Below are 115343 nucleotides of genomic sequence, written 5' to 3' on the forward strand. Positions count from 1 at the left end.
TCAGAAGCTACTTCCAATCCTCCTGAAACGGCTATACAGCCGGAAGCTTTTAGCAATAAGCACAAATCTTTTGAAAAGCTTTTTTCGAATCGAATATTTGTCCACCAGGTTACGGCTAATTTTCTTTTTAAGATTTCAAGAGCCAAAGCACGCATTAAGGCAGGCGGAGCGGCTTCGTCTACAAAATGAAAACCATTTTGTCCCGTTTTTTCAATTAATTCTTCTATTCGGTCACAAAGTAAATTTGCCGCAACAGGTTCGTAAACTTTTATATAATCCAATGAAATATCGCAAAAAGTACATTTTCCCCAATAACATCCGTGCGCCATGGTGAGTTTATTCCAACGTCCATCGCTCCACATTCGGTGCATGGGATTTACAATTTCGATAACCGAAATGTATTTATCCAGAGGCAGATCAGAATAATCCGGAGTTCCAACGAAAGCTTGTTTGTAATCGTGTTTTAAAGAATTGTTTTTATAAACAACTTCTCCATTTTCTAAAAGGAAAGTTCGTTTATAAGAATGGTAATCCGGGTTTTCTAAATTGAAAATTAATTCTTCAATCGGAACTTCGCCATCATCCAAAGTAATAAAATCGAAAAATTCAAAAACGCGCTTGTCTGAAATTGAACGTAATTCAGTATTCGGAAAACCGCCTCCCATCGAAATTTTAATTTCGGGATAGTTTTGTTTCACCCATTGCGCAGATCGAAAAGCGCTGTATAAATTACCCGGAAAGGGAACAGAAATTAAAAACAACGTTGGGTTTACAGCTTCTATTTTTTCTTTCAGAAGTGAAATTAAAATCGAATCAATATAAGTCGGTTCTTTTTGTAAAGCTTCGTACAATTCATCAAAAGAGTTGGCACTTCGGCCTAAACGTTCTGCATACCGGCTGAAACCAAAGTTTTCATCGACACATTCTACAATAAAATCTGAAATATCTTCCAGATATAAAGTCGCCAGATGTTTTGCTTTGTCTTGCGTCCCCATCGTTCCGAAAGCCCAGTCAAGTTCTTCCAGCTGAGCAAAACGGGAGGCTTCCGGCAAAAAATCTTCCTGACAAATCTGTAGTGCCAAAGTTGGATTTTTCCCCTGCAAAAACTGAATTACCGAATCAATCGTTTTAATATATTCATCCTGTAAAGCGAAGATTCTTTTGCAGTTATCGCTTATTGGTTGTTGGTTAATGGATGCAAACAAATCCTGCAGCCCTTTCTTTGAAAACAATTCCAAAATCACATCAATTCCCAAATCAGCCTGAACCGATTCGATGTTTTTGGTATTTAGAAAACCTTTTATATAGGCCGTTGCCGGATACGGTGTATTCAGTTGGGTAAATGGCGGGGTGATTACAAAAAGTTTTGTTTTCAAAAGGAGTTATTTTTCTGCAAAAATACGGGATATTTATTTTGTTTTCAGGAAAAGATTCAACAGCTTGTTTTGGTTTTATTTTGTAGATATTTAATTACATTTGCGGCGATTCAAATTATCGGGATGAAACATACGCTACTTTTATTTTTCTTTATAAGCACTTTTACATTATTTTCTCAAAACAAAAATCAGTCCATTGGATTTAAAGAAAATAAAGGTCAGATTATGGACCAAAAAGGAAAACCAAATACAGCTGTAAAATATTTATTGAACTCTAACGGATTAAATGTTCAGTTAAAGAAAAACGGATTTTCTTATGATATTTATGAAGTAAAAAAGATTCCTGTTTCTCCTTCAAAAACATCGAAAACATTTCCATATCAGATTCCGGAAAAAGATAAAGACAAAGAACCTGAATATAGTCTGGAATATAAATTTCACAGAGTTGACATTGACTTTGTTAATTCAAATTCTAAAGTTGCGTTAATTACAGATCAGGAATCAAAAGATTTTGACAACTACTATAATGTTCCAAACAAACCGGAGGGGATTGTTGGCGTTCATCAATACAAACAGATAACTTACAAAAATATTTATCCAAATATTGATATTGTTTTTACCGTTCCTGACGATCCTCAAAAAACGGTTGAATATAATTTTGTGATTCGTCCTAAAGGAAAAATCTCAGACATCCAATTAAAATTTAATGGTGCCGAAACGGCTTTGGTTGATAATAAAATCCAGATGAATGTTTGTTTTGGAAAAATGGAAGAAATACTTCCTGCAAGCTGGATTGAAGATGGGACTTGTAAAAAAGAAGTTACTGTTGAATATAGGAAGATTAAAAATAATGTTTATGGGTTTGATACATCAGATGCTGTAGATGGGAAAACTGTTATTATTGATCCTGTACCAACGAGACTTTGGGGAACCTTTTATGGAGATGAACGAAATATACATATCTCTCTTAACCCGTCAAATGTTAGTACTGATAGTTCTGGAAATGTATATGTATCAGGAAGCTCAACTGTTACAAATTCGTCCTACGCAACTACAGGTGCACACCAGACTTCAATTCCGCAGTCTGCATATTTGACCATGAATGGAATAATTGAAAAATTTGGTCAAAACGGAAATCGTTTGTGGGGAACCTATTATGGAGGACAGGATTTTAATGATATAACGGGTATAAAAATAGATCTTCAAAATAATGTTATCATAACTGGTGGTACTCAATCTCAAACTAATATAAGTACAACAGGATCATTAAAACCTAATTTAAGTGGGCCTACAGATGCTTTTTTAGTTAAATTTAGCAATTTGGGCGTTAGGATTTGGGGAACCTATTTTGGAGGAGAGTTTACTGATGTTTCTAATGCTTTAGCTATAGATAATGATAATAACATTTATATAACTGGTGGAACAACCAGTAAAACAGGTATCAGTTTCAATAGTAATTTTCAAACGCAATCAAATAATCCACAAACTTCAAGTACTGACGGTTTTTTAGCCAAATTTAATTCTGGAGGAAATTTAATTTGGAGTACCTATGTTGGAGGTGAAAACAGCGATGATATAAAAGCGATAGCAATAAGAAATAATCATATTGCGATTGCTGGTTCAACATATAGTTATAATAACATCACAACAAGCGGCGTATTTCAAGAAGCACATAATGAAAGTGGTCATCCAGATGGATTTGTTTATAAATTTTCTATTAATGGACAAAGATTATGGTCTACTTTTTATGGAGGAGAAAAAGTTGATGATATTTACTCGGTAGAAATTGATGACGAAGATAATGTTTATATTGGAGGTCAGACAGCAAGTGATGTCAATATGACAAGTCCACAAAGCTTCGAAAGCTCTAATCGTTTTATGTATAAAGGTTTTTTTGCTAAATTAAATACAAATGGCCAAAGAATTTGGGGGACATATTTAGGAGAAGTCTATCCTTATTCAATTATTTTTAAAAACAATTCGCTTTACATAGGAGGTACGAATTTTGGCTTATCTTACTCTAAATTAACAAATTCTTGTTCTTACAAGCCTAATGGTAATTTTCAAGGATATATTGGAAAATTTTCCAAAGAAGCGAATTTAATATGGGGAACATATGTAGGCGGAGATAGTACATTTAAAACTACAAGAATAGCGCTAGACAATACTAATATGATTTTTGTTAGCGGAATATCATCTGCAAATAATGGTATTGCAGATGCAAGTTCATACCAATCTGTTGTGCTTGGAGATTTTAGCAATTATTTTCTAATGAAATTTGAAGAATCGGCTATAAACAACTTTCCTGACGCAAAAAGCAATTCTCCTGTATGCATTGGGAAAACATTAGAGCTAAAAGCTTCTGGAGGAACAAATTATTTGTGGACAAGTCCAAATGGATTTACATCTACAGACCAAAATCCAACCATACCAAATGCAACAGCAAATAATAGCGGAGAATATAGCTGTTTAATTACTGGATCAGTAGGCTGTGACAACACAATAAAAATAAATGTTTTAATTGGCGATATCGAAAAACCAATTCCAGATTTAGCAGCACTGCCAACAATAACTGGCGATTGCCATACAAGCATAACCACAATCCCAACGGCCACAGACGCCTGCGCAGGGATAATTACAGGAGTAACTACAAATCCATTATCATACACACTTCCGGGAACCTATACTATTGTTTGGAATTACAATGACGGAAACGGAAATACTTCTTATCAAAATCAAACTGTTACTATAACAAGTCAACCGCTTCCTTTCGCTAATACTTCACAGGCGTTCTGTATAGAAGAAAATGCCACTTTAGATGATATCGCAATTACGGGACAAAATATAAAATGGTACAACCATCAAACAGCAGGATCACTTTTACCAGAGACAACTTTATTGCAAAATGGCTTGATATATTATGCTTCTCAAACTATTAATGGATGTGAAAGCGCAAGGATTCCGGTTACAATAAATATTCAAAATACTCTTCCTCCAACAGGAAATATAAATCAGCCGTTTTGTACAGGACAAAATCCAACCATTGCCAATATTCAAATTACAGGGACTCAAATAAAATGGTATGATGCCTTAAACAATGGTTCTTTATTAGCTGAAACAATAAATCTTCAAAATGGCAGAACTTATTATGCTTCACAAACTATAAACGGTTGTGAAGGACCGCGATTCGGAGTTACAATTTCAATTGTAAATACACCTTCAGCTCCAATAACGAATGGAGATACGGAATTCTGCAAAAGCGAAAACGCAACTCTTAATAACATTCAAATAGCTGGACAAAATATAAAATGGTACGATACAAATATTGCAGCAGCCACTTTACCAAATACGACTTTGCTGGAAAACAACAGAACGTATTACGCTTCTCAAACGGTAGGATGCGAAAGTGACAGAACAGCGATTTCGGTTAAAGTTTACGACACAGCATTACCAACCGGAAATCGTAATCAACAATTTTGTATAGATCAAAATGCAACCATTGCTAATTTGAACATAACCGGAACAGCTCTAAAATGGTACGATTCCGCAACAAATAGAAATATTTTAACGCAAACAACTTCACTTCAGAATAAGGCATATTACGTTACACAAACATTGAACAACTGCGAAAGTGAAAGATTGGCTGTGAATGTAAAAATACAGGATACTCAAATTCCAATTGCTGATTCGCCACAAACATTCTGCATCCAAAAAAATGCAAAAATTAGTAATATTGATATAGAGGGACAAAATATACAATGGTTTGAAAGTATTTCGTCTTCTGTTTCTTTATCTGAATCAACTTTACTCGAAAACGGAATTACCTATTATGCTTCCCAAACCGTAAATAATTGCGAAAGCGAAAGAATACCTGTTTTAATAAATATTCTTGGAGCTACAACAGCTGACTGTATCAATTTTATAGAGGAACTTCCCTACCCTAAATTCTTTACTCCAAATAATGATACCCATAATGATACCTGGACAATTGATTTTGCTTATTTAAAACCCAATACCGGAGTCCGGATTTTTGATCGATATGGCAAATTCCTTAAAGAATTAAGACCAAATAGCGAATGGGACGGAACTTATAATGGGCACGATATGACAGCTTCAGATTATTGGTTTACCGTAACCCGATTCAACGGAACAGAATACAGAGGGCATTTTAGCCTTAAACGATAAAATTAAAACCAATAAAGGATGTCAGTCGACATCCTTTATTATTTACTTATTCTTCTTTTTCTTCTTCGCCGACTTGTCTTTTTTTGAATCGCCATTCAGTTTTTTGTTCAGCCTTTTTTCAGATTCTTCAATCGCATAATCATAGCAAGTATTGATTGTTGTAAGTTTTACCTTTTTAATCACTTTCAATGCTTTTTTAAATTCTTGCTGACGTTCTAAAAGTATGATTCTCTTCAAAAGAATTTCTGTTTTATTGATTCCCTTGACAGTCAATGCAAAATCAATCAGTTTCATTGCTTCTTCGTAATCTTCATTTAAAATTAAAGTATGAATATAAAAAGGATACACCTCTAAAGCATGAATATTAATCGAAAGTGCTTTTTGAAAATATTCTTTTGCCTCTTCATATTTGGATAACTGATCTGAAAAAACCTGCCCGTATAAACATAACGCCATTGTATTTTTATCATCGTAAGATAAGGCGTAATCCAACGATTCGATGGTTCCTTCCAACCAATATGGATAATTGTCTAATGCCTGAAAAAGATATTTATCTACTGTTTTCATAATTTTTTCTATTTGGAAATGCAAATTCTATCATTAGTCCCGGTCGAAATAATCCTCCCGTTTTAATCGTTGCCGTTCCTGTTTGTAATTTTTAACTTGTTTTTGTTTCTTAAAATCTGAACCCTCAAAAATCCGAATCGGATTCCCACGCTGAATCTGTAATTGGTTCATCCACTGTGCCTGAAATTCGGCTTTGAATTGTTTTACGGTTTCGTCCTTAAACTTCTGAAGCAATCTTTCGGTTGCCAGTTTTTTATTCTGGTGCTGAGATCTTGAATCCATAGCCACTACACTAATTCCTGTAGGAACATGAGTCGCCCGTACTGCTGAACTTACTTTGTTTACATGTTGTCCTCCGGCACCGGAACTTCGCATCGCCTGATACTGAATATCTTTTTCTGCAATTTCGGTTGTTGTTGCTTTATCAACTTCAAAAATTCCGATAAACCAATTTTTACGTTTATGAAATTTTCTAAACTGACTCTTCCCAATCCACTGAACAGTGCCCAACCACGAACTCACAAAATCTTTTAAATTATTGCTCTCCAGCAAAATTGTGGCTGTTTCTACTGTTCCGTTTTCGATTCCTTTTTCCCTCTGAAGCAAAGTCGTTTTTATTTTATTGTCATTTGCTTCTTCAAGGAAAGTTTTCAGCACCTGAGCCACAACCCAGGTACATTCAGCCGGACCGCGCCCTGATGTTATTTGAATTATTTTTTCCATAATTATCGGTCCATTCTAACGATTTTTGGTGTAAATGTTCCTAACACATCCACCAATTCCGTTTGGTTAGCCACTACTTTATTAATGTCTTTATACGCCATTGGCGCTTCATCGATATTACCTCCAATTAAAGTCACATCATTTGCTTTCAGGACTTTTTTAATCTCGCTTTGGGTAAATGATTCCTTGCATTTTTTACGAGAAAACAATCGCCCTGCACCATGAGAAGCAGAGTTTAAACTTTCCGGATTTCCTTTTCCCTGAACAATAAACCCGGGAGCAGTCATCGAACCCGGAATAATACCTAGTTCACCTGTATTTGCAGGAGTTGCTCCTTTTCGATGTACAATAGCTTCTTTGCCGTTTACCATTTCTTTCCATGCAAAATTGTGATGGTTTTCAATGGTTACAACAACACGTTTTCCTATCGCTTTTGCAATTCGACGGTGAATATCATCATGACAGGCTTTGGCATAATCACCTGCTAAATTCATAGCCAGCCAGTATTCCTGACCGTCATGCGTATTCAGATCGAGCCACGCCAGATGCTGCACATTTTTAGGCAGCGGACATTGTTTGGTTGCCAGATAGGTATAATGCTTTGCGATATTAGCACCCAGTCCACGGGAACCGCTATGCGAAAGCACTGCAAAATATTCACCAACTCCAATCTTCCATTCATTAAGCGGATCGGTGATTTTTGCAATTCCGAATTCAACAAAGTGATTTCCTCCACCAGATGTCCCTAATTGTTTGTAAGCTTTACTCAAAAGGTTTTTCAAAAGCGGAATATCCTGAAATTCATTTCTGCTAAATACTTCGTGATCTGTGCGAATGGTGTGGGTTTCATACATTCCAAATTTGGTATTGTCTTTTAAAATAGCTTCCAGCTGATGCTCTTTTCCTTTAAAGAAAGAAGCTGGTATATCAAAAATTGACAAACTCATTCGGCAGCCAATATCTACTCCAACTCCGTACGGGATCACGGCATTATCTGTTGCCAGAACTCCGCCAATTGGTAATCCGTAACCGGAATGCGCATCCGGCATTAAAGCTCCTGCTACTGAAATTGGCAGTTTTAAGGAATCATACAATTGATATTTTGCCTGTTCATCAATTTCATTTTCTCCGAAAATTGAGAAAGGCGCTCTTGTATTGTTAAGCTGATGCATTCTCACTTGTACCGGATTTACCAATCCTTCGGCAACTTTTCCCCAGGTTCCGTGTCCGGTAAATTTTTCCGGAAACAGTAAAACTTCTTTGGCTTCGGTTAATATACTTTCTTTTTTTTCTCGTTTTCTGTATCGGTTGATTTGCCCCAAGGCAATATTGATACTATTATTTTTTGGAAAACCTATTTTAATCAGGTCTTTTCCGGATAATTTATTTCCCATTATCTTTATCTTTTGAGTTTAAATAACTCATTATTTGATTTTTCTTTCTCTTCATTAAATTCATACATCATCGCATGAATTTGTATATTAGTCAAAGGGTCTTGATATTTTGAGATTTCTTTTTCTTTCCATCTTTTGTGTTTTACACGGCCGTGTACAATTCGTACCATCGAATTCCGTAAAAAATTACTTGTAATGTAATTGTCCAACTGATCAATTTCACTTTCCAAATCAGCGTCAACCATTTTGGTATGCGTTATCATATTGGGTCTGACCCGAAAAACGAATCGCCATGGCTCATCAAACACATAATGAATTCTGTAGCATTTCCAATTTGGCCACCAGCGTTGAACTTTATGAAAATGTGCTTTTTCCTTTTCTGTCAAGTCTAACTTTGGACTCGCCCATTCATATTCAAAAAACTCTTTCAAAAATTGTGATCTATCATTACAGACGTACTTTCTGCTCTTTTTTTTCTTTTTCTTAAAAGATTTTTCAGAAGAGTATTGTACTGTATTTATTTTTTCGAGCAAATTGTTATAAAATAACGCATCGTTTGATCTAGCTACATCTTCTCTCAAAATAAAGTAACGCTGCCATCCTTTTTGATAAGGTGTTTCTAAAGGTATTAATGGTAAATTATTACGCTTTTTCCAAAGTTCTTTTTCCAGTTTCGACAACTGAATTAATTGCTTTTCAAAATCTTTTTTGACTAATTGTTTTTTCTTTCTTTTGGATTTTAAACGACTACCGTTTATGTAATCATCTAAAAAATAATTCTCCATTTAAAAAAAATTAAATTATTTTCTTTTGTACCAGATATTAAAAAATAAAGGCAACAGCATTTTTATCTGAAACAGATAAATTCAGTTCGGATATTCGGGAATTTCTGAAGTGTCTAGAATAAAAAAAGCCCGAAAGTTATTTTCCTTCGGGCTTGTTCATATCTCTAAATTGATTTGCTATGATTGAGAAAAGCCACGAAGACACATGCCAACAGAATCTGATCCTGATGCGATGTTTTGAGAGGTAAGGTTTAATACAAACATTGTCTTCGTTTATTAATAGTTAATTACTTATTTTCTGATGCAAATTTTGTGAATTATTTTTTTAATAAACAAATTAAATCATAAAATTTTCTTAAAAATATTTTTAAAGCACTAAAATACAAACACTTAACACGTAAATAAAATTTCATAAAACATAAATTAATCAACTATTTTAAGATTTTTACAAAAAAAAAGAGGTAACGAATGACTCGTTACCTCCCTATAAATTAGATTTTAGGAATATTAAAACTGGTGTACTTTTTTAGAAATTACTAAAAAGGAAACTAAAGAAATAATAGCTGCAATTGTCAGGTAAAAACCAACATAATTCAAACCATACGTACTTGCCAGCCAAATTGCAATCATGGGTGCAAATGCTGCTCCCAAAATTCCAGCCAGATTAAACGTTAACGAAGCTCCTGAATAACGAACAGTGGTAGGAAATAACTCCGATAAAAATGTTCCCAGAGGTCCGTAAGTAAATCCCATCAAAGACATTCCGATACAAACAAAAGCGGTTACCAAAAACGGGCTTCCGGAATTAAGAAATAATGAAAAGAAAAATCCAAAGGCAGCAATTGCAATTGTAGTGTAAATTAATATTTTTCGACGGCCAATTTTATCCGCAACCAAAGCTGAAATCGGGATAAAAAGAGCGAAAAACAATACCGAAAACAATTGAATCAACAAGGCATCTCTTTTTACATAACCTAAATCTGAGGTAACCCAGCTCAGGGTAAACACTGTCATTAAATAAAATACCAAGAAGGTTGTCACAGCTCCTAATGTTCCAAAAATCAATTGGTTTTTATACGATTTTACCAAAGTTAAAAACGGAACTTTTACTTCTTCATGTGCATTTTTAGAATTTTCAAAGGATGGCGTTTCAGAGATTTTAGTTCGGATATAAAAACCAACTATAACCAAAAGTGAACTGGCTATAAAAGGAATCCGCCAGCCATAATTCATAAAATCTTCATTGCTCATTGAATCCGTCAGTATTAAAAATGTTCCTCCTGAAAGCAGTAATCCAATTGGCGCTCCCAGTTGCGGAAACATTCCGTACCAGGCACGTTTATGCGGTGGTGCATTTTCAATGGCCAATAAAACGGCTCCTCCCCATTCTCCTCCTAAACCAACACCTTGCCCGAATCGGCAGAGCATCAATAATAACGGAGCGGCAACACCAATACTGGCATAACCAGGCAAAAATCCTATGGTAACTGTCGAGATTCCCATAGTCAATAAGGCAGCAACTAAGGTAAATTTTCGGCCGATTTTATCTCCATAATGTCCAAAAAAAGCAGAACCCAGCGGACGTGATAAAAAGGCAATTGAAAAAGTGGCTAATGATTCTAAAGTTGCCATGGTAGCATCTGAACCGGGAAAAAATAATTGAGGAAAAACCAATACGGCTGCATTGGCATAAATATAAAAATCAAAAAATTCAATTGTGGTGCCAATAAGGCTTCCAAACAGAACATGCTTTAAGGAGTTCTTTTGATTGGGATTACTTTTCATATTACTGTGATATAACTTTTTTACTTGCAAAAATAGAGTTTCATTGTAAATAATTCAGTTTTAGAAAAATTAGTTTCACAACACTCGCGTTTTTTAACAAATTTTATAAATTTTCAATGTTACACAACTTCTCAAAAACTAAAAGCTTGATTACAAAGTTTTTAAACCAAAAAACAAAAATCAAATCATAAGCAATCGTTAAAACCATTTTTAACTGCATATTTTCATTAAATTTACAGCTGTCAAAAATAAATTCAAAATTATGCCAACCGACTGTATCAGCTATCAAAACTCAGGGTATTTCTCTAAATTGATGCAAGACTATTTAGATCAGAAACCAGAATTAAAACCGCTGTACAATCACTTTCCAACACTAGAAAATTTCGAAAAACAAATCGTTGAAAAGCAATCAAATTTTGATAATGCAAACCGAATTCCGTTAGTAAATACGTTAAAAAAACAATATCAAAATATCGAAATCTCAGATTCGACTAAACAAAATATTGAGCTTTTAGCGCTCGAAAATACATTTACAATTACCACAGGACATCAGCTAAATTTATTCAGCGGTCCATTATATTTTCTTTATAAAATTATTTCAACTATTAATCTTACCAAAGAATTAAAGTCGAAATACCCATCGAATAATTTTATTCCGATTTACTGGATGGCAACTGAAGATCATGACTTTGAAGAGATCAATTATTTCAATTTCAAAGGAAAAAAATTTCGTTGGAACAAAGAAAGCACAGGGCCTGTTGGGAGACTTTCAACTGAAGGTTTAGCCGAATTTTTGGAAATTTATGCTTTGGAATTAGGATCAAGCACGAATGCCAATACTCTGAAAAAACTGTTTGAAGATGCTTATCTGAAACATGATAATCTTGCTGATGCAACACGTTTTTTAGCCAATAATTTATTTGCTAATTATGGCTTAATTATTTTAGACGCTGATGATGCAGATTTAAAACGTGCTTTTATCCCTTTTGTAAAAGAAGAATTAGAAAAGCAGACTTCTTTCAAAACGGTTCAAAAAACCATTGAACAGCTTCAGGATTACAGTGTTCAGGTAAATCCGCGCGAGATAAATTTGTTTTATATTGAAGATAATCTGCGCGAAAGAATCATTTTTGAAAAAGACAAATATTATGTTAACAATACTAGGATTTCATTTTTAAAAGAAGAAATACTAAAACTACTGGAAAGCAATCCTGAAAAATTCAGCCCAAACGTAATCATGCGCCCACTTTATCAGGAGATTATTTTACCAAATCTGTGTTATATTGGCGGAGGCGGAGAAATTGCTTACTGGCTTGAATTAAAGTCATTTTTTGATGCAGTAAATATTTCTTTCCCAATGCTTTTAGTTCGAAACTCAGTTCTTTTAGCAACTGAAAAACAAGCTAAAAAAGCCGATAATTTAAATTTAAGCTGGGCAGATCTGTTTACTAAACCTGCTGATTTAGTGAATACAATCACACATAAATTATCTGCTTTTCCAATTGATTTATCTGTTCAAAAAGAAACATTAGAACAACAATTTAAATATCTTTACGAGTTAGCGGATCAAACGGATAAATCATTTTCCGGTGCCGTAAAAGCACAGGAAGCCAAACAGAAAAAAGGGCTGGAAAATCTGGAAAAACGTTTACTGAAAGCTCAAAAAAGAAAATTAGATGATGAATTACAGCGCGTAACCGATTTACAATTTGAGTTATTCCCAAATAAGAGTTTACAAGAACGTCAGGCAAATTTTTCTGAATTTTATTTAGAGAAAGGAGAACAACTGATTCCGCTTTTGATTCAGAAATTAAAGCCATTAGAACACAATTTCGATATTATAACAATATAAACAGAGCATATATTACTGAATTACTCATCAAAAAAAAAGATTAATTTGGAGCAAAAATAATATTGTAATAATCTTGAGAAACAAATAACCACCTCTCTTCTCAAAATTATTATTCCCTAAACCAAATAGCGATTTTTAAAATAATTAATTAACCCATTTGCCCAAAACCAATGGTAAAAGAACGCTTAATTTCGCTAGATGTCTTTCGTGGACTAACTATTTTATTAATGACAATTGTCAACAATCCCGGAGACTGGGGCAATGTTTATCCTCCTCTGTTACATGCCGACTGGCACGGATGCACGCCAACCGATTTGGTATTCCCTTTTTTTGTTTTTATTATGGGAGTTGCTGTTCCACTTGCAATGCCTGACAAATTTTATGACAATACTACTTTCAGTAAAATCCTGATTCGTTCGTTGCGAATGTTGTGTCTGGGGATTTTCTTCAACTTTTTTGGTAAAATTCAATTATTTGGGCTTGATGGAATTCCACTTCTTATTGGTCGTTTAGCCATAACTATCGCTGTTGGTTATGCCTTAATGGGAAGTTTTAGTTCTAAAGTAAAAAACATTTTAGCTTTTTCAATTCTGCTTATTTATCTGGTTCTGGCTTACAGTGGTATTGAAGCATATCATGACGTAAGACTTCCGGGAGTTTTACAACGAATTGCCATTGTATATTTCGTAGTCTCCCTTTTATATCTAAAAACGACTTTAAAAACACAAATTATAACCGGAGCAGTTTTATTATTAGGATATTGGGGTATAATGACACTAATTCCTGTTCCCGGAATTGGAGAAGCAAATCTTGAAAAAGGAACCAATCTGGCATCATGGCTGGATCGTATTTTGCTAAAAGGTCATATGTACAGCGGTACTGTCACATGGGATCCGGAAGGAATTTTAAGCACAATTCCATCAATAGTAAATGGAATTATAGGATTATTCATTGGACAATTTTTACAAAGTGATAGTTTTAAAATTAAAAAAGCACTAAAAATGGGCAGGATCGGCGCCGGACTGATCATTTTAGGATTACTTTGGGATTTGATTTTTCCAATCAACAAATCGCTTTGGACAAGCAGTTATGTTTTATTTACAACAGGATTGGCAACCGTATTTTTTACCATATTATATTACCTGATTGATATTGCAGATTACAAAAAAGGATTTAAACCATTCTTAATCTGGGGAGTGAATCCAATGATTGTTTTCTTCTGTTCACAGATTATTCCTCAGGCTTTGGTCATGATTCAATTCCAAAATTCCAAAAAACCCGAAGAGCAGACCAACCTTTTAGATTTTTTATATCGCTTCTGGATTGCGCCGTTTTTCAGTAATCCAATGACAGCTTCATTAGCAGGAGCATTGGTTTATGTTGGAATCTGGACCTTTATTCTATGGATTTTCTACAGAAACAAATTGATTTTCAAAGTCTAATTTTTCAAAACGCAATATATAGGGACGCACAGCTGAGCGTCTTTTTTTGATTCGTAATTCACAATTCTCGATTTTCTTAATCAAAACCTCATTCTACTGTGCTTTAATTATGAATTTATTAAAATCAATTCGTAAAAAAGTTCTATTTTTGCACCAAATTTAAAAAACACAAAAAATGGCTACAAATAGAACTTTTACAATGATTAAGCCGGATGCTGTTGCAAACGGACACATCGGGAATATCCTTGCAATGATTACTAACGGAGGTTTCAAAATCGTTTCATTAAAATTAACGCAATTAACTGTAGCAGATGCAAAAGCATTTTACGCAGTTCACGCCGAAAGACCTTTCTATGGAGAATTGGTAGAATTCATGTCACGCGGACCAATCGTTGCTGCAATTTTAGAAAAAGACAACGCTGTAGAAGATTTCAGAACTTTAATCGGAGCTACAAACCCTGCCGAAGCTGCTGAGGGAACTATCCGTAAAGCATACGCAACTTCTATTGGAGAAAATGCAGTTCACGGATCGGACAGCGATGAAAATGCTGCTATCGAAGGCGCATTCCACTTTGCAGGAAGAGAACAATTTTAGTATTCAGTGTTCAGCTTTAAGTTGGCAGTACTTACTGATAAAAAAATCCCGATTCTAAAATGGAATCGGGATTTTTTTATGGATACTGAAACTCAACACTAAGATCTGACCACTGATTACTATCTCAAAACCACATCCTTCACAACCTCACGCCCTAATTCTTCATTAATCATTTTCACTATTTTAGATTTCCCATGACTTAATTCTTCACGCAAAACAGCTGATCCAAGTTCTACGTAAAGCGTACTTCCTTTCAAAACAACATTTTTTGTGTACGCTTTTACACCATTCCCCATCAAATTTACCCATGCCTCCTTTACATCAATCTGATCCATTCCAGGCTGCAATTTATTAACCTGGATAATCTGTTGCAAAACAGCTCCAATTGTACTTTCGTTATTTAGTCTTTTTGCCATCGTTTAATAAATTTACTGGTCCTGATTTTTTATAATGGTATTCTTTATTTTGGTCGTTTTTTACCACAAAAGCTTCATCCGAAATCGAAATCAATTCCTCACTCCATTTAGCATAATTCGTTTTATAGTCCAAAAACGTCCCTTTATCTGTAAACCGAACCGACACATTTTCAAAAGTATCTGTAGTCAAAAAAGTTCCGTCAAGCTGCGCCATTACTTTTGTCCGGGTACCTTTAGTACCTTTAATCTGAAAATAATCAAAATTCTCATTCATTCCGTAAACCTTCTCCTCTCCTTTATCAAAAACCACCTTTTCAATTTCCCAGTAGCCATTCAGTTTTGCAATATCTGCCGGTTTAATTTCCTGTTTGCAGCTTACAAACAAAAGCGATAAAACCAAAATCATAAAAGTGTTTTTCATATTGTATTATTTATAAGAAGCTATTTCCCGCTGTCCGCTCTATCTTTTATGGCAAACCCTGCCATAAAAGGATGCCGCTTCCATCAGGGCTAAACATTCCGTTTTCAAAAGATTTTTAGAGAACTACAAAGTTAAACTTTATAAAGTTGAAAAGAGATGAAAATTTGCTAAACACATTAAACTATTTTACATATTTTTGGTCATACCACAAACCAAAAAGATAAACCATGACTAAAACAATTTGTAAAATCCTGATTTTATTATTCTTCGTCAACTGTAGTAAAGAAGACAACACTACTGACACACCCACCACTCAAAGCATGTATTTTCCGCCTCTGTCCGGAAATGCTTGGGAAACCCAATCTATTTCTGACCTAAAATGGAATCAGAATGCTGTTCAGCCACTATTAGATTATTTAGAACTCAAAAACTCTAAATCATTTATCATATTGGTAAATGGCCGAATCGTTTTAGAAAACTACTTCAACGACCATTCAGCAACCAAAAACTGGTATTGGGCAAGTGCAGGAAAAACGTTAACCTCCACCGTTACAGGAATCGCTCAACAGGAAGGCATACTCAACATTAATAATAAAGTGTCTGAATATCTTGGTACGGGCTGGACAAGCGAAACACTTGCTAAAGAAAATCTAATTACGTGCAAACATCTGTTAACGATGACATCAGGCCTTGATGACAGCACAGATGATGTTGAACCTGCCGATTTAATCTACAAAGCCGATGCAGGAACACGCTGGGCATATCATAATGTTTACGTAAAGTTACAAGACGTTGCTGCTGCTGCAAGTAAACAGAACTGGTCAACCTATTTCAACGCTAAATTGAGAGACAAAATTGGTATGGATGGGACATGGGTCAAAATAGACGTAAATAGTGTTTACACAAGCACCACAAGAAGCATGGCACGTTTTGGTTTATTGATGCTGAACAAAGGAAAATGGGAGAACAACACTATTTTGAATGAAGCTTATTTCAATGAAGCTACTACTACATCTCAAAACATTAATTTAGCATATGGTTACCTATGGTGGCTAAACGGAAAAGCGAATTATCACCTTCCTCAATCGCCGCTTACTTTTCAGGGAAGTATAATTCCAACTGCACCAAGCGATATGTTTATGGCTCTGGGAAAAAATGATCAAAAAATCTATGTTATTCCAAGCAAAAAAATGGTAGTCATCAGAATGGGAGATGCTGCAGATGACGAAAATCTTGCTTTATCTGATTTTGATAAAGTTTTATGGGAGAAAATTAATGCTTTGTATCAGTAGAAATCAAAAAAACGATATAAAAATTCAACCAGATAAGAAATATAAGTACACGTAAGCAAAATATTAACACTACTTAAATGACCTTATATTTCTTACATGGTTTAAAATTGTTTTTTACACAACTATCGTTTTGTACGGATTCTTTTCAACATTCCTGCAAAAAAGAAAGCAAGCCCTAAAACCAATAAAACATAGTAGAAAGACAAACTTTTATCCTTTAATACATTCGCTAAAACAAAACTTAAAACGCTTGCAAAATAAAATGCAATAGGGGATATATTTTTAAAAGAAGAAAAACTCATTTTATTGTTTAATAAATTATTTAAAGAAACTGTCTACAAATTCATATTTATTAAAGACTTGCAAATCTTCAATTCCTTCGCCGACGCCAATGTATTTTACCGGAATTTGAAACTGATCTGATATTCCAATTACAACGCCGCCTTTTGCAGTTCCATCCAATTTTGTCACAGCCAGAGAAGTCACTTCAGTTGCAGCAGTAAATTGTTTCGCCTGTTCAAAAGCATTTTGACCTGTAGAACCATCCAAAACCAAAAGCACATCGTGAGGCGCATCAGCAACTACTTTCTGCATTACACGTTTTACTTTTGTCAATTCGTTCATTAAATTGATTTTATTATGCAAACGACCTGCTGTATCAATAATAACCACATCCGCATTTTGTGCTACGGCAGACTGCAAAGTATCAAAAGCAACAGAAGCAGGATCGCTACCCATATTTTGTCTCACAATTGGAACATCAACACGGTCTGCCCAAACCTGCAGCTGATCGATTGCGGCGGCACGAAACGTATCTGCTGCTCCTAAAACCACTTTATGCCCGGCTTTTTTAAACTGATAAGCCAGTTTACCAATAGTTGTTGTTTTACCGACACCGTTAACCCCAACAACCATTAAAACATAAGGCTTTTTGTCTTTCGGAATTTCAAACTCTGTTGCTTCACCTGTATTGGTTTCAGACAATAAAGCTCCTATTTCATCACGAAGAATCTGATTTAATTCGTCTGTACCAAGATATTTATCTTCAGCAACACGTTTCTCGATTCTTTCGATGATTTTCAAAGTAGTATTTACTCCAACATCAGATGCTACCAGAATTTCTTCCAGATTATCTAAAACATCATCATCGACTTTAGATTTTCCCGCTACGGCTTTACTTAACTTTGAAAAAAAAGTTGTTTTTGTTTTTTCAAGACCTTTGTCTAAAGTCTCTTTTTTATCAGTAGAGAATAATTTTTTTAAAAAACTCATTTGTTTTGTAGGTTTTTAGAATTGTTGGGACTTTTCGGCTTTAGATGACCTGAAATCCAAATCTTTAAAGAAAGCAAATTGATTTTATTTAGCCCCGACAGAAACAACATCATTTTCCAAACTTCTTCAGACAGGAAAAGACAGATTAATGGTAGGAAACCATAATTAAAACAAGGGCTAATGCCTGGCTTTCTCTAAATTTAAGACAAATATAAAAATAAAAAAGCTACTTTCGGAGTGAAAGTAGCTTTTCTATATACTGTAATTGTAATTATTTCTTTTTCAAGAAAGTATCAACTTCTTCAGGAGCCATAATAGATTCTACGAATGTATATGCACCAGTTTTTGGAGATTTCACCATTTTGATGGCTTTTGATAATCTCTTAGAAGCTGTTTGTAACGATGCTACGGTTTTCTTTGCCATGATTCAAATGTTATTGAAATTAATAAAAAAACAAATGACTGGATTTGAAATTTTATTAAACCTCTAATTATTACTTAATTTCTTTGTGAACTGTTACTCTTTTCAAGATTGGATTAAATTTTTTAATCTCTAATCTGTCCGGAGTATTTTTTTTGTTCTTTGTTGTAATGTATCTTGAAGTACCTGCAACACCAGAAGTCTTGTGTTCAGTACATTCTAAAATTACCTGGATTCTATTACCTTTCTTTGCCATCTTGCTATATATTTATTTAGGAAAAGATTATTTGATAAATCCTTCTGACTGTGCTTTTTTCAAAACAGCAGTGATTCCATTTTTATTAATTGTTTTTATCGTAGATGCTGCTACTCTAAGAGTAATCCATCTATCTTCTTCTGGAAGATAAAAACGCTTTTTAACTAAGTTTACAGAAAACTTTCTCTTAGTTTTGTTCATAGCGTGAGAAACGTTATTTCCTACCATCGCTCTTTTACCTGTAAGGTCACAAACTCTTGACATTATACTTATCTTTTATCGTTATTCAAAATCAGGGTGCAAAGAAAAGAAAAATAAACGATTGTAGCAAAAAAATATTACACAATTTTCAAAATTTCTTTTTGCAATATTTCCAAACTCTTAATCGTGGCTCTATCTATCACTTTTTCACGCGGTTGTCCGAAGTTAAATTCTTCTGTAATCACACCATTTGGGGTAGCTAAAGCAATGAAAACAGTCCCGATTTCAGCGTCCGAGTCACCTTTTGAAGGTCCCGCATTACCTGTTGTCGCGATTGCATAATCGGTCTTAAGCATCTCTTTCACTTTCAGGGCCATAGCCGATGCGACTTGCGTACTCACCACCGAATACTGATCAACTAAATCCTGTGAAAGACCGAGAACATTGACTTTCGTTTCACTTGCATAGGAAACAATACTGCCTTTAAAATAAGCTGACGAACCCGGCACAGCTGACAAAAGTGAAGCAATCCTTCCTCCGGTACAACTTTCAGCAGTTGAAATAGTTTTATTTTCTTTCGAAAGGAGCTTCCCTATTACCGTTTCGATTGTTTCGTTTTCTTCGTAACCTACTATTATATCATGAATTATCGCATCTAATGACTTAACGTTATCCTGTATTGCTTTTTCCAGCTCCTCTTTATCAGTTCCTCTTGCGGTTAAACGCAAACGTACACGGCCAGGATTCGGCAGGTAGGCTAGCTTGATAAAATCCGGCAAATTATTTTCCCAGTTTTCGATACGTTCTGCAACTAAACTCTCGCCTTGTCCATAAGTCAAAATAGTTTTATGAATTATATATGGACGCTTATATTCACGAACTATTTTCGGAATTATTTCTTCTTCGACCAAATATTTCATTTCGTAAGGAACTCCAGGAAGAGACACAAACACCGTATTCTCCTTTTTCATCCACATTCCTGGCGCAGTACCAACCTGATTATGCAGTATTGTACAAGTTGAAGGAACCAGCGCCTGATCTTTATTCATTTGAGTGATTGGCCTTTTAAAATAACCCTCTATTAACTGGGTTACATGCTCCAAAACTTCCGGATTCACAACAAGTTCATCATCAAAATATTCGCAAAAAGTCTTTTTAGTCACATCATCCTTTGTTGGACCTAATCCTCCCGTAACAATTACTATATCAACCTTATTTTGGAACTTTGCAAAAGCATCTAAAATATGTTTCTTATTATCACTGATCGAAATCATCTCAACAATTTCAACTCCAATTCTATCAAGTGATTTGGCAATAAAGCCTGAATTTGTATCTACAATCTGACCAATTAAAATTTCATCTCCAATTGTAATAATAGTTGCCTTCATATTTATAAGATATTTTACTTACAAAAAGTTATTTAAAAAAGAAGCTCTCTAGCTAGATTTGCATGAGATATAGAAACGACATCCTTAATTGTCAAAGAATAATACCCAATTAAATATTTTCTTTCAAAACAAAAGAAACAGTGAGTAACCCTACCTGATTTTTCAGTCTATGTAAAAGGCAAAATAGATAAGCCTTAATTAAGATCAAAGTCTTTCTTAATTTCTTTAATAGCATCATTGACCTGTTTTCTGATACTTTTAAAAGTTTCTACAATTTCTTTCTTTTTGCCTCCTGCCTTCGTCCATGCTTCAACTTGCAAAATTTCCTCAAAAGCTACATTTAACCCCATTAAATCAAGGGTAGGTTTGATCTTATGCGCATAAGAATAGGCATGTTTGTGATCTTTTTTCTTAATACCTTCTTTTATCTGTTTTAAATCTTCCGGCACTTCAGTAACAAACAACCTTAGAATCTCTTTTACAAATTCTGAATCATTGTCTGAAAGCGCATATACTTTTGATAAATTGTATTTTAATGCCATTATTTTACTTGTATTCTGAATAATTTTTTATCTTCTAAAAAGCCTTCTAAAACATCATTTGGCTTAACTGCCGCTACTCCAGCAGGAGTTCCCGTAAATATAATATCACCAATTTTTAGTGTAAAATACTGTGATACATACGAAATAAGCTCGTCTATTTTCCATAGCATGAGAGCTGTATTGCCTTTTTGAACTGTTTTAGCGTTATTTGTCAATTCAAAATTAATATTTTCAACGGAACTAAAAAGTGTCTTCGGTAAAAAATCCCCAATTACTGCCGATCCGTCAAAAGCTTTTGCTTTTTCCCATGGCAAACCTTTTTCTTTTAATTTCGTTTGTAAATCACGAGCCGTAAAATCAATACCTACACTTATTTCGTCGTAATATTTATGTGCAAATTTAGGCTCAATATACTTTCCTACTTTATTAATTTTTACAATAATCTCGATTTCATGATGAATATCTTCTGAAAATTCAGGAATAACAAACGGATGCTGTTTTAATAAAACCGCAGAGTCCGGTTTCATAAAAACAACAGGCTCTGAAGGTCTTTCATTTTTTAATTCTTCAATATGATTGGTGTAATTTCTACCGATGCAGATTATTTTCATTTTTTCTAAAGTTACCAAGAAACTAAAACACTAAGTCAATAAGAACTATTTAGTATTTAACTTTCTTAATTTAATTGCCGTCAAAACTTTTTTTGTATACAAAGGAAAATCAGCGTTTTGGATCCAGCTGAAATATCCCGGTTCGGTTTCTAATACCTTCTCAACTTTCGCTCCTTTGTGTTTTCCGAAAGTAAAGATTTCTTCGTTATCTTTATCAAAGGCAATCATTCCGGCAAAATCAGCAATTTTTTTACGTGTTGTAAACTCCGACAATACTTTTATATCATTTTCAAGTTCAGGATAGCGGTCTAACTGCGCTTTTAAAATCTCATAAGTTGCCATTGTATCTGCTTCTGCTGAATGTGCATTCTCTAAACTTTTACCGCAATAAAATTTTAAAGCAGCACTTAAGGTACGCTCTTCCATTTTATGAAAAATAGTCTGCACATCTACAGAAACTTTATTTTTCATATCAAAATCAACACCTGCCCTAAGCAATTCTTCTGCCAACAAAGGAATATCAAAACGATCTGAATTAAAACCTCCTAAATCGCTGTCCTTAATCATATTGTACACTTGCGGTGCTAATTCACGAAATGTTGGCTCATTAGCTACTTTTTCATCTGTGATTCCATGAACATCTGTCGTTTGCGGAGGAATTGGAATTGTTGGATTCACTAACCAGGTTTTACTTTCTTTATTACCGTTTGGAAAAACTTTAAATATTGAAATTTCCACGATCCTGTCTTTCCCGATATCTATTCCAGTGGTTTCTAAATCGAAAAAGCAGATTGGCCTGGTAAGTTTGAGTTCCATTTTTTTATTTTTTTTTGAATTTACAAATGTAATTTTTAAAGACGAATTATCACAAACTTATCTCTCAAAACAACTGTTAAAATTATTTTTTAGAAAGTTTACACTTATAAAACGAAAAAATCCGGCAAAATTCAAAACTCTGCCGGATTAAATATTATAAATGTATTATTTAGAAATCCCGATCCAAATCAAAAGCCTCTAAATATTCAGCTACACGCTTCACAAAGCTTCCACCTAAAGCACCATCAACCACTCTGTGATCATATGAATGCGATAAAAACATTTTTTGACGAATCCCTATAAAATCACCATCAGGCGTTTCAATAACCGCAGGTACTTTACGAATTGCTCCTAAAGCAAGGATTCCAACCTGTGGCTGATTGATTATTGGAGTGCCAAAAACACTTCCAAAAGTACCAACATTCGTCACTGTATATGTCCCTCCCTGGGTATCATCCGGTTTTAATTTTCCGGTTTTTGCACGATTTGCCAAATCATTTACAGCTTTTGCCATTCCGACGAGGTTCAATTGATCTGCATTTTTAATAACAGGAACAATTAGGTTTCCGTTTGGCAAAGCAGCAGCCATTCCTAAATTTATATTTTTCTTTTTAATGATATAATCACCTTCAACAGAAATATTGATTCCCGGAAAATCTTTTATCGCTTTTGCAACTGCCTCCATAAAAATAGGAGTATACGTAAGTTTTTCACCTTCTCTTTTTTCGAAAGCCGCTTTAACCTTATCTCTCCATTTTACAATATTGGTCACATCTACCTCTATAAAAGACTGAACATGAGCAGAAGTTTGAAGCGAAGCCACCATGTAACCTGAGATAAGCTTACGCATTCTATCCATTTCAATTACTTCATCCTCTCCGTTTACAGAAACCGGAACTACTTGTTGACTTTTTTGAACCGTCGGTTGTATTGATTTTGGAGCAAGAGCAACTTTTACCTCCTCAACATCTGGTTTACGGTTCTCAATATATTTTAAAATATCTTCTTTTGTAACTCGCCCCTCTTTTCCTGAACCCGGAATACTTTCCAATTCAGAAAGAGAAATACCTTCTTCTTTAGCAATGTTTTTTACTAACGGCGAAAAGAATTTATCCGAATTAGAGAAAACCTGAGGAGCTAAAACAGCTTCTTTTACTACATCGATTGTTTTTTCAATCTCAACTGCTTCAGCAGGAATGACAACTTCTTCTACAGACTCAACCTCTGATACACCATCACTTTCTGTTTCAATAATCGCTATAACTTGACCAACCTGAACCAGATCATCTTTATCAAATAATTGCTCGATCAAAACTCCTGACACTTCACTTGGCACTTCACTATCAACCTTATCTGTTGCAATCTCAAGCACCGCTTCATCAGCTTCAATTTTGTCTCCCACTTGCTTCAACCAATTTGTAATGGTTGCTTCAGCTACACTTTCTCCCATTTTTGGAAGCCTTAATTCAAATCTTGCCATATTATTAACCTAAAAGGTGATTTCGATTTTGATATTGCGAAATTACTGAATATTTTAAATATAAATTACATAAAATATAATTTTTAATCAATTTTCACCATTTTACCACGTTCATTTTTAGAATCACTTCCAATAATAAAGTTAGCATTTTTAGGTAAAATTTTAAAAGTAATACGCTTATCTCTAAGAGTTTCTAAGATTTCGATACATTTTTTAAAAGAAACATAATGATTATCCAAAATAATTTCAACTCTTTTACCCTTTGAAACGAGGCACGAATTTACCATTTTTTCCCTTTTGAAATCCAAAAAAGAAACTTTATTTTTTAAACTCAAAGACAATTGTTCGCTCAATATTTTATTTAAAGACAAGAAAATATAGCTTTCCGGTAATAGATTTGCTTTTGGTTTTCCCTGAAACATTTTTATAAACGAAAAAAAGAGAATTCCGATTTTAATAAAAACAGAGAAAAATATCGATTTTCTGAAATGCTTTTGATAAAAAAACTCCATTGCTTCCTGAAATCTTCTCATATATTTCTCATCTTTTATGGTACTTTCTCCTTTATAGTGTATGACTGATGTTTCATGAAAATAGTAATTGCTTTTTTGTTTTTGCAAAACGGAATAGGACAAATCAATATCATCAGCATACATAAAACAATCTTCATCAAATCCGCCTGTTTCCAGATACAATTCACGTTGCATTACCATAAAAGCACCTACCAAAATATCTACTTTTCCTGTTTGGTTATCCCTTAAATGCTGTGCATAATACTGATTGAAAAGTTTTAGATTAGGGAAAATTTTATACAATCCAAAAATTTTGGTAAAAGCTACCCAGGGGGTTGGAACTCCTCGTTTGCTTTCAGGTAAAAAATTACCTGTACCGTCAATAAGTTTACATCCAATAATTCCAGGATTTGTTTGCCTTTCAGCAAAAACCAAAATTTTAGAAAATGTATCTTCGGCTACTACCGTATCAGGATTAAGAATGCAAATATATTTCCCCTTTGCTTGTTGTACACCAATATTATTTCCTTTTGGAAACCCGTAATTTTCTTTATTTTGAATAAGCTTTACCTCTGGGAACCTATTTTTAATCATCTGACAACTGTCATCATCCGAGTTGTTATCTACTACAATAATTTCTCCATCAATTACCGAAAGAGCTTCCTGAACACTTAAAACACACTGTTCTAAAAAGTAGCGCACATTATAATTAAGAATAATAACAGATAATTGCATGAAATTAAAATATTTTGGGAAAGTTAAAAATTTTCACTTCAATAAAAACGTTGTTGACCAATCGTTTTTACAATATTTAGAAAATCTTCTATAAATTCATGTTCTCTTTTTATATCATTTAATACATAAAGTAATTCCAACGGGAAGATTGCAGTGATTTAATAATTTCAGTTAAGTCAGCATAAGGGTTTTAAAAACAAAATAAATCTTTATGCTCTTTACTCTTAATATTTCTACCAATTTTATTTATTTTTGCTACTATGCTATCATTCTTAAAACAAAAACCATACTTAAAAGATCTTTTATCGGATAATTTTATCGATATCCATTCCCATCTACTGCCCGGAATTGACGATGGTGCAAAAACGATCACTGACACTGTACGATTAATAAAGGCGCTTAAAAAGATCGGAATTTCACAATTTGTTACCACACCCCATATTAGCCATTACATATGGAATAATTCTCCTAAAGCAGTTTGTGATAATCATTACGAAACCACACTATTGTTATCTGAAAATAATATCAAAGACCCTTTTAAGGCAGCAGCAGAATACTTTATGGACGATTGGTTTGAAAAGCATTTTAAAACAGAAAAACTTCTTCCTCTAAAAGACAATTATGTATTAGTAGAAATGTCTTACATGAATGCTCCAATACAATTGTATAAAATACTGTTCGATTTGCAAGTTGCAGGATACATACCGGTTTTAGCGCATCCGGAACGATATTTATTTTATCACAAAAACTTTAATGAATACGAAAGGTTAAAAAAAGCAGGCTGCTTGTTTCAATTAAATCTACTAGCTGTTGTAGGCTATTATGGTGAAGAGATCGCTAAAATTTCTGAACAATTATTAAAAAAAGGCATGTATGATTTTGTAGGCACCGATGCACATCATGATAACCATATAGCAGCATTTGAACAAAGAATAAAAGTCAATTCACTTGATGCATTAAAAAAAATCATATCTAACAATCAGTTTTTTAAATTTTAACTCTCGTTAAAAAAAATAACTTTCATAAAAAAAGTCCAAATGCTGGACTTTTTTTATGAAAACTCATTAAGTTTAACTTGGATTTTTGATTTTTTTAAACCAGGATTTACTCTCTGATTTAACCCCGTATCCATAACCGTATCCGTACCCTTTCGTTGAATCAGTATCATTAAGTACCAAACACATATTTGGTAATTTCTTTTCCCTGTAAAAAGTGTTTGCGATAGACAACATGCGCTTCTCTAAAACATTCGCACGCATTACATATACAAAAGTATCGGCATTTTTTGCAACCAATAATGTATCAGCAACTAAACTTACAGGAGCAGTATCAACAATAATATAATCGTACTCTTTTTTTACCATTTCGAAAAGCTTATCAACATTTTTACTCATCAGCAATTCCGCCGGATTTGGAGGAATTACACCGGAAGGTAATATATAGAAATTTTCATAATCATTATGCTTAATAATGTATTTGTTGATATCAATATCATTTGAAGACAAATAATTAGTCAATCCCAAATTAGGCATTGCGAAATAATCCATAAATTTAGGATTTCTAATATCCATACCTATTAGCAAAACTTTTCTTCCTGAGAGCGCAAATGTAGCAGCAAGATTTACAGATACCAAGGTTTTTCCTTCTGCTGGAAAAGTAGAGGTTACAAAAATTGTTTTTGCTCTGCCCTCCGGTACATTTGTTAACATAAATTCAAGATTTGTCCTGACAATTCGTATCGCTTCAGCTGAACTTGTCCTGCTCTCTGTTTTGATCAATTCATTAGCATTTTCAGAGGTTGGAATATCCCCAATAAAAGGTATATGGGTTTTTCCTTCCAAATCCAATCTGCTTTTGATTTTGGTATCTAATAAATCATATCCATATATAATTCCAAAAGGAATTAAAAATCCAATTAACAATCCGGCAAGGTAAATCATTCTTTTCTTAGGACTTACCGGGACTTTATTCGCTTTAGCAGCATCTATTATGCGGGCATTAGGTTCCGTAGCCGCTAATGAAATAGCGGTTTCTTCCCGTTTTTGTAATAAATACAAATATAATTCTTCTTTTACTTTTTGCTGCCTGGCAATTACCCTGAACTGACGTTCCTGTACTGGAATTTTACCTATTTTACCATCAAGTATCCTTTCCTGACTCTTTAAATCACGATTTTGAATTTGCAAATTCGACTGCATTCTTTTTAAGCTAGTTGCAACATTTGCTTTCAAAGATGAAATTTGTTGATCTAATTTTATTACCGATGGATTTTCATTTGTAGCCGATTTCAAAATTCGATTACGATCCAGAACTAATTGATTGTAAGCCGTAATCAATCCTCCTGCATCTCCAGCTTCAGTTATGATATTAGTGGGAAGTAAATCAGCATTAGTACTTTTTTTAATAAAATCAAGCAAAGACGAAACCACATTCAATTGAATTTCAGTTTCAACTCCTTTTTTATCATATTCATTTGATCCTTCAATAAAAAGTTTGGCTTCTGATTCAATATCTGTTAATTGATTTGATTTTTTAAAACTTTCTACATCCTGTTCTACACCATCTAATTCCTGTGTAATTAATGCCAGACGCTCACCAATAAATTTAGACGTGTTTTCAGAAATAAAATTTTTATCCTGAGCTGCATCTTCATTATAAATCTGAATCATATTATTCAAAAAATCTTCTGCTTTTTTTTGGACAGGGTCCGTTATGGATACGTTAACTATACTACTCGTTTTACTTATTGGTTCTACTTTTAATCTATTTCTAAAACTTGCCGCGACATTTTCAATCGGATTAATTATAATTTGAATTGTTTTATGCTTTACAATATTATTTTTCTTATAAAATGCTGTTTTACCAATCATCAATGTTCCTAAGCGAGTAGGTATCCTTTCATTAAATCTAAACTCCTTTTTGGATGACAAAATAGTTTTATCTACTGCAATTCCATCTGTTATTGCATTCTCTAAAGAAAAATCACCATTAGGTAATAAATCCAATTTTAAAATTATGTTTGCTTCATCAAATAATTCTGTTTTATTGATAAAATAAACATTGATAGGTTCTCCTCCATAAATATCACGATCTACAACGTTACCTTCAACCAGAAGGCTGATATTCATATTGAGTTTCTTTACTGTGGACTCTACTAAAGTTCTTGATTTTAAAATTTCAATCTCATTGTCAACATTATTTACAGAACTACCCCCCAATCCTAAATCTGAAAAAACAGATAATTCAGAAAGCATACCTCCTTTTTTTTCATCTTTTACTAAGATAGAGGTACTCGCTTCATAAATTGGAGTAGTGTATCTTAAATATAAAAACGCAAAAACCAAACAAAGAAATCCACTTAAAACAAACCATTTCCAGTGAATTAAATACTTATCTAACTGTTCCCGAAGATTTATTTCATTAATTTCATCTTCTGTACCTTCATTATAAAAATCTTGCATTTGTCTTAATTTATCAGTTTTATTTAAAAAGTAGAACAGAAAGCGATATTAAGATAGAAATCGCCGATATAATGACAGATGTATTAGGACCTACAGCTGCAGCATTTATCTTAGTCTTATTAGGTTCTACATACACCACATCGTTTTGTGTCAGATAATAAAAAGGTGAATTTATAAAATCTGCTTTGGTAATATCTATTCTGTTATATGATTTTACACCGTTAGTTTCGCGAATAATCAAAATATTATCTCTTTTACCATATATAGTTAAATCTTTTGCCATACCTAAAGCTTCTACTACAGTGACTCTCTCAGAAGTGACAGAATATGTTCCTGGAAAATTAACTTCGCCTTGTAAGGAAACTTTAAAATTCATGATCCGCAAATTAATGATTGGATTTTTAATATAAACTCCTATTTTCTCTTTCAACAGCTGTAGAACTTCTGTTCTCGTTAAACCTCCTACCTTTAATTTCCCTAAAACAGGAAATTCTATGCCTCCATTTATATCAACTAAATAAGGCTGAATAGTCTGCTGGCCTGTAGATGCCATTAAATTTGCTGTATTAGGTGTTGTAACTGATACTAAATTAAAAGGCATAGCTATCTCAGGATCTTCAGCAGAAACTATAATCATCAATAAGTCATCTGGTTGAATTCTTACTTCATAGGAAGCAGTATTTGAAAGGTTGTTTATTGCATCAATATTTTGATAATATACAATATCTTTTTTGGAAGCACAGGAGAAAAACAAGAAAAAAACGAAAAGTGGAAATGTTTTTTTCATTAAATATATATATTTCATGCGGTTTGAGAGTTTAAAATTTGCAAAGATAGATAATAAGAAATAGGTTTAAAGATTTGTGAATACATTTTTATTCTTATCAAATTTCCTGCTTCTCTGTATTCATAATTAAATATTTTTTTTAGTTTTACTAAGGTAGTCCAATAAATTCTTTAAATTCTTATGCTTCAAAATAGTTATTTACAAAAAAAATATTAGATCAAAATATTATCGTCTTTAATGTTTTTGGACAAATGATAACAGACCTTTTAGTCTACATTTTAAATGAAGTAAACGTTTTCAGCAAACCATCTTTAGCACTTACAGGAAATGGCTTATTAATAGCCTGCTTAATTTTTAAGTTACATACTACAAAACTCTCTGTTAATTTATGTAGACGTTCCTGATTTAGTGGCAGATTGAGAAAATCACCTGTTCTTGCAATATTGATAATCATTTTTTTTGGAAGAGAAAGAATTCTAACTTTCTTATTTTGAGATTTAGAAATTAACGTTACTAATTCATTAGTTGAAATTGAATCATCATCTGCTACATTATAAACTCCGGAAGGAACTGCTTCCTGAATTAATAATTCTTTAATTACGAAACATAAATTTTCTATACTTAAAAAAGAACGCTGATTATCAAAAGCTCCTAAAGGCCAGGGAAAGCCTTTTTCAACCAAGCCAAATAACAAGTTTAAATTTCCTTTGTTTAACGGACCATGAATCATACAGGGACGTAAAATATACACTTTTTTAGTTTCAGGCAAATTGGCTAAAATGTAATCTTCAGCCATTCGTTTTGATTTTCCATAAACGCTTACCGGATTTGAAATGGCATCTTCTGTCAAAATTCCATCTATAGAATCTACAACCGCCTTTACAGAACTTATGTAAATAAATTGGTGAGCTTCTGACTGCAAAAACTGATCATATAATTTCTTTGTTAATTCAAAATTAACCTCATAATATTCGTTGTCATTGGATGTTTTTTTTAGATCGTGAGCTTTACCCGCAAGATGAATCATTACATCATATGCATTACTGCCTTCCAGAAAAGCTTCATAGGTTAATCCATTATATCCTTTTCTTGTAATGCCTTTCACATCAAAATCATTAGCTAAATATACACTGAGGTTCTGACCTACAAATCCGGTGATTCCTGTAATTAAAATTTGTTTGTCTATTTTCATTTCTTTAAAAATCCAATTGTTTTCCAAACAAATCGCATCCTGATTTTTAAACCTGAGAAATTGATAGCATTCATGTGAAGGGCCTTTTGGATTTCTTTGGTAATTAAATTATAGGAACTGCTGCCAGAACTACTTAAGCCACCAACTAACATAGCTGTAGTGGTTATTCCTGAATATTTCCAGCTAATTTTTCCTTTTAGAAAAAAACGAGTAATCAACTCATAATCCGCACCAATAGCAAATCCAAGTTCATAAAAACCTAACTGTGTAAACAAGGCTCTCTTAAAAAAAATGGAAGGATGCGGAGGCATATAACCAATTTTTAATTTCTCCGGATTCCAGTATTTCGAAGAATAAAGACGAACAACCTTTCCGTCTTCCTTATGCTGTATTATATTCCCTACTGATGCATCAATGCTATTATTAACATGAAAGGCTGCAATTTCTTTTAATACTGTTGTTGAGTAAAAAGTATCATCAGAATTTAAAATTCCAATAATATCTCCAGTTGCCAAAGCTATTCCTTTATTCATAGCATCATAAAGTCCTTTGTCGGGCTCAGAAATCCATTTAGTAATTTTATCTTCGTGATTTTGTATTATTTGAAGTGTAGTATCTTTTGAATTGCCATCCACTATTATATATTCGATATTTTTATAAGTTTGTTCTGCTACTGAAAGAATTGTTTTTTCAATCGTAGTAGCACTATTGTAACAAACTGTTATTATGGTAATTTTCATTTCTTTATTTATTAACCTATTTTTGTTACATCATAGCCATACTCTTTTTTGAAAAACAAAATAAGATTTTCTTTATTATAACCAGCTTTTTTATATGCCTCATAAATTTTTACATCCACTAAAAAGCGGTACCATCCACATTGAAGAATGTTCCAAATAAATCCTCTCTTCCCTTCAAAAAAACCTCCTTGCAAAACATATCTAATAAACCAAAAAAGAAGAGGTCTAACAAACAAGGGCAACATCAAATATTTTTGTTTGAACCACCTCCTGCGTTCTTCTCCATTACCAAATAAATTAGATGGTACTAATTCAGCATCTGTAAAATTATAAATCTTATCTAAAATGTCAATAGCTTCTCTGGTAGCATATCCATTATGTTTTTGAATCCACCATGTCAAATTATTTAAATTATGATCTACTAAGTCTCCTTCTAAAGATGCCGTTTCTCCCTGATTAAGCTTTATCCTTTCATCCATCCAGCGTTGTTCGCAAAAAGCAGAACCATTACGCCACAATTTTGTATGCCAAATAGGATACATTCCTCCTTTTTTTAAGGGTCTGTCAAAAAAGTACATCAACCGCTTTACTCTTATTCCATGAACATTAGCATTCATTGTTATTAGGTCTTTTTTAATATTCCTGCCTAATTCTTCAGATAAATATTCATCCGCATCTACACGTATCACCCAATCTGTTGTAATATGTCCAAACTCAATCCCCCAATTCAATTGATTGGCATGATTAGAAAATTTGTTTTGATAAAAACGTGCTCCGTTTTGAATAGCAATTTCTTTTGTTTTATCAGTTGAATAAGAGTCAATCACAACTATTTCACTACATACTCCTTTTAAAGAATCCAAACAACGTTGCAGGTGAATTTCTTCATTATAAGTTAATACAATTGCAGTAAGTGATGGGGGGTTATTCATTTTCAAATATTCTTTTTTTAATAAATTTTGCAGGATTACCACCTACAACTGTCCAAGACTCCACATCCTTATACACACAAGCCCTAGCCCCAACAACAGATCCTCGCTTAATAGTAATTCCCATACCTAAATAAGCATCAGCACCAATCCATACTTGGTCTTCGATAATTATTGGAGCATGAATTAAAGGATTCCGTGTTAAAGTAATGTCATGAGAAGCTCCACATAAATATGCTTTTTGAGAAACAGTACTATTGGCACCTATTTTTATTTTATCTACATTATAACAATCTACCTCAGGAGCCAAACAAGAATAGGCATCCATTTCTAAATTCCATGGCATATATATTCGAACAGTAGAATAAATCACTGCTTTTTTATGAATCTTAGCACCAAATAATCGTAATAAAAAGATTTTCCATGAATTACCAAAACTTCGAGGCAATGGTCTTGCAAAAATTGTCCAAATTATTGTCCATAATAATCTTGCTATTTTATTTTTTCTGCTAAAAGTATTCTTATATTGCGATAAATCTATTTTATTATTTTCCATAACTACAAATATACAAAATCAGGTTTTTCTCCTTTAAGAATAATCCACTTGTACAACTGTTTCATTTTTTTTGCAACAGCTTCAATAGAATACCTCTCTTCAATTAATTTTCTTCCATTTTTGCCCATTGTTTCTCTTTCCAAATCACTTTTCATCATTAACTCAGACAAGGCCTTTTTTAGAGGCTCTTCACCCATATCTATCCATCGGCCTGCGTTCATTTTTTCTAATTCTTCCCATGGTGTTCCTTTAGTGGTAATAACAGGAACTCCACAGCATAATGCTTCGGCAATTACTATTCCGAAGTTTTCACTATAGGTAGGCAGGACAAATATATCTGCATTTTGGTAACAGTTAACTTTTTCATTGCCAAATACTGGTCCAATGATAGTTATTTGGTCTTCCAGATTTTTTGCCTGTATTATACTATGCAAAGATTTTATGTAATTTTCTTCTCCGTTACCTACTATTTCTATAATCCAATTTTTGCGAATAACAGCATTTAAATCTCCCCAACTATTAATCAAATTCTCTATCCCTTTTTTTGGATGTATTCTGGATAGAAAAAGTATTTTTTTTAAATCTGATTTTTTAGCAAAATCTTTAATAGGATATTGATCTATTTTTATTCCGTTAGGTATATCGGCTATTGGATTCTTAAATCCTAATGCCCTTATACTTTCCAATTCCATTTTACCGGTAGCGTGCAAACAATTCGCTTTTTGTAAATCTTTATACTGAAATAACATTAAGGCAATTTTTTTCTTGAGCTTTCCCTGAGTTAAAGACCAAGGCTCAAGCATTCCTCTAACAGAAATAACATAAGGCAACTTTCTTTCTCTTGCAATTCTTGCCATTTGGTGTACTGGTTGTTGCCAAATACCATGACCATGAAACAAGTCTGTTTGAACAGAACGCAGTTTACTACACAGTCCTGATGAGTATTGTAACAATCCAGATGCATAAAATTCAATGTGCAATTTGGTATTCGAAAATTGTAAAATTAAAGGGTTTTCAGATTTAATAGTTAATAAATTAACTTCTGAAATTACTTTAATTTCTCCTAAAGCTTTAACTAAATGGGTTACACTTCTTGCAGGACCTCCTGTAGATTCGTCAATGGATGAAATACAATGTGTTATTTTCATTTAAAGTATTTAATTATTTTTTATTAACCAAGGTGCAATTGGTTTTTCAGAGATATAATATACATTTTCCACTATTTGTAAAAAATATTCTGCAGCAATTTTTCCAGATATTGATTTATCAGCCCAATTAATTATTGTGTTTCTTTTTGACTCTCCATATGGAAGCTTTTGTAAAAAACTTATCAAAATTTCTTCAAGATTATTTTTATCAATTGAAAATACTGTTCCCCTATAATCTCCGTCAATCAAAATTGATGAACCACAATTCTCACTAACTAAAACAGGTGTCCCCATTGTTAAGGCTTCATTTACTACAGCTCCCCAACCATCATATTTACTTGGTAATATTAATAAATCAGAATCTAGAATATGCTCTTTAACATTTTCATTAGAAATATTTCCTAAATAAGAAAAATTTGAATCTTTAATTAAAAATAACAATTCTTGCTTCAAAGGGCCTGAACCAATTATCAAAAAATTTTGGAAAATATCTCTGTTTTTTTTACACACAGAAACTAACTCTAATATATTTTTATTATTATCAATACTACCAACAAAAATAATATTGGGTTTTCTATCCAAAGAAATAGTTGTGCTTTCTTCTGAAATTAGCTTATTGCTTTCAGTAAAATATCCCCAATCATAAATTTTAGCTGAATGAAATCCTGTTTTTTCATAACACCATCTACCTCTATTCCCTATTACTAATAAAAAATCAATATTCTTTCCATACTTAAGTCTCAACAATAAATATTTTATGAAACGAAGTTTTCCTTTAATACCAATCCAATTAAATGGCTCTAAAATAACACCTACTTTAGCCTTTTGTTTTGTTGCTAATATAAAAACCTGTGAAGCAAGTTTGAAAGACTTAATGCCTGTAAATACGTGAATAATTTCTTTGTCACTTAACAGACTATTTATACTTTCAACCTCTGGAGATATAATTAGTAATGCTTTTCCAAAATCCGGTATCGTCCAGCCTTGCTTAATTCTTTCTGTGTTGAACTTTTTTTCTACTACTACTGTAACATGATTATTTTCTGCCAAGTTTCTTATAAAAGCAGACTGATGTATACTGAGTATATTTTGCCAAAAAACATATTTTTTAAACATCCATTAAACGATAAAATTGGTGATATTTTTCTGCTACATTTATAGGTGTGTATTTTCTAGAATTAATAAGCCCTTTTTCTACACACGTTTTGTAAAATCCTGAGTCTTCTATCAATTTATTAATTGCCTTTTTTATTTCTTTATGAGACAATGGATCAACTAATACTACTCCATCCCCACCTACTTCTATCATTGGAGATAAATAACTTGTAATCACTGGGCGCCCTATTGTTTGAGCTTCAATTATTGGCAATCCAAATCCTTCAGAAAAAGAAGCAAAATAAACAATATCACATTCTGAATATAAATCCATGACCTCGGCATTTGTAATATTTGAATAAATTTTAAAATCAATTGCATATTTTGTCATCTTTTCAATTAAATCTAAACCAGGATTTCCAATTATAGTCACTGTGCATTGTATGTCCTTTACAGATTCTACTAGTCCTAATAAATTTTTATGCCAACCAGATCCTATTTGCAAAATATTAGGTTTTCTATTTTCTATTTCCTTTTCTTTAAATTCTAAATCAAGAGATAAAGGATTTTCAATAACAAAAATTTTATCCGGATTTACTTTGAAATAATGAATTAAATCTTGTTTTACCAAGTCGCTTATAACTGTGATTTTTTTCACCCACCAAATAGGCAAAACAAACCAAATAAAGGCAAAAATATATCTTTTTAAATTTTTTTTATTGTTTTTATATGCTCCAATATCATGAATTGTGATAGTAGTTTTTTTTCTAGGCAAGAAAATCGCCAAATAATGAACGTCTCCTGTAATATGATAAAAATCTGCTTTAATTTTTTTTATCTCAAATAAACTTTTCCAAAAAGATTTATTTCTAAAGTATAATTCGGTTTCAACATTTAATTTCGACATATTTGAATTAACAGTAAGAAAAACATTTTCAATGCTATGTCCTTTCTTCTCTTTCTGCCTAAATATGTAACAAATTTTCATATCTTAAGATTTTGTAATTACTTCCTGAACAATTAATTTAATTCTACTTTTATTTGAATAACCTGAAGTGATACATCTTCTGTATCCTGATTCCACTAATTCTAATCTTTTATTTTCATTTTTTAAATAAAACAAACATTTTTCCAATAATTCTTTATCAGATGAAAAAAAATCTGCTTCTATTCCTTCGGTAAATAAGCGCGAATGTTCTGAAGTTCTCTCGGCCATTAAAAAACCCTTACATGCAGGAATTTCCATAGTTCTTGTAGTTTGTAAATCAAAATTCATTTTTCTTAAAAAACAAAGTGATATTTTAAAAGATGATAATGCTTTTGAGTAATCATCAGAAAACAAACCTTTATCCTCAATTTGAAGATTAGGAAATATATTTTTATATTGATTCCATTCGCCACCGCCCCAAACTCTAATATTAATACCATTTTTAGCAAGGAATAGGATGGTATTTGCTCTTTCTCCTTCCCAAGCTCCAATGAACCCCACATCTCCTCCTAATTTTTCTTTTTCAATATCATTTAGTTTTCGGGGAAAATGAAATTTATCTTCATAAGCATTATCAGTAAAAAGAACGTTTTTGACTCCCATTTTTTTTAGTTTCTCAACTATATAAGATTTAGTAGTTATGTAATGATCATAAGAAGGAAGACTCTCTATAAAATTGAAGCTTTGGTTGTGCCGTTGCGACATATCATCCGGAGAATATCCAACAATCTTTATTTTTGGATTTATAGCTTTAATTTTTTTTAAAGTTGAACTATTTATAAATATTCCTTTATCAATCCATATAATATCGTAATATTTTTGACTTGCAAGGGCTATGATTTTCTTATTAACTGACGAAAAATCGGGAAATCGCAAATTAAATCCTTTTTGAAACAAACTATTAATTATCCTTAAATAAATAGTATAATGTTTTGTTGTATCTATCCTATCTACTTCTCCCAATTCCTCTAATGCCCAGGTGCGATGCAAACAAGTATTGCTTTCTCCATACCCTGAAAAACCTCCTATAGATAAAATTCTCAACCTACTAACTTCCATATGAAAATAATCTAGTTTTATTTTTACTAATGAAATATATAAAAATAATTACAAAAAAGAATGCTTTTAAAAGACCATTTATTAATCCAATAAACTCTGTCTCAGCTTTAATCGCCCCAATAAAAACGACAATTATGCTAAAAAGATATAATATGTTTTTTTTAGACTTTGTGATACAAAAATTAAGTACACTATTAAGAGATAAACCATATATGCCCATAAAAATAAAACACCCAATTACACCAAATTCTGCATAGCCTATTCCAAGAGCATTAACTCCAACTGATGTTCCTTCGCCTAGATATCTCCCTGTATATAACATATAATTTTTACTATTATCAATATCCTTTTTATCGGCATATAGAATTCGAGGAATAATAGCATTTGCAAAATCTTCTAAAAGCACCTCCCCTTGAGTATGTTGTTTATATTTAGGCACATAACTAAAAATACTAGAATTCACTGACCCGGAACTAATTCTTTGAAGAAAAGAATTATCTGTGTCATTTTCAGATTTTTCAGAATTAAAAAGTATCGTAAAAAATAAACTTATATTGACCTCTCTCCCCCTGTCACTCCAAACTTTACTTCTGTACGCAGTTTTAGCCGTATTGATTACTGACAACATTAGTATACCAAGACCTAAAAGAATAATTATTTTTTTTTTGCTTAGAGAATAAATATTTGGTATGAAAATGATAAGCAAAAAACATTGCGAGATAAATTCAGCAAAAACTGATTGGTATATACATTTAAGAAAAAGTAGGGAATAAATAGCAATTACATATATTTTTTTATTAGGTATAGGGCTATACAATAACATAATAGCGGTAATAAAAGAAAAGCTATATATTATGGTAAAGATAAAATCTAAAGATGTTTTGAAAAAAAAAGAAACAACAAAAAAAACTAAACCAACCCAATAAATAGATTTAATAATTGAAATTGTCTTAGGCCTTGATATAATTTCTCTAATCTTCGTTTTATCAAGAATTGCTTTTTTGCTTCTTATAAATAAACATCCTGTAACAAAACTTAAATAAGCGCCTACAGTAATGGCCATATACTCATTTTCTGAGACCTGCATAAAATCTGGTTCTATTCTATACAATATAAACGGACCAATTATCCATTGAAATCCACTAACAAATAATATTAACTCTAAAATTGGAATTGTTTTTCCTAATTCATTTAAAAACTTATTTCCAATGTAAATAACGATCAATAATCCAATAGAAGACAAAATACTAACTCCATAAAAAGCTAATAACCAAATAATTAAAATTATTACTATAAAAAACTTAACATTTTGCTTTCTTTTCATTACTATCGGTAATCAGTTTTCTTAATCGCTTTTTTATTTGATTATATTGTTTAATATCTCTAAATATCTGACTCCATAATCGTTCCATGTAAAACCATTACTGACTTTTAGCTTTGCTTTTTGTCCCATTTCACGACAAACATCCGGATTTTGATACAAAAACAATAATTTTTCCTTTAATGCATTTACATCTCTAATATCTATAACAAAACCTTCTTCTCCATCTTTCGTAATTAAATCTTCACCACCTGTATTACTAGTACATATAAGTGGAAGTCCACATGCCATGGCTTGTGGCTGAACTAAAGCAAGCCCTTCCTCTAAAGACATTATAACAAACACAGAGGCTTGAGAATAATACCTATTCAATTCATTTTGGGGCTTATGTCCTAAGTATTTAATTTTATCACTTTGGAATCTTTCTACAATTGGTTTAATTTCTTCAGTCACTGTCCCTAAATGCCATAATTCACTATTAGGCAAATCTAATTCATTGAAAGCCTGTAATAAATAGTGTGCTCCTTTTCTAAAACTCAAACCACCTGCAAAAACAACCCTGAATAAATCATCCTCTTTTTCAATTTGTTTAAAAGAAGAAAGATCCACTCCATAAGGATTAAGCAATATTTTTTTTTCAGGAAATCCTTGTTCTATAAACGAACGTTTTACATAAGTTGAAGGGACCATAACATAATCTGTCAATTCATATTCTAACAATTCCCTCTGCCAAACTTTATAATTAGGTTTAAAAACTTTATTAAATTTTAAGAACTCTTCCTGAAGAATTCTCATTTGATAACTATAGTGGCTACTTCCTCTTTCAAGTATAGTTATTTTATTTAATTTTTTCGCTTCAATTATTGCTTCTAAACTGGCTCCACTCCAGGAAATTAAAACATCAGCATCTGATAAAAATTTCTTATTGCTATTTGCTTGTTTTTTATATAAAAAAATAGAAATAGAATTTTTCAAAAACGGGAACAATCTAATAAAATACCTATTTAAAAACTCTAATGATATATTGCTATGTATATTCTCGGTCCTAATTCCCCAACGCTTTGCAATTCTGTTAGGGTAAGTCGTGTTTAATTTAGACAATACCCCTGCTTTTTGCAATTGATTTGCCAAATCAAAAGCATGAAATCGCCCTACTACAGAAACAAGTACTTTCATTAATTTATTTTAATAAAATTTATAAAAAATATATTTAGTGTCTTTCTCTAATTAATTTTGCCGGATTACCTGCATAAATTCCACCAGATTTATAATGCCCTTTCACAATGCTTTGAGCTCCTATAATTGCATTATCTTCGATGATAGTACCAGGTAATATTGTTACATTATTTCCAATCCAAACGTTGTTACCAATAATTACTTCTTTCGTTATTATTCCACTGCCTTCATCAATTTCATGAAAATTAGAATCAATAATTGAGCAAAACCACGAAATAGAACAATTCTCACCTATAGAAATATTTTCTTTTGCATGAATAACTATTGGTCCTGAAAAATAAGTGCCATCGCCTATTGTCAACCTCGCATTTTTAAACAATTTTAATTGTAATCCACTAAAAAAATTTACACTCCCTTTAATATCCACAATCGTATTCTCTAAAAGTCTTACTGAGCTATAAAACCAAAATTGCCCATTATTTTTAGCATCAATATGTAGAGATCCTTTTATTTTTATTTGAGCACCTTTATCTAATAATATTAAAGTTCTTTTTCCTGTGTAGATATTTTTCTTAAAATCTCTAAATACAAAAACACGAATAAATATTGTTTTAAAAACAGAAAAGGTAGCACCGGAAATAAATATTTTTTTATAAATTCTTTTTATCATTATATCTTACTAAAATTTTATCTTCTTTTAAATTTATAAAACAAATCCAGAATCAGATTTCTATCAGCGATAAAAACTATAACCCCATAAACAATTGGAGATAAAATACTATTCAAGAAAAGATTGATATAGATGTTTTCAAAAAGTGTAGTTATTAAAAATATCCCTCCAAATATAATACTGCTAATGACAAAATATTTGATAAAAGGATATATCACCTCTCTAAAATTAATATCAAAATATTTATAAGAAAAATAAATAAGTATTGGACTGGAAGTAATATTAAAAAGTGATACTGCTATAGCTGTTCCTGTGGATTTATAGAAATAAGAGAATGGAATAATTAACATTAAAAAGTATATCGAAGACAAAACAGAATATAATGCCTGCTTTTTAAAATCCGCTTTTAAACGCAAAGCTACTGTCCATAAAGAACCAACCACCTGAAAACCAACCCCGATTGATAAAATTTGAACTAAATAAATGCAGTCATGCCATTTTTGTGGCAAAAACAGAAGAATTAATGGCTTCACTGAAACTGCCTGCCATAGAGCAAAAGGCATACCTAACAATGCTAAAACAGACGTTATTCTAAGTATTATTACTTTTAATTGTATTTTATCATCTTTTGGAACTTTACTTAAAGCCGGAAATAAAACCGGAGCAATACTTCCAACTAATAAACCTATTGCCTGAACACTTAAACTAAAAGCTAAATAATAAATTCCTACTTCAGACTGTAATGCAAATAAACCCAAAACTGCAAAATCAAATTGCTGAATAACCCTCTGGCAAATTGCGTAAATAAATCCCCATGCACTATTACTTACTAAATGATTCCATCGTTTGAAAGTTATTTTAAAAGCATATCCAATACCTGAATGAAAATTAAGATAAATATAATTTAGAAAAGCCACAATTACTGTTGGAATAACAAAACTATATACTCCAAAGGATAATAATGCCAGAATAATTGTAAACAGCTGTGTTAAAAAAACAGAATAAAACTGAGCTAAAGAAAGCTGCTTAAAACGCAGGGCAAGCCTTAATTTAGCATCCGGTATAACTGAAAAAGAATTAAACGGAATAGAAAGACTAAAAATTAAGACTAAATAAGTAATTTGAATATCGTTATAAATTATTCCTCCAATTACTCCTAAAATAAGAATAATAATCAAACAGGTTGCAGCTAAAACTAAAGTAATTGATTTTGCTAAAGGTATTAACACATTGAAAGATTTTCCCCGACTAATTAAAACGTCTGTTAATCCAAAATTTTGTAATACAATACCTAAACTTGTCAGCGTATAAACAAGGCTAATTTTACCAAAATCCTGAGGTAATAAAATCCAAGCTAAAATCAATTGCCCAAGCATTGAAAAAACCTTTGTCCCAATCATTTGGAAAGCACTCCAAATTGCGCCTGAAACTATGCTTTTTGATATATTATTTGTCACTATTTGATTATAATTTTAATCTTAATTTAAAATTATCGGTTTTTATATGTTCTTATATATGCTTTTAGGTCACCTCCTAATAAAGATTCAACAACAAGATTTTTATGCACTACTTTTCTTTGTCCTATTACAGTAGCAGGATTGCCCGAAACTACTGTCATTGATTCTACATCTTTCACTAATACACTTCCTCCACCGCAGACAGCACCATAACCAATATTTGTGCAAGATGGCATAACTAAAACATTAGTCGCAACCCAAACATAATCCTCAATTACAACTCCATAATTCTTTTGTTCCCATTCTTCTGAATGAATATTATGTGATGCTGTAATAATTTCTACATTCTGACCTAAAATCACGTTATTCCCAATAGTCACTTTAGATCTCAAATCAATATTATTTGTTTGAACAGAAGTATGGCTTCCAATTTTAAGATTTGAATTTGCTTTTTTCGCAAGTGACAATGGAATAACTGTACTTTCTCCTATTGTTGCTCCATTTTTCAGAGCAATATATCTTGAGTATTTTATTTCAAGATATTTTTTAAATCTTGGCAAAAGACCAATATAGAACTTCAACAAACTCCTACCTTGTATTCTGCTTTCATATATATCTTTTGTCATTTTGTAATTTTAAATAATTTAATAAACAAGACAACCAACAATAAATAAATATTTTCTTTAAAACATTCGTGACGAGATAAGTTAATTATAATGTATTATTTTGCATTATCACCGCTTAAAACAGGAGAATATTTTTTCTTTTTATTTATAAATTTCACTTCAAAAAAATAATATGAAATGGTTGCAAACACAATAGTAAAAAGAATAGTAACCGGATAAATGATATAATTACTGTAATTAAAATTCTTGCTTATCTTAATTGCAATAGTAATTGCTATTAAATGATACATATACAATCCATATGATATTCTTCCTAAAAAATTTGTCAAAGCATTTTCCATTGAAAAAATTCTATCCTTATTAGCTGCAAAATTTATAATTATAATTCCAAAAAATACAGAATAAAATTCTTTTTGAAAAAATGGCACAAACAAACCAATGGTTATAAAAAATAAAATACAAAACAAAGAAAAATACTGTATCGTTTTGGCAAACAACAATTCTCTTAAATAATAAGTAATCTTATTGTTTTCGAATAGAATTAAAGCAAAAACACCCCCTATCGCCATACAGTCAATCGAAATTGATTCCCAAAATTGATCAATTTCATTCATTAATGGATTAATTCGATTTAATTTTATAGCAAATTTTACAATCAAATAACCTACAATAATACCAAACATCAGCAACCATTTATTTTTTATATATTTATTTAATAATGGCCATATTAAATAAAATTGTTCTTCCGCTCCTACAGACCAAGCTTGGGTAGCATAGGGTATGCCACCTAAAAGTGTTAATGCTAAATTGGGCAAAAAGACAACATAGAGTACTATTTTAAATATAAAATTTTGAGAAACAATTTCTTTTCCAGCTACCGGAATTGTAAAAAAATCAATCTCAGGTAAGACAAAAGCAGAAATAATGATTAGAAAAAAATACAACGGCCATATTCTCAAAACTCTACGGATATAAAACTTTTTTACATCTATCGTATCAGTAATTTTTTTTTCTATAAAAAGAAGATAAGTAATGAGAAATCCGCTCAAAACAAAAAACAAAACTACTCCCAAACTACCTATTAACCTTATTGTATCACACCCAAACCACAAATTGGGCGTGATTTAAAAATAAATTTTTGGTTCTCAATATGATGTACTATAACAAGTAAAGCTGCTATAAATCTTATTGCGTTTAAATTTTCAAAATAAATTTTTGTGCTATCAAGCATTCATTAATAATTTTACTTTACTATATTTAATATTTTACAAATACAGTTTTTTTTAAAATAATTTCAAATCGCTTGCTACCATCTCTTTTACCAAAGCAGCTAAATCATATTGAGGTTTCCAGCCTAGTTTAGTTTTTGATTTAGTAGGATCACCAATTAAAAGATCTACTTCTGTAGGACGATAATATTCCGGATCAACACGTACTACAACTTTTCCTTTTTCTAATTGATATAATGGGTTGTTACAGGCTGCAATTTTAGCTACCTCACTTTCATTTTTTCCTTCAAAAGTCAGTTCTATTCCTACTTCTGCAAAAGACATCGTCACAAAGTCTCTGATATAGGTAGTTACACCTGTCGCTATAACATAATCTTCAGGTTTATCTTGTTGCAAAATTCTCCACATCGCTTCTACATAATCTTTGGCATGTCCCCAATCTCTTTGTGAGTTTAGATTGCCAAGATACAGACATTCTTGTTTTCCTTTTGCAATAGCGGCAGTAGCCATAGTAATCTTACGCGTTACGAAAGTTTCACCGCGTCTTGGAGACTCATGATTGAAAAGAATACCATTACATGCAAACATGTTATAAGCTTCACGATAATTTTTTGTTATCCAAAAACCATAGATTTTAGCGGCACCGTATGGAGAACGTGGATAAAATGGTGAGTTCTCATCATAAAATCCTTTTTCATTTTTATTTTCAGCCAGACCTCCATAAAGCTCTGAAGTAGAAGCCTGATATACTCTTGTCTTTTTCTCTAAACCTAATATTCTTACTGCTTCCAAAATTCGTAAAGTCCCTAATCCGTCAACATTAGCTACATATTCAGGAGAATCGAAAGACACTTTTACATGTGACATTGCTCCTAAATTATAAATTTCATCCGGTTGTACTTCCTGAATTATTCTGATAATATTTGTTGAATCTGTTAAATCTCCATAATGCAACTTAAAATCAACATTTGTTTCATGCTGATCCTGATAAATATGATCAATCCGTTGAGTATTAAAAGATGACGCTCGTCTTTTAACTCCGTGTACCTGATATCCCTTTTCTAATAATAGTTCAGCTAAATAAGATCCGTCCTGACCTGTTATTCCTGTTACTAATGCAACTTTTTTTGTACTCATATATTTTATGTTAACAACTCGTTAGTTATTTAGTTATCATTTGTTTAACAAACTAGATGCGTTCTAAATACTTAAAACATTTAAGTCATTCATTCCATTTTTACCTGCTTGAATGCTTCGCTATTTTTTAAAAACCAATCATAGGTTTTTTGAATTCCCTCCTGAAGTTCAATTTTATGTTTCCAGCCTAAATGATGCATTTTAGAAACATCCATCAATTTTCGTGGAGTTCCATCGGGCTTAGTAGCATCCCAGATAATTTCTCCTTTATGTCCGGTTATTTGCTGAATAGTTTCTGCTAAATGTTTAATAGTTAAATCTTCTCCTGTTCCTACGTTATATAAATAATCCGGTAATTTATTTTCTAATGCAAAAACTACAGCCTGCGCCATATCATCTACGAATAAAAATTCACGCATAGGAGTTCCGCTTCCCCAAAGAGTTACCGGGGCATTATTGTTTTCTTTAGCTTCATGGAATTTTCGAATCATAGCAGGCAAAACATGCGATGTATTTAAATCAAAATTATCATGCGTCCCATATAAATTTGTTGGCATTAAACTTACATAATCTTTGCCAAATTGATTTCTAATAGCCTGGCACGTTTTTACTCCGGTGATTTTGGCAATTGCATACCATTCATTGGTTGGCTCTAAAGTGTCTGTTAGCAGGTAATCTTCCTTTAAAGGTTGCGGTGCTAATTTTGGGTATATGCAAGAACTTCCTAAAAAAATAAATTTATCGACATTATTTTGTAAAGCTGAATCGATCAGATTATTTTGAATTTGCATGTTCTCCATAATAAACTGATACGGATAATCATTGTTGGCCAATATTCCCCCAACTCTTGCAGCCGCATCAATAATGACTTCTGGTTTTTCTTTGGTAATAAAATCACGAACAGCTTGTTGATTACGAAGATCAAGTTCTTTACTTGAAACACCTATCAAATTTGTAAATCCTTTATCAGTTAGTGTTCTCCAAATCGCACTTCCAACCATACCATTATGACCGGCGATATATATTTTAATATTCTTTTCCATTTTAACTTAAATTACTTTTAAAGCTTCTTTTTCAGCTACAACTTTTCTTAATCCGCTGCTTGAAAAACGATGATCCCTGGTATTAAAATACAACTCAATTCCTTTCGATTCGCAATATTCACGACCGGTAAAGTTTTTTTCGCGATACTCATCTCCTATAATACGAACATCTATTTTAAAAGAACGCAAAATATCTTCTAAATCCTGTTCAGTAGCATAAGGTACGATTTCATCTACGAACTTACATCCCTTCAGTTGTATATAACGTTCTACAACAGTTTGAGTAGGCCTGTTTTTTTCAGGTCTGTCCAATGTTGGATCCGTTTGTAATGCACAGATTAAATAATCACACTGACGCTTGGCCTCTTCTAACATAGTGATATGTCCGGCATGAAGCAAATCAAAGGCACTAAAAGTAATTCCTATTTTCATTATTTATTTTATATAAAAATGATTTTATAGTTTTTCTTAGATTAATAAGCTGAATCAGCATGGAAACGATTTTGTCCCAAAGCTACAATAAAACCAAAAGTAATACCCAACTGGCTTCCTGTACCTTGAGGAGATACATTTCCGTCAAAATACTTATTCTGCTCCACAGTAGCTTTGTATGTTAAATCTGTGAAAAAAGAAACTTTTTCATTTATTGCCACAAAGGGTTTTGCACCAAACATAAGAACTCCAACATAATCACTACCACTAAATTTACTTGACAGTTGACCAACACCTGCACCTGCATGAACCAGCAACCCAAATTGTCCTCCTGAATTTCTGGATATATCAATAACATTGCCTAAATTGTAGCAAAGTTCTAAACTGGCTATTCTCTGATCAGTCTTCTCTTTAACCTTGCTCTCAAACTGATCGAAACTTAAAGATCCTAATACCCCAACATTTTCAGAAAACATATAACGTAATGAACCCTGACCATGGGTTATTGATATTGTACCGCTCCCATCTTGTGCAGAAACATTTGATAAAGGAACAGCCAATCCAATTCCGGCTTCCATAAAGAGCTTATCGTATCTTAATCTGTATTGAGCTTGTGAAACTGTCGCAATTAATAATAAGGCAAAGAACATTTTTTTCATAAGTTGGTAATTTTGGGATTGTTATAATTTATAATAAATTTTTTAAAGATTATTTCCTAACATACAACATAATAAGCTGCTTTTTTATTCTCTTTTATCATCAATATTTTGTCAAATAATTAATAAATACATAATTTCTAAAAACAAAGTTAATACGAACGTTAAAAATAAATTATTTGAAAATATATAATAGTATTTTTCTTTATAAATTTGCAAAATTAATTGTATTTTAACACAGCTTCGCTCCTCAAAATCCCATTTTAAAGAAATTCAGAATAGATAAAATTTGTGCAAATGTATTGACATTTTTTAGATTATATACTTAAAAACATCAGGAGGCAATGAATAAAAGCTATACAAAAATACATTAATCTCATTATCAATCACATACAACTTAACACAAATTGTGGTCAATTTTTAAATTTTGATAAAAAAATAAGTTAAATTTAATTTAGTACCACTTAAAATAAAATAATACATTTTTTAATGTTAAATTTCTGACTTTTCAAAATTATTACTAAATCTATTTATACAATTAAATCATGTCTTTTTTATATATTGCAACTAATTTCAAATTATAATGCCTAAAACATAACTTTTAATATTTTAGTTTATTGCATTTTAATTATGAAAGAATATTTTATTTTTTGCTTTTTTTTTATCTCTACAGCTTACAGCCAAATTTCAGGATGTACAGATCCCTTTTCAAAAACATACAATTCGAATGCAACTCTAAATGATGGAAGCTGTCTGTACAAAACAATCAAAATAAAACCAGAATACTCAAAAACATTAAGCGATTCTATCAACGAGACTTCAGGAATTATTTCATTTGCAGATTTATTATGGACCCACAATGATGATCATGATAAAACTATCTACGGATTGGATTCTTTGGGGAAAATTAAAAAAAAAATAATTCTGGAACACACCATAAATAACGATTGGGAAGAAATCTCGCAAGACAGTTCGTATTTATATATTGGGGATTTTGGAAATAATTATGCAGGAAACAGAGTCAACTTGAAAATCTTAAAAATTGAGAAAAAATCATTTTTAAAAGAAGATCCAATAATTGAAACTATTTCATTTTCATATTCAGACCAAACTGATTTTTCTTCAAAGAAACCAAACACTACAAATCTGGATTGTGAAGCTTTTATTGTCACAAAGGATAGTATCTACTTGTTTACAAAACAATGGAAATCATCAAAAACAAGTATTTACACTTTACCAAACAAATCCGGAATTCATAAAGCAACACTAAAAGAAACACTTGATACAAAAGGGTTAGTAACAGGTGCCACTTATATAGAATCAAAAAAACTAATTGCTCTTTGTGGCTATTCAGCAAAAGGAAAATCGTTTATATATCTTCTGTACGATTTTAAAAATCATGATTTTTTATCCGGAAACAAACGAAGAATAAGTCTTAAACTTTCTTTTCATCAGATAGAGGGAATTACAACCCAAGATGGTTTGCATTATTATTTAACCAACGAAGCTTTAATTAAAAAACCTATTTTAAATGTTCGACAACAGATCCATTACTTCGATTTAAGTCCTATATTGAATTCCTATCTCCATAAATAATTCGCAAATCGTAATATAATAGTTTACTTTTGCAAAAAAGTTGTGTTTTGTAAATCATTCATAACTTATAATTTATAACTCATAATTTACAAAGTGAATTACCTATCTGTAGAAAATATATCGAAGTCTTTTGGCGAAAGAACGCTTTTTGACAACATTTCATTCGGAATCAATAAAGATCAAAAAATTGCTTTTATTGCTAAAAATGGTTCTGGAAAAACAACCATTATGAGCATTATTAATGGCTTAGATGAACCAGATACAGGTCAGGTTGTTTTAAGAAAAGGTATTAGAATGGCATTTCTTTCTCAGGATAATAATCTTCAGGACGAACTGACTATTGAAGAAAGTATTTTTGCTTCAGACAATGAAACTTTAAAAATTATTGAAGCTTACGAAAAAGCATTAGAGAACCCGAATGACGAAGAAGCATACCAAAAAGCTTTTGACGGAATGGATCAGCACAATGCGTGGGATTTTGAAACGCAATACAAGCAGATTTTATTCAAATTAAAACTGGAAGATTTTAAACTGAAAGTAAAAAATCTTTCCGGGGGACAAAAAAAGCGTCTTTCATTAGCTATAATTCTAATCAATCGACCTGATTTACTGATTTTGGATGAGCCAACCAACCATTTAGATCTTGAAATGATTGAATGGCTGGAAAGTTATTTTGCCAAAGAAAATATCACGCTGTTTATGGTAACACACGACCGTTTCTTTTTAGAACGTGTATGCAATGAAATTCTGGAGTTAGATAACGGAAAATTATATCAGTACAAAGGAAATTACTCCTATTATTTAGAGAAAAAAGAAGAGCGAATTACCTCTGAAAATGCGAGTGTTGATAAAGCCAAAAACTTATTTGTAAAAGAATTAGAATGGATGCGCCGCCAGCCTAAAGCAAGAACGACGAAATCAAAATCGCGTCAGGATGATTTTTACGTAATTAAAGAAAAAGCTCAAAGCCGTAGAAAAGAAAACAAAGTCGAACTTGAAATCAACATGGAAAGAATGGGGAGCAAAATTATTGAGCTTCACAAAATTTCTAAAAAGTTTAAAGATCACGTTATTCTGGATAATTTCAGTTTCGATTTCCAAAGAGGAGAACGTATCGGAATTATTGGTAAAAACGGAACTGGAAAATCAACTTTTTTAAACCTTTTAACCGGTACACTTCCTCTTGACAGCGGGCGTGTCGTAAAAGGCGATACAATAAAAATTGGATATTATACCCAAAGCGGAATTAATCCCAAACCGGGACAGCGTGTTATCGATATTATTAAGGAATATGGTGAATATATTCCGCTTGCAAAGGGAAAAATGATTTCAGCTTCACAGTTACTGGAGCGTTTTCTTTTTGATGCCAAAAAACAATATGATTTCGTTGAAAAATTAAGTGGTGGCGAATTAAAACGTTTATATTTATGCACGGTTTTGATTCAGAATCCAAACTTTTTGATTCTCGATGAGCCAACAAACGATTTAGATATTGTAACACTAAATGTTTTAGAGAGTTTCCTTTTAGACTACCCTGGTTGTTTATTAGTGGTTTCACACGACCGTTATTTCATGGATAAAATTGTCGATCATTTATTTGTTTTCAGAGGAAATGGTGAGATCGAAAATTTCCCGGGAAACTATTCTGATTTCAGAGCTTATGAAGACAGTGCGGATGTTGCCCAAAAAGAAGAAAACAAAGCCGAAAAGAAAGATTGGAAACAAAATAATCCAACTGGAAACCTGACTTTTAACGAGCAAAAAGAATATCAAAAACTAGAAAAAGAAATCAAAGATTTAGAAATTGATAAAACCAAAATCGAACAATTATTCTCTGACGGAAAGGTTGCCGATGCTGACATCGAGAAAAAAGCAAACGAATTACAAAATATCATCAGCAAAATAGATCACAAAGAAGAACGCTGGTTTGAGCTTTCTGCTAAAATTGAAGGCTAATTATTAATTGAGTTAAAAAAAGCCACAGCGATACGTTACATTTTATTATTATGATTTTTTGTATTTACTTTGACAATCTTTGTAAAACAAAAAATCAATATATCATACTAAATTTAAAACAGTTATGAAACAAATCCTATTTTCTCTAATCGCCTTAACACTTTTTATTTCGTGTAACCCGGACAATGCAGAACCACAAATAGCAAAAGATTACACTGCTGAAAATGAAAAAGAAATTACAGATTATATAGCTAAAAACAATTTAACCGCGCTAAGAAGTAATACGGGACTATATTATGTGATTAATGAACCCGGAGAAGGAACACAGCCAACAGCAACATCTAATGTCACAGTTGCTTATAAAGGCTATTATACTAACGGAACAATATTTAACTCCATTACTACCTCATCTTTTGGATTAAACCAAGTTATAAAAGGCTGGACTGAGGGCATTCCGTATTTTAAAACCGGCGGAAGCGGTGTTTTATTAATTCCGTCCCATTTAGCATATGGAAGTTTTGATTATAGAGGAATTCCAGGCGGCTCAGTACTTATTTTCGATGTTAAATTGATTTCGGTTAATTAAACATTACACGGAGATTCACAAAAGAATCACAGAATTACACTAACTTTTTTTTACGAATCTTTGTGTTTGTATTTTGTGAATCTTTGCGAAACAAAACATGCAGCATCAAATAAAATCATATCTAAAATTCCTTTGGAAATCCAAAAATGAACATGGAGTACATTCTCCATTTGTTTTTAGTTTATTAACGAAATGCTTTTACGATAAAAAATCAAAACCTGAATATTCAACTCTTAATAACTATCGAAAATCATTTTTAGAGAATAAAAACTTTATTAATGTAACTGATTTTGGAGCAGGTTCAAAAGTTTTCAAATCCAATAAAAGACAGATTTCAAAAATTGCAAAAACTGCAGGAATTTCTAAAAAACGTGCTGAATTATTATTTCGCGTAACTAATTATTTTGAGCCAAAAAATATTCTTGAAATCGGGACTTCATTAGGTTTAGCAACTTCTGCCCTTGCCTTAGGAAATCCAAAAGCAAAAATCATTACTTTAGAAGGCTGCCTGCAAACTGCAAACCAATGTCAATTGCAGCTGCAAAGATTCAATTTCAATAATGTTGAAAATGTAATTTCAGAATTTGAACTGTATCTGAATAACCTGAAACCAGAAACTTTAAACTTTGAACTAATTTACTTTGACGGTAATCATTCTAAAAAAGCAACTTTAGCTTATTTTGAACTTTTACTACCTACGATTGACAATGATTCCGTTTGGATTTTTGATGATATTCATTGGTCTTCAGAAATGGAGGAAGCTTGGGAAATTATAAAAAAACATCCAAAAGTAACCGTGACAATTGATACTTTTCAATGGGGGTTTGTATTTTTCAGACGTGAGCAGGAAAAAGAACACTTTATCATCAGGGCATAAAAAAATGACAACCATTTCTAATTGTCATATTCAAAACTAAATAAACCTAAATAACCTATTTCTTAGCTGCGGCAGTTTCTTCAGATTTAGCTCCCATTCTGTTTACAGTATACATAGGCGCAAATTTGATTTTTAAGCCTGCAATTTTTCTGTTATCTTCTGCTGAGAGACCTTCTTTTTCGACTGTATTTTTACGACTGTCAAGTGCTTCATACATCAATTTAATTTCATCCCAGTCTTCACGTGAATAACTGTCTTTATTATTTTCTACTGTATGTACAAATTGTTGATACACACTATGAATATTTTTAGCATTTACCCAGTCAAAACTCATGTCGTCACCAATTTTTCCTTCTCCAAATAAAGCATTACGCAATTGTTGTTTCGGACTTACAGGCGGCGCAAGTTTAGCTGCCATATCATTTTTAAATTCTTCATATTTAATTTTGCTCGTATTTATTCTTTCCGTTTCAGCTGTATTATCCTTAATATCCGCAAGCGCTAGTTGTGCATTTTCTGCTCTCTTGTCATATTCCGCTTCAACAGCTGCCCAATCTGCTTTCAAATCTTCTGCCGCAACATTTTTTACTGAATCCACATAAGCTACATATGAATCAATCGTCTTCTTAGCTTGTTCTTGTTTCTCGTCTTTACATGATGTAAAACCCAATGCAATCAATACAATTGCTGATAAAATTTGTATATTTTTCATAATTCTAATTTTTAAAAGTTACAAACAAATATAGTTAAAAAAACAACTAAAAGTAGATTATTATTAAAAATTAGGCTTTTTATTTAAAAATAACTTAATTAATTTTAATAAATATGATAATTATGTAAAATTTAATCGAAATCATATAACACCTTTTTTTGACGAACCATAATTTTCTACAGAATTCAAAGTATTGCAATGAATGACTATTTAGATTGTAAAGCCTGTAACAAAAATCAATTAAATACTACTTACCAATTATTGAAAAGGGTTTTGTACTTTTAAATCCAAAATTGTAAAACAAAATGGCAAATCCATTAATTAAAATAACTGACATAAGACGAAATTTTGTGCTGGGTAATGAAATCGTTTATGTTTTAAAAGGAATTAATTTAGAAATCAATAAAGGAGAATATGTGGCGTTAATGGGACCTTCAGGATCCGGAAAATCTACTTTAATGAATTTATTGGGATGTTTAGACACACCAACTTCCGGTCGTTATGTCTTGAACGGAAAAGATGTAAGTCAGATGAAAGATGATGAACTGGCGGGAATTCGTAATACAGAAATTGGTTTTGTTTTTCAAACTTTTAATCTTTTACCCAGAACGACCGCATTAGATAATGTTGCATTGCCCATGATTTATGCAGGATATTCTAAATCTGAAAGAAACGCAAGAGCGACAGAAGTATTAAAACAAGTAAATCTTGCAGACCGAATGGATCATCAGCCGAATCAGCTTTCGGGAGGACAGCGCCAGCGTGTGGCAATTGCCCGTGCTCTTGTTAACAAACCATCCATTATATTAGCCGATGAACCAACAGGAAACCTGGACAGTAAAACTTCTGTAGAAATCATGAAGCTTTTTGGAGATATTCATGCGCAGGGAAATACTGTGATTCTGGTAACACACGAAGAAGATATTGCCGCTTATGCGCATCGAGTTATTCGTTTACGAGATGGATTGATTGAAAGCGATACTACGAAATAATTTCAGATTTCAAATACTTTAAAAAGTTTATTTGGTTAATTGTTTAATCGGAAAAGAAAAAAATGACCAATTTTATTAAATCTATTTTATTAGCTTTTTTGTTTTTAACGTCTTGTAAAAATACCTCCGTAAAAAACAATGAAAATTCTAAACTATTACCTCCAAAAATTGAAAGTGTAAAAATACGTTGGGCAACTACAAACGAATTTGTAGTTAGTATTGATAGTCTTTTATCTTACGAGAAAAAATTTGAATGTGATTCGGTTATTGGAGTTAATTATATAGGTTTTGATGGAAATGGACATTCATTTTATCCCATAAATAAAAGAGGAAGATCTGTTAACACCATAAAAAGCAGAAAGAAACTCGATCGCAATCAAATTTTAAAATTAAATGCAATTATTGGAGACAAAAAAACATTTGAAAATCCAAATCTGACGGCTTGTTACAATCCAAGACTTGGATTTATTTATTTTAAGGATAATAAAATAATTTGTCAAACACAGATTTGTTTAGAATGCTCTCAACTTGAGTCGACCGCAAAAACTGCGGGAATAAAAAGCGATGCCTTTAATGACAAAGCCCATAAAAAATTAACAAAACTAAGTAATGAACTTGGCTTAAACAACTAATAAAAAAAGCTTAGTGCCTTAGCATCTGAGAACCTTAGCATCTTAAAAGAAAAAATGAAAGTATATACCAAAACAGGAGACAAAGGAACCACGGCTCTTTTTGGAGGCACACGTGTTCCTAAAGATCATATCAGGATTGACAGCTACGGAACTGTTGACGAATTGAACTCTTATATCGGACTAATCCGGGATCAGGAAATTGATTCGCATTATAAAACTATTTTAATCGAAATTCAGGATCGTCTTTTTACTGTTGGTGCCATTTTGGCAACTCCTCAGGAAAAAGAAGTTTTAAAAAACGGCAAACTACGATTAGAAAATCTTGGAATAATTGATTCTGATATTGAATTACTGGAAAATGAAATAGATAAAATGGAGGAAAGTCTACCGCCAATGACCCATTTTGTTTTACCGGGTGGCCATCCAACCGTGTCACATTGTCATATTGCGCGTTGTATTTGCCGTCGTGCAGAACGCTTAGCAGTTCATTTAAGCCATAACGAACACGTTCCTGAAATCGCAATTATGTATTTAAACCGACTTTCTGACTACCTTTTTGTCTTGGCACGGAAGTTGTCCTCTGACCTCAAAGCGGATGAAGTGAAATGGATCCCCAGAAAATAAATTTTCTGCAAGTTCCAATTTTTTAAGCCCCAAATTCCAATAAAAAATAAAATTATTTCGAATTTTTAAAACGAAATAAATCTTAAAAATTTGGAATTTAAATATTGAGATTTCAAGGGTCTTTTTTGGGATTTGGAATTTAAATATTGGAATTAACAAGCGACGTTCTTAAATTTTATTAAAATAAATCAAATTTTACTTGTCTTTTTCAGTAAAAAATTTATTTTTGCACAAACTAAATCGACAAAAGATGTATTGGACATTAGAATTAGCATCCTATTTAAGTGATGCACCGTGGCCTGCTAACAAAGACGAACTTATTGACTACGCTATTAGAGCAGGAGCTCCTTTGGAAGTAGTAGAAAACCTACAGTCGATTGAAGACGAAGGCGAGATATATGAATCAATGGAAGAAATTTGGCCTGATTATCCAACAGACGAAGATTATCTTTGGAATGAGGATGAATATTAAAAAATAAACCAAAGGAAAAAGTCTCATCACCGAGGCTTTTTTTTTGGTTCAAATACACATTTACACAAAATAGAAATACAATAAATCATGAGTTTCATAAACAGTATTATTAAAGTCTTTGTAGGTGATAAATCACAGAAAGATGTTAAAGCTCTACAGCCTTATTTAAACAAAATTAAAACATTCGAAACCAGCTTAATGAGTTTGTCTCACGACGAATTGAGAGCTAGGACTACATATTTTAAACAAAAAATAAAAGAAGCCAGAGCTGATAAAGATGCTAAAATTGCTTCGCTTAAAGCAGAAGTAGAAAACATCGAAGACATCGATAAAAGAGAAGATCTTTATGATGCTATTGACACTCTTGAAAAAGAAGCTTACGAAATCTCCGAAAAGACTTTATTAGAAATTCTTCCTGAAGCCTTTTCTGTTGTTAAAGAAACTGCACGTCGTTTTAAAGACAATTCTTTTATTGAGGTTACCGCAACTGCAAAAGACCGCGAATTTTCAGCAACAAAAACATATGTTACTATTGAAGGTGACAAAGCTACATGGGCAAACAAATGGAATGCTGCCGGTAAAGAAATTACCTGGGATATGATTCATTATGATGTTCAGTTAATTGGTGGTATGGTTTTGCACGAAGGTAAAGTTGCCGAAATGCAAACAGGTGAAGGTAAAACTTTGGTTGCTACACTTCCGTTATACTTAAATGCTTTAACCGGAAACGGAGTTCATTTAGTAACTGTGAATGATTACCTTGCAAAACGTGATAGCACATGGAAAGCACCTTTATTCGAATTTCACGGTTTAACTGTTGATTGTATCGATAATCACCAGCCAAGTACGGAACAAAGAAAAAAAGCATACGACGCTGATATCACTTACGGAACCAACAACGAATTTGGTTTTGATTATTTAAGAGATAATATGGCACACTCGCCAAGCGATCTTGTACAAAGAAAACACAACTATGCAATTGTCGATGAGGTCGATTCTGTATTAATTGATGATGCAAGAACGCCACTTATTATTTCAGGACCGGTTCCTCAAGGAGATCGCCATGAATTTAATGAGTTGAAACCAAAAATCGAAAACTTAGTTGCACAACAGCGTCAGTTAGCAAATGGTTTCTTAGCAGAAGCTAAAAAATTAATCAAAGACGGAAATACCAAAGAAGGTGGCTTCTTATTGTTGAGAGCTTACAGAAGTTTACCTAAAAATAAAGCATTAATTAAATTTTTGAGTGAAGAAGGAATCAAACAATTGCTTCAAAAAACCGAAAACCAATACATGCAGGATAACAATCGCGAAATGCACAAAGTGGATGAAGCTTTGTATTTTGTAATTGAAGAAAAAAACAATCAGGTTGAATTGACTGATAATGGTATCAAATACCTTTCAGGAGATACAGATGCAGACTTTTTCGTGCTTCCGGATATTGGAACTGAAATTGCTGCTATCGAAAAACAAAAATTAGATAAAGACGCTGAAGCGGAAGCAAAAGAAAGATTGTTTCAGGATTTTGGTGTAAAAAGCGAGCGTATTCATACTCTTACTCAGCTTTTAAAAGCTTACGCTCTTTTCGAAAAAGACGTAGAGTACGTTATCATGGACAACAAAATTATGATTGTCGATGAGCAAACAGGTCGTATAATGGATGGCCGTCGTTATTCTGACGGTTTACACCAGGCGATCGAGGCTAAAGAAAATGTAAAGATTGAAGCTGCTACACAAACTTTTGCAACAGTTACATTACAGAATTATTTCAGAATGTACAGCAAATTAGGAGGTATGACAGGTACAGCGGTTACAGAAGCTGGCGAGTTATGGCAGATTTATAAACTGGATGTTGTTGAAATTCCAACCAACCGCGCTATTTCAAGACAAGATAAAGAAGATTATATCTACAAAACTACCCGTGAGAAATTCAATGCTGTTATTGAAGATGTAACAGAATTATCAAAAGCAGGAAGACCGGTATTAATTGGAACAACGTCTGTAGAGATTTCAGAATTATTAAGCCGTATGTTAAAAATGAGAGGCGTTACACATAACGTTTTGAATGCTAAAATGCACAAACAAGAGGCTCAAATTGTAGAAGAAGCAGGTAAAGCCGGAGTTGTAACCATTGCAACAAACATGGCTGGTCGTGGTACCGATATTAAATTGTCTCCAGAAGTTAAAGCTGCCGGAGGTTTAGCAATCGTGGGTACAGAGCGTCATGATTCTCGTCGTGTTGACAGACAGTTGCGTGGTCGTGCAGGACGTCAGGGAGATCCGGGAAGTTCACAATTCTATGTTTCTCTTGAAGATAACCTAATGCGTTTATTTGGTTCTGAAAGAGTGGCAAAAGTGATGGACAGAATGGGACTTCAGGAAGGTGAAGTTATCCAGCATTCGATGATGACTAAATCTATCGAACGTGCTCAGAAAAAAGTAGAAGAAAATAACTTTGGTGTTCGTAAACGTTTATTAGAATATGATGATGTAATGAACTCTCAACGTGAAGTAGTTTACAAACGCCGTCGCCATGCATTGTTTGGTGAGCGTTTGAAACTGGATATTGCAAACATGCTTTATGATACCTGCGAATTAATCGTTAGTCAAACAAAACCTGTAAATGATTTCAAAAATTTCGAATTTGATTTGATTCGTTATTTCTCAATCACTTCTCCAATTTCTGAAGCAGATTTCTTAAAATTATCTGATATCGAAATTACAGGAAAAATCTACAAAGAAACTTTAGCGTTCTATACAGAGAAAACTGAAAGAAGCGCAAGAGAAGCTTTCCCAATCATTAAAGGAGTTTACGAAGAGCCAAACAATCATTTTGAGCGTATCGTAGTTCCGTTTACTGACGGAATCAAAACCTTGAATGTGGTTACAGATTTGAAAAAAGCATACGATAGCGAAGGGGCTCAGTTAATTGCTGATTTCGAGAAAAACATTACTCTTTCTATTGTTGATGAAGCCTGGAAAAAACACTTACGTAAAATGGACGAATTGAAACAATCTGTTCAATTGGCTGTTCACGAACAGAAAGATCCATTGCTTATTTACAAATTAGAAGCTTTTAATTTATTTAGAGGAATGTTGGACAACGTAAATAAAGAAGTAATTTCATTCTTATTCAAAGGTGATTTACCAGCTCAAAACGTTCCTGAAATTCACGAAGCAAGAGAAGTTCGTCAAAAAGAAAACTTCAAATTAAGCAAAGATGAAATTCCGAATAGTGAAGACATCAACCGTGAAGCCGGAGAAACGCAACAGCGTCAGGTTACAGAAACGATTGTTAGAGATATGCCAAAAATCAACCGTAATGATACTGTAACAGTTCAGGAAGTTGCTACAGGTAAAACAGAAACAATGAAATATAAAAAGGCTGAAACTTTAATTGCCAATGGCACATGGGTTCTTGTAAAATAAGTTACAATTTACAGTCGCAATCTCAGTTTACACTAAAAACTGAAAACTGAGACTGAAAACTAAAATACAAGTTAGCGTTACAATTTCAATACAAACTGGAAACTGTGATTGCGACTAAACACTGAAAAATATCTCCGGCTACGTTTGTAATTGGAGATATTTTTTTTTGCAAAATGACAAAAAATCATACTATTTAAAAATAATAAAAATGTATTTTTGCAATCGAAAACAAAGAAACAGCTCTTGAAAAAGTTACTCATCATATTTCTTTCCTGTATGCTTTTAGTGCCATCATTTGGCAGTTTCTTCGTTTATACTTCATTTAAATTAAATCAGGAAGAAATTTCAAAAACGATTTGTGTACAGCGAAAAATGATCTTTAATTCGTGCAACGGCCGATGTGAACTTCAAAAAAGTCTGAAGAAATATGCCGACAACGAAAAAAAGATGCAAAACAACCTGAAAGAAAAAGGAGATGTTGTTTATATTAAAAATACACCTACAGCTAATTTTAAATTAGTTATACCTATCGCATCAGCAGCACAACTTTTTGCTTCTTTTGATGCGAAACCTATTTCGGTTTCCAATAGTACTTTTCATCCTCCATCCTATTTTATATAAGTTTTAGTACACTTTTCAATTCAAAACTGAAAAGATTTTTCTTGTCTCGATGTCAGGAAAATAACATGCTACTTTTAAAATTTATATAATTTAAAATGAAAAAAATATACTTTACCCTACTCATCATAGGGCAATGTGTTCTTGCACAAAATGAAGTGAAACAGGACACAATAAAATCTCAGGAACTCGAAAATGTCTTTATAACTGCTAATCGTACGGCAACTTTACGAAAAGAAACTCCTGTTGCCATCAGCAAATTGACTGCTAAAACTATTAACGAAGCCAAAGCAACTGCAGTTTATGAAATCATAAATAAAACGCCAGGTGTTTTAATGGTGAATTTAGGAAACGAACAGCATATGATGTCTATTCGTCAGCCTATGACAACCAATGCTTATTATTTATATCTGGAAGACGGCTTGCCAATTCGCCCAATGGGAATTTTCAATCACAATGCTTTATTAGAGATCAACCAGTTTAATCTTCAAAGTATTGAAGTTGTAAAAGGTCCGGTTTCTTCTTTGTACGGCCCGGAAGCGGTTGGCGGAACTATCAATCTAATTTCAATAAAACCAACTGTAGATCCCGAATTTAAGTTTGGAGTTCAGGCAGACAATTACGGTTACAGAAGATTTCAGGCTGCCGGAGGAGCAACAATTGGAAAAGTTGGTTTTCATATTGCCGGAATATCCAGTTTACAGGAAAACGGCTGGATGACTTACTCTGATTATAACAAAGACAATCTGAATGCGAGAATCGATTATAACATCTCCCCTTCTACCCGATTGATCAGTAATACCATGTACGGAAAATATTATTCAGACATGAGCGGAAGTGTTAATGAAGAAGCCTTTAACAATAGAACCTATAAAAGCACAACTGATTTTACTTACAGAAAATCTGATGCTTTACGAACAAGATTAACTTTAGAACACGATTGGAACGGCAATTCAAGCAGTTATATCACAGGATATCTGCGTGACAACAAATTAGGTCAAAATCCTTCATACGGAATCAAATGGAGCCAGACTGTAAATCCTACAACTGCAAAAGGTGAAATCAATTCGAATAATTTTAAAAGTTACGGTGCTATCGGACAACATACTCAAAAATTTAATTTCTTAAATGCCAAACTGGTTGCCGGAGCATTATATGATTATTCTCCCGTAACGTATTGGTCTTATGTAATTGATCTAAAAGCCAATCTAAATCCAGGAGAAGCCGGAAAACAAACCGTAAATTCTTATGAAATTATCGCAGAACATCCGGACTCAAAATTAGCAGATTATTCAGCAGATATTTTTAACACAGCTGGTTATGCACAATTGAGTTTTAATCTATTTGAAAAATTAGTTATCACGGTTGGTAGCCGTTACGACAACATGAAAGTGGATTACGAAAATGCTTTAGACAATTCTACCGGAAGCAAAGTTTATGATAAAATGACTTTTAAAGCCGGAGCCAATTACAATCCGTTTGAATTTGCAGGTCTTTATGGCAATTATTCACAAGGATTTGCACCTCCGGGAATCACTTCTATCTTCAGAACAAAACCTGGCACTGGAGGAACAACAGGCGTACCAGCTGACTTTTATTATAATCTCGAACCTGCAACTTTCAATAACTACGAAGTGGGCGGATGGCTTTCTTTCCTTCAGAATAAATTAAATTTTGATTATGCTTTCTATTATATGGAAGGAAAAAATGAGTTATTAAACATCAAACTTCCGGATAATTCTACTGATTATCGCTCGGCAGGAGAAACCCGTCATAAAGGAATTGAATTTGGAGTATCCTACCGCCCTTCAAAAGAATTTAATTTACGTCTTGGCGGAACTTATGCACAACATAACTATATTGACTTTAAACTTTCAGACAAACCATCTGATCCGATTCAGAATTTAAACGGAAAAGAAATGCCTGCAGCGCCAAGATGGTCCGGAAATTCAGAAATAAGTTATTACCCAGACTGGCTTCCCAACTTCAGAACTTCTATCGAATGGCAACATGTAGGCAGTTACTATCAGGATCAGATTAATACCGTAAAATATGATGGTTACAATTTATTCAATGCCAGAATTGGGTACCAATGGAAAAAAATTGAAATCTACGGAAATGTCATGAACCTAACCGATAAATTATACGCTTATAACGTTTCGAGAGCAAACACAACAGGGGCGCAGCCAACTTATACAGCAGCAGCACCAAGAACATTTGTATTCGGAATACAATATCATTTTTCACTAAAAAAATAAGTATTAGAAGCTAATCCCGCTCTACGCTATATCTTTTGTGGCGAACCCCGCCACAAAAGGATATCGCTTCGATCGGGGCTAAAAAACGGAACAATGAACAAAGAAATAACAGCCAAAAAATCTAAAAAGAAAGATTCGAAATTCATAAAAAAAATCAAACAGCACATGTACCAATGGCATCGTGTAATTGGTTTAATCACCATTATCCCTGTTATCTTCTGGACATTATCCGGTTTGATGCATCCGTTTATGGCGCATTTTTTCAAACCCGAAATCGCACATGATAAAATCGAACAGCAAATCATTCCTAAAAATCAACTGAAATTTTCTATTCAGGAAGTACTGAAGCAAAATTTTATCAAGGATTTCAAAAATTTCCGGATCGTTCAATTCAACAACAGCACTTATTATCAGGTAAAAATGATTGCCGGTGATTTACTGTATTTTGATACTTCAAATGCAAAAAAAATCGAAAATGGAGATCAAAAATATGCCGAATGGCTTTCAAGATATTTTTTGGATGATCAAAAAAGCGCTCTAAAAAACAGTGAAATTGTAACCGAATTTACTTCACAATACAAATATGTAAATCGCTATTTACCGGTTTACAAATTTACTTTTGATCGTGAAGATGAAATGCAGGTTTACGTTGAAACCTCATCTGGCAAACTCGCTACTTTCAATCCGGCTTCCAGACAATGGTTCATTTGGTTTTTTGATGTATTTCATAACTGGTCATTTATAGATGCTATTTCCAACAACAGCATCCGTATTATTACCATGATCTTACTCCTGTCCATAATTGGATTTTCTGCCCTGAGCGGTCTTCTGATTTATGGTTTACTTTGGAAACAATTCAAAAAAACGGATAGTTTAACTCCTAAAAAAGGGCTTAGAAAATACCATCGCCAAATTGGGATCTGGGTTTCACTTTTCACTTTGACTTTTGCTTTTAGCGGTGCGTATCATGCCACTACAAAATGGTCACCCTATACCTTATCCCAAATGGTTTACGAACCGACATTTTCAACCAAGGAAATTCCCAGAGCAAATAACAAGCTTGATTTAGACTGGAGCCGTTTTCAAAACATGAGTATTATTACACTAAACGACACTACTTATTATCGTTGTCAATTGGCTGAAAAAGAAACAAAAAGACACAAAAAACCAAAATTAGATTCTAAATGGAACAAAAAAGATGATAAAAAATCTGAAGTCGTTTACATCAACGCAACTACAAATAAAATTGCGCCAAACCTGGATTTAGAATATGCAGAATTTTTAGCTTATTATTTTACCGATGGGGCACCAAAAGCTTCGTGTTGCGAAATGATTGACACGTCAGAAGATGATTCTGAGCCTTCATTTGAAAATATAAAACTATTAGAATCAAAAGTTTTAACTGATTTTGAAAGCAGGGAATATGGTTTTGTAAACAAAAGACTGCCGGTAATAAAACTGGCTTATGATACACCTGAAAAAACAACTTATTTCATCGAAACTTCAACTTCACGATTGGCAGCTGTTGTTAAAAATGCTGATAAAGTGGAAGGATATTCGTTTGCAATTTTACATAAATTTTTATTCATGGACTGGGCAGGAAAAAACATTCGGGATCTGACCATGGTTTTGGCGGCATTAACCATACTAATTGTTAGTATACTTGGGTTTATTTTGTTTTTAAAGAAGTAGTACACAAATCGAGCGATGAAAAGGATGATTTAATTTATGCCAAACCAAGTTGAAAAAATTTAAGACAACACAAACAAACACCTGCAATTTTAAAAAAGTTGTAGGTGTTTTTATTTTACAAAAATTTATAAAATTCAAATTATTTGTTTAATTCAGATACTAACATTAAAAAAACATCAATAATTTCAAAATTGATAGAAAAATAACTCATTTTAGTTATCTTTATTAAAATAATTCATATGAAAAAATTATTACTTCTATTGTTAATTGCCTTTGTCTTTACTTCCTGTTTACGCCTTGAAAACAATTCCTGGGAAGAAAATCAATATAAACCAGTAGTCCTTCAAAGAAGTGTTTTTGAAAAATCTATTGTATTAGAGAATGCCCAAACTATTACAAAGTCTGGTAAAATTTATATAAAAGGTGATTTAATGTTTATTAATGATGTAAATAAAGGATTTCATGTTTACGATTATTCAGATCCTAAAAATCCTGTCCGTTTACAATTTATAAAAGCACCGGGAGCAACAGATCTTGCTATAATTGATGATGTTATTTACATTAATCAGGCTGTAGATTTGGTAACGATAAAGTACAATTCTGCCACAAAAAAAATTGACATTACGAATAGGAACAAAAATGTCTTTCCGCAAAAAAAATCACCAAATGGTTTTTCTGGAAATCCCCGTGAAAATGAAATCATAATTGACTGGAAAACTAACTAATCGATTTTATTATCAGTCCGCTATTCTAAAATTCAAATATCGAATTTTTAAACTACCACTTAAAATGAAAAAAATTATATCTTCATTAATTGTTTTATTTTTAATTAGCTGCTCCGATTCGGATTCATCAGGAAGTGGCGAAATTGGTCAGGGAGGTTCTCTTGCCGTTTTTGCTATAAAAGGAAATTATCTTTATAGTGTGGATGAAATGAAACTAAATGTTTTTTCTTTAATCGACAAAGAGAAACCGGTAAAAGTCAACGAAATTCCAATTGGTTTTAATATTGAAACCTTATTTTCTTATGGTGAAAATCTATATGTTGGATCCAGAAATGGAATGTTTATTTATTCTATCAAAAATCCTGAGAACCCTACTAAATTATCAGATGTCCAGCATTTTACTGCCTGCGACCCGGTAATAGCCAACAACACTCATTCTTTTGTAACTCTAAATTCAAATACTTTTTGTGGAAACAATATTAATGTCTTACAGGTCTATGACACAAAAGACCTTAAAAATCCAAAATTAATACATAGCAGAACATTAGCTCACCCTAAAGGAATTGGCTTTTTTAATACCGATTATTTATTGGTTTGCGACGACGTCATAAAAATATTTAATATTCAAAATCCTGCTGAACCCGTATTGGTTCATTCGATAGACAAAGAATGTTTTGATGTAATAATTAGAAATAATACTCTATTTGCAATTGGCAATAACGGAATTTATCATTACGAATTAAACTCCAACAACATAAAAGATGTAAAATTACTAAGCGAAATACATTTCTAATGCTCCTCGTAATAGCGAGCTTCAATCCGTTTAATATCTTTAATCGAATTTCTTGCCCAGGACAAACGTTTTTCTAAAATTTCTTGTTCTGATAATTGCCAATTGATATCTGAATTTCGTAATCTGTTGGTTAAATTCTGAATGATGATCGCTGCCGAAACCGAAATATTCAAACTCTCTGTAAAACCAACCATCGGAATCTTTAGAAAACCATCTGCTTTGTCTAATATTTCCTGAGAAAGTCCGTCGCGTTCTGTACCAAAAAACAATGCGCTAGGCTTTGTAATATCAAAATCTTCCAGCAGACAGTCATTTTCATGAGGTGTTGTTGCTATAATTTGATAACCCTGATTTTTTAAAGTTGAAATGCAAGTAGCAACCGAATCAAATTGATTGATATCAACCCATTTTTGAGCGCCCATAGCAATTTCTTTATCGATCTTTTTTCCGTAACGTTGCTCAATAACATTTAATTCCTGAATTCCGAAAACCTCACAACTGCGCATTACCGCACTCGTATTATGCATCTGAAAAACATCTTCAACAGCAATCGTGAAATGTTTGGTACGATTCGCCAAAACATTCAAAAATCTCTCTTTGCGGTTATCTGTTAATATATTTTCAAGAAATACGAGGTAATCTAAATCAATCATTTTGGTTTTGTTTGGCGCAAAAATAATAAAAAAATCAGGTAAGAAGATTATGCTTTTTGAGGTTTAAGAAATCAACTTAAAACCATAAATCAGTGAAAGTTTTCATCAAATAAAGGCAAAAAACCTTTTATCGATTCGTTACTCGTAAAAAATGCAATTTCGGTTAGTTTCATTCGTGTATAATCAGCAAAAGTTTTTATTATCATTATATTTTTCTTTTCATCATAATACCCCACAAGGTTCTCCCACTGTTTTACTTTAGTTGGCTCAAAATTTCCAATAAATTCGTTTCTCAATTCTTCAAATTGAGTATCAAGATACCCTACCGTTTTAGTAAAACTTACATCTAATAATAAAGAATCTTTTTTTGAAAATGAAAAATATGCGGTTTCTGAATCACTGATTAATTTCTTTTGAACAAAAGTTTTATCTGTAATTGTTTTTCCAAATTTATTCTGAACTTTATAATAATTGACTTTTAGCTGACCAAAAGAAAAATTACAAACTATTAGCAAAATCCATACTGTTTTCATTTTCTGATTTTAATGTGAAGCTAAAATAGCTATTGCCTTTTAAAAATTTCTTATTTGATTATATATGAAGTTCGAATCTTAATTTTCTTTAAGAATAAAACTGGTATGTTTTAATTCGTACTATTTCTAAAATCGGTTATTTTTACTAATTACTAACTACCTCATAAAAACAACCTTTAATGAACAAGCAATTTTATAAGAGCTTTTTTTGCACCTTATTCCTAACCCTTTTTGCCTGTGCAACAAAATCATCAAAAGAAATTCCAGTTGGATATGGCTGGAGCAATAATTCTGTTAATACCGTTAAATTCAGAAAAAATGCTGTAACTACTTTTAAAAATTTTCAGTTTACAGCATATTATGATGATAGTGGCGCATTAATTTTAGCCAAAAGAAAACTAAATACCAACTCATGGGAAATTTTAAAAACTGATTACTTCGGCAATGCAAAAGACGCTCATAACAGCATTAGTATTGCTGTAGACGGAGATGGCTTTTTACATGTAAGCTGGGATCATCATGACACCAGACTGCGATATGCGAAAAGTAAATTACCGCTAAGTTTAGATTTAGGTAATGAAGAATCAATGACCAATATTGCAGAAGAAAAAGTAACGTATCCTGAATTTTACAATCTACCTAACGGGAATTTATTGTTTTTTTATCGTTCGGGTTCTTCGGGAAGAGGAAATATGATTATTAATTCCTATTCTTTGAAAGACAAAAAATGGTCACAAATTCAAAGCAATTTATTAAACGGCGAAGATAAAAGAAGTGCTTACTGGCAGGCAAAAGTAGATGAAAAAGGCACAATACATCTGTCCTGGGTCTGGAGAGAAAGCTGGGATGTTTCGACGAATCACGACATCTGTTATGCCCGCTCTTTTGATGGCGGTTTGACTTGGGAAAAATCAAATGGAGAAAAATACAATTTACCCATAACTGTCGCATCTGCAGAAATTGCCTGGAAAATTCCGGAAAAATCGAGTTTAATCAACCAAACTTCGATAACGGCAGATAAAAACGGAAATCCTTATATTGCGAATTATTGGAGTGAAAACAATATTCCGCAATTTCAGATTGTTTATTTAGAAAATGGTAGCTGGAAAAAATCGAATACAGGTTTCAGACAAACTTCTTTTTATTTAGGCGGCGGCGGCACCAAAAAAATCCCGATTTCAAGACCCGATTTATTGATTAAAGAAGAAGGGAAAAATCGTTATTTGTACCTTCTTTTTAGAGATAGCGAAAGAGAAAACAAAGTTTCAATGGCTTACACAAATTTAAGCGAAGACAGTAATTGGAAAGTAACAGATTTAACCACAACCTCAATACGCGAATGGGAACCTAATTATGATATTTCACTTTGGGAAAAGCAAAAAAAACTTCATATCTTTCTTCAGAATGTAAATCAGGTTGATGGCGAAGGTCTGGTAAAATCAGAACCGACAATGGTGCGAATACTAGAAGTGAATCAATTACCAAAATAATTGCAATACAACAAAATGAAAAAGAAATTAGTGGTACTAACCGGAGCCGGAATAAGTGCTGAAAGCGGCATCAAAACATTTCGTGACAGTGACGGATTATGGGAAGGTCATGACGTAATGGAAGTAGCAACTCCCGAAGGATGGCATAAAAATCAGGAACTGGTTTTGGATTTTTACAATAAAAGACGACAACAGCTTAAAGAAGTCGAGCCAAATTTAGGACACAAAATTTTAGCCGAATTAGAAAAAGATTTTGATGTTTATATCATCACTCAAAATGTTGATGATTTACACGAAAGAGCCGGAAGTTCCAAAGTTTTACATTTGCATGGAGAATTACTAAAAGTCAGAAGTACCAAAAATCGGGATTTGATTTTAGACTGGACAGAGGATTTAGCAACCGGAGATCTGGATGAAAACGGACACCAGCTCCGCCCGCATATTGTGTGGTTTGGCGAAGATGTTCCGGCACTTGAAGAAGCCATTGCCATAACGGAGACCGCTGATTATTTTGCCGTAATCGGAACTTCTCTTCAGGTTTATCCTGCTGCAGGGTTAATCAGTTACACCTATAGCATTACGCCAGTTTTCTACATTGATCCGAAGCCAATTGCAATTCCAAATATTAGAAACAAGGTTGAAACAATCGCAAAATTTGCTTCAGAAGGAGTAGCTGATTTGAGAGAAAAATTATTGAATTTAGAAAAGACAAAATGATTTTTGAAAGCTGGCTGCAAGAGTTATCCCAATTTAATCTGGCTTCTGTGACTGTTTTTTTTCTGATTGAAAACTTGGTTTTAATCTATATTTCAGTTTTAATCGGAAGAATAATTGAGCCTGAAAATACCGTTTTAAAAAAGTCAGACCGCAAATGGGTCTTTTCGACCCTGATTTGCAATACGTTTATAACAATATTGGGGTTCGAATTGTACCTTTTAGGAATCTTAAAAATAGATTTTTCAGCATCAATTGCATCTCTATTCTTTGATACATTACTGCTGATCATTTTGATGGACTTTTTTATGTTCTGCTTTCATTTTCTGGCGCATCGCTTAAAATGGTTCAACCCAATTCACAAGCTTCATCACACCCATGTTGACACTAATGTTTATAGTCTTTATGTCCTTCATCCAATTGAAACTTTAGGATTCGGTTTTATCTGGCTGTTTTTAATTACGCTTTTAAAGTTAAATTATTTGAGCATCATTATTTACCTCATTTTAAATTTATCGTACGGAATATTTGGTCATTTAAAGACAGATATATTTCCGGATTTTTGGTACAGAAATGCTTTTACAAAATGGATTTCGACTACAAAATTTCATAATGACCATCATAAAAATGAATCCCGTAATTATGGTTTCTATTTCACTATTTGGGATAAAATTTTCAAAACCATAATTTAAACCATAATATAGCTTCAGTAATTTTCAGAAGTTTTAACAATACCTTATATTTGCACCTTTCGAAAAACAACATAACGATGACTACTCTAAACGAATTGAATGCTATATCCCCAATTGACGGAAGATATAGAAGTAAAACCCAAAATTTAGCACCTTTCTTCTCTGAAGAAGCTTTAATAAAATATCGTGTATTAGTTGAAGTTGAATACTTTATTGCTTTATGTGAAATTCCACTACCACAATTACAGGGCATTAATTCAGATTTATTTGAAAGTCTTCGTAATATCTACAAGAGTTTCTCTACTGAAGATGCGCTTTGGATTAAAGAAACTGAAAAAGTAACCAACCACGACGTAAAAGCGGTTGAATATTTTATCAAAGATGCTTTTGAAAAATTAGGTTTGTCACAATACAAAGAGTTCATTCACTTCGGATTGACATCTCAGGATATTAACAATACTGCTATCCCGCTTTCTACAAAAGAAGCTTTTGAAAAGGTTTACATGCCTTCTTTAATTTCTTTGATTTCTAAATTGAAAGAATTAAGTGTTGAATGGGCAGCTATTCCGATGCTGGCACGTACACATGGGCAGCCTGCCTCTCCTACCCGTTTGGGAAAAGAAATTTTGGTTTTTGTAGAGCGTTTAGAAGAGCAGATGCGTTTGTTGTTCAACATTCCGTTTGCAGCAAAATTTGGTGGTGCAACAGGAAACTTCAACGCACATCATGTAGCTTACCCACAAATTGACTGGAAACAATTCGGAACTAAATTCGTAGAAACCGGTTTAGGTCTACAACATTCATTTCCAACTACTCAAATTGAACATTACGATCATTTTGCTGCTTTTTTTGACGGCTTAAAAAGAATCAACAATATCATTATCGACTTAGATCGTGATATCTGGACGTATGTTTCAATGGATTATTTCAAGCAAAAAATCAAAGAAGGTGAAATTGGTTCATCGGCAATGCCACATAAAGTAAACCCTATTGATTTTGAAAACTCAGAAGGAAACTTAGGAATTGCAAATGCTATTTTCGAACATTTGGCTGCTAAGCTACCAATCTCAAGATTACAGCGTGATTTAACTGACAGTACTGTTTTAAGAAATATTGGAGTTCCTGTAGGACACACAATCATTGCTTTTGAAGCGACTTTGAAAGGCTTGAACAAGTTACTTTTAAACGAAAGTAAATTTGCCGAAGATTTGGAACGAAACTGGGCAGTTGTGGCTGAAGCAATTCAGACTATTTTACGTCGCGAAGCGTATCCAAATCCGTATGAAGCTTTAAAAGGGTTAACCAGAACCAATGAAGCTATTGATAAGAATGCAATTCATAATTTTATTGCAACTTTAGAAGTTTCTGATTCTGTCAGAGCAGAATTAATGCAGATAACTCCTAGTAATTACACAGGAATTTAAAGAAAACCTAAAATATTTTGTCAAAAAAAGCTATCTTTATCGGGATAGCTTTTTTTATTTAATACGGAATCTAGTCCAGATTACTTCACTTAACTTTTATTTTTATAGGAGTTCAGTAAATTCCATTTTAAATGAAAAGCCTTTTGTAAAAAAACATATTTTTTTTAGATACAGAGCGCCCAACGGAAGCTCCTGGAGCTGTTTAAAAATAGGTGTTTTGAACAAAAGCTTGGAATGGAAATCTGGATTAAGCTCCTGAAAAAAATACCGCCTTTTTATATGATTGCCTTAACCGCCACTGCCGAAACTACACACCACTTACAACCTTTAATTAGTGATCTGGGATTAATCCTGATGACTGCCGGAATTGCTGTACTTATTTTTAAAAAAATGAAACAGCCATTGGTTTTGGGATACCTGATTGCAGGCTTTTTAGCCGGAAACCATTTTGACTTTTTTCCTTCGATAACTGATATGAAAAGTGTTGAAGTCTGGGCTGAAATTGGAGTTATCTTTTTACTTTTTAGTTTGGGACTCGAATTTAGTTTTAAAAAGCTAATGAAGGTTGGCGGAACCTCATCTGTCACTGCTATAACGCAGATTGCATTCATGACACTCATTGGTTATTGTGTTGGACAATGGATGGGTTGGGGAAAAATGGACAGTATTTTTCTTGGGGCGACGCTTTCGATTTCTTCTACAACAATTATCATCAGAGCGTTTGACGAATTAGGTGTTAAAGGAAAAAAATTCGTTGGAATTGTTTTCGGAGCTCTGATTGTTGAGGATATTGTTGCGATTTTAATGCTTGTTTTGTTATCTACTATCGCTGTAAGTAATGAAGTATCAGGTGGAGAACTATTACAATCTGTCTTAAAGCTAATTTTCTTTTTAATTATTTGGTTTTTGGGCGGAATCTTTATTATTCCAACCATTCTAAAAAAAACCAAACATCTTTTAACAGATGAAATGCTGCTCATCATTTCACTGGCCATGTGTTTGATGATGGTGATTTTTGCTGCAAATGTTGGATTTTCTCCTGCTCTTGGGGCTTTTATAATGGGTTCTATTATTGCAGAAACTACTCAGGCAGAAAAAATTGAACATTTGATTCAGCCTGTAAAAGACTTATTTGGAGCCGTTTTCTTTGTATCTGTAGGGATGTTAATTAATCCGGTAACATTAGTTGATTTTGCACTTCCTGTTTTGATTATCACGCTGGTAACTATTTTTGGAAAAGCATTCAGTTCTTCATTTGGCGCATTATTATCAGGCCAGCCTTTGAAACAATCTGTACAAACGGGAATGAGTCTGGCGCAAATTGGAGAATTCTCTTTTATCATCGCCACACTTGGCATGACACTTAAAGTCACAAGCGGTTTCCTGTATCCTATAATTGTAGCCGTTTCTGCCATTACAACCTTTACCACACCTTTTTTAATTAAATATTCTGAATCGTTTGCGCTAGCTTTAGAACAAAAAATGCCGAAAAAATGGGTAAAAAACATTAACCGTTACAGTGTAAATGCTCAGGCAATTAAATCCGTAAGTACCTGGCAGATTGTGCTGCGCTCTTCGATAACCCAAATTATTCTTCATACTATAATCATTACTGCAATTGTTTTATTATCATCCAAATTTGTAGCGCCTTTAGTAGCCGATACACGTTTCGGAAATACATTGGCAGCTTTATTAACTTTGGTTATAATCGCTCCGTTTTTATGGGCACTTTCACTTCGTCGTGTCAAAGTTGAAGAGGTTGAAAGATTATGGGAAGAACGCAAATATCGCGGGGCTCTCTTGATGCTTATTTTAATTAGAATGAGTTTGGGATTATTTTTCGTTGGATTTTTACTGAATATTTTCTTCTCTCCCCTAGTCGCTTTTATTGCATTGATAATTGCGATTGTAGCTTACCAAATTTTTCCTAAAAAATTAAACGAACAATATCATAAAATCGAAAATCACTTTTTGAAGAATTTAAATGACCGCGAAAACAAAAAGATAGACAGAAGATATGCCAACTTAATGCCCTGGGACGGTCATATGTCTATTTTTGATATTGGAAAAGAATCGAACCTTGCCGGAAAAACATTAGAAGAATTACGCATTAGAGAATCAATGGGAATTAATATTGCGTACATCAGACGTGGAGAAGTCACAATTTCGATTCCGACTAAAACCGAACGTTTATTTCCGGGCGATGAAATTTCAGTAATTGGTACCGATGCCCAAATTACTGAGTTTACTAATTATTTGAACCAGAATGAAATTGAAGCTGCTAAAAATGTAGAAGAATCTGAAGTCGTACTGCGTCAGCTGGAACTTTCTAATGAGGACTTCATGGAAAAAAGCATTGGTCAGTTTAGAGGAAAAACCGGGGGAATGGTGGTTGGAATCGAAAGAAACGGAAACCGAATCCTAAATCCTGAGTCCAGTTTGATTTTACAGCAAAATGATATTATCTGGGTAGTTGGTGACAAGAAAAAGATGACTGAGTTGCTAAAAACCCGCTAAGAAGCTCAGATACTAAGTTGCTAAGTTTTTCCTAATGACAATAAACTTATAAGGTGCTAATTTTCCAATATTATGATCTTGGAAAATTAACACCTTAGTATCTTAGAAGCTCAAAAAAAAAAGCTTATTTATTTGGCTGTGGTGTCAAACGTAAATACGGTTTGATTGGTGTATGTCCTTTTGGGAATTTTGCCGGAATATCACTATCCGGAACTGCCGGTGAAATCACCACATCCTGACCATCTTTCCAGTTAGCCGGAGTTGCCACACTATAATTTGCCGTTAACTGTAAACTATCTATTACACGAAGTAACTCATCGAAATTCCTTCCTGTAGAAGCCGGATACGTTAAGGTAAGTTTGATTTTTTTATCAGATCCAATTACAAAAACAGAGCGCACTGTAAATTTATCGCTTGCATTTGGGTGCAGCATATCGTATAAATTAGCTACTTTTTTATCTTCGTCAGCAATAATTGGAAAATTAACTGTTGTATTTTGAGTTTCGTTAATGTCTTTGATCCACTCTAAATGTGACTGTAAACCGTCTACACTCAAAGCGATAACCTTTGTATTTCTTTTGGTAAATTCCGGAACATAATTCGCTACTGTTCCTAATTCAGTTGTACAAACAGGGGTAAAATCTGCAGGATGCGAAAATAAAACACCCCATGAATCTCCCAACCATTCATGAAAATTAATAGTTCCCTGTGTAGTTTCTGCCTGAAAATCCGGAGCTATATCGCCTAATCTTAATGTTGACATAATTATATTTTTTAGTTCCTCTAAAATTAACTAAAAAATACATTCAGAATACAATCATTATTTAAAAATTAGTTAAAATTCTATTTTCCCTATATAATTAATTCATAATCAAATTAAACTGACAATAAAGTACCAAATTGCAAGGGTTAGGAAAGAAACCGGAATCCCAAAACCAATCATCATGCTGCTTAATTTTGGTTTCAAACCATAAGTCGAAGCCAGAATCGCACCCGTAATCATGGGTGCCATAGCAGTTTCCATTATTGTAATTTTTATAGGTTCAGAATGCTGTTTGAAAATAAAAACGTATAAAACTAAAAGGACAAACGGAACCAGAATAAGTTTGAAGAAAAGTCCCAGACGTAAAAATTTCCAATGTTGGCTTTTACGATCAAAACTCAACTGTAATCCTACCGATAATAAAGCAAGCGGGGTTACAAAACTTCCTATTTTCAATAAAATAGATTGAATATTCAAATCTAAATCGTAGTCATATACATTCATTAAACAGGCCAGAACAAACATGATGAACGGAGGAAATAAGAGTATCTTCCTGATGATGCTCAACGTATCGGGACTCCCTTTAGAATAAAAAGCAGCTACAAAAACCCCTAATGTTGAAACCACTACAAATGTTCCGGGCTGATCTACCAAAACTGCTGTTTCTAATCCTTTTTTCCCAAACAAAGCTTCAATTATAGGATAACCTAAAAATGATGAATTGCTTAATCCTGCAGTTAAAATCAAACAGCCAATGAGTTTATTGGACCATTTTAATTTCTTTCCTAAAAAATGAAAAAACACAAATGCCAGAATAAAAGTAATCCAGCCCGCTCCTATTGGAAACAATAATTCATTGCTCCATTTAATTTTCGGAATATGATATAAGGTGATGGCAGGAAGACATAAATAAATGACAATTTTGTTTAAAACCTTGTAAGTATTAGACGGAAAACCTTTCACTTTTTGCAAAAGCAATCCTAAAAATAAAAAGAAGAATATTAAAATAAAGTTGTTCATATCAAAGCTTGAGCACAAAAGTAGGGATTTATTAACTGTTGAGTTGAACAAATTATAGCACTTCTTTAAGTTTTTTGTTACTTTTAATATATAACTCTAAAAGTAATGCAGCAAATAAGAGACAATTTAGAACGAATGGCAAAACTCTCTGATGAAGACTGGAATACCTTTTCCTCAAAACTCACCCGTCAGGAATTTCCAAAGAAAACAACCATACTTAAAACCGGTCATGTTGAAAATTATCTTTCTTTTGTAGAAAAAGGAATCGTTAGATATTATGTCCCCTCTGAAAACAAAGACCTCACATTTACTTTTGGATTTGATGGCGAATTTGTAAGTGGTTATGATTCATTCATTACCAGATTACCCGCAAACTACACCGTAGAAGCTCTTGTAGACACAATACTTTGGCGTATCTCTTACAATGATCTCCAAGACATTTATACCGTGACCAAAATTGGTAATACAATCGGCAGATTAGCAAGCGAGGGATTATTTCTAAAAAAATCAAAAAGAGAACTGTCATTACTGAACGAGTCAGCAGAACAACGATATCGTAATTTATTCACAGAACAACCTCAATTAATTCAAAAAATACCCCAAAAATACCTTGCATCCTATATTGGTATTACTCCACAAGCTTTAAGCCGAATACGAAAACGCATTTATTAACCCAAGTTCATTGTTTTAGGTTTCATTAGTATGCAACTTTGTATCATAAATCAAAAAGATATGGAAACCTTAATTGTGCTCTTTGGAGTTTTTACACTAACACTACTTACTATTTGGCTTACAACCAAACGCCTTGAATTTAGATTTTCAGGCAGAGTTGCTATGGCACTCATGCTGGTATTTACAGCTGTAGGTCATTTTGTTTTTACGAAAGGAATGACAATGATGATTCCTTTTCTACCCTTGCCAAATGTAATTGTCATTTTTACAGGAGTTATAGAGTTAATTGCAGCAATTGGACTACTGTTCCGCAATACCAAAGTCCTAACGGGGAAACTGCTTATTTTATTTTTCATCTTACTGTTCCCTGCTAATATTTATGCCGCAATTCACCACATTAACTTGCAAACTGCCGACTATACAGGCAAAGGCATATCGTATTTATGGATTAGAATACCTATGCAGCTTCTTTTTATTACCTGGGCATATTTTTCGACTATAAATCAATCAAAAATCAAAATAGTCAATCAGGGAAATGTACATCCTTAAAAATGAACGATTTACCCATTTTAGCTTTAGTTTCAATTTGTAGTTTTTAACTGTTATAAATTAATTTTTAGTTAAAATTAGTTTTTGTACTATAAAATGGCTTAAATTTGTAATATATTTTATTACAGTATGCTGTCAGGTAAATTTGCCATCTCGGTTCACATTCTTACTTTACTCACTAAATTTCCGAATGATTATTTGTCATCAGAGTTTATTGCAGGAAGTATGAACCTGAACCCTGTTTTGGTCCGAAAAGAAATTGCAAACCTAAAAGCACATCATATTGTAGAAAGCAAAGAAGGCAAAAATGGAGGGACAAAATTATCTAAAGCAGCTTCAAATATAACTTTAAAAGAAATATTTGAAATGACTTTTGAGAATATCGGTTTGGGTTATGCTAAAAATCAGCCTAATCCGGATTGTCCTGTTGGAAAAAAAATCAATCAGAATCTCGATGCATTATACGTAGAAATGAATCAGAAAGTCTGTGAGCAATTAGAAAACATTTCTCTGGAAGATTTTTCGACCCAATTTTAAAAACCATTTTTTTAACTAAAACTGTAACTTTTTTTATTACTAAATAAATTTATATACTATGAAAATCGCAATTATTGGAGCTACAGGCTTCGTTGGAACAGCTATTTTAAATGAATTGGCAGACAGAAAACACGAAATTACAGCAATAGCCAGAACACCAAAAGACACCACAAATGCAACCTGGATCGCAGCAGATGTTTATGATGTTGACTCATTGGCAGAAACTTTAAAAGGTCATGATGTTGTAGTGAATGCATTTAATCCGGGTTGGACAAATCCAAACATTTATGATGATTCCATTAGAGGATCAAAAGCAATCCAGGCTGCTGTAAAACAATCTGGCGTAAAACGTTTCATCACAATTGGAGGTGCCGGCAGCTTATTTGTGGCACCGGGTTTACAAGCAATTGACACTCCTGATTTCCCGAAAGAAATTTTTGATGGTGCAAATGCAGCGAGACATTATTTAGAAATTATAAAAGAAGAAAAAGAACTGGATTGGGCATTTTTTAGTCCTGCTTTTGAAATGCATCAGGGAACCAAAACCGGAAGAACAGGAAAATACCGTTTAGGTCTGGAAAACCCTGTTTTTAATGATGAACAAAGAAGCATTTTATCTGTAGAAGATTTAGCGGTTGTGATTGCTGATGAAATCGAAACTCCAAAACACCATCAGGTTAGATTTACTGCTGGGTATTAATCAAATACAGATTTCACAAATTAGCATGAATTTAAAAGTGAGACAACTAATTCGTGTTTTAACAAAAAACAGTTTCCTAGGCAATTTTCTGCTTTTGAAACTGTTTTTGTTTTCAGTACTTTTACCATTCTAAAAAATGTGTTTTGTCAAGTTCAAATAAGCAGGCCGACAGTTTAAACGAAAAGGCTGGAATTTCATCTCCCGAAATCACCAATGCTTCGGCAATCAGCCAAATTAAAAACAAACGCAGGCAACAGCCATCCGCTGACGAATTGATTTCAGGAATACTTTCCGGAAACCGAACAGCTCTAAGCCGTGCTATTACTTTAATCGAAAGCACAAATCCGGAACATACTGAAAAAGCAAATGAGGTTATTAAAGGATGTCTGCCTAAAGCTAATAAATCCATCCGAATAGGAATTACAGGTGTTCCGGGTGTTGGAAAAAGCACTTTTATTGAGGCTTTTGGAACTTTCCTGACGCAATTAGGAAAAAAAGTCGCCGTTTTAGCGGTAGATCCAAGCAGTTCTCTTTCTCACGGCAGTATTTTAGGGGATAAAACCCGAATGGAAGAATTGGTAAAAGATGAAAATGCTTTTATAAGACCAAGTGCTTCCGGCGAAACTTTAGGTGGTGTGGCTAGAAAAACCCGTGAGTCTATTATCCTTTGTGAAGCTGCAGGTTTTGATACAATTATTATTGAAACGGTTGGTGTTGGTCAAAGCGAAACAGCCGTTCACAGTATGGTTGACTTCTTTTTATTACTCAAAATTTCCGGTGCCGGTGATGAACTTCAGGGAATCAAACGTGGTATTATGGAAATGGCTGATGCAATTGTAATCAACAAGGCTGACGGAGACAATATCAAAAAAGCAAATTTGGCCAAAGTTGAATTTAACAGAGCCTTGCATTTATTTCCTTCCAAAAAATCAACCTGGCGGCCAAAAGTTACAACTTGCAGCGCCATAATTAAAGATGGTATTTCAGAAGTCTGGGAAACGATTTCTGAATATTTTGAAATAACTCATGAAAATGGCTTCTTTCAGGAGAAAAGAAAAGAACAAAATCAATTCTGGATGATGGAAACCATCAATGAACAGTTGAAATCAAATTTTTACAATCAGCCTGAAATTATTTCACAATTGGACCAAATTAAAAAAGCGGTACAAAATAATGAAATATCACCTTTTGCAGCCGCTCAGTTATTATTGGACAAGTATAAAAAAATGTAACCTTTTCTATTTTTCGTATAGAAAATTTTATTTTTTCAACGGATATTCCCTACAGAATTTTTAGCAGTATCGTGTTTCGTTTTCAGACGTCTTTTATCTAATGCAACACCAGCTTGAGTCTGTGTTTCTAATGTAGTTCTCAACTCTGAAGCCGAATTTGATTTAACTGTTTTTTCTTTTACATTTTTACTATCCTGAGCTTTTACGTTTGTTAAGCAGCACAATACGAATGCTGTTGTAAAAATTACTGTTTTAAAATTTTTCATGATGATTAAGTTTTAATATTTTAAAATAGATAAACAAAGCTCCTTTTTTGTTACCCCTGTTGGAAGAAAAATATTTGTTTTTAAAATAAAAAAAGCTGCAAAAAGAAAAATAGTACCTTTTGCAGCTCCAAGGATTATTTGTTTTAACGAATATTGCCAACGGAATTTTTAGCTGTATCGTGTTTGGTTTTCAAAACACCTTTTTCTATTGTAAAAGCCATTCTGACCTGAGTTTTTAAAGTATCTTTTAGTCCCGAAGTTGCTTTTTCGACAACAACGAAACTCAATTCATATTCGCCATCTGCCAGGTCAAACACCGTTTGATTTTGGTTATCCTGAATTTTTAAAATAGTATTTTCAGAATCAGGTGTTTGTGCCTTTCCAGTACGAGCATAAGAAGCTGCTGCCGCTCCTCCTCCAGCTCCAGCTAAATTGCCAACACTGGAAACCGCAACCGAAATAATAGAACCACCCGGCATAGCACCTCCCAATAAAGAAGCTCCCTGAGACACAGCATTCCCAGCCGCATGCAAACCCTGATTGACTTTTTCGCCAAAAGTCGCGACTTCACTTTTGCTCAGTTCGGTTATACTTTTATTTGCTGTATTGACTTTGTATCCTTCACTTGAAGAAAATAAAACGATACATCCTCCTTCTACTAATGTTACATTTATTTTACCTGAATTTACTTTCTCTCCAAAAGTTGCTCCCTGGGTTTGTTTGGCAACCGTAACATTCATCGAAATCCTGTTTGGCATTCCATTATTTATGCCATTTATACTGCTTTTTTGTGCAGATACATCCAAAGTGCTTTCTGAAACCGAACCGGATTTAATCGCTTTTTCCTTAACAACTTTACCTTCCTGTGCTTTTACATTTGCTAAACAACATATTATAAATACTGCTGTAAAAGTGATTGTTTTAAGATTTTTCATATCGATTTAGTTTTAATCATTTATAAACAGATAAACAAAACTCATTTTTTGTTACCTCATTTTGCCTTCATAGAAACACATCATAAGAAACTAAAAATCAAACCATTAAAGTTACGACAATTTCACATAAATTGTGATTTTGTTATTATTTAAAATTCAGGCAATAAAACAAAAAAGCTGCTAAAGAAGAAATTCATCTTTAGCAGCTTTTCATTATCAAAATGAGTTGCAAAATTATTTTTTTACCTCTCTCAGCTTATATTTATTTTCCTTATACAAATTACCCGCAGTTATAACATGTGCCAAAGCATCTTTTGCTAATTCTTCGTTTAATTTTACTGGAATCAAAGTTGTATCATTTTTGATTTCAAATTGAAGCGGTTTCAAATTTGGCTGCATAATTACAACCTGATTCTCTACTCTGAACGCATTGATATCATTAAATTGCATGATAGATCTACCCTGAGTTTTTGCATCTAACTGATTTAAATTTCTACCTACCATTGGCGTTTCAAACGAAAGTCCCAAATAACTTAATAACGTTGGTGGAATGTCAATCTGACTGGCCAATTTACTATACGAAACTCCTTTTGGAACTCCAGGGCCCAAGATTAGAGCGGGAATATGAAATTTATTGATTGGTACTAAATTTTTTCCGTAAGTTCTGGTATTATGATCGGCAATAACAATGAAAATAGTGTTTTTAAAATACGCCTCTTTTTTAGCCATTTCGAAGAATTTCCCTATCGAAAAATCAGCATATTTCATGGCATTGTTAACTGTTGCAGGATTCTTGTCATACGGCTGGATTCTTCCAGCTGGATATTCAAAAGGCTCATGATTGGAAGTCGAAAACATTAATGAAAAGAAAGGTTTATCTCCTTTTGATTTAAAATAATTATTCGCTTTAGTTACCAAATCCTCATCAGAATAGCCCCAGGTTCCTTTGAAGGCATATTTATTCCCATCTGATTCAAAATCTTCCTGATCTACAATATCTTCAAATCCGTTTCCGTTGAAAAATGAAGCCATATTGTCAAAATTCGCCATTCCGCCATAGATAAAACTAGTGTCATATCCTTTGTGTTTTAAGGCATCGGCAAGTGTAAAAAAACCTTGTTGTGAATTTCCTAACTTCACTACACTTTCAGACGGAGAAGGCAAAAATCCGGTTACAACCGCTTCAATTCCACGAACGCTTCGGGTTCCGGTACAATATAAATTGGTAAACAACAGACCTTCTTTCGATAATTTATCAAACTCTGGTGTTAAAGGTTTTCCTCCCAGAATTCCAACATATTCTGCACCTAAACTTTCCTGAAGAAAAATCACCAAATTATAAGGCTTCTTCAAAACAGAATCTGGTTGCTGAACATGCAGAAACGGAATTTCGGCATCGGTAAAATCATTAGGTCCCGCAATCATGTATTTTTTTACACGAGCAATGGCTTCGGTTTCCTCCATTTTACCATACATCTTAGTGTTACCTTCGTTTTTAATCGAATAAGCAGCAAAAGCAACCGTATAAAACGAATTTAATCCCAATGTATTGGTAAGCTGATCCGTTGAAAAAACAGCATTACTGGCATTAATCGGGCGTTTTGAAGTCAGACTTGAACGGGCCCCAAAAAACAATAAAAACGCCACTAACGGAAAAACCATTAATTTGAACTTATATTCGGCAGTAGTTGTATGAAAAAATTGTTTCCCTTTTTTGAAAGCCAAATAAATAACTACTCCTAAAATCAGGAAAGTAACGATAATAGAAGTCAGATAACTTTTCAAAAGCATTCCGACAACTTCCTTAGGATAAATCAGGTAATCAAGGAAAATCTTATTCGGACGCGTATCATACTGTTTTACAAAATCCGGCGAAGCCAATTCTACAAAAAGAATCAGAAACAGAAACAGAAAACTATAAATTACCAAAAAGGAGTTAGTAAACTTTAGCCATTTATTAGGCAAAAAAGTAATTAAAAGAGCCGGGAGAAAAGACAAATAACATAGTAATATCAAATCCATTCGAAGACCGATTGGAAAAATATACCAGAAATTAGGTGTTTCAACTACTCTGTCTTTAAAAATAAAAAATAAAAATATTCTACTTAAAGTAGTAATCAGCAATCCGATTAAAATGAAATTTAAAACGGGTTTTAAAAAACGTAATTTTTTCATTGGAAAATTTTGAATTGTACATGGGTAGAAATACGCTGCAGTGCGTCTCTACTCTTCGTAACGATTTATTTCTCTGTCGTAAAAGTTATTTGCCTTTTCAATTAAACCTTCCATTTCTGCATTCAATTCGGCTTCATCAAGATCTTCGGCTTCTTCCAAAAACTCAACCTCGTCATCTTTTAAATTGATAATAAATCGAGGATAATCAAGATGAATGATAAAAATATCGTCTGGAAAATCAGTATTATCTCCAAGTAAAAATTTAGGTAATTCCATATTTAGTGTATTTTTTATGGTTCAAATTTAGGTATTTGAATCTTAATTATTGATTAATTTTTTTGTTAGATAATGAAAGTGAATATATAAAAATACTGCAGCAGAAGTTAATCCTGCCAAGAACCCAATCCAGACACCTTCGACTTTCCGTGTGTTTTAAATTTACTTTTATTCTTTTTAGCCTTGCAAAGATAATCACATGCTTCGGATTAGGCCGAAAGACAAAGCTTAATAGATTTTGTTCTTCTAAAAGCAATAAAATACTTACTTAATTTTAACATTTCATCAAAAATGAAAGAATAAAAAGTCTGCAGTATATTTTTGAATAAAACCGAAAAAACCAGTAAAATAAAGGGATTACAGCCAATAATGCATTGCCTGAATTTTAACAATATTTACATTATGTAACGATTTCGAAAAATTATATAACTACATAACAGTACCTCAAAACTAATTTTACATCATAGTAATTAAAAAAATACACGCATGAAAAATTTACAAAACATCCGAATTTTATTTATTGCAGTCTTTGCAATGCTTTACACGACGACCTCAACTGCGCAGCAGAATGATGAAATACAAAATTATGATCAGAAATTAAAATTAGGATTTGGAGTAAGTGGCGGAATCCCAACCGATGGAGATGATTATGACTGGGCTCTTGGTGGAGATGTAAGACTTCAATATGATTTATCTAAAAGAACCTCACTAACATTGACAACCGGTTTTACTAACTTATTTGTTGGTGACGATGTTCCTGATTTAGGTTTCATTCCTGCAAAAGCCGGTTTTAAAGCATTCGTATGGGAAGATCAGTTTTATGTTATGGGAGAAATTGGTGCGGGTTTTGCTGTAACTAATAATTATAATGAAACCTCAATTTTATGGGCTCCAAGTATTGGATATGCCGGAAAACATATTGATATCAGTTTAAGATATGAAGATTATGACAAATTCAATACCAATCAGGTTGCACTACGAGTAGCATATGGTTTTGAATTGTAAAAACTAAATTCAAGTTATTTTTATTTTTTTTGGTAAACCCGATGGATTTTGATAATCTGTCGGGTTTGTTTTTTTACTCATACTGAATTGTAGTAATATTTTGTATCTGACCATTCCTCTTCAATGTTATTTTTGTTGGGTAATTTTTTGAATTATACTCATATTGATATTTATCAACTCCTCCATCATAATTATAACTATGAAGAATATTATTCTTAGCCATAGATATAATTTTCAAATAAGCTTCTGAATAAATCAAACCAAATGAATTATGTTTATCATCATACGATTTATAAAACGTCATATCCTTTTTAGATTGCCCTTCATATTTCCTCTCAGAAAGATTTCCCTTTTTATCGTACAAATATGCTTCTTCAGATAACAGTTTACCATTTTCTGAAATTTGACATTTTATAATCTGTTTCAAATCGTTATAAGTATACATATAAAGTATTTTTCTTTGACTTTCTGTTGTCAAAATATTAGTTATTAAATCTTTATCATAATTAAAAACTCTCAAAACAGAGATTTCGTTTAAGCTTTTTAATGGTTTTATATAATCTTTCATTTCCTTTATCTTCCCATCTTCATAATTTATTTCAACGCTTGCTGTAATCTTACCATCACTTAATGATTCGATTTTGGAAATCAAATCATTTTCATAAAAAAAAGTCCAAACTTCCTCTGGCTCTGGATTCCCATTAGTATAATTTGCAGAAACTTTTTTTACCACCTTCAACGTATCATTAATATTAGAAAGCTCTGTTCTAATTTTTGGACCATTTGGATAGCAAACAATATAAATCATAACTGAGATAAAAAAAATAATTCTTTTCATGGTAATTAATTCAAATATTAGAAGAGTAAATGTGTGTTTAAATAATGTAAAAAACCTAAGTTTTTTTAAAATGTTAATTTTATTACTTTTCTCCCAGCTCTTTTTTATACATTTCGATATTAGCTTTAATCTTATCATCAAGCTCTGGTTCTTTAATATCGGTATATTTTTGCATTTCTTCCAATATAATTTTCGCTACTATATAACGGGCCATTTCCTTGTCATCTGCCGGAATTACATACCAGGGTGCATAATCTGTTGAAGTTTTATTAATTGCTTTCTCATAATATTGCATGTATTCTTTCCAGTGTTCACGCTCTTTTAGATCTCCGGGCGAAAATTTCCAATGGTGTTTTTCTTCTTCCAAACGACGTAACAAACGTTCTCTTTGCTCTTCTTTACTCAAATGCATGTAAAATTTCATCACAATGGTTCCATTTTGCGTAATATGCTTTTCAAAATTATTGATTTGCTCAATTCTGTTTTTCCAGAATTTGGGTGTAATATCTTCAACCGAATTGATTCCGGGTAAATTCTCTCCCAAAATATACTCAGGATGTACACGGGTTACCAGAACATTCTCATAATGCGTTCTGTTAAAAATAGCGAACTTCCCTTTTTCCGGTAAAGCAATATAATGTCTCCATAAATAATCGTGTTCCAACTCAGTCGAATTGGGTGTTTTAAAACTATGTACCACAACACCACGCGGGTTAAATTCCTTAAAAACTTCCCTAATCAAACTGTCTTTGCCTGAAGTATCCATTCCCTGCAAACAAATTAAAACACCATATTTATTGTGTGAATACATGACATCCTGCAAATCACTCAATTTCGCCTGAACCTTATCCAATTTTTCTTCTTTTTCATCATCATTAGCTTCGATATTAAGCAAAGTCGGAATCTTAGACAATTTTATTTTATCTGTAACTTTAAAATCATTCGGGTCTATTGATTTCATATGTGTTAATTTTAATTATTATTGGTCACATATGTTATCGCCTTTAATTGTTTTTGTTTACACAAAGATTCTATCAGTGGCGATTTCATATTTCTAAGTTTTATACAAGTAAATATACTATTTTTACGAAGCATATTCCTGCTATTCATTGCAATACTTTTCAATAAAATGCTTTTTTCCAAAGCCATAACAAAGCTTCCGCTGGTCGCTTCGTTCTGTCAGGAAAAAATGCAATTTCTTTTCAAAGTATTTTCATTACTATCAGGGCTAGGCATTGGTTTTCAAAAGAAACAATCAAATTGCAAATGAAATACTTATAATGAAACTTAAAATAACATTACTTTTTTTAATTTGTTTCTCAAAAATCTACACTCAAAAAATAGAACGGGAAGTTGGTCCGATAAAAATAACTTATGAAACCTATCATCTCAAAGATTCCAAAAAAACAAAAACAGAAAAGTCTAAGTATTATTTTGATGACACAGGTAAGTTATTAGAAAAAATTTCGTTTGGCAATCAACATAGTAGAAAATTAAATTTTATTGGTGAAATCGAGCAATTCACTTACTTAGATGAAAAAATCATCTCTGAAAAAAGTTGGCATTCAGACTGTATTTGTAAAAACGGGAAATTTATTACTTATACTACTGATTACTTTTATGATGAGAATAATTTGTTGATTAAAAAACTTTTCTCAAATCCTATTACGCCACCATTTCTATATAAATATGAAGAAAACAAAACAGAAATACATTCTGGAGATTATTACACGCAACAAATTTTTGACAACCAAAAAAGATTAATTCAATTCAATCAAATGTCAGAAGCTACAAATAAAATAAGGTGGCAGTATTTATATGAATACAAAGACAATATAACAATAGCTCACTTCCAGACATACTATGGTGACGGAAAAGAAAACTCCAAAACCGAAACCAGATACTACGATTTACAAAAAAGAATAAAATCTGAGGAAATAATTAATTACAATAAAACAAAAATACTTTATGAATATTCCAAAGATGGAATGCTTAATAAAATCAAGGAATATGAAAGTTCTATAAAAAGTGAAAATTATAAATTATTACGTATGACAAAAATTAAAGTGAACAGGAAAAGAACGAACTTATCAACCGAAGCAATTAAAAAAATAAATTCCCAGCTAATCTAATACTTATGGAAAAATTCACATTAGAAATACTATTTCAAATCATCGGAATCGGTTCTGCCTCCGGATTATTTTTAAATAATGATTCACTTTATGTTATTGGCGACAACAGCGGATTTTTATACGAATACAACATGCAGAATCAGCAGTTAAACCAGCATCCTTTAATTGAAAATCCAACGCAAAACATTCCAAAAAACTTAAAACCGGATTTTGAATCGTTAACCAGTCACAACGACACACTGTATGTTTTTGGTTCCGGATCCACCGAAAACCGAAACAAAATGATTGAATTCGATCTTAAATCGAAAACGGTAATACAAAAGAACAATCTGATCGATTTGTATGCGCTGATGCAAAATTTCGGCGAAATAAAACCGGAAGATTTCAATCTCGAAGGTGCTATTTTTGATGGTGAAAACTGGTATTTATTCAATCGTGGCAACGGAATTTCGAACAAAAACACCATTTTTACCATCCATGCCAAAAATCTTGGAGAAGAATTTGCCCTGATTTCTGTCAATTACAAACTGCCAAAAATAAAAGGAGTTCGTTCCAGTTTTACCGATGCTATTTTAGTCGAAGACAAAATCTATTTCCTTTCTACCGCCGAAGATACCAAATCAACCTACGATGATGGCGAAGTCTTAGGAAGTTTCATTGGCCGAATCGATCTTAAAACCATGAAAATCGATTTTACTCAAAAAATCACGGCAACCAATAAATTTGAAGGTTTGACACTTTACAAAAAAGAGAACAATAAAATTGAGTTTCTGCTTTGCGAGGACAATGACACTGAGCTTTTGGAAACTAAGATTTATAAATTGACATTGCCGGTTAAGTAGAACATTTGTGAATCTTTGCGAAGGAGTTTTTCCACAAAAATTCGCAAAGATTTCACAGAGATTCACAAAGCCTTACAAAAATTTATTTTGCGAACCTCTGTGAAATCTTTGTGAATCTTTGCGGTAAATTATAACACAAAGATTCGCAAAGATTTCACAGAAACGTGCAAAATATTTCAACTACAATATTGACGTAGAAGCATGAAAGCACTTCTTGAGAAAGAATAGAAATTAAGCCAAAATTAAAAACTATATTCCAACTAAATGCTCAACATTACAAACGCAGCTAAGAAACCAACTTTAATTATCGGCATCATACTTTCAATACTCCTTCCTTTTCTGGCAATTTATTCTTCTTTATTATTCAAAGATTCAGGACTTAGTAAAGAAGCTCAATTCTATATTTCGAGATTTACAATTTGGATTTCGTTACTGCTTTTATTCCTCTATTCTTTTAAAATAGAAAAACAGCCCTTTCTGCATTGGAAAGAAACTGAATATTCATTTTCTTTTTTAACAACAGCAATATTAAAAACATTTTTAAAATTATTTCTGGCTGTTGTCTTAACAGGTCTTTTATTTATGTTATTGAAAATGAATTCTCAAAGTACTGTGTTAAATAAAGCCTTAGGGATTTTAAAAAAAAGTTATGTATTACTTTTTTTTACCTGTGTAACTGCTGGTATTACTGAAGAATTAATTTTCAGGGGCTATTTGTTGCCCAGATTAGAATTACTGGTTAAAAATCAAAAGCTGGCTATACTTATTTCCAGTTCTGTTTTTGGATTTATGCACTTTGGCTATGGCACTTTAGTGAACATTATTGGCCCAATCGTCATCGGGGTGGTATTGGCTTTGCAGTATGAAAAATACAGAAACATCAAAATTGTAATTATCTGTCATTTTTTATGGGATCTTTTTCTTTTAATGTTAAAAACAAAATAACAAATTAATAATCAGCAAATTAAAACCTAATTTGAATTATTTTTACATTTATTTTCATCTTCGTCCCAACCTTTTTATCTTTTTCACTCTCTTTATAATTAAAGACCAAAATTGTGATAAACGAAACGCTAATTTCTAACTGCAAAAAAATGAACCGTGATGCCCAGCGTCAGGTTTATGAGCACATGGCTCCAAAATTGTATCGTGTTTGCAAACGATACCTCAAGAAGGAAGAAGAAATAGAAGAAGCCCTGGCCGATGCTTTCTACACCATCTTTACAAAACTAGACCAGCTCAAAGAAGATAAGGCTTTTGAAGCCTGGGCCAGAAAAATTACCGTTAATCACTGTTTGGCAACTATTAAAAAGAGCACCAATTTCAACATGTATCTTGATGATGTAAAAGTACTTTCTCAGCCTTTTACAGATGAGATTAACACATTAGAAGAAGAGGATTTACTCAATTTATTAAACCATATTCCCGAAGGCTGCAAAACGGTTTTCAACCTTTTTGTCATTGAAGGTTTCGGACACAAGGAAATTGCAGCAATGCTCAATATTTCTGAGGGCACTTCAAAATCGCAGCTCAATGCGGCCAAAACCAAGCTGAAGGAATTAGTAAATAAATTGTATTATCAAAAAGCAAAATAGTCATGGACAATCACGATAAAATATTCGATAAATTTAAAGAAGCCGCACAAAACTCGGAACAAAAAGATTTTCCGGGAATGGAAAAAATCTGGTCGCGCGTTGAAGATAAACTGGATCAAAAAGAAGATAAAAAAAACATTGCTTTATGGAAGAAAATTGCAATCGCAGCTTCCTTTCTGTTATTACTTTCTCTTGGATTTCAATTTTTAAAGTCAGACAAAAATGCAGTAAATGAGATTCCAAAAGTGGTTATTCAGGAAACTGAAAAATCTCAAAAATCCGATTTAAATCAAAAAGATAAAACCATCTCTTCTGACTCCGGAATTGTTTCTAAGGAAGAAGCAATTAAAATTCTTGAAAATCAGGCAAAAAACAAAGAGAGTGTCGCCATTCAGCAAGCAACCGGAATGGGATCTAGTGTTCAACTTATTGAACCGGTGATTGTTTCTGAAATGACTCCCGAAGCTATTGCATCTCCCCCCGTAAAAGAGGAACTTTTTGAAGAAGACAATACTATAGTTTCAAAAAAAGAAACCAGTGAAGAAATGAGTTATTCTTCAAAATTTAAAGAAAGAGAATCTGCTAAAGCTGCTTTTGCCGAAAAACAAAGCCAAATGGCTAAAAAATCAGCACCATTGATTGTCCTTAACGGAAATGCCATGGCACACAGTGACGATTACAAAAGAGACAAAATGATACAGGAGGAGCTTCCTAATATGAGTCCGGAAAATGTAGAATCACTCGTTATTCTCGATGAACCGTTGTACATCATCGACGGCATTTATTTCTCTGAAAATGATTTATTCGGAAAAAATCCGACGAGTCCGTATGCTCCTTTAAATAAACAGGAAATCAAAACCATTACCATACTTCAGGATCTGGAAGCCACAGAAAAATATGGCGAAAAAGGCAGAAAAGGAGTTGTTATCATCACTACTAAAACTGGAAAACCGGCTCTGAAAAAATAGCCAAGACCCGAACATTAATTCTAAAACTTACTATCATGAAAAGTCTAAAACTTATTTCATTAGCCATTACTATGCTTATATGTTTCGTAAGCATAGCACAAGAAAGAACAATTACAGGAATTGTAACAGATCAATCTAACATACCTCTTCCTGGTGCTTATGTAGTGATTAAAGGCACTAAAAAAAATACTCAAACAGATTATAATGGAAACTATTCTATTCAGGCAAAAAAAGGAGATGCTCTTGTTTTCAGTTTTATAGGAATGAAATCCCAGACAAAAGTTGTTGGAGACAAAACCATTATTAATGTAAAACTCGAAGAAGAAAGCCAGTCATTAGAAGAAGTTGTCGTTACGGGTTATGCCGTTAAACGCAAAAAACACCAAACAGCAGCTTCCGTACAAATAGTTCAAGGGACAGAAGTCAGAGCAAAAACTTCAAAAAAACAAGTTCAGCCAGTTACAAATGCAAGTGTTACAACAGTTCGGGAATCTTCTTCAATTTCATCTAAAAATGAACCTGTGTATATTGTTGACGGAGTTCGTATTAAAGCCGACCAAATGGCAAAAATCAATCCAAATGATATTAAAGATGTTCATATTCTTAAGAATGATCCAAACTCATCAATTCATAGCGGTACTAATAATGGAACTGTTATCATCACTACGAAAAACGACCTTTATAAAAATCTCTCTGAAAGAGAATTAGATAAAAAATTAAACACAATTACACCAATCCCTGCAGAACCTTCTCAGGAAGATTATGATACATTTGTAGAAAATGCTTTCGAAAGTCCGAAAACAGCACCACTTTCTACATTTTCTATTGATGTTGACAATGCTTCTTATACCAATATCAGACGTTTCCTGAACAACGGACAGGAAGTTCCAAAAGATGCTGTGCGTGTCGAGGAAATGGTAAACTTCTTCAAATACAATTATCCACAGCCAAAAGACCAGCATCCGTTTTCTATCAATACCGAATTGAGTGATTCTCCATGGAATTCCAAAAATAAAATCCTTAAAATTGGTTTACAGGGAAAAAATATTCCAACCGATGATTTACCGGCTTCTAATCTTGTTTTCTTAATTGATGTTTCCGGGTCAATGAGCGAAATGAACAAATTGCCTTTATTAAAACAATCGATGAAAATTTTGGTAAACGAATTACGACAAAAAGATAAAGTTGCCATTGTGGTTTACGCTGGAGCTGCCGGATTGGTTTTGCCTCCAACTTCTGGAGACGAGAAAAAAACTATTATTGATGCTTTGGATCAATTAAACGCCGGAGGAAGTACTGCCGGAGGAGCAGGAATCAATCTGGCTTATAAAATTGCTTCTGAAAATTTTATTAAAAACGGAAACAATCGTGTAATTCTTGCAACTGATGGCGATTTTAATGTGGGAGATTCTTCGAATACTGATATGGAAAAACTAATTGAAGAAAAAAGAAAAACCGGTGTTTTCCTGACTTGTTTAGGCTACGGAATGGGCAATTACAAAGACAGCAAAATGGAAATCCTGGCCGATAAAGGAAACGGAAATTACGCTTACATTGATAATATTCAGGAGGCAAATCGTTTTTTAGGAAAAGAATTTAAAGGATCGATGTTTGCGATTGCGAAAGATGTAAAAATTCAGATTGAATTCAATCCGATACAAGTGCAGTCTTACCGTTTAATTGGATATGAAAACAGAAAACTTCGTCCGGAAGATTTCAAAAATGATGCTATAGATGCGGGTGAATTGGGGAGCAACCACATCGTTACGGCTTTGTATGAAATCATTCCGGCAGGAGTTTCCAGTACATATCTTACAAGTCTTCCTGATGATTTAAAATACACAAAGGTTCAGGAAACTACAACCAATTTCAATAATGAACTTGCGACGATAAAATTCCGTTACAAAAAACCTGATGGCGATAAAAGTATCGAAATGGTTCAGGTGATCGAAAACAAAGCTATTGTTTTAGAAAAAGCTTCTGATGATTTCAAATTTAGTTCTGCCGTGGCCTGGTTTGGATTAAAATTGAGAGATTCAAAATTAATATCAAACAAATCTTCCGAAGAAATAGTTAAATTAGCCAAACAAGGAAATTCAAATGACGGCGAAGGCTATAAAGCTGAATTTATTCGTCTGGTTGAAACTTCTAAACAGTATAATTAATTTCTTATTTACATTTAAAATTAACTTTTAAAACAATGAAAAAAAGCCTTTTAGCATTATTTGCACTGTTAACAATAAATTCCTTTTCCCAAACTAAAAATTCAATTGACAAGCCTTATATAGAGTCTTCCGGTAAGGCAGACACATTAGTCATTCCAAATAAAGTCTGGATAAATGTTCTTTTAATGGAAAAAGATTTTAAAGGCAAAAAGTCTGTTGAAGACATTGAAAAAGAAATGATTCAGAAATTACAGGAGATTGGTATAGATGTAAATAAAAACCTAAGTGTAAATGACATTTCGAGCAATTACAAGTTTTATCTTTTAAAACAAACTGATATTTTCAAATCCAAATCATATTCTATTTTGGTCAAAAATGCTTCCGAAGCTTCGAAAGCCTTTATCGGTTTGGAAAAAATCGGCATCTCAAATGTTCGAATTGAAAAAATTGAAAATTCAGATGAAAAAAAGATAAAACTTCTGATTAATGGAAAAGCTATGTTGAACGCAAAAGAAACAGCAGAAAGTTTTACTAAACCTCTAAATCAAAAAGTTGGTAATGCTATACAAATCAGTAATTTTGAAGATTTTTCGAGTCAATTAGCAGGAAGTGTTTCTGGAATTGCAATTAGAGGCTCCAGAAGTTTTTATGCCGAAGAACCTTCTAATGAACCTAATATTGAATTTGAAAAAATTAAAATTTCAAGCACAGTTCAAGTTAGATTTCTCATAGAATAATTTAATTTAGCTCTATATAAATCAACTATAAGTAAAATTTCATGAACCCAATTTTAAGTCAAAACCTATTTTTAGTAAAAGAACATGTCGGAATGTTTAAAGCGTCAAACAATTACGATATTTATAATCCTGAAAGCAAACAGATTATCATGAACTGCCGTGAGAACAATCTTGGCTTTTTTACAAAAATACTCCGTTTTACAGATTACAAAAGAGCAACGCCTTTCAATGTTGAAATCACTACAGCAAGTGGCGAAAAATTAATTTCAGTAAAACGTGGTATTGCGATCTTTCGATCTACTGTCGAAATATTTGATGAGAAAGACAGATTAGTTGGAACTTTTAAACAGAAATTCTTTTCCATCGGAGGAAAATTCGAAATACTAGACAAAAATGAAAAACCTGTCGCAACGCTTCAGGGAAAATGGACCGGCTGGGATTTTAAATTTTCGCACGAAAACAAACAGCTGGCTCAGGTAAGTAAAAAATGGGCCGGAATGGGCAAAGAGTTTTTTACCAGTGCCGATAATTATGTCCTGCAAATTGAAGAAACAGTCCCAGCTGATTCTCCGCTGAGACAATTAATCCTGGCAGCTGTAATGTGTATTGACATGGTTTTGAAAGAATAAGCAAAAGCTGTTAAACTTAGATTAAGAAATAAAAAAAGCGTCATTTTGGTAAGCAAAAACTGTATTTTTGTATAACTAAACTGATGCTTTTTGCATTTCTAAAAAATACACTCATGACAAATCTAAAAAATAAAAATGCCCTGATTACAGGAGCCGGTAAAGGAATTGGAAAAGCTATTGCTATTGCTCTGGCAAAAGAAGGTGTAAACGTAATTTTAGTCTCAAGAACCCAATTGGATGTCGAGCAGCTGGCTGTTAAAATTGAAAATTTCGGAGTAAAATCATTGGCTCTGACTGCTGACGTGGCCGATATAAATTCGATAAATACTGCTATTGAAAAAGCTTTAGCAGAATTTAAAACCATTGATATTTTAATCAATAATGCCGGAATCGCTGCTTTTGGAAAGTTTATGGAATTAGAGCCATCCGAATGGGAAAAAATCATACAGGTAAACTTAATGGGAACTTATTATACAACCCGTGCCGTTTTACCTAATATGATCAAAAGGCAAACTGGTGATATTATCAATATTTCTTCTACAGCCGGATTAAACGGAAATGCCTTAACCAGTGCCTACAGTGCCTCTAAATTTGCAGTTTTAGGATTAACAGATTCTTTAATGCAGGAAATGAGAAAACACAACATTCGCGTTACAGCCTTAACACCAAGTACCGTTGCAACTGATATGGCTAAAGATTTAAACCTCACTGACGGAAATCCTGAAAAAGTCATGCAGTCAGAAGACATTGCAGAGTTGATAATCGCCCAACTCAAACTAAATCGCAGAGTGTTCGTTAAGAACAGCAGTATCTGGTCTACAAATCCTTAAGTTAAAATATAAATTCTGATCTATGAAATTCCCTATTCCAATTATTATCCTTAACTTATAGTTGGAACAGGAAACTTGATTTCGGAATTAAAAAACAATAAAATGGAACAATATTTAAGACAATTGGTTTCAATTGCATTTACTGATAAAAAAGAAATCTTTACCGGATTTCTGATTGATTATTCGGATGACTGGATTTTACTTAAAAACAATCCAATCGATTTTATACTTGATGGTTTTGTGATTTTAAAAAACAAAAACATCGAAGCAATCGAAAGAGATGAAGAACTGGTATTTAATGAAAAAGTGATTCGCCTTAAAGGGTTAAAAACAAATGCCAAAGACATTATTCCGATTAAGGATTTGAGTACCATACTGCATTATATCAACAACAAATATGGCATTTTCCAGATTGTAAAGAAATCCCCAAAATCGGTTTATTTAGGAAAATTGATAGAGATAAACGATGAAATTTTAACGATTGATTTTTTAGATATCAGAGGTCAATTTGGAGGAGAGCTTAATTTCAATCCCGATAAGATAAGGGTTATTGAATTTGATTCGGATTATATTAATTCTTTGAAATTGGTCTCGCAGGAAAACGAGAAATAATATTTTATAAATGCATAAAAAAGTCCTTTTTCAAGGACTTTTTAAATTTTATGTCATTTCAACGAAGAAGACTAGAACGATGAGAATAGACAAAAAACAATATTGTGACTAGGCCTCTGCCAATTTATTTAAAAATTCCAATCGAACACTACCGTCTTCATCGATTTTAGTTAGATTAATTTCCTGCAAAGTATTAACCAATTCGGGATTCCAAGGTGTTTTTACTTTTACATAGTTTTCAGTAAAACCATGAATATAGCCTTCCTTATTTTCACTTTCGAATAAAACAGTCCTGTTAGAACCTAATTGACTTTCGTAAAAAGAGCGACGTTTTTTAACCGATAATCCACGCAGCATTTTACTTCGTTTTGCTCTTACATTAGCAGGAACAATCCCTGGCATATCAGCAGCTTCAGTATTATCTCTTTCAGAATAGGTAAAAACATGCAAATACGAAATATCCATTTCATTCAGAAAATGATACGTTTCTAAGAAATGTTCATCTGTTTCACCTGGAAAACCTACAATTACATCAACACCTATACAGGCATTCGGCATTACCTCGCGAATTTTATTGACACGCTCTGTATACACTTCACGCAAGTAACGACGTTTCATTAATTTTAAAATATCATTACTCCCGGATTGCAGTGGAATATGAAAATGGGGCACAAAAGTTCGGCTTTTAGAAACGAACTCAATGGTTTCATTTTTCAATAAATTCGGTTCGATAGAGGATATTCGCAAACGCTCGATTCCTTCTACTTTATCCAAAGCCTGCACTAAGTCCAGGAAAGTATGTTCGTGTTTTTTATTTCCAAACTCACCTTTGCCATAATCCCCAATATTGACACCGGTTAAAACAATTTCTTTTATGTTTTGTGCTGAAATCTCTTTGGCATTTTGCAATACATTTTCTAAAGCATCGCTTCTTGAAATTCCTCTCGCCAACGGAATTGTGCAATAGGTACATTTATAATCACAACCATCCTGAACTTTCAGGAAAGCACGGGTACGATCACCAATAGAATAACTTCCTACATAAAAATCAGCCTCGGCAATTTCGCAGGAATGAACCTCCCCCATGTCATTTTTGCTCAGGTCATGAATATAATCTGTAATTTTAAATTTTTCAGTAGCTCCCAAAACCAAATCGACCCCATCAACAGCTGCCAATTCCTCAGGTTTTAATTGTGCATAACAACCCACAGCGGCAACAAAAGCCTTCTCATTAAGTTTCATAGCTTTTTTTACAACCTGTTTGAATTGCTTATCAGCATTTTCAGTTACAGAGCAAGTATTGATAACATAAATGTCTGCTACTTCTTCAAAATCAACTCTGTCGAAACCTTCATCATTAAAGTTTCTGGCAATTGTAGATGTTTCTGAAAAATTCAGTTTACAGCCAAGTGTATAAAAAGCAACTTTTTTTCTATTTTCCATAGGAATGTACTACGTTTTAAGTAGCAAGATTATTATATTTACATCTTAGATTGAAGAGTTTGCAAATTTACACACAAATTTCTTTAAAATAAAATCAATAATACATTATAAATCAAAGAATTGAAACAAAACACTTTTATTAAACCATAAAAAGTAATTAATTGAATTTCTGATTACTCTAAAAGATTTATTTTTTTTATAATTTCACGCTTAGTATCAAAAAATACAAAATGAAAGAAAAAATCGACAAAAAGTAAATAAATCCGATTAAATGCATTGTAACTGATTTTAAAATCATTTTTTCTTGAATTTTTCTTTGCTGTCATTAATAATAAACTTAAATTCACGCATCGAAATTTTATAAAATAATTAAACTTTGAAATATAATTTATTTCATTGAAAGCGTTTTTAAAATTTCAACTAAAAACCAAATGGGAAAGCCGAAAACCAATTTAGAGTAGGCGAATTTTTAAATTTACAGAACAATATGAAAGCATGTTTTCCTACGATCTGCTTAATCTTTTTAACCATCTTCGCACAGGCTCAAACTAATACACCTGTTGCAAATTCAAATCCATTTCCAACAATCAGTACATTAACAAATTGGGCCAGTTTAAACTCTCAGCAGCAATTTGACATTGCGATACGTGCGGTTGGATTTAAATTTGAAGTTAAAGAACCGGGAGAAGGATCTACAGCTTATACATACATCAGAAAAGTAGTAGTTAATGAGGTAAATTATACGGACAGAATTGTATACCGAATTACAAATACCAACTCTGCTAGTATTATCTCTTTAGTTACTGCTTCTACAGATTTAGTAAGTTTATACACTCCTCAATTAGCTTCTTTTAAAAATAACAACTGCAAAACAGAAATGTCTAAAGACAAAAATACAACCTGCAGTTGCTACGAAAGCGCAAATTTTGCAATCGATCTTTGCGATGAGCGTGTAAAGCTAACAATGGGTGACGGAAATAAATATTTTGTTTCAGTAGCTAAAAAATAACTCAGACGAATTTATAAAATAAAAAATCCGAAATTTAAGTATCTTAAATTTCGGATTTTTTATTTAGACCAATATATATCTCTGTACAACCTCAGCAACACCATTGTCATTATTTGATGCTACAATAACATTGGCTCTGTCACGCAATTCCGGCGTAACATTATCAACCCAAACTCCTAAACCGGCATATTCAATCATGGTTAAATCGTTACCGGCATTTCCAACTGCGATAATTTCGCTTTGATGAATGTTTAACTTTTCAGCAAGGAACTTTATACTTGCTGCCTTGTCAATTCCGTGTTGAGCAGCTTCCAGAAAAAAAGGTTTAGACATCGCAATACTTAAATGAGGCATTTCTGTTTTCAAATCTTTCTCTATTTCTTTTAAATAATCAGGATGTTCCAACAAAATACATTTTACTGCAGGTCTGCCTACATAATCTTTAAAACTGAAAACTTTATTATGAGGCAGTCCGGTAATTTCTTTTTCAATTTCTATATACTCGGAATCGGTTTCGCTTATAATTTCGCCATCCAGATAGGTAATAATATGAGTTTTCATTTTTACACTATAATCGTATAAATCATGAATTTGGGCAATAGTTAAGCACTGCTCAAATAAAACAAGATCATCCTTTGCCTGGCTTATAACAGCACCATTAAATGAAATTATATAAGAATCATTTAAATCTAATTCTAGTTCCTTTGCATAAGCAGTCATAGCAGATGTTGGACGCCCGGAAGCCAAAACAACATAAACCCCTTTTGTCTGTGCCTCAAGAAGTACTTTTTTATTTAATTCTGAAATTTTATGATCGTCTGTCAACAAGGTATCATCCATGTCGAGTACTAACATTTTATATTGCATATTTAATATAATTAAAATCAGGATTAAATACTCATTCTAAACTTTTCAATTACCGGATTTGCTTTTGCAAAATCAGTCTCCTGAATGAAAATTTCAACAGCCAGATCTGCTCCTCCTAAACGCGCAGATTGAATATTATCTTTTTTTACTGTTTCTACTCCGGCTTCTTCCAATCTTTCCTGCAAAGCAATTGCTAATACTTCACTTCCTGAAAATGCTTTCATCAATCCCATGACATTTATTTTTTATTATTATTTTATTTTCTTTATTGCAAAATTATTTTTAGCTGTTTTTTAAAATCATCATTCTCGTTCATTCCAATATGTCCTTGGTCTTTCAACCCACAAAAATGTCCCTTAAAATCTAATAATTTATTTAACCTAACGGAATTTGAACATGAAATTAATTGATCATCTATGCCATGGAAAATATAAATCGGTGCTTTTACTTTTGGCAAATAATGATGCGTTTCTAAACGAAATTTCTTCATGAAATTAGGAAAGAAGGAAACTTTCGTACTTGATAGTTCTGTAAAACTAAAATAAGGAGATTGCAGAATTAAAGCTTTTGGGTTATTTTCAGAAGCTAAAATTGTGGCCAGGCCTGAACCGATCGAATAACCTGCAATGATAATTTTGTCTTCTGAATATCTTTGTTTTATTTTTTTATAGACTACTGTAACATCCTTATTTAACTGTTCTTCATTTTCTATTTCACCTTCACTTTTCCCGAAACTTCGGTAATCCAAAATAAAAATATCATATCCTAATGAAGTATAAATTTTAGAGATACTTCCCCAGGTTTCAAGTGTTCCTGCATTTCCATGAAGATAAAAAACCAAACCTTTGGAATTCTCTGCTTTAAATAAAATTCCGTTAAGATTTACTCCATCAAAAGATTTAATGTTTATCTCTTCAAATTGACTTTGATATTCAAACTGATATTCTTTAGAAAGAGCAGCACTTTGAAAAACCATTCCAACCTGATTAAAATATACGTAAGAAACAATAATTACATAAACGACAACAAAAAATACTGAAAGTACGATTGCTAAAAATTTAAATGTCTTTATGATTTCCATATAATTTCGAAACAGCTTATTCCTCTTCTATATCATCTTCCTCTTCATCAAGCTCCTCTTCCCCCTCTTCATCCATATCAAAGAAATAAGGTTCCAACAGCATTTTATCTGCTAAAATTTCGATGCGTTCAGTTAAGGTTTCAGCAAAAATGATACGTTGAGTTTTTGCAATACTATTCGAAATACGCATGATTTTAGTTTCATTTCGTAATTTCAATATTGGATCAGCATCGTCAAGAATAAACATTTTCAAACGATTTACATTGTAACCTGCCGTGGTAAACATATCGCTTAACTTATTTGGTGTTCCAATTAAAACATCAATTCCTGTTGAAATATAATTTTTATCATAATCCATATCTCCCTTATCATGTACCCCATATACTTCAAGATTAGTATACTTTCCGTATTTTTCGAAAAGAGCTTCCATAGCCAGCACTTTCTCCTTGTCTTCAACAATAATCAAAGCCCGTGGTGATTCTTCTGTTTGCCCGGCCAATTGCTGAATTACATTCAATACAATTGTTGTCGATTTTCCAGTTCCTGCCGGAGAAATAATCATACAGTCCGCACCACTTTTGATTGTTGAAAAAGTTTCCATTTGCAATATATTTGCTTCTGTTAAACCATTTTCAATGAGTGCATCTTGTAGCTTTTCGTTTATTTTTTTTAGTTTCATTATTAATGATTAAAAGATTTAAAAATTAAAAAATTTCAGCTCAAGCCAAATTCTCAAATTTTTAAATCATTAAATTTATTTACTTGCAAACATTTTAACATCGGTTTCTGAGATTTCGTTTCCACCTAAAATAATAAGTCTCTCAACCACATTTCGAAGTTCACGAATATTTCCTGTCCAGTCATATTCCTGTAATAATTTTATGGCTTGTGCCGAAAACACTTTCAGGGCGTTCCCTTGTTCTGAAGCAATTTTCTCAGAAAAATGTTTAATCAGTGCCGGAATATCATCACGCCTGTCATTTAATGCGGGAACTTTAATTAAAATTACAGCCAGACGGTGGTACAAATCCTCACGGAAACGACCTTGTGCAATTTCTGTTTTTAAATCTTTATTGGTCGCTGCAACTACCCGAACATCCACTTTAATATCTTTTTCAGCCCCAACTCTGGTAATCATACTTTCTTGTAAAGCACGCAATACTTTGGCTTGTGCTGAAAGGCTCATATCTCCAATTTCATCCAGAAAAATAGTTCCTTTGTCGGCTGCTTCAAACTTTCCGGCACGATCTTTCACGGCTGATGTAAAAGCACCTTTTACGTGACCAAACAATTCACTTTCAATCAATTCACTCGGAATAGCAGCACAATTTACTTCAATTAATGGAAAATTCGCACGTTCGCTCTTCTCATGTAATTGATGGGCTACCAATTCTTTTCCTGTTCCGTTAGGCCCCGTAATTAAAACTCTGGCTTCAGTTGGAGCTACTTTATCAATCATTACTTTTATATGATTAATAGCTTCGCTTTCTCCCACCATTTCGTAGTTTTTACTGACCTTTTTCTTCAGAATTTTATTTTCAACAACGAGCTGTTTTTTATCTAAAGCATTTCGGACCGTATTTAGCAAACGATTTAAATCCGGTGGTTTCGAGATATAATCAAATGCGCCTAAACGCATTGTTTGAATCGCAGTTTCCATATCACCGTGTCCTGAAATCATCACCATCGGGATTTCAGGTTTGATTTTTTTTACCGCTTCTAAAACCTCAACACCGTCCATTTTTGGCATTTTGATATCACACAAAACCAAATCATAGTCATTGTTTTTTATTTTCTCAAGTCCGGTAACGCCATCTTCTGCCTCTTCAACCTGATATGTATCATTTTCTTCTGATAAAATCTTTACCAAAACTCTTCTGATAGCTGCTTCGTCTTCTATAATTAGTATTTTACTCATATATTTTTAAGATTCTGAGATTCTAAGCTGCTAAGTTTCTAAGTTTTTTTTTCTGACAGCTAAAATCTTAGCGTCTCAGAACCTTAGTATCTTAGCGTCCTCAATTAATATTTAAGCCATCTGTACAATTCCTTCCATGTTGGTTTTTTACCATACATTAAAATCCCTACACGGTAAATTTTTGCAGCAAACCAAACCACAAAGAAAAAGGTTGCAAACAATAATGATACCGAAATTGCGATTTGCCACCAAGGCACGCCAAACGGAAGCCTCATTAACATAACAATTGGAGACGTTAGCGGAATCATTGAAAATACAACTGCCACAGTCCCGTGAGGGTCATTTACAACGGTAAAAAAACCGATATAAACACTCAAAATCAATGGCATCATGATGGGTAAAAGAAATTGCTGTGAATCCGTTTGATTGTCGACTGCTGCTCCAATTGCTGCATAAAATGAACTATATAGAAAATAGCCTCCTATGAAATAAATCACAAAACCAATTAAGATGCTGGCAATTGGTAAATTCCATAATTCAGTTATATACATTTGTGCAGAGCCTGAGAGCTCGTGTTGTGCTGATTGCATTAATTCAGGAGAAATTCTAGCCGTTGGTCCAACATTTACTCCAAAAAATACCGATGCAGCAAACATCAATCCTAAACCAATTATAGCCCAGATTATAAATTGCAACAATCCTGCAAGCGAAGTCCCCACAATTTTACCGATCATCAATTGAAATGGCTTAACCGATGAAATGATAATTTCAATAATCCGGTTTGTTTTTTCTTCAATTACGCTTCTCATGACCATATTTCCATAAATGATAATAAACATCATGATTAAGTATCCGAAAGCACCTCCAATTCCGATTTTAATTTCGTTCAGGCCTTTTAAACTTTCTTCTCCGGAAGCTTTAACCAAATGAATATTAACTTTTGATTGTGCTTTTTGAATTGCCAAAGTATCCAGTTTGGCTTCTTCCAGATTTAGTTTCGTAATTTTATTACTAATGATATCCTGAGTATTTTCTATAAAAGAAATACTGGGACTGCTATTAGAAATAAATTCAATTTTACTTTCTAAGTCTTTGTTTTCACTAGTTTTCGGAATAACGATTAATCCGCTGAAATTTTCTTTTGTAATACTGTCTTTTAAAGATTTTATATCAATTTCAGATAAATTGAGATATTTAAATTCGGCACCTCTCTTATTTTCTTTTAAAAAATCCGCTGCAAATAAGCCAGTTTCATCGTGAATGGCAATTCGTTTGGTTTCAGCCTTCATTGAACTCAGATAGCCAATAAACCCGGCAATTGCTACAAACAATAACGGACTTAAAAAAGTCATGACAACAAAAGATTTATTACGCACTTTTGCAATAAATTCTCTTTTAATAATCAACGAAATGATGCTCATAAATATTTTAATTTTCAAATTTCAAATTCCAAATTAAAAGCTCTAATTCGGAATTTGAAATTTATTTTTTGAAATTTTATTTTTTATCTGTTACTGTCTGAATAAAAATATCGTTTATACTTGGTATTTTTTCTACGAAATGTGTGACTTGTCCACGCTGCGTTAAGATGTTCAATAATTCATTTGGAGTTGCATTTCCAATTTGTATATTTAGTTTTAAATCATCATTCAGCGATTTAAAGTTTGCAGGAGAAACAGTAAATTTTTGTGTGATGTCATACATCAGACCTTCAACATTATGCGTTAAAATTCCGACTTCAAAACTGTTTGTTCTAAATTGACGTTTTACATCACCAACCTTGCCTTCTATTAATTTATTTGACTTATGTATCAAAGAAATATAATCACAAAGTTCTTCTACACTTTCCATTCGGTGGGTAGAGAAAATAATTGTCGAACCTTGTTCTTTCAAAGCCAAAATTTCGTCTTTGATTACATTGGCGTTTACAGGATCAAAACCCGAAAAAGGTTCATCTAAAATTAGTAATTTAGGTTTGTGCAAAACACAAACTACAAACTGAATTTTCTGTGCCATTCCTTTAGAAAGTTCCTGGATTTTCTTGTTCCACCATCCCTGAATTCCCAAACGGTCAAACCAGTAGTCTAACTGTCGTTTAGCCTCAGCTTTCGAAAGTCCTTTCATTTGAGCCAGATACAAACACTGTTCCCCCACTTTCATCGAACTGTACAAACCTCTTTCTTCCGGAAGATAGCCAATAGTCTGCACATGTTTTGCCTGTAATTTTTCTCCATCCAGAATAATTTCACCGCTATCTGGCAGCGTGATTTGATTGATGATTCTGATTAAGGAAGTTTTTCCGGCTCCATTCGGACCTAATAATCCGTATATACTGCCTTTTGGCACATTTAATGAAACTTCGTTAAGCGCTACATAATCGCCGTATTGTTTTACGACTTTATGTACTTCGAGTAAGTTGCTCATGCTGTTTTCAGGATTTTCTGCGTCAGTTTGACCATTATGTTTTTGCGACTGTAAAAGTAAATAATTCGGAGCGAATCTAAGCGTTAATACATAAAAAACCCATTCTAAAATTTACCTTAGAATGGGTTTGGATTTATTTCTACATTTAAAAAGAAGCTTAGATTATGAAAACATATCTTTTACTTTTTCAAAAAATGATTTTTCTGATTTCTCAGGACTTGGAATAAAATGTTCGTCATTTAAAGCATTTTCAAAAAATTGTTTTTGCTCTTTATTTAACGTTTTAGGTGTCCAGACATTTACGTGAACCAATAAATCCCCGTTTCCATAACCGTTGATACTTGGAATACCTTTTCCTTTTAATCTTAAGATTTTTCCGGACTGAATTCCTTCTTCAAGTTTAATACGAACTTTTCCGTTAATTGCTTCGATATCTTTAGACACGCCTAAAACAGCTTCAGGAAAACTTATGTATAAATCATAGTGAATATTTTCTCCTTCACGTTTTAATAATTCGTGCTCAATTTCTTCAATTGCAACAATTAAGTCACCCGGAATACTATTACCAGGAGCATCATTTCCTTTATTAGAAACTTTTAACTGCATTCCATCAACTACTCCGGCAGGAATTTTGATTGATACCGTTTCATCTTCCTGAACCATTCCTTGCGAGTCTGCTTCAGAAGGTTTTTTATCTAAAATCTGACCAGAACCACCACAAGCAGGGCATGTTGATGCAGATTGCATTCGTCCTAAGATAGTGTTAGTTACACGCATTACTTGTCCTTGACCATTACAAGTCGAACAAGTTTTGTAGGTAACCCCTTTAGCCTGAACTTTACGTTTTACTTTTACTTTTTTCTCAACACCATTTGCAATTTCTTCTAAAGTTAGTTTTACTTTAATTCGAAGATTGCTTCCTTTAGCACGACGAGGACCACCTCCGCCGCCGCCAAATCCACCAAATCCACCACCAAAAATATCACCAAACTGGCTGAAAATGTCATCCATATTCATACCGCCATGACCACCGCCAAATCCGCCGGAACCATCAAATGCCTGATGCCCGTATTGATCGTATTTCGCTTTTTTCTGAGGGTCGCTCAAAACTTCATAAGCTTCTGCTGCCAATTTGAAGTTTTCTTCTGCCTCTTTGTCGCCCGGATTTTTATCAGGGTGATATTTTAGCGCACTTTTTCTGTATGCTTTTTTAATTTCGGCAGCATCGGCACTTTTTGAAATGCCAAGTATTTCGTAAAAATCTTTTTTCATAATAAGGTTAAATTCCAAATCTTAAAATTCCAAAAGCCAATTTTAAAACTAGCGTTTGAAACTTTTGTTTGCATTTTTTAGTTTCCGATAACCACTTTAGGAAAACGAATAATTTTGTCTCCTAATTTGTATCCTTTTTCAATAACATCAACTATTTTACCTTTCAGTTTATCAGAAGGCGCCGGGATTTGAGTAATAGCCTCTGCAAAATCAGCATTAAAAGTATCACCAGCCTGTATTTCTACCTGCTCTAAACCTTTAGAAACCAATGTACTTTTTAGTTTTTCGTGAATTAGCTCTACTCCTTTTTTCAAATTTTCATCTTCAGACTTGTTAATTTCTACAGCAGCTCTGTCAAAATCGTCCAAAACTGGCAACATTGCTAACAAAACTTCCTGATTGGCAGTTTTGAATAAATCGATACGCTCTTTTGAAGTTCTTTTTTTGTAATTTTCAAATTCAGCAAATAATCTCAAAAACTTATCTTTTTCTTTTGCCAAGTCTTGAGTCAATTGCTCTTCAACACTTAATTCTTCAACAATTAACTGCTCTCCGTTTGCATTGTTCTCTAACGTTACATCATCTAATTCCTGATCGAATTCTGTATTTTCCGTAGTCATATTATTTGTATTTTTAAAAATATTCTTAAACTTCATTTTTAATTCTTTCTGTTGGATTGCAAAAGTACTGCCAAATCTTCGAAAATGTCAAATTGTCACTTTTTTGAAAATGACAAAATATTTTCAAGCTAAAAATTCTTAAAGAAAAATTTAGTATAATTTTAAGACTATTACGTTTTCGTTTGCCCTATATTTGAACCTGAAAACAAAATCAGTGTTATTACCTATCAAAGTTTGAATTTAAGGGTTAGCCTCGGCTTATATAAATTATTAATTCAAGTTTACCTTATATTAAAAAAAAGCTTCGCCTAATTGACGAAGCTTTTTTTATGCTTTTTTTTACCTTTTTAACTTCAATTGAAATCTTCGGTAATAATTAGTATTTTGCACGGGCGGAGGGATTCGAACCCCCATCAACGGTTTTGGAGACCGCTATTCTACCCTTGAACTACGCCCGTAACTTAAGGCCGCAAATTAAACGGTTTTTTTGTTGCCTCGCAAATTATTTCACGCCGATTTTAAAAGATTTAACCTGATGAGTGCAAATTATTTTAATACAAAATAATACTAAATTTGCTAAAATTCGCAAAATCAGCATAAAACAAATCATTTAATCTTTATATCTGCAACAAAAAAAATGCAAATTACCTACCAAGCTATTTCAAGCGGATTTAAAAAAGATTTAGCAGATCTGCGCAGATTTTTTAAATTAGAAAATCAAATTAAATCTGTAAAATCTGAGTAAAAGAAAAATCTGTAAAATGCTTTTTTTTGATCTATGCCAAAAACACTTTACATTCAAATTATGCCAATAAAGCATTCTTCAATCCTTCTAAGTCAACAGAAACCTGCTCACCTGTAACTAAATTTTTAAGTGCATAAGTATTGGAAGCTATTTCCTGATCGCCTGCAATTACTGCAAAAGGAATCAAACGTTTGTCTGCATATTGAAATTGTTTTCCAACTTTTACATTATCAGGATACAATTCTACTTTTATGTTTTCTTGTCGTAATTTCTGGATTGCCTGAGAAGCGTACAAAGCTTCTTTATCACCATAATTCACAAATAAAGCTTTCGAAGTTGCAGCGACAGTCTCCGGGAATAATTGTAATTTTTCTAAAACCAGATAAATTCTATCCAATCCAAAAGAAATTCCAACACCACTCATATTTTTTAAACCAAAAATACCTGTCAAATCGTCGTATCTTCCGCCGCCGCCAATAGAACCTATGGAAACAGTTTTTGGCGCTGCAACTTCAAAAATAGCTCCTGTATAGTAATTTAGTCCTCGGGCTAAAGTCACATCTAAATCTAAAATTGCAGTTGACAATCCTAAATCTGCAACATTGTCACATATAAATTTTAACTCCTCAACACCTTTCATTCCCTCTTCAGAAGAAGCCAACAATTCTGAAAGCTGTGCAATTTTGTCTCCAAAAGTTCCTGAGAAGCTAAAAAGCGGCTGCACTTTTACCAAAGCTTCTTCAGAAATGCCTTTTTCGATCATTTCTTTTTTAACGCCGTCTTCTCCAATTTTATCTAATTTATCAAGAGCAACTGTAAAATCAATTAACTTATCAGAAGCACCAATTACCTCAGCAATTCCAGACAATATTTTTCTGTTATTGATTTTGATGGTCACCCCTTCTAAACCTAAAGATGTAAAAACGGTATCATATAACTGAACCAATTCAACTTCCTGCCATAACGATTTTGAACCTACAACATCTGCATCGCATTGGTAAAACTCTCTATAGCGTCCATTTTGAGGATTATCTGCCCTCCAAACCGGCTGGATTTGATATCTTTTAAAAGGAAATACAATATCATTTTGGTGCTGTACAACATATCTTGCAAATGGAACTGTCAAATCATATCGTAAAGCCTTCTCTGAAATTTTTCCAGTAAATTTATTCAACTCAATTCTTTGTTTAACATCAATTGTTTCAGCAGAATTAACTTGCAGAGCTTCTATAGATTCCGGTAATTCAATTTTTTCTTTTTTATCATAGAAAAAATTACCTGAATTCAATATTTTAAAAATCAAACGATCTCCCTCTTCACCATATTTCCCCATCAGCGTATCTGAATTTTCAAATGAAGGAGTTTCAATTGGCTGAAAACCAAATTTCTCGAAATTAGCTTTTATAGTCTGTATAATATACTGGCGCTTTGACACCTCTGAAGGTGAAAAATCTCTTGTCCCTTTTGGCACGCTTGGTTTTGAAGCCATCTTTTTAGATTATTTAGATTTTTTGGGATTATTAGATTTAGATTTTCATTGCTACTAATTCTAAAAACCTTTTGACATTATTTTTTTTAAAATTTTTTAATCGCCTGCAAATATCTTACTTTTAAAATAAATAATACAGCTTCGAAAACAAACTTGTAACAAAAAACGTATTTTCGTGTCAAATTGGTTATGATGCTAAAATTATTTAAAGAAAATATCCGAATTGCTTTTGGCTCCATCAAAACACAATTGCTGAGAACCATTCTTACTGTCTTAATTATTGCAATCGGAATCACAGCTTTAGTCGGAATCCTTACAGTTGTAACAGCACTCGAGAATACCGTTTCGACCAATTTTGCTTCCATGGGTGCGAATACTTTTAACATTAACCAATATGCAAACACCGTTAAAAACCGCGGTGGAAACGAGCGCGAAATCATAAATCCAATCATTTCCTATCCGGAGGCCGTTGCTTTCAAAAATAAATACAAATACCCTTTTACGGAAACTTCTCTTTCTTTTACGGCAACTTCAACCGCTGAAGTTAAATATTTGGATCAAAAAACAGATCCTGAAATTAAAATTTTGGGGGTCGACGAGCATTTTATTTCTAATTCAGGTTTAGAAATTAACCTGGGGCGTTCTTTTAATCAATTTGATATTGATAACAATACGTATTCGTGCGTAGTAGGTTCTGATTTTGAAAAAGGGCTATTAAAAGACATTAATCCAATTGACAAAATAATCTCTATTCGCGGAGCTCGTTTTAAAGTTATCGGAGTCTTAAAAGAAAAAGGATCAACATTTGGAAACAGCCAGGATTTACGCGTTCTGATTCCAATTCAGGTAGCGCGTTCTTTGTTTACCGCACCAAACATCAATTATACCATGAGTATAATGGTTTCTAAAAAAGAACTTTTAGATCAGGCCATTGATAATGCGACAAGCATCATGCGAAGAGTTCGTAAACTAAGTCCTGTTCGCGACAATAATTTCGGTATTGGCCGAAGTGACGATTTAATCAACAGAATCTTAGGAATTACACAATATTTAGATTGGGCTTCTGCTATTATTAGTATAATTACAATATTAGGATCATCGATCGCTTTAATGAATATTATGATAGTTTCCGTTACAGAACGTACCCGGGAAATCGGTGTCCGAAAAGCATTGGGAGCAACAAGAGCAACCGTTGCCTTTCAATTTTTTATTGAAACCTTATTAATTGGACAAATTGGCGGATTAGTTGGAATCATATTAGGAATGTTAATAGGATTTGGTATTGCAACTGCCATGAGTTTTGCTTTTGTAGTTCCGTGGTTTGCTATCATCATCGCTTTTGGAACCAGCTTTATGGTGGCCATTGTTTCCGGATTGTACCCTGCAATTAAAGCATCACAACTTGACCCTATAGAAGCTTTGCGTTACGAGTAGTTTTATTAGAAGCAAAATTCACTTGTCTCAAAAGACCAATTGTCCCGCTATCCGTTTCAAACTTTTGCGCCGAACCCCGGCACAAAAGGTTTTCTCTTCTATCGGGGCTAGATTAGAAGTTTATGTTATAAATCACCTTTTATTCCCTTCATCATCCTGTCATTATCATAAATATCTTTTCGAAGTTCAATATTCTTAAAATCCATTTTCTCTAATAATTCAGTCATTTCCTTTCCTAAATACTGATTGATTTCAAAGTACAACTGCCCTTTTTCTAAAAGACTTTTATGAGCCAGTCCTGCAATTTTTCTATAAAAAACCAAGGCATCATTATCATCTACAAAAAGAGCCAAATGGGGTTCGTGATCCAGGACATTTTTTTTGATTTCCGGTTTTTCTAAATTACGAACATAAGGTGGATTCGAAACAACAATATCATAATCATATTTTAAAATATCTAATTCTAAAATATTTTTAAACATAAAAGTTACTTTGACATTATTGCTTCTGGCATTTTTTTTTGCAGTTTCTATTGCCCTTTTCGAAACATCGATAGCATAAACATCAGCATTAGGAAGATTTTTGGCAAGCGAAACCGCAATACAGCCACTTCCTGTTCCTATATCCAGAATTTTCAGTTTTTTGGTTTTATCAGTAATCTTATTTTCATTAATAATCCATTCTACTAATTCTTCAGTTTCAGGCCTCGGAATCAAAACGTTTTCATTTACTTCAAAATCTAAACCGTAAAAACTCGTTTTTCCAAGTAAATACTGAATCGGAACTTCTTTTTTTAATCGATTTAAAAAAGTACTCCAAACAACCAAATCAGCATCTGTAAAAGTTAGTTCATGATTCAGCGCCAAATCAATTTGTCTCAGCTTATGTTTATTTTCTAATATCAAATAAAAAAAACTCTCTGCTTCATATGCGTCATATAAAGAAGAAAGTTCCTTAATAAATTGAGTTCTGTATTGTTTGATTTTCATTTAAGGGCTTTTCAGTATTTTTAGACTAAATGCAATTACATTTTACAGATAAGTATCGTAAAGTAAATTTTGTTACAATGTTATTTTACAATTCTTTCAACATCCAGACTGGACAGGAGTTATGTCCGGTACATCCCAATGGAGCATCTAAATACTCAAATCCTGATTTTTTATATAACTTTTGAGCGGCATGCATAAATGGCATTGTTTCTATGTAACATTTTTCAAAACCAAAGCTTTTAGCTTCTTCCAAACATTTTTTCATCATTTCACTTCCTATTCCTAATCCGCGGGTTTTAGGCAAAAAATACATCTTTTGTAGTTCACAAATCTTTGGATCACCGTTTTCTAAAGGTGCAATTCCACAACATCCAACAATTTCGCCCTCATTTTCAACTACAAAATAAACCGATTGCGATTTATTATACTCTTCAAACATGAAATCTAAATACGAATCTTCATAAGCTGTTCCTGTTTTTGGAATTTTCATTTCATCAAAAACTGATCTTATTAATTGAGCAACTGCCTGATTGTCTTCTTTTTTAATTTTTCTGATAAACCAATTTTCCATTTTACATTACAGTCTGATACATTACAAAAATAGAAATACTTTTTTGATAGTTTCATAACTATCCCAATAACTCTGGGGACAAAACTCAAAAATAATTACTTTTGTATCGTGAACATACATGAGAAATACATAAAACGATGCATAGAACTGGCCAAAAATGGCTTTGGAACCACCTACCCAAATCCAATGGTAGGAAGTGTAATCGTTTATGAGGATAAAATTATCGGCGAAGGCTGGCACAAAAAAGCCGGAGAACCACATGCCGAAGTAAATGCGATTCGATCTGTAAAAGACAAATCGCTTCTTAAAAATGCTACTATCTATGTAAGTTTAGAACCCTGCAGCCATTTTGGCAAAACACCTCCGTGTTGCGATTTGATTATTGAACATAAAATTCCGACTGTAGTAGTAGGAACCGTTGATCCCAATGAAAAAGTAGCTGGAAGAGGAATAAAAAAAATAATCGAATCAGGTGCCAGCGTTATAGTAGGCATTTTAGAAAGCGAATGCTACGAGCTCAATAAACGTTTTTTTACTTTTCACAATAAAAAAAGACCTTATATTATATTAAAATGGGCAGAAAGTCAAGACGGTTTTCTGTCACCTGAAAAACAAATTAATCAGGAACGTAAACCCGTTTGGATTACCAATCAGTATTCACGACAACTGGTTCATAAATGGCGTAGCGAAGAACAAGCAATTTTTACAGGAACACAGACCGTAATTGATGACAATCCTAAATTAAATGTTCGTGACTGGAGTGGCAATAACCCTACAAGAGTGATTTTGGATCAAAATAGCCGTATTTCAAAAAGTAGTTTTATTTTTGATGACAGCGTTAAAACTATCATATTTACAAAATCTGAAATTAGCTTATCAGCAGAAAACACTACCTTTGAAGTAATTAATTTTAATCAAAATATAATTCCGCAAATTTTGGCGGTTTTGTATCAAAATCAAATACAGTCTATTATTATTGAAGGTGGTTTACAAACTTTGCAATCTTTTATAGATGAAAATATTTGGGACGAAGCACGAATTTTTACTGGACAAAATTCTCTTAAAAAAGGAACAAAAGCCCCTTTTTTACCAAGAAAAAATGCATTGAGAACTTACATCCAAAAAGACGAATTAATATACCTTAGAAATCATGATTGATACTATAATTTTTGACTTTGGAGATATTTTCATCAATCTGGATAAACAAGCCACTATTTCCGGATTAGAGAAACTGGGCATGAGAGAATGGAATTCGGAATTTGACCGTTTGAATCTTTTGTTTGAAACAGGGGATATTTCTCATGATGAATTTATAGCAGGTTTTCAAAAAGAATTACCAAATGCTTCAACAGAAGAAATATTAGAAGCCTGGAATGCTGTTTTAGCAGATTTTCCTTTATACAGATTAGAATTCCTGCAAATGCTTTCTAAAAAATACCGATTGTTTTTATTGAGTAATACTGATTCTATTCATATTGAAACTTTCGAAAATAAAAGCGGAATTTCGTTTTACAGCGATTTTTATCAATGTTTTGAAAAAGTTTACTTTTCATTTGAAATCGGAATGCGAAAACCAAACGCCAATGCTTTTCAATATTTAATCAACAAACACGAACTGTCACCCAAACGTACTTTGTTTGTAGATGATAAAAAAGAAAATACTGATTCTGCTGCCTCTTTAGGTTTTAATGTTTGGAACTTGCAGGTTGGTCAGGAAGATGTTGTTGATTTATTTGAGAAAAAAATACTTTAGAATTTAACTTTGGAATATAACGATACGTACCAGACCATCGCTTTTGAATCTGAAGAAGTCTTATTTAAGGAAAAAGGAAGTAAGTTCTTTGGCTATGCTTTTCCGATAGAAACTGAAGATGAAGTAAAACCGATTATTGAAAACTTAAAAAAACAACACCCTCATGCTGTCCATTATTGTTATGCCTATCAATTAGGCATAGCTCCAAAAATATCTTATCGTGCAAATGATGACGGAGAACCAAGCAATACAGCAGGAGCTCCAATTTATGGTCAGATACAATCTTTTGGACTGACCAACGTTCTTGTGGTAGTGGTTCGAATTTTTGGTGGAATAAAATTGGGCGTTGGCGGATTAATAGCTGCTTATAAAACTACCGCACAAATGACACTTGAAGTTTGTGAAATTGCCGAAAAAACGATTGACGTACATTTTTTAATCTCTTTTGATTATAAAAACATGAATAAAGTCATGCGGGTAATTAAGGAAAAAAAGCTGGAAATAACTTCTCAGGAAATGGAAATTGACGAAGATTCCGACTTACCAATTGGAAAAATAATGACAAAAACCAGAAAAAAAAATGCTGAATCTATATTCAGCACTTTTGATTTAATGTTTGAAATCGATATAAAAATTATGTAAATCGATATAAAAAAGCATAGCATTTTAACAATTATTCAAGTGTTTTAAATAATTCTAAAATATAATCCGGAGGAGGTGTTGGCCGACCCGTTTTTAGCGAAATAAATACCAAAATAAACACCGCCGTTGTTAATAACTCATTTGCTTCATTGTAGATTTCGCAGTCAAATTCAATCTTGACTGAAGACTGACTTTTAAAAGTAGTATGAATTGTTAAAAGCTCATCATAACGCGCCGATTTTTTATAATTTATCTGCATCGAAACAATTGGCAATCCTATTCCGCTTTCTTCCATGCTTTTATACGAAATCCCTTTATTTCTAAGCCATTCCACGCGACCTATCTCAAAATACGGGATATAATTCCCGTGATAAACAACCCCCATTTGATCAGTTTCAGAGTAGCGAACGCGCACTTGCGTTTGATGATTTTTCATTATTTCTATATTAAAAAAATTAAGTTCTTAAAGTATGCTTACAACATTATTTTATAAAATTAGAGTTCAAAATATTTTTTTTTACAGAATTTTGTTCACATATTTGTTATCCCGAAATAAGGAATAAAATTACCTCCTTTTATTAGGAGAATCTTTATCAATAATAAAAAAATTTATCTGAATTTATGACTAAAACTGCTCAATCGGTATGGGAAAACTGTTTGTCCTTTATAAAAGACAATATTCAAGATCAAGCATACAAAACTTGGTTTGAACCAATCAAATCAGTTGAGCTAACCGACAACGCGTTATACATTCAGGTTCCAAGTAAATTTTTCTACGAATGGCTCGAAGAACATTACGTAAAATTATTGAAAGTTGCGCTTACCAAAGAACTGGGAAAAAACGCAAAGTTACTCTATAAAATTAAAATGGAGAACACTTATGGAAACAAACAACCTTTTACCGAACAGTTGCCAAGTTCCAATAGAGTGCCAATGAAACCGCAAGAGGTTGATGCTCCGTTTAAAAACTTAAATCCAGAACTTAAAAATCCGTTTGTAATTCCCGGAATTAGAAATTTAAAAATTGAATCCCAGTTAAATGCCAACTATAGTTTTGACAATTTTCTGGAAGGAGATTCAAACCGTCTGGCACGTTCTGCGGGTATGGCTGTTGCCAACAAACCTGGAGGGACTTCATTTAATCCTTTATTGATTTTTGGTGGAGTTGGTTTAGGAAAAACACACTTAGCACATGCTATTGGTGTTGAAGTAAAAGATAAATATCCGGAAAAAACGGTTTTATATATTTCTGCCGAGATTTTCACACAACAATATATTGATTCGGTAAAAAAGAATAATCGTAATGATTTTATTCACTTTTACCAGTTAATAGACGTTTTGATTATTGATGATGTACAGTTCTTATCCGGAAAATCAGGAACTCAGGATGTATTTTTCCATATTTTCAATTATTTGCACCAAAACGGAAAACAGGTAATTTTAACTTCTGACAAAGCTCCTGTTGATATGCAGGATATTGAACAGCGTTTGTTATCCCGCTTTAAATGGGGATTATCTGCTGAATTGCATCAGCCGGATTATGAAACCCGGATTTCAATCTTAAAAAATATTCTTTACCGTGATGGTGTTGAAATGCCGGAAGACATTATTGAATATGTTGCCCGCAATATCAAAACAAATGTTAGAGAACTTGAAGGAGCTATTATTTCCTTAATCGCTCAATCTTCTTTCAATAAAAAAGAAGTAACAATTGAGTTAGCTAAAAGTGTTGTAGAGAAATTTGTTAAAAATGTAAAGAGAGAAATCTCTATTGATTATATTCAAAAAATTGTGTCTGATTATTTTCAGTTAGACATTGAAACTCTTCAATCAAAAACAAGAAAAAGACATGTGGTACAGGCGAGACAATTGGCTATGTTTTTTGCAAAGAAATTCACAAAAGCATCTTTAGCAAACATTGGCTCTCAAATTGGAGATCGCGATCATGCTACTGTATTACATGCTTGTAAAACAGTTGACAATTTAGTTTCTACAGACAAACAATTCAAAAAATTTGTCGAAGACATCAACAAAAAACTAACGCTATAAAAGCGCATCATGCCAGTAAAAATCTTAATGGTTTGTTTGGGAAATATCTGCAGATCACCTTTAGCTGAAGGTATTTTAGCTTCCAAATTACCAAAAGAAAATTTTATAGTCGACTCTGCCGGTACCGGTTCATGGCATGTAGGCCACGCACCTGACAAACGTTCTATTGCCGTTGCCCAAAAAAATGGTTTATGTATTGACCAGCAAAAAGGAAGACAATTCAAGACTTCTGATTTTGATGAATTTGATTATATCTATGCCATGGATAATTCGAATTTTCGTGACATCATTCATCTTGCCAAAACTCCTGAACACAAAAGCAAAGTCAATCTGATTCTAAATGAATTATTTCAGGATGAAAATGTTGACGTTCCAGACCCTTATTACGGAGCCGTTAACGGATTTGACAATGTCTATCAAATGCTGGATGAGGCAGCCGAAATAATTGCAAAAAAACTTATCGAAAAACATTCTTAATTTACTTTTTCAATTATTGATATTTAATAGTTGAAAAAGTATTTCATTTTATAATCTATATTAAAGATATGAAACTTCCAGGAAAATTATATTTAATCCCAACTACTATGGGCGAAAGTGACCCAATGGATGTTTTACCGCAAACTGTAAAAAGAAGTATTGAACTTATAGATTATTATATTGTTGAGAACGAAAAAACTGCACGAAAATCCATAAAAGCAGTTTTACCGGAGAAAAAACAATCCGAATTAGTTCTTTTTACTTTAAACAAACGTACAGAACCAAGCGAACATTTAGACTTCATAAAACCTTTATTAGAAGGAAAAAA

112 protein-coding genes and 1 tRNA gene (2 of these 113 cut by a window edge) are annotated in these 115343 nt (G+C 32.8%); 49 read left to right on the top strand and 64 right to left on the bottom strand.

Annotation, left to right across the window (positions count from 1 at the left end):
* Positions 1-1376, bottom strand: the 5' portion of a protein-coding gene (locus FLACHUCJ7_RS11610) for a B12-binding domain-containing radical SAM protein (RefSeq protein WP_180909011.1). Its footprint begins 811 nt before the window's first position; 1376 of the gene's 2187 nt are visible here — the first part of the coding sequence; its start codon is at positions 1374-1376; its stop codon lies beyond the left edge, outside the window.
* A gap of 123 nt (positions 1377-1499) precedes the next feature.
* Between FLACHUCJ7_RS11610 and FLACHUCJ7_RS11615 the strand changes: the two genes are divergently transcribed.
* Positions 1500-5561 carry a DUF7948 domain-containing protein gene (locus FLACHUCJ7_RS11615; protein WP_180909012.1) on the top strand — a complete coding sequence of 1354 codons (4062 nt, stop codon included), beginning with the start codon at positions 1500-1502 and terminating at the stop codon, positions 5559-5561.
* A gap of 42 nt (positions 5562-5603) precedes the next feature.
* On the opposite strand, the gene FLACHUCJ7_RS11620 is transcribed toward FLACHUCJ7_RS11615, so the two are convergent.
* From FLACHUCJ7_RS11620 to FLACHUCJ7_RS11640, 5 genes are all read right to left on the bottom strand, one after another.
* Positions 5604-6128: a hypothetical protein gene (locus tag FLACHUCJ7_RS11620; RefSeq protein WP_180909013.1), complete on the bottom strand. Its 525-nt coding sequence runs from the start codon at positions 6126-6128 to the stop codon at positions 5604-5606.
* Between the two features lie 33 nt (positions 6129-6161).
* The gene (prfH, locus tag FLACHUCJ7_RS11625; RefSeq protein WP_180909014.1) at positions 6162-6851 is read right to left on the bottom strand and encodes a peptide chain release factor H; all 690 of its coding nucleotides are present in this window, start codon (positions 6849-6851) and stop codon (positions 6162-6164) included.
* A gap of 2 nt (positions 6852-6853) precedes the next feature.
* On the bottom strand, positions 6854-8245 hold the full coding sequence (locus tag FLACHUCJ7_RS11630; protein WP_180909015.1) for an RtcB family protein: 1392 nt from the start codon (positions 8243-8245) through the stop codon (positions 6854-6856).
* Positions 8246-8250: 5 nt separating this feature from the next.
* Positions 8251-9030, bottom strand: coding sequence for a hypothetical protein (locus FLACHUCJ7_RS11635; RefSeq protein ID WP_180909016.1), 780 nt, complete (start codon positions 9028-9030; stop codon positions 8251-8253).
* A 507-nt stretch (positions 9031-9537) separates the two neighbouring features.
* Complete coding sequence (locus FLACHUCJ7_RS11640; protein WP_180909017.1) at positions 9538-10815, bottom strand: MFS transporter; 1278 nt, start codon at positions 10813-10815, stop codon at positions 9538-9540.
* A gap of 262 nt (positions 10816-11077) precedes the next feature.
* Between FLACHUCJ7_RS11640 and bshC the strand changes: the two genes are divergently transcribed.
* The 3 genes from bshC to FLACHUCJ7_RS11655 all read left to right on the top strand — a co-directional run bounded on the left by bshC (position 11078) and on the right by FLACHUCJ7_RS11655 (position 14704).
* Positions 11078-12667: a bacillithiol biosynthesis cysteine-adding enzyme BshC gene (bshC, locus tag FLACHUCJ7_RS11645; protein ID WP_180909018.1), complete on the top strand. Its 1590-nt coding sequence runs from the start codon at positions 11078-11080 to the stop codon at positions 12665-12667.
* 170 nt (positions 12668-12837) lie between these two features.
* Positions 12838-14109, top strand: coding sequence for an acyltransferase family protein (locus FLACHUCJ7_RS11650; RefSeq protein WP_180909019.1), 1272 nt, complete (start codon positions 12838-12840; stop codon positions 14107-14109).
* 175 nt (positions 14110-14284) lie between these two features.
* Positions 14285-14704 carry a nucleoside-diphosphate kinase gene (locus FLACHUCJ7_RS11655; protein WP_031456090.1) on the top strand — a complete coding sequence of 140 codons (420 nt, stop codon included), beginning with the start codon at positions 14285-14287 and terminating at the stop codon, positions 14702-14704.
* A gap of 119 nt (positions 14705-14823) precedes the next feature.
* Here the strand turns inward: FLACHUCJ7_RS11655 and FLACHUCJ7_RS11660 are convergent, their stop codons facing one another.
* Positions 14824-15120, bottom strand: coding sequence for a DUF721 domain-containing protein (locus FLACHUCJ7_RS11660; RefSeq protein ID WP_180909020.1), 297 nt, complete (start codon positions 15118-15120; stop codon positions 14824-14826).
* Complete coding sequence (locus FLACHUCJ7_RS11665; RefSeq protein ID WP_078226135.1) at positions 15101-15541, bottom strand: hypothetical protein; 441 nt, start codon at positions 15539-15541, stop codon at positions 15101-15103. Before FLACHUCJ7_RS11665 ends, FLACHUCJ7_RS11660 begins: the two co-directional genes overlap by 20 nt.
* Positions 15542-15768: 227 nt before the next feature.
* Between FLACHUCJ7_RS11665 and FLACHUCJ7_RS11670 the strand changes: the two genes are divergently transcribed.
* On the top strand, positions 15769-16833 hold the full coding sequence (locus FLACHUCJ7_RS11670; protein WP_180909021.1) for a serine hydrolase domain-containing protein: 1065 nt from the start codon (positions 15769-15771) through the stop codon (positions 16831-16833).
* 318 nt (positions 16834-17151) lie between these two features.
* On the opposite strand, the gene ftsY is transcribed toward FLACHUCJ7_RS11670, so the two are convergent.
* The 10 genes from ftsY to FLACHUCJ7_RS11720 form a co-directional block, all read right to left on the bottom strand.
* The gene (gene ftsY / locus FLACHUCJ7_RS11675) at positions 17152-18105 is read right to left on the bottom strand and encodes a signal recognition particle-docking protein FtsY (RefSeq protein WP_078226133.1); all 954 of its coding nucleotides are present in this window, start codon (positions 18103-18105) and stop codon (positions 17152-17154) included.
* 271 nt (positions 18106-18376) lie between these two features.
* On the bottom strand, positions 18377-18529 hold the full coding sequence (locus FLACHUCJ7_RS11680; protein WP_072961632.1) for a DUF4295 domain-containing protein: 153 nt from the start codon (positions 18527-18529) through the stop codon (positions 18377-18379).
* Between the two features lie 70 nt (positions 18530-18599).
* Positions 18600-18782: a 50S ribosomal protein L33 gene (gene rpmG / locus FLACHUCJ7_RS11685; RefSeq protein ID WP_017495179.1), complete on the bottom strand. Its 183-nt coding sequence runs from the start codon at positions 18780-18782 to the stop codon at positions 18600-18602.
* 27 nt (positions 18783-18809) lie between these two features.
* Positions 18810-19046, bottom strand: a complete 237-nt coding sequence (gene rpmB / locus FLACHUCJ7_RS11690; RefSeq protein ID WP_008468080.1) for a 50S ribosomal protein L28 — start codon at positions 19044-19046, stop codon at positions 18810-18812.
* A gap of 74 nt (positions 19047-19120) precedes the next feature.
* A complete protein-coding gene (locus FLACHUCJ7_RS11695; protein ID WP_180909022.1) occupies positions 19121-20371 on the bottom strand; it encodes a competence/damage-inducible protein A in 1251 nt (416 codons plus the stop codon).
* A 194-nt stretch (positions 20372-20565) separates the two neighbouring features.
* A complete protein-coding gene (locus tag FLACHUCJ7_RS11700; protein ID WP_078226131.1) occupies positions 20566-20913 on the bottom strand; it encodes an Hpt domain-containing protein in 348 nt (115 codons plus the stop codon).
* Positions 20913-21524: a fumarylacetoacetate hydrolase family protein gene (locus tag FLACHUCJ7_RS11705; protein WP_078226130.1), complete on the bottom strand. Its 612-nt coding sequence runs from the start codon at positions 21522-21524 to the stop codon at positions 20913-20915. Before FLACHUCJ7_RS11705 ends, FLACHUCJ7_RS11700 begins: the two co-directional genes overlap by 1 nt.
* Before the next feature lie 45 nt (positions 21525-21569).
* Positions 21570-22340, bottom strand: a complete 771-nt coding sequence (locus tag FLACHUCJ7_RS11710; RefSeq protein ID WP_031456099.1) for a 3'-5' exonuclease — start codon at positions 22338-22340, stop codon at positions 21570-21572.
* 169 nt (positions 22341-22509) lie between these two features.
* Positions 22510-23820, bottom strand: a complete 1311-nt coding sequence (locus FLACHUCJ7_RS11715) for a dihydrolipoamide acetyltransferase family protein (RefSeq protein ID WP_078226128.1) — start codon at positions 23818-23820, stop codon at positions 22510-22512.
* 83 nt (positions 23821-23903) lie between these two features.
* Positions 23904-25067, bottom strand: a complete 1164-nt coding sequence (locus FLACHUCJ7_RS11720) for a glycosyltransferase family 2 protein (RefSeq protein ID WP_180909023.1) — start codon at positions 25065-25067, stop codon at positions 23904-23906.
* A 260-nt stretch (positions 25068-25327) separates the two neighbouring features.
* Between FLACHUCJ7_RS11720 and FLACHUCJ7_RS11725 the strand changes: the two genes are divergently transcribed.
* On the top strand, positions 25328-26065 hold the full coding sequence (locus FLACHUCJ7_RS11725; RefSeq protein WP_180909024.1) for a tyrosine-protein phosphatase: 738 nt from the start codon (positions 25328-25330) through the stop codon (positions 26063-26065).
* Between the two features lie 72 nt (positions 26066-26137).
* Here the strand turns inward: FLACHUCJ7_RS11725 and FLACHUCJ7_RS11730 are convergent, their stop codons facing one another.
* From FLACHUCJ7_RS11730 to FLACHUCJ7_RS11825, 20 genes are all read right to left on the bottom strand, one after another.
* Complete coding sequence (locus FLACHUCJ7_RS11730; RefSeq protein WP_180909025.1) at positions 26138-28528, bottom strand: GumC family protein; 2391 nt, start codon at positions 28526-28528, stop codon at positions 26138-26140.
* Positions 28529-28547: 19 nt separating this feature from the next.
* Entirely contained in the window at positions 28548-29333 is a 786-nt protein-coding gene (locus FLACHUCJ7_RS11735) for a polysaccharide biosynthesis/export family protein (RefSeq protein WP_230408814.1), read from the bottom strand.
* Positions 29334-29586: 253 nt separating this feature from the next.
* Positions 29587-30507, bottom strand: a complete 921-nt coding sequence (locus FLACHUCJ7_RS11740; protein ID WP_180909026.1) for an NAD-dependent epimerase/dehydratase family protein — start codon at positions 30505-30507, stop codon at positions 29587-29589.
* Positions 30504-31247 (bottom strand): glycosyltransferase family 2 protein, encoded by a 744-nt coding sequence (locus FLACHUCJ7_RS11745; protein ID WP_180909027.1) that lies wholly within the window; start codon positions 31245-31247, stop codon positions 30504-30506. The genes FLACHUCJ7_RS11740 and FLACHUCJ7_RS11745 overlap by 4 nt, the downstream gene beginning before the upstream one ends.
* Positions 31248-31258: 11 nt before the next feature.
* Entirely contained in the window at positions 31259-32179 is a 921-nt protein-coding gene (locus tag FLACHUCJ7_RS11750) for a glycosyltransferase family 2 protein (RefSeq protein WP_180909094.1), read from the bottom strand.
* Positions 32172-32732, bottom strand: a complete 561-nt coding sequence (locus tag FLACHUCJ7_RS11755) for a DapH/DapD/GlmU-related protein (protein WP_180909028.1) — start codon at positions 32730-32732, stop codon at positions 32172-32174. Before FLACHUCJ7_RS11755 ends, FLACHUCJ7_RS11750 begins: the two co-directional genes overlap by 8 nt.
* Before the next feature lie 2 nt (positions 32733-32734).
* On the bottom strand, positions 32735-33880 hold the full coding sequence (locus FLACHUCJ7_RS11760) for a glycosyltransferase (RefSeq protein ID WP_180909029.1): 1146 nt from the start codon (positions 33878-33880) through the stop codon (positions 32735-32737).
* Between the two features lie 9 nt (positions 33881-33889).
* Positions 33890-34996: a glycosyltransferase family 4 protein gene (locus FLACHUCJ7_RS11765; protein WP_180909030.1), complete on the bottom strand. Its 1107-nt coding sequence runs from the start codon at positions 34994-34996 to the stop codon at positions 33890-33892.
* Entirely contained in the window at positions 34989-35963 is a 975-nt protein-coding gene (locus FLACHUCJ7_RS11770; RefSeq protein WP_180909031.1) for a glycosyltransferase, read from the bottom strand. The genes FLACHUCJ7_RS11765 and FLACHUCJ7_RS11770 overlap by 8 nt, the downstream gene beginning before the upstream one ends.
* Before the next feature lie 3 nt (positions 35964-35966).
* A complete protein-coding gene (locus FLACHUCJ7_RS11775) occupies positions 35967-37022 on the bottom strand; it encodes a CgeB family protein (RefSeq protein ID WP_180909032.1) in 1056 nt (351 codons plus the stop codon).
* A complete protein-coding gene (locus tag FLACHUCJ7_RS11780) occupies positions 37012-38346 on the bottom strand; it encodes a hypothetical protein (RefSeq protein WP_180909033.1) in 1335 nt (444 codons plus the stop codon). The genes FLACHUCJ7_RS11775 and FLACHUCJ7_RS11780 overlap by 11 nt, the downstream gene beginning before the upstream one ends.
* A 33-nt stretch (positions 38347-38379) precedes the next feature.
* Entirely contained in the window at positions 38380-39519 is a 1140-nt protein-coding gene (locus FLACHUCJ7_RS11785) for a glycosyltransferase family 4 protein (RefSeq protein ID WP_180909034.1), read from the bottom strand.
* A 34-nt stretch (positions 39520-39553) separates the two neighbouring features.
* On the bottom strand, positions 39554-40189 hold the full coding sequence (locus tag FLACHUCJ7_RS11790; protein ID WP_180909035.1) for an acyltransferase: 636 nt from the start codon (positions 40187-40189) through the stop codon (positions 39554-39556).
* Between the two features lie 17 nt (positions 40190-40206).
* Positions 40207-41646 carry an oligosaccharide flippase family protein gene (locus FLACHUCJ7_RS11795; RefSeq protein ID WP_078226113.1) on the bottom strand — a complete coding sequence of 480 codons (1440 nt, stop codon included), beginning with the start codon at positions 41644-41646 and terminating at the stop codon, positions 40207-40209.
* Positions 41647-41678: 32 nt separating this feature from the next.
* Entirely contained in the window at positions 41679-42272 is a 594-nt protein-coding gene (locus tag FLACHUCJ7_RS11800) for an acyltransferase (protein WP_078226112.1), read from the bottom strand.
* 95 nt (positions 42273-42367) lie between these two features.
* Positions 42368-43384 (bottom strand): acyltransferase family protein, encoded by a 1017-nt coding sequence (locus FLACHUCJ7_RS11805; protein ID WP_379780637.1) that lies wholly within the window; start codon positions 43382-43384, stop codon positions 42368-42370.
* Between the two features lie 171 nt (positions 43385-43555).
* Positions 43556-44638, bottom strand: a complete 1083-nt coding sequence (gene gmd / locus FLACHUCJ7_RS11810) for a GDP-mannose 4,6-dehydratase (protein ID WP_180909037.1) — start codon at positions 44636-44638, stop codon at positions 43556-43558.
* An 89-nt stretch (positions 44639-44727) separates the two neighbouring features.
* Positions 44728-45681 carry a GDP-L-fucose synthase family protein gene (locus FLACHUCJ7_RS11815; protein WP_180909038.1) on the bottom strand — a complete coding sequence of 318 codons (954 nt, stop codon included), beginning with the start codon at positions 45679-45681 and terminating at the stop codon, positions 44728-44730.
* Between the two features lie 6 nt (positions 45682-45687).
* On the bottom strand, positions 45688-46113 hold the full coding sequence (locus FLACHUCJ7_RS11820) for an adenylyltransferase/cytidyltransferase family protein (protein ID WP_078226108.1): 426 nt from the start codon (positions 46111-46113) through the stop codon (positions 45688-45690).
* A gap of 41 nt (positions 46114-46154) precedes the next feature.
* Complete coding sequence (locus FLACHUCJ7_RS11825) at positions 46155-46772, bottom strand: outer membrane beta-barrel protein (protein ID WP_180909039.1); 618 nt, start codon at positions 46770-46772, stop codon at positions 46155-46157.
* Positions 46773-47399: 627 nt separating this feature from the next.
* On the opposite strand from FLACHUCJ7_RS11825, the gene FLACHUCJ7_RS11830 reads away from it, so the two are divergent.
* From FLACHUCJ7_RS11830 to FLACHUCJ7_RS11845, 4 genes are all read left to right on the top strand, one after another.
* Complete coding sequence (locus FLACHUCJ7_RS11830; RefSeq protein ID WP_180909040.1) at positions 47400-48365, top strand: T9SS C-terminal target domain-containing protein; 966 nt, start codon at positions 47400-47402, stop codon at positions 48363-48365.
* A 93-nt stretch (positions 48366-48458) separates the two neighbouring features.
* Positions 48459-50321, top strand: a complete 1863-nt coding sequence (locus FLACHUCJ7_RS11835; protein WP_180909041.1) for an ABC-F family ATP-binding cassette domain-containing protein — start codon at positions 48459-48461, stop codon at positions 50319-50321.
* Between the two features lie 124 nt (positions 50322-50445).
* Positions 50446-50907, top strand: coding sequence for an FKBP-type peptidyl-prolyl cis-trans isomerase (locus FLACHUCJ7_RS11840; RefSeq protein WP_078226104.1), 462 nt, complete (start codon positions 50446-50448; stop codon positions 50905-50907).
* 97 nt (positions 50908-51004) lie between these two features.
* The gene (locus tag FLACHUCJ7_RS11845) at positions 51005-51784 is read left to right on the top strand and encodes an O-methyltransferase (RefSeq protein ID WP_180909042.1); all 780 of its coding nucleotides are present in this window, start codon (positions 51005-51007) and stop codon (positions 51782-51784) included.
* A gap of 55 nt (positions 51785-51839) precedes the next feature.
* Here FLACHUCJ7_RS11845 and FLACHUCJ7_RS11850 read toward each other — a convergent pair whose 3' ends face one another.
* Positions 51840-52496, bottom strand: coding sequence for a DUF6565 domain-containing protein (locus FLACHUCJ7_RS11850; protein ID WP_180909043.1), 657 nt, complete (start codon positions 52494-52496; stop codon positions 51840-51842).
* A 305-nt stretch (positions 52497-52801) separates the two neighbouring features.
* Here FLACHUCJ7_RS11850 and FLACHUCJ7_RS11855 point away from each other — a divergent pair, with 305 nt between their 5' ends.
* From FLACHUCJ7_RS11855 to FLACHUCJ7_RS11900, 10 genes are all read left to right on the top strand, one after another.
* Positions 52802-53488, top strand: a complete 687-nt coding sequence (locus FLACHUCJ7_RS11855) for an ABC transporter ATP-binding protein (protein ID WP_078226100.1) — start codon at positions 52802-52804, stop codon at positions 53486-53488.
* 62 nt (positions 53489-53550) lie between these two features.
* Positions 53551-54120, top strand: coding sequence for a hypothetical protein (locus FLACHUCJ7_RS11860; RefSeq protein ID WP_078226099.1), 570 nt, complete (start codon positions 53551-53553; stop codon positions 54118-54120).
* A 54-nt stretch (positions 54121-54174) separates the two neighbouring features.
* A complete protein-coding gene (locus FLACHUCJ7_RS11865; RefSeq protein ID WP_180909044.1) occupies positions 54175-54744 on the top strand; it encodes a cob(I)yrinic acid a,c-diamide adenosyltransferase in 570 nt (189 codons plus the stop codon).
* 250 nt (positions 54745-54994) lie between these two features.
* Positions 54995-55216 (top strand): DUF2795 domain-containing protein, encoded by a 222-nt coding sequence (locus FLACHUCJ7_RS11870; protein ID WP_007138072.1) that lies wholly within the window; start codon positions 54995-54997, stop codon positions 55214-55216.
* A gap of 87 nt (positions 55217-55303) precedes the next feature.
* Positions 55304-58645, top strand: coding sequence for a preprotein translocase subunit SecA (gene secA / locus FLACHUCJ7_RS11875; protein WP_078226097.1), 3342 nt, complete (start codon positions 55304-55306; stop codon positions 58643-58645).
* Between the two features lie 243 nt (positions 58646-58888).
* Positions 58889-59266: a hypothetical protein gene (locus FLACHUCJ7_RS11880; protein ID WP_223255383.1), complete on the top strand. Its 378-nt coding sequence runs from the start codon at positions 58889-58891 to the stop codon at positions 59264-59266.
* Positions 59267-59361: 95 nt separating this feature from the next.
* Positions 59362-61521 carry a TonB-dependent receptor gene (locus FLACHUCJ7_RS11885; protein ID WP_180909045.1) on the top strand — a complete coding sequence of 720 codons (2160 nt, stop codon included), beginning with the start codon at positions 59362-59364 and terminating at the stop codon, positions 61519-61521.
* Between the two features lie 93 nt (positions 61522-61614).
* Positions 61615-63213, top strand: a complete 1599-nt coding sequence (locus tag FLACHUCJ7_RS11890; RefSeq protein WP_180909046.1) for a PepSY-associated TM helix domain-containing protein — start codon at positions 61615-61617, stop codon at positions 63211-63213.
* A 239-nt stretch (positions 63214-63452) separates the two neighbouring features.
* Positions 63453-63938, top strand: a complete 486-nt coding sequence (locus FLACHUCJ7_RS11895) for a hypothetical protein (RefSeq protein WP_180909047.1) — start codon at positions 63453-63455, stop codon at positions 63936-63938.
* A 64-nt stretch (positions 63939-64002) separates the two neighbouring features.
* The gene (locus FLACHUCJ7_RS11900) at positions 64003-64731 is read left to right on the top strand and encodes an LVIVD repeat-containing protein (RefSeq protein ID WP_078226091.1); all 729 of its coding nucleotides are present in this window, start codon (positions 64003-64005) and stop codon (positions 64729-64731) included.
* Here the strand turns inward: FLACHUCJ7_RS11900 and FLACHUCJ7_RS11905 are convergent.
* Both FLACHUCJ7_RS11905 and FLACHUCJ7_RS11910 read right to left on the bottom strand, forming a co-directional pair.
* The gene (locus tag FLACHUCJ7_RS11905) at positions 64728-65384 is read right to left on the bottom strand and encodes a TrmH family RNA methyltransferase (protein WP_078226090.1); all 657 of its coding nucleotides are present in this window, start codon (positions 65382-65384) and stop codon (positions 64728-64730) included. The genes FLACHUCJ7_RS11900 and FLACHUCJ7_RS11905 overlap by 4 nt on opposite strands.
* 89 nt (positions 65385-65473) lie before the next feature.
* Positions 65474-65917: a hypothetical protein gene (locus tag FLACHUCJ7_RS11910; RefSeq protein ID WP_078226089.1), complete on the bottom strand. Its 444-nt coding sequence runs from the start codon at positions 65915-65917 to the stop codon at positions 65474-65476.
* Between the two features lie 179 nt (positions 65918-66096).
* On the opposite strand from FLACHUCJ7_RS11910, the gene FLACHUCJ7_RS11915 reads away from it, so the two are divergent.
* The 5 genes from FLACHUCJ7_RS11915 (at position 66097) to FLACHUCJ7_RS11935 (ending at position 72754) form a co-directional block, all read left to right on the top strand.
* Positions 66097-67407 carry a BNR repeat-containing protein gene (locus FLACHUCJ7_RS11915; protein WP_180909048.1) on the top strand — a complete coding sequence of 437 codons (1311 nt, stop codon included), beginning with the start codon at positions 66097-66099 and terminating at the stop codon, positions 67405-67407.
* Positions 67408-67422: 15 nt separating this feature from the next.
* Positions 67423-68124 (top strand): SIR2 family NAD-dependent protein deacylase, encoded by a 702-nt coding sequence (locus tag FLACHUCJ7_RS11920; protein WP_031456137.1) that lies wholly within the window; start codon positions 67423-67425, stop codon positions 68122-68124.
* On the top strand, positions 68121-68813 hold the full coding sequence (locus tag FLACHUCJ7_RS11925) for a sterol desaturase family protein (protein ID WP_180909049.1): 693 nt from the start codon (positions 68121-68123) through the stop codon (positions 68811-68813). Before FLACHUCJ7_RS11920 ends, FLACHUCJ7_RS11925 begins: the two co-directional genes overlap by 4 nt.
* Positions 68814-68890: 77 nt before the next feature.
* The gene (gene purB / locus FLACHUCJ7_RS11930; protein WP_078226086.1) at positions 68891-70237 is read left to right on the top strand and encodes an adenylosuccinate lyase; all 1347 of its coding nucleotides are present in this window, start codon (positions 68891-68893) and stop codon (positions 70235-70237) included.
* A gap of 279 nt (positions 70238-70516) precedes the next feature.
* Entirely contained in the window at positions 70517-72754 is a 2238-nt protein-coding gene (locus FLACHUCJ7_RS11935) for a cation:proton antiporter domain-containing protein (RefSeq protein WP_180909095.1), read from the top strand.
* 124 nt (positions 72755-72878) lie between these two features.
* On the opposite strand, the gene FLACHUCJ7_RS11940 is transcribed toward FLACHUCJ7_RS11935, so the two are convergent.
* On the bottom strand, positions 72879-73517 hold the full coding sequence (locus FLACHUCJ7_RS11940; RefSeq protein WP_031456141.1) for a peroxiredoxin: 639 nt from the start codon (positions 73515-73517) through the stop codon (positions 72879-72881).
* A 108-nt stretch (positions 73518-73625) separates the two neighbouring features.
* Positions 73626-74537 carry an AEC family transporter gene (locus FLACHUCJ7_RS11945; protein ID WP_078226085.1) on the bottom strand — a complete coding sequence of 304 codons (912 nt, stop codon included), beginning with the start codon at positions 74535-74537 and terminating at the stop codon, positions 73626-73628.
* Between the two features lie 105 nt (positions 74538-74642).
* Here FLACHUCJ7_RS11945 and FLACHUCJ7_RS11950 point away from each other — a divergent pair, with 105 nt between their 5' ends.
* The 5 genes from FLACHUCJ7_RS11950 (at position 74643) to meaB (ending at position 78227) form a co-directional block, all read left to right on the top strand.
* Entirely contained in the window at positions 74643-75209 is a 567-nt protein-coding gene (locus FLACHUCJ7_RS11950; protein WP_078226084.1) for a Crp/Fnr family transcriptional regulator, read from the top strand.
* A 60-nt stretch (positions 75210-75269) separates the two neighbouring features.
* Positions 75270-75758: a DoxX family protein gene (locus FLACHUCJ7_RS11955; RefSeq protein ID WP_180909050.1), complete on the top strand. Its 489-nt coding sequence runs from the start codon at positions 75270-75272 to the stop codon at positions 75756-75758.
* A gap of 129 nt (positions 75759-75887) precedes the next feature.
* Complete coding sequence (locus FLACHUCJ7_RS11960; protein ID WP_078226083.1) at positions 75888-76295, top strand: RrF2 family transcriptional regulator; 408 nt, start codon at positions 75888-75890, stop codon at positions 76293-76295.
* A gap of 58 nt (positions 76296-76353) precedes the next feature.
* Positions 76354-76995, top strand: a complete 642-nt coding sequence (locus tag FLACHUCJ7_RS11965; protein WP_078226082.1) for an NAD(P)-dependent oxidoreductase — start codon at positions 76354-76356, stop codon at positions 76993-76995.
* Between the two features lie 143 nt (positions 76996-77138).
* Positions 77139-78227 (top strand): methylmalonyl Co-A mutase-associated GTPase MeaB, encoded by a 1089-nt coding sequence (meaB, locus tag FLACHUCJ7_RS11970; RefSeq protein WP_180909051.1) that lies wholly within the window; start codon positions 77139-77141, stop codon positions 78225-78227.
* 35 nt (positions 78228-78262) lie between these two features.
* On the opposite strand, the gene FLACHUCJ7_RS11975 is transcribed toward meaB, so the two are convergent.
* The 4 genes from FLACHUCJ7_RS11975 to FLACHUCJ7_RS11990 all read right to left on the bottom strand — a co-directional run bounded on the left by FLACHUCJ7_RS11975 (position 78263) and on the right by FLACHUCJ7_RS11990 (position 81879).
* Positions 78263-78493 carry a hypothetical protein gene (locus tag FLACHUCJ7_RS11975; RefSeq protein ID WP_078226080.1) on the bottom strand — a complete coding sequence of 77 codons (231 nt, stop codon included), beginning with the start codon at positions 78491-78493 and terminating at the stop codon, positions 78263-78265.
* Between the two features lie 143 nt (positions 78494-78636).
* Positions 78637-79428, bottom strand: a complete 792-nt coding sequence (locus FLACHUCJ7_RS11980; RefSeq protein WP_180909052.1) for a hypothetical protein — start codon at positions 79426-79428, stop codon at positions 78637-78639.
* A gap of 234 nt (positions 79429-79662) precedes the next feature.
* Positions 79663-81603 carry an LTA synthase family protein gene (locus FLACHUCJ7_RS11985; protein WP_180909053.1) on the bottom strand — a complete coding sequence of 647 codons (1941 nt, stop codon included), beginning with the start codon at positions 81601-81603 and terminating at the stop codon, positions 79663-79665.
* Positions 81604-81651: 48 nt separating this feature from the next.
* Positions 81652-81879, bottom strand: a complete 228-nt coding sequence (locus FLACHUCJ7_RS11990; protein WP_031456150.1) for a hypothetical protein — start codon at positions 81877-81879, stop codon at positions 81652-81654.
* A 486-nt stretch (positions 81880-82365) separates the two neighbouring features.
* On the opposite strand from FLACHUCJ7_RS11990, the gene FLACHUCJ7_RS11995 reads away from it, so the two are divergent.
* Positions 82366-82884, top strand: a complete 519-nt coding sequence (locus FLACHUCJ7_RS11995) for a hypothetical protein (protein WP_180909054.1) — start codon at positions 82366-82368, stop codon at positions 82882-82884.
* Between the two features lie 73 nt (positions 82885-82957).
* On the opposite strand, the gene FLACHUCJ7_RS12000 is transcribed toward FLACHUCJ7_RS11995, so the two are convergent.
* Together FLACHUCJ7_RS12000 and FLACHUCJ7_RS12005 are read right to left on the bottom strand one after the other, a co-directional pair.
* Positions 82958-83722: a hypothetical protein gene (locus FLACHUCJ7_RS12000; protein WP_078226076.1), complete on the bottom strand. Its 765-nt coding sequence runs from the start codon at positions 83720-83722 to the stop codon at positions 82958-82960.
* Between the two features lie 82 nt (positions 83723-83804).
* Entirely contained in the window at positions 83805-84683 is an 879-nt protein-coding gene (locus FLACHUCJ7_RS12005) for a PPK2 family polyphosphate kinase (protein WP_180909055.1), read from the bottom strand.
* Between the two features lie 319 nt (positions 84684-85002).
* Here FLACHUCJ7_RS12005 and FLACHUCJ7_RS12010 point away from each other — a divergent pair, with 319 nt between their 5' ends.
* The 10 genes from FLACHUCJ7_RS12010 (at position 85003) to FLACHUCJ7_RS12055 (ending at position 94232) form a co-directional block, all read left to right on the top strand.
* Complete coding sequence (locus FLACHUCJ7_RS12010) at positions 85003-85854, top strand: hypothetical protein (protein ID WP_180909056.1); 852 nt, start codon at positions 85003-85005, stop codon at positions 85852-85854.
* Positions 85855-85859: 5 nt separating this feature from the next.
* Positions 85860-86696 carry a DUF6929 family protein gene (locus FLACHUCJ7_RS12015; RefSeq protein ID WP_180909057.1) on the top strand — a complete coding sequence of 279 codons (837 nt, stop codon included), beginning with the start codon at positions 85860-85862 and terminating at the stop codon, positions 86694-86696.
* A 264-nt stretch (positions 86697-86960) separates the two neighbouring features.
* Positions 86961-87641, top strand: coding sequence for a CPBP family intramembrane glutamic endopeptidase (locus FLACHUCJ7_RS12020; RefSeq protein WP_031456156.1), 681 nt, complete (start codon positions 86961-86963; stop codon positions 87639-87641).
* A gap of 149 nt (positions 87642-87790) precedes the next feature.
* A complete protein-coding gene (locus FLACHUCJ7_RS12025) occupies positions 87791-88291 on the top strand; it encodes an RNA polymerase sigma factor (protein ID WP_180909058.1) in 501 nt (166 codons plus the stop codon).
* Positions 88292-88293: 2 nt separating this feature from the next.
* The gene (locus FLACHUCJ7_RS12030) at positions 88294-89259 is read left to right on the top strand and encodes a hypothetical protein (RefSeq protein WP_180909059.1); all 966 of its coding nucleotides are present in this window, start codon (positions 88294-88296) and stop codon (positions 89257-89259) included.
* Positions 89260-89294: 35 nt separating this feature from the next.
* Positions 89295-91424 (top strand): vWA domain-containing protein, encoded by a 2130-nt coding sequence (locus FLACHUCJ7_RS12035; RefSeq protein ID WP_180909060.1) that lies wholly within the window; start codon positions 89295-89297, stop codon positions 91422-91424.
* Between the two features lie 35 nt (positions 91425-91459).
* Positions 91460-92161, top strand: a complete 702-nt coding sequence (locus FLACHUCJ7_RS12040) for an SIMPL domain-containing protein (protein ID WP_078226068.1) — start codon at positions 91460-91462, stop codon at positions 92159-92161.
* Between the two features lie 41 nt (positions 92162-92202).
* Complete coding sequence (locus FLACHUCJ7_RS12045) at positions 92203-92790, top strand: LURP-one-related/scramblase family protein (RefSeq protein WP_180909061.1); 588 nt, start codon at positions 92203-92205, stop codon at positions 92788-92790.
* A gap of 113 nt (positions 92791-92903) precedes the next feature.
* A complete protein-coding gene (locus FLACHUCJ7_RS12050; RefSeq protein ID WP_078226066.1) occupies positions 92904-93620 on the top strand; it encodes a 3-ketoacyl-ACP reductase in 717 nt (238 codons plus the stop codon).
* Between the two features lie 102 nt (positions 93621-93722).
* Positions 93723-94232 (top strand): hypothetical protein, encoded by a 510-nt coding sequence (locus tag FLACHUCJ7_RS12055; protein WP_180909062.1) that lies wholly within the window; start codon positions 93723-93725, stop codon positions 94230-94232.
* A 108-nt stretch (positions 94233-94340) separates the two neighbouring features.
* Here the strand turns inward: FLACHUCJ7_RS12055 and mtaB are convergent, their stop codons facing one another.
* Entirely contained in the window at positions 94341-95675 is a 1335-nt protein-coding gene (mtaB, locus tag FLACHUCJ7_RS12060; protein WP_078226064.1) for a tRNA (N(6)-L-threonylcarbamoyladenosine(37)-C(2))-methylthiotransferase MtaB, read from the bottom strand.
* A 487-nt stretch (positions 95676-96162) separates the two neighbouring features.
* Here mtaB and FLACHUCJ7_RS12065 point away from each other — a divergent pair, with 487 nt between their 5' ends.
* Positions 96163-96684: a hypothetical protein gene (locus FLACHUCJ7_RS12065; RefSeq protein ID WP_078226063.1), complete on the top strand. Its 522-nt coding sequence runs from the start codon at positions 96163-96165 to the stop codon at positions 96682-96684.
* Between the two features lie 63 nt (positions 96685-96747).
* Here the strand turns inward: FLACHUCJ7_RS12065 and FLACHUCJ7_RS12070 are convergent, their stop codons facing one another.
* From FLACHUCJ7_RS12070 to hisS, 11 genes are all read right to left on the bottom strand, one after another.
* Positions 96748-97539 (bottom strand): Cof-type HAD-IIB family hydrolase, encoded by a 792-nt coding sequence (locus FLACHUCJ7_RS12070; protein ID WP_230408815.1) that lies wholly within the window; start codon positions 97537-97539, stop codon positions 96748-96750.
* Between the two features lie 35 nt (positions 97540-97574).
* The gene (locus FLACHUCJ7_RS12075) at positions 97575-97784 is read right to left on the bottom strand and encodes a putative signal transducing protein (RefSeq protein WP_078226061.1); all 210 of its coding nucleotides are present in this window, start codon (positions 97782-97784) and stop codon (positions 97575-97577) included.
* A 32-nt stretch (positions 97785-97816) separates the two neighbouring features.
* Complete coding sequence (locus tag FLACHUCJ7_RS12080) at positions 97817-98632, bottom strand: alpha/beta hydrolase (RefSeq protein WP_180909064.1); 816 nt, start codon at positions 98630-98632, stop codon at positions 97817-97819.
* Between the two features lie 16 nt (positions 98633-98648).
* Positions 98649-99311 (bottom strand): DEAD/DEAH box helicase, encoded by a 663-nt coding sequence (locus FLACHUCJ7_RS12085; RefSeq protein WP_078226059.1) that lies wholly within the window; start codon positions 99309-99311, stop codon positions 98649-98651.
* A 75-nt stretch (positions 99312-99386) separates the two neighbouring features.
* Entirely contained in the window at positions 99387-100550 is a 1164-nt protein-coding gene (locus tag FLACHUCJ7_RS12090; RefSeq protein ID WP_078226058.1) for a sigma-54-dependent transcriptional regulator, read from the bottom strand.
* Between the two features lie 104 nt (positions 100551-100654).
* Complete coding sequence (locus FLACHUCJ7_RS12095) at positions 100655-101971, bottom strand: ABC transporter permease (protein WP_180909065.1); 1317 nt, start codon at positions 101969-101971, stop codon at positions 100655-100657.
* A gap of 76 nt (positions 101972-102047) precedes the next feature.
* Positions 102048-102974, bottom strand: a complete 927-nt coding sequence (locus FLACHUCJ7_RS12100) for an ABC transporter ATP-binding protein (RefSeq protein WP_078226057.1) — start codon at positions 102972-102974, stop codon at positions 102048-102050.
* A gap of 162 nt (positions 102975-103136) precedes the next feature.
* Positions 103137-104246: a molecular chaperone DnaJ gene (gene dnaJ / locus FLACHUCJ7_RS12105; RefSeq protein ID WP_031456174.1), complete on the bottom strand. Its 1110-nt coding sequence runs from the start codon at positions 104244-104246 to the stop codon at positions 103137-103139.
* Between the two features lie 77 nt (positions 104247-104323).
* Positions 104324-104902 (bottom strand): nucleotide exchange factor GrpE, encoded by a 579-nt coding sequence (locus tag FLACHUCJ7_RS12110; protein WP_078226056.1) that lies wholly within the window; start codon positions 104900-104902, stop codon positions 104324-104326.
* Between the two features lie 351 nt (positions 104903-105253).
* Positions 105254-105324, bottom strand: a tRNA-Trp gene (locus tag FLACHUCJ7_RS12115).
* A gap of 345 nt (positions 105325-105669) precedes the next feature.
* Positions 105670-107100: a histidine--tRNA ligase gene (gene hisS, locus FLACHUCJ7_RS12120; protein WP_180909066.1), complete on the bottom strand. Its 1431-nt coding sequence runs from the start codon at positions 107098-107100 to the stop codon at positions 105670-105672.
* A 189-nt stretch (positions 107101-107289) separates the two neighbouring features.
* Here hisS and FLACHUCJ7_RS12125 point away from each other — a divergent pair, with 189 nt between their 5' ends.
* Positions 107290-108534: an ABC transporter permease gene (locus tag FLACHUCJ7_RS12125; RefSeq protein WP_180909067.1), complete on the top strand. Its 1245-nt coding sequence runs from the start codon at positions 107290-107292 to the stop codon at positions 108532-108534.
* A 125-nt stretch (positions 108535-108659) separates the two neighbouring features.
* Here FLACHUCJ7_RS12125 and prmC read toward each other — a convergent pair whose 3' ends face one another.
* Positions 108660-109523: a peptide chain release factor N(5)-glutamine methyltransferase gene (prmC, locus tag FLACHUCJ7_RS12130; RefSeq protein ID WP_180909068.1), complete on the bottom strand. Its 864-nt coding sequence runs from the start codon at positions 109521-109523 to the stop codon at positions 108660-108662.
* Positions 109524-109608: 85 nt separating this feature from the next.
* The gene (locus tag FLACHUCJ7_RS12135) at positions 109609-110094 is read right to left on the bottom strand and encodes a GNAT family N-acetyltransferase (RefSeq protein ID WP_180909069.1); all 486 of its coding nucleotides are present in this window, start codon (positions 110092-110094) and stop codon (positions 109609-109611) included.
* A gap of 108 nt (positions 110095-110202) precedes the next feature.
* On the opposite strand from FLACHUCJ7_RS12135, the gene ribD reads away from it, so the two are divergent.
* Genes ribD through FLACHUCJ7_RS12150 form a run of 3 tightly spaced genes read left to right on the top strand, consistent with a single transcriptional unit; the run spans position 110203 to position 112489 of the window.
* Positions 110203-111252, top strand: a complete 1050-nt coding sequence (ribD, locus tag FLACHUCJ7_RS12140; protein ID WP_180909070.1) for a bifunctional diaminohydroxyphosphoribosylaminopyrimidine deaminase/5-amino-6-(5-phosphoribosylamino)uracil reductase RibD — start codon at positions 110203-110205, stop codon at positions 111250-111252.
* The gene (locus FLACHUCJ7_RS12145) at positions 111245-111847 is read left to right on the top strand and encodes an HAD family hydrolase (protein WP_031456181.1); all 603 of its coding nucleotides are present in this window, start codon (positions 111245-111247) and stop codon (positions 111845-111847) included. The genes ribD and FLACHUCJ7_RS12145 overlap by 8 nt, the downstream gene beginning before the upstream one ends.
* A 9-nt stretch (positions 111848-111856) precedes the next feature.
* Complete coding sequence (locus FLACHUCJ7_RS12150; protein WP_180909071.1) at positions 111857-112489, top strand: IMPACT family protein; 633 nt, start codon at positions 111857-111859, stop codon at positions 112487-112489.
* 31 nt (positions 112490-112520) lie between these two features.
* On the opposite strand, the gene FLACHUCJ7_RS12155 is transcribed toward FLACHUCJ7_RS12150, so the two are convergent.
* Positions 112521-112925: an acyl-CoA thioesterase gene (locus FLACHUCJ7_RS12155; protein ID WP_078226048.1), complete on the bottom strand. Its 405-nt coding sequence runs from the start codon at positions 112923-112925 to the stop codon at positions 112521-112523.
* A 185-nt stretch (positions 112926-113110) separates the two neighbouring features.
* On the opposite strand from FLACHUCJ7_RS12155, the gene dnaA reads away from it, so the two are divergent.
* From dnaA to FLACHUCJ7_RS12170, 3 genes are all read left to right on the top strand, one after another.
* Positions 113111-114538, top strand: a complete 1428-nt coding sequence (gene dnaA, locus FLACHUCJ7_RS12160) for a chromosomal replication initiator protein DnaA (RefSeq protein WP_007809948.1) — start codon at positions 113111-113113, stop codon at positions 114536-114538.
* A 9-nt stretch (positions 114539-114547) separates the two neighbouring features.
* Entirely contained in the window at positions 114548-115015 is a 468-nt protein-coding gene (locus FLACHUCJ7_RS12165; RefSeq protein ID WP_078226047.1) for a low molecular weight protein-tyrosine-phosphatase, read from the top strand.
* Between the two features lie 68 nt (positions 115016-115083).
* A protein-coding gene (locus FLACHUCJ7_RS12170) for an SAM-dependent methyltransferase (RefSeq protein WP_078226046.1) crosses the window boundary here: on the top strand, positions 115084-115343 show its beginning. 454 nt of this gene lie beyond the right edge of the window; 260 of the gene's 714 nt are visible here — the first part of the coding sequence; its start codon is at positions 115084-115086; its stop codon lies off the right edge, out of view.

Origin of the sequence: Flavobacterium salmonis (genome assembly GCF_903819435.1) — a bacterium.
GTDB lineage: Bacteria > Bacteroidota > Bacteroidia > Flavobacteriales > Flavobacteriaceae > Flavobacterium > Flavobacterium chungangense.

Bases quoted from the DNA above. Each gene is read 5' to 3' on its own strand.
- FLACHUCJ7_RS11615 (WP_180909012.1), top strand. From the start codon at position 1,500: ATGAAACATACGCTACTTTTATTTTTCTTTATAAGCACTTTTACATTA.
- FLACHUCJ7_RS11620 (WP_180909013.1), bottom strand. From the start codon at position 6,128: ATGAAAACAGTAGATAAATATCTTTTTCAGGCATTAGACAATTATCCA.
- prfH (WP_180909014.1), bottom strand. From the start codon at position 6,851: ATGGAAAAAATAATTCAAATAACATCAGGGCGCGGTCCGGCTGAATGT.
- FLACHUCJ7_RS11630 (WP_180909015.1), bottom strand. From the start codon at position 8,245: ATGGGAAATAAATTATCCGGAAAAGACCTGATTAAAATAGGTTTTCCA.
- FLACHUCJ7_RS11635 (WP_180909016.1), bottom strand. From the start codon at position 9,030: ATGGAGAATTATTTTTTAGATGATTACATAAACGGTAGTCGTTTAAAA.
- FLACHUCJ7_RS11640 (WP_180909017.1), bottom strand. From the start codon at position 10,815: ATGAAAAGTAATCCCAATCAAAAGAACTCCTTAAAGCATGTTCTGTTT.
- bshC (WP_180909018.1), top strand. From the start codon at position 11,078: ATGCCAACCGACTGTATCAGCTATCAAAACTCAGGGTATTTCTCTAAA.
- FLACHUCJ7_RS11650 (WP_180909019.1), top strand. From the start codon at position 12,838: ATGGTAAAAGAACGCTTAATTTCGCTAGATGTCTTTCGTGGACTAACT.
- FLACHUCJ7_RS11655 (WP_031456090.1), top strand. From the start codon at position 14,285: ATGGCTACAAATAGAACTTTTACAATGATTAAGCCGGATGCTGTTGCA.
- FLACHUCJ7_RS11660 (WP_180909020.1), bottom strand. From the start codon at position 15,120: ATGGCAAAAAGACTAAATAACGAAAGTACAATTGGAGCTGTTTTGCAA.
- FLACHUCJ7_RS11665 (WP_078226135.1), bottom strand. From the start codon at position 15,541: ATGAAAAACACTTTTATGATTTTGGTTTTATCGCTTTTGTTTGTAAGC.
- FLACHUCJ7_RS11670 (WP_180909021.1), top strand. From the start codon at position 15,769: ATGACTAAAACAATTTGTAAAATCCTGATTTTATTATTCTTCGTCAAC.
- ftsY (WP_078226133.1), bottom strand. From the start codon at position 18,105: ATGAGTTTTTTAAAAAAATTATTCTCTACTGATAAAAAAGAGACTTTA.
- FLACHUCJ7_RS11680 (WP_072961632.1), bottom strand. From the start codon at position 18,529: ATGGCAAAGAAAACCGTAGCATCGTTACAAACAGCTTCTAAGAGATTA.
- rpmG (WP_017495179.1), bottom strand. From the start codon at position 18,782: ATGGCAAAGAAAGGTAATAGAATCCAGGTAATTTTAGAATGTACTGAA.
- rpmB (WP_008468080.1), bottom strand. From the start codon at position 19,046: ATGTCAAGAGTTTGTGACCTTACAGGTAAAAGAGCGATGGTAGGAAAT.
- FLACHUCJ7_RS11695 (WP_180909022.1), bottom strand. From the start codon at position 20,371: ATGAAGGCAACTATTATTACAATTGGAGATGAAATTTTAATTGGTCAG.
- FLACHUCJ7_RS11700 (WP_078226131.1), bottom strand. From the start codon at position 20,913: ATGGCATTAAAATACAATTTATCAAAAGTATATGCGCTTTCAGACAAT.
- FLACHUCJ7_RS11705 (WP_078226130.1), bottom strand. From the start codon at position 21,524: ATGAAAATAATCTGCATCGGTAGAAATTACACCAATCATATTGAAGAA.
- FLACHUCJ7_RS11710 (WP_031456099.1), bottom strand. From the start codon at position 22,340: ATGGAACTCAAACTTACCAGGCCAATCTGCTTTTTCGATTTAGAAACC.
- FLACHUCJ7_RS11715 (WP_078226128.1), bottom strand. From the start codon at position 23,820: ATGGCAAGATTTGAATTAAGGCTTCCAAAAATGGGAGAAAGTGTAGCT.
- FLACHUCJ7_RS11720 (WP_180909023.1), bottom strand. From the start codon at position 25,067: ATGCAATTATCTGTTATTATTCTTAATTATAATGTGCGCTACTTTTTA.
- FLACHUCJ7_RS11725 (WP_180909024.1), top strand. From the start codon at position 25,328: ATGCTATCATTCTTAAAACAAAAACCATACTTAAAAGATCTTTTATCG.
- FLACHUCJ7_RS11730 (WP_180909025.1), bottom strand. From the start codon at position 28,528: ATGCAAGATTTTTATAATGAAGGTACAGAAGATGAAATTAATGAAATA.
- FLACHUCJ7_RS11735 (WP_230408814.1), bottom strand. From the start codon at position 29,333: ATGAAATATATATATTTAATGAAAAAAACATTTCCACTTTTCGTTTTT.
- FLACHUCJ7_RS11740 (WP_180909026.1), bottom strand. From the start codon at position 30,507: ATGAAAATAGACAAACAAATTTTAATTACAGGAATCACCGGATTTGTA.
- FLACHUCJ7_RS11745 (WP_180909027.1), bottom strand. From the start codon at position 31,247: ATGAAAATTACCATAATAACAGTTTGTTACAATAGTGCTACTACGATT.
- FLACHUCJ7_RS11750 (WP_180909094.1), bottom strand. From the start codon at position 32,179: ATGAATAACCCCCCATCACTTACTGCAATTGTATTAACTTATAATGAA.
- FLACHUCJ7_RS11755 (WP_180909028.1), bottom strand. From the start codon at position 32,732: ATGGAAAATAATAAAATAGATTTATCGCAATATAAGAATACTTTTAGC.
- FLACHUCJ7_RS11760 (WP_180909029.1), bottom strand. From the start codon at position 33,880: ATGAAAATAACACATTGTATTTCATCCATTGACGAATCTACAGGAGGT.
- FLACHUCJ7_RS11765 (WP_180909030.1), bottom strand. From the start codon at position 34,996: ATGTTTAAAAAATATGTTTTTTGGCAAAATATACTCAGTATACATCAG.
- FLACHUCJ7_RS11770 (WP_180909031.1), bottom strand. From the start codon at position 35,963: ATGAAAATTTGTTACATATTTAGGCAGAAAGAGAAGAAAGGACATAGC.
- FLACHUCJ7_RS11775 (WP_180909032.1), bottom strand. From the start codon at position 37,022: ATGGAAGTTAGTAGGTTGAGAATTTTATCTATAGGAGGTTTTTCAGGG.
- FLACHUCJ7_RS11780 (WP_180909033.1), bottom strand. From the start codon at position 38,346: ATGAAAAGAAAGCAAAATGTTAAGTTTTTTATAGTAATAATTTTAATT.
- FLACHUCJ7_RS11785 (WP_180909034.1), bottom strand. From the start codon at position 39,519: ATGAAAGTACTTGTTTCTGTAGTAGGGCGATTTCATGCTTTTGATTTG.
- FLACHUCJ7_RS11790 (WP_180909035.1), bottom strand. From the start codon at position 40,189: ATGATAAAAAGAATTTATAAAAAAATATTTATTTCCGGTGCTACCTTT.
- FLACHUCJ7_RS11800 (WP_078226112.1), bottom strand. From the start codon at position 42,272: ATGACAAAAGATATATATGAAAGCAGAATACAAGGTAGGAGTTTGTTG.
- gmd (WP_180909037.1), bottom strand. From the start codon at position 44,638: ATGAGTACAAAAAAAGTTGCATTAGTAACAGGAATAACAGGTCAGGAC.
- FLACHUCJ7_RS11815 (WP_180909038.1), bottom strand. From the start codon at position 45,681: ATGGAAAAGAATATTAAAATATATATCGCCGGTCATAATGGTATGGTT.
- FLACHUCJ7_RS11820 (WP_078226108.1), bottom strand. From the start codon at position 46,113: ATGAAAATAGGAATTACTTTTAGTGCCTTTGATTTGCTTCATGCCGGA.
- FLACHUCJ7_RS11825 (WP_180909039.1), bottom strand. From the start codon at position 46,772: ATGAAAAAAATGTTCTTTGCCTTATTATTAATTGCGACAGTTTCACAA.
- FLACHUCJ7_RS11830 (WP_180909040.1), top strand. From the start codon at position 47,400: ATGAAAGAATATTTTATTTTTTGCTTTTTTTTTATCTCTACAGCTTAC.
- FLACHUCJ7_RS11840 (WP_078226104.1), top strand. From the start codon at position 50,446: ATGAAACAAATCCTATTTTCTCTAATCGCCTTAACACTTTTTATTTCG.
- FLACHUCJ7_RS11845 (WP_180909042.1), top strand. From the start codon at position 51,005: ATGCAGCATCAAATAAAATCATATCTAAAATTCCTTTGGAAATCCAAA.
- FLACHUCJ7_RS11850 (WP_180909043.1), bottom strand. From the start codon at position 52,496: ATGAAAAATATACAAATTTTATCAGCAATTGTATTGATTGCATTGGGT.
- FLACHUCJ7_RS11855 (WP_078226100.1), top strand. From the start codon at position 52,802: ATGGCAAATCCATTAATTAAAATAACTGACATAAGACGAAATTTTGTG.
- FLACHUCJ7_RS11860 (WP_078226099.1), top strand. From the start codon at position 53,551: ATGACCAATTTTATTAAATCTATTTTATTAGCTTTTTTGTTTTTAACG.
- FLACHUCJ7_RS11865 (WP_180909044.1), top strand. From the start codon at position 54,175: ATGAAAGTATATACCAAAACAGGAGACAAAGGAACCACGGCTCTTTTT.
- FLACHUCJ7_RS11870 (WP_007138072.1), top strand. From the start codon at position 54,995: ATGTATTGGACATTAGAATTAGCATCCTATTTAAGTGATGCACCGTGG.
- secA (WP_078226097.1), top strand. From the start codon at position 55,304: ATGAGTTTCATAAACAGTATTATTAAAGTCTTTGTAGGTGATAAATCA.
- FLACHUCJ7_RS11885 (WP_180909045.1), top strand. From the start codon at position 59,362: ATGAAAAAAATATACTTTACCCTACTCATCATAGGGCAATGTGTTCTT.
- FLACHUCJ7_RS11890 (WP_180909046.1), top strand. From the start codon at position 61,615: ATGAACAAAGAAATAACAGCCAAAAAATCTAAAAAGAAAGATTCGAAA.
- FLACHUCJ7_RS11895 (WP_180909047.1), top strand. From the start codon at position 63,453: ATGAAAAAATTATTACTTCTATTGTTAATTGCCTTTGTCTTTACTTCC.
- FLACHUCJ7_RS11900 (WP_078226091.1), top strand. From the start codon at position 64,003: ATGAAAAAAATTATATCTTCATTAATTGTTTTATTTTTAATTAGCTGC.
- FLACHUCJ7_RS11905 (WP_078226090.1), bottom strand. From the start codon at position 65,384: ATGATTGATTTAGATTACCTCGTATTTCTTGAAAATATATTAACAGAT.
- FLACHUCJ7_RS11910 (WP_078226089.1), bottom strand. From the start codon at position 65,917: ATGAAAACAGTATGGATTTTGCTAATAGTTTGTAATTTTTCTTTTGGT.
- FLACHUCJ7_RS11915 (WP_180909048.1), top strand. From the start codon at position 66,097: ATGAACAAGCAATTTTATAAGAGCTTTTTTTGCACCTTATTCCTAACC.
- FLACHUCJ7_RS11920 (WP_031456137.1), top strand. From the start codon at position 67,423: ATGAAAAAGAAATTAGTGGTACTAACCGGAGCCGGAATAAGTGCTGAA.
- FLACHUCJ7_RS11925 (WP_180909049.1), top strand. From the start codon at position 68,121: ATGATTTTTGAAAGCTGGCTGCAAGAGTTATCCCAATTTAATCTGGCT.
- purB (WP_078226086.1), top strand. From the start codon at position 68,891: ATGACTACTCTAAACGAATTGAATGCTATATCCCCAATTGACGGAAGA.
- FLACHUCJ7_RS11935 (WP_180909095.1), top strand. From the start codon at position 70,517: ATGATTGCCTTAACCGCCACTGCCGAAACTACACACCACTTACAACCT.
- FLACHUCJ7_RS11940 (WP_031456141.1), bottom strand. From the start codon at position 73,517: ATGTCAACATTAAGATTAGGCGATATAGCTCCGGATTTTCAGGCAGAA.
- FLACHUCJ7_RS11945 (WP_078226085.1), bottom strand. From the start codon at position 74,537: ATGAACAACTTTATTTTAATATTCTTCTTTTTATTTTTAGGATTGCTT.
- FLACHUCJ7_RS11950 (WP_078226084.1), top strand. From the start codon at position 74,643: ATGCAGCAAATAAGAGACAATTTAGAACGAATGGCAAAACTCTCTGAT.
- FLACHUCJ7_RS11955 (WP_180909050.1), top strand. From the start codon at position 75,270: ATGGAAACCTTAATTGTGCTCTTTGGAGTTTTTACACTAACACTACTT.
- FLACHUCJ7_RS11960 (WP_078226083.1), top strand. From the start codon at position 75,888: ATGCTGTCAGGTAAATTTGCCATCTCGGTTCACATTCTTACTTTACTC.
- FLACHUCJ7_RS11965 (WP_078226082.1), top strand. From the start codon at position 76,354: ATGAAAATCGCAATTATTGGAGCTACAGGCTTCGTTGGAACAGCTATT.
- FLACHUCJ7_RS11975 (WP_078226080.1), bottom strand. From the start codon at position 78,493: ATGAAAAATTTTAAAACAGTAATTTTTACAACAGCATTCGTATTGTGC.
- FLACHUCJ7_RS11980 (WP_180909052.1), bottom strand. From the start codon at position 79,428: ATGAAAAATCTTAAAACAATCACTTTTACAGCAGTATTTATAATATGT.
- FLACHUCJ7_RS11985 (WP_180909053.1), bottom strand. From the start codon at position 81,603: ATGAAAAAATTACGTTTTTTAAAACCCGTTTTAAATTTCATTTTAATC.
- FLACHUCJ7_RS11990 (WP_031456150.1), bottom strand. From the start codon at position 81,879: ATGGAATTACCTAAATTTTTACTTGGAGATAATACTGATTTTCCAGAC.
- FLACHUCJ7_RS11995 (WP_180909054.1), top strand. From the start codon at position 82,366: ATGAAAAATTTACAAAACATCCGAATTTTATTTATTGCAGTCTTTGCA.
- FLACHUCJ7_RS12000 (WP_078226076.1), bottom strand. From the start codon at position 83,722: ATGAAAAGAATTATTTTTTTTATCTCAGTTATGATTTATATTGTTTGC.
- FLACHUCJ7_RS12005 (WP_180909055.1), bottom strand. From the start codon at position 84,683: ATGAAATCAATAGACCCGAATGATTTTAAAGTTACAGATAAAATAAAA.
- FLACHUCJ7_RS12010 (WP_180909056.1), top strand. From the start codon at position 85,003: ATGAAACTTAAAATAACATTACTTTTTTTAATTTGTTTCTCAAAAATC.
- FLACHUCJ7_RS12015 (WP_180909057.1), top strand. From the start codon at position 85,860: ATGGAAAAATTCACATTAGAAATACTATTTCAAATCATCGGAATCGGT.
- FLACHUCJ7_RS12020 (WP_031456156.1), top strand. From the start codon at position 86,961: ATGCTCAACATTACAAACGCAGCTAAGAAACCAACTTTAATTATCGGC.
- FLACHUCJ7_RS12025 (WP_180909058.1), top strand. From the start codon at position 87,791: ATGAACCGTGATGCCCAGCGTCAGGTTTATGAGCACATGGCTCCAAAA.
- FLACHUCJ7_RS12030 (WP_180909059.1), top strand. From the start codon at position 88,294: ATGGACAATCACGATAAAATATTCGATAAATTTAAAGAAGCCGCACAA.
- FLACHUCJ7_RS12035 (WP_180909060.1), top strand. From the start codon at position 89,295: ATGAAAAGTCTAAAACTTATTTCATTAGCCATTACTATGCTTATATGT.
- FLACHUCJ7_RS12040 (WP_078226068.1), top strand. From the start codon at position 91,460: ATGAAAAAAAGCCTTTTAGCATTATTTGCACTGTTAACAATAAATTCC.
- FLACHUCJ7_RS12045 (WP_180909061.1), top strand. From the start codon at position 92,203: ATGAACCCAATTTTAAGTCAAAACCTATTTTTAGTAAAAGAACATGTC.
- FLACHUCJ7_RS12050 (WP_078226066.1), top strand. From the start codon at position 92,904: ATGACAAATCTAAAAAATAAAAATGCCCTGATTACAGGAGCCGGTAAA.
- FLACHUCJ7_RS12055 (WP_180909062.1), top strand. From the start codon at position 93,723: ATGGAACAATATTTAAGACAATTGGTTTCAATTGCATTTACTGATAAA.
- mtaB (WP_078226064.1), bottom strand. From the start codon at position 95,675: ATGGAAAATAGAAAAAAAGTTGCTTTTTATACACTTGGCTGTAAACTG.
- FLACHUCJ7_RS12065 (WP_078226063.1), top strand. From the start codon at position 96,163: ATGAAAGCATGTTTTCCTACGATCTGCTTAATCTTTTTAACCATCTTC.
- FLACHUCJ7_RS12070 (WP_230408815.1), bottom strand. From the start codon at position 97,539: ATGTTAGTACTCGACATGGATGATACCTTGTTGACAGACGATCATAAA.
- FLACHUCJ7_RS12075 (WP_078226061.1), bottom strand. From the start codon at position 97,784: ATGGGATTGATGAAAGCATTTTCAGGAAGTGAAGTATTAGCAATTGCT.
- FLACHUCJ7_RS12080 (WP_180909064.1), bottom strand. From the start codon at position 98,632: ATGGAAATCATAAAGACATTTAAATTTTTAGCAATCGTACTTTCAGTA.
- FLACHUCJ7_RS12085 (WP_078226059.1), bottom strand. From the start codon at position 99,311: ATGAAACTAAAAAAAATAAACGAAAAGCTACAAGATGCACTCATTGAA.
- FLACHUCJ7_RS12090 (WP_078226058.1), bottom strand. From the start codon at position 100,550: ATGAGTAAAATACTAATTATAGAAGACGAAGCAGCTATCAGAAGAGTT.
- FLACHUCJ7_RS12095 (WP_180909065.1), bottom strand. From the start codon at position 101,971: ATGAGCATCATTTCGTTGATTATTAAAAGAGAATTTATTGCAAAAGTG.
- FLACHUCJ7_RS12100 (WP_078226057.1), bottom strand. From the start codon at position 102,974: ATGAGCAACTTACTCGAAGTACATAAAGTCGTAAAACAATACGGCGAT.
- dnaJ (WP_031456174.1), bottom strand. From the start codon at position 104,246: ATGAAAAAAGATTTTTACGAAATACTTGGCATTTCAAAAAGTGCCGAT.
- FLACHUCJ7_RS12110 (WP_078226056.1), bottom strand. From the start codon at position 104,902: ATGAAGTTTAAGAATATTTTTAAAAATACAAATAATATGACTACGGAA.
- hisS (WP_180909066.1), bottom strand. From the start codon at position 107,100: ATGGCTTCAAAACCAAGCGTGCCAAAAGGGACAAGAGATTTTTCACCT.
- FLACHUCJ7_RS12125 (WP_180909067.1), top strand. From the start codon at position 107,290: ATGATGCTAAAATTATTTAAAGAAAATATCCGAATTGCTTTTGGCTCC.
- prmC (WP_180909068.1), bottom strand. From the start codon at position 109,523: ATGAAAATCAAACAATACAGAACTCAATTTATTAAGGAACTTTCTTCT.
- FLACHUCJ7_RS12135 (WP_180909069.1), bottom strand. From the start codon at position 110,094: ATGGAAAATTGGTTTATCAGAAAAATTAAAAAAGAAGACAATCAGGCA.
- FLACHUCJ7_RS12145 (WP_031456181.1), top strand. From the start codon at position 111,245: ATGATTGATACTATAATTTTTGACTTTGGAGATATTTTCATCAATCTG.
- FLACHUCJ7_RS12155 (WP_078226048.1), bottom strand. From the start codon at position 112,925: ATGAAAAATCATCAAACGCAAGTGCGCGTTCGCTACTCTGAAACTGAT.
- dnaA (WP_007809948.1), top strand. From the start codon at position 113,111: ATGACTAAAACTGCTCAATCGGTATGGGAAAACTGTTTGTCCTTTATA.
- FLACHUCJ7_RS12165 (WP_078226047.1), top strand. From the start codon at position 114,548: ATGCCAGTAAAAATCTTAATGGTTTGTTTGGGAAATATCTGCAGATCA.